A 115343-nucleotide genomic window follows, 5' to 3' on the forward strand; every position below is an offset into this window, starting at 1 on the left:
CGGTTGCGCCGATGGTACTGCGCTGCAATGCGGGAGAGTAGGATGCCGCCGCCTTTCATGTTGCCGCCCGCCGGGTTGATCCCCGGTCGGGCGGCATTTTTTTGTATCTCCGCCTGCGGCCCCGGCCGGTATCCCATCCCACAGGTCTGCCGGGGGCGGCCACGCTGGCCGGATTGCTCCATTGCGCCGGCAGCCGTACGTGTCGCGGACGCCGCCGCAGCTGCGCCCGATAGGGCTGATGCGGTGCGCTAAAGCATTTGTAGGAGAGGCCAGTTGGTGGTTCTGCTTAATTCAGGTGGCCCATTAAGTCTGCGTTTGTTGTTTTCTGCGTTTGTATTGTGATTGTTAATGGGGTCATTCCTCTTGGCTGCTTCTTGCTTACTCCTGTTAACGGTATTATCCATCCGTGGCTTATCCATTTCACAGGTCGACCAATGTGGCTGTATTACTGAATCTTTTTTCGTTATGTATTAAGGTGGTATATTGAGGTAAAGATGGTGATATGTGGTGTGTACAGTCATCATTTTTATTTGCCGAATGCTTCAGACCGCATATACATCATATTATATTGCCTTTGCGCTGAGTTACTGTTGTGATGGGACTTCATGATGTCCTAACCATTGTAGTTGTATATTCATTATCTTTTTGCTGTCGTCATCACTCCCATTTTATGTATGACCAAGGGCTTTGTTTGGCATTTAGCAATTGTTCGGCCATGTAAGCTATGCATGTCGCATCACCATACAAAGCGAATCCCAAGGCATAGCTGTGTGCAAAGTCTTTCCAGTTTGAAAATGCTTCATGTGACATTTTGTATGCGGCGTCCAAGCAAATCATGCATTCGTCCTCATTGATGTATCCTTGTTCCATGCATGCCCGTGAGATGAAGTTCAGCTGACCGGCATCCCAAGCAATGACCCCGAGCAATCCCAATTCATATTCTGAATCAGCTATGCCTGCGTTCATTATTTCTTTGTATTGCCTTTTTAGCTTCTTCATTTGCATTATGCATTCGTCGCATAATTCTTTGCTGTCGGCTAGCTCTTTGCTGTTCCTTAGCCAATTCTCTCCTTCTTTGCCTTTAAGGTATGCTTCGTATGCAAAGTGGAATGTTAGTTGTGATGGTGCTGTTGACAGCCATTTAAGTTTTTTTATGGCCCTGTCACGATTGTCTATTCCAAAGTCTTGTTGGAGCATGCTGGTTCGTTCTGCTGCATCAATACCTGTTCCCAGAGTGTTTAGGGTACCGCCGAACTTTCCCACGTGAAGGTTGCCAATGCTATATAGGCTTAGTTCTTCTTCTGAATAGGTCGATGTTTCATCAATCCTTAAATCATGGCAGCAACCATGCGCCATGTGGTTCTTTCTGCACGAGATATACGCCAATCCATGCTTTTTTATTTTTAATAATGCCCAAACTGTAATTATAGTGGCAATTAGTGCTGCTATAGAAATTGTTGTTTGCTCAATCATAATGAATGTTTATATGTTATAGTAATGATAGAACAGCTGCATAACCTTGCAACACGGTTGGTCTTGAATGGCGGTATGCGTTTTATAGCCATGTGACACTTACCTGTTTCCCGTTATGGATTAAGCTGCCAACCATGTCGCTGTTAGACAGATTTTTCGTAACGCTGTATATTACAAAGATACATATTCGCACTGTATCAATTTGCTTAAAGCTGTTATAAAATGCAAAGTTCGGAGATATGTGTTACAAAAAAGGAAGTTTGAATACTTCTGTTGGTTGGCTCATGAACTGAATAACACTGACATTTAAATACGCTATTCACTGTCATCAATAATATAATGTATTATTTGTTATCACGTGATGCTTGCTTATGCTTACTATTGATATCTGCTTTCCTGTACAGCTGTAGCTTGCCGAAATATAGCAGAGCTAATGAATACAGATTGCTGGCATCGTATTTGTCATTTTCCTGCTGACCCTATGGAACTGCAAGGTATTTCATGTGTGTCCAGAGCATGGCGTCGCCACCATCCACGGGCGGACAATTTTTCTCTTGCCGCCACTCGATCATGGTGTTTAGTCCGGCGGTTTTTGGCTGCGTATTGTACTTCACGCGGCTGTCGAGATTGCAGGCGTAGAATGTCAAGGCGGTAGAACTGTAAACTGCTCTTGCGGTGCTGTGCCGGGGGCTTATCCCTGAGCTGCCGCTTATATTTAACAATTTGTATCCAAACCGTCACTCCAGATGACAATGATAAAAACCGGCGAGTAATGAGTATGGGCTTCAACATTAGCTATTTAGATTTATCCTGAAAACGTGCACATTGCTTCAACGGAAAGATGCGGCACTCAATTCCGTTGTTATTTCCTCCATGCAGGCAGACTATGGGGCCATGCTCCTCTTCAAGCGCGAGACGGGCAAGGAGGTGACAAAACTGTCCTGTCTGCCTGTCGGCCATGTGCGCCTACCTGTATTGCTGCACCGCGTCGGCTTGTAAGGCCGACGGCGTGGAGTTCGTCCATGTCTACGAGGCATACCGCGAGCAGCGCGATGCCGACCGCAAAGACTGCAAGGAGCGCGCCCGCCTCATGGCGGCGATATTGATACAGCCTCACCTGCGCAAGCGTGTGTCGCCACGACAGCTGCTGCGGCTACCATGGGACTATGAGCCTCAGGAGCGCAAGGCCACACGCCGCAGCCCACGACCGCCGAGAGCAAGGAAAAGTTTGGGGATATGTTGAGAAGAACAGGGGAGGTATAAGACGAGACTAAAGGTCTTAAATTAGTCATTAATCTGGGGGAGAACATACATACCCATCGTAATTATCGGTAGACGCTAACTCTACACTGGTGTCAATGATGGTTTGAGAGGCCGTGCAAGCACTTAAAAAAAGAAGCCAAAAAGGCACAAGCCGTGAACTTTATGAATATCGATATACAATATCGAGACGACACAAATGATAAGAGCAATGAAGAAAACAACACTGCGCCGTTCCGTCTTCTTCTGGGCTTTGACAAACTCTTTTATCTCGTCTTCATCTGGAATTATCTCAATGGTAATTTCGGCGGTGATTTTCTTAGGCTTGCTTTCGCCTGGTTTCTCAATGCAAATCTCTTAAAATGACGAAGCCCTGCAAATCCTTGGGAAATGCAGGGTTTTCACTATGTGACCCCGTTGGGATTCAAACCCAAGACCTTCAGAACCGGAATCTGACGCTCTATTCAGCTAAGCTACGGGGCCAAAGCGAGTGCAAAGGTAGTAAAATAATTCCGAACAGCCTAACTTTTGGGCCCATAAATGTAGCAGAGCCATGTTTTTTTTGATTGTTCTGGCAGACACACGATGCAAAAAGGCGGCCTGACGAGGCAGGCCGCCTAATAGATGTATTACGGATGTCGCTGTGCCCGGAAAGCGTAATGTCATTGCGTTGGTGTCATCGGGGCTTGCCTGGCGCAATGCCGGTTCACTTCATTTGTATCGGCGTGCCAACGCAGCCGTTAGGGTTCTGTATGTCGAGCATAGAGCAGACGGTGGCAGCTATGTCTGTGACATGGGTCTCCTTGGATGTGCGTCCGTGGTTTACATGCCAACCGTAGAATATCAACGGGATGTGGGTGTCGTACGAGCACCATACGCCGTGCGATGTGCCTTCGTGGAACGAGCCAGAGTCGAAGCCGTAATATCCAGGTTGCAGTATTATCTGAATGTCGCCGCTGCGCTTGGGGTTATATCCGTTGATGATGCGCTCGCGTATTGCCTGAGGTATAGACATCGACTGAACCTTGTCGAATGGCACGGCATAAGCCACCCTGTCGTCGTTGTCTATATAGTCGCAGAGCGCGGCTTCTACCTCGTCGGCCGTGCGTCCGGCAGCCTTTATTGCCTCGTAGTCAAGGTATACGCGATACTCAATGAGGTCTTTCACCAGGTTGGCCCCGGTGTTGTAGAGTTTCTTCAGGTGCCCGTTCATGTCGGCCAGGGCCGTCGATTCGTCCCATTCGCCTGCCGGCACCCCGTTTTTCTGCATGAGCGCGGCGTTGTGAGCGGCAGCGTGGTCGGCCGACAGGAAAAGCAGGTAGTTGCCTTTTCCAACGGCATTGTCGAGCGCTCCGAGCAGTTTGGCTATCTCCTTGTCAAGTTCCCTGTAGGCCTCTTCCGTCTGTGGCGAGCGCGTGCCGTAGCGGTGGCCAATGTAGTCGGTAGACGAGAAACTGACGGCCAGGAAGTCGGTTGTGGTCCCTCGGCCCAGCTGTTCGCCGTTCAGGGCAGCTATGGCCATGTCGGCCACAAGCGTGTTGCCTTTCGGCGTATACCTTATGTCGGTTGTTTGCTTGTTTGCCTTGTTGAAATCGTCAACCCATGCGGGCAGTTGCTTCATGTAATAAGTGCTGGTAATGAACACCCCGTGGTCGTTGTCAAACCAGTAGGCTGCGTTTGCCGTGTGCCCGGCCGGCATGATGGCGCCGCGGTCTTTTAGCGAAACGCCTATCGTCTTTGCCTTGAAGTCTTGCGCAATCTTCACCGCGTCGCACATAGTGGTAACGCGCAGGTTGCGTGGCGACATCAGTCCGGCCTTGCTTTCGCTGCCAACAGTCTGCACCGTGGCGTCGTCGGCGCAATACGTGCGTTTGCCATCCTTGTAGAAATCGTTGCCGGCTATGCCGGTTATAGCCGGCACAGAGCCGGTGTACACACACGAGTGCCCCACGGCCGTCACCGTGGGCACATATGTAATTTGGTTGTTGTCGCAGCTGTAGCCTTCGGAAAGCAGCCTGCGGAAGCCATCGTTGCCAAACGTGTAGTCGTAATAGTGCAGATAGTCCCAGCGCATTTGGTCGACTATGATGCCCACAACGAGCTTGGGCCTCTTTGCGCCCTGTTGCTGACTTTGGCCGCATGCGGTTGCCAGCAGGCCAACAAATAGGTAAACAAACGAAAATAGTCTCTTCATGATTCTCTTTTTGATATGTCTTTGTTTTCGCCCGCAAAGGTATGAAACCAATGTTAAATACGTGTGATTGCCGTGTTGCAATGCTGTTACATGTGGCCGCCGGGCGGTTGCGGGGCCATGTGTTGGTGTGGCGTATTTTGCATAAGTAGCTGTTCAAAATTAACCGATACAATAGTTTAGTGTATATTTTGAAGTTAAAGAGGCAAGGAGTTAGAGAGAGTTAGAAGAAGTTATATGGAGTTAGAGGACGATAGCATAGACTATCATCGCGCAGCCCTTTCTTAATTTTTAATTCTTTGCTCGGAGTGCAGACAATAGTTATGGAAACATGGGAGCTCTGGGAGCATGGGGAAAGTGTTGCAGGAAGATAGTCAAATACTATTGTCTGTACTCCTGAACTCCTGAACTCCTGTACTCCTAAAAAGCCCCAATGTTTATCGGGTGTTCCGACAACAACTTGCAAAACGGCCCGTTTTGTGTCTCAATATGGGCCGTTTGACACCGCAAAACAGCCCGTATTGATTTGCCAAACAAGCCGTTTCGGAAAACAGGGTGGGCAATGCCGCAAACCGAAGTCCCGCCCACGGGTGTGAGCTACGGCTGGCCGCGGCCTGCCAACAGGCATCGGCAGCAACACCGAAGCACGGCAACTGCGGCGCCAAGGCTCGCGGAGGCCATTGCGCTAACGCCTGCCTGCGCCTGACTTGCCGCCTGGGCCGGTCGGCGGCAACACCGGCCGTCGCCCGGACAACGACCTTACGAAAGCGGCCATGTCGTCGATTACGTAGTCCGGCACGGTGCCGGGGATGTTGTATTCCACAGGATTCGACATGGCATTATCACCCTCGAGAAACAGGTGGTTGAGCTTAGGGTAAGAGCGGAAAACGGCCCGGCTGCAACCGCCAAGCCGCTGCTGCCACAGCCGGAAGTCGGCCATGGTGACCTGGTAGTCGCGCTCTCCCTGCATCACGAGCACCGGGCGGCTCAACGCGGCGGCGCTGTCTGCAGGCGAGCAAGCGGCCATCAGTCCTGTGAAATACTGGGGCGAGGCTGCCTTGACACGCCCTGCGAGCGTGTCGATGTAAGCATCCGACGCCCCCGACGGACTGAGATAGCGCAACTGTTGGCCCACCACTTCTGCCATGGGGCGGGCCGCTCCCGCCATGACCACCATGCCGCCGACAGCAGCCGAGCGCGCGGCGATGAGCGGTGCGAGCGTGCCCCCAAGGCTGTGGCCCAGCAACACTATGCGGGCGGTGTCTGCTTTGGGGTCGGCAAAAGCCATGCGGAGGGCCGTGAGGGCGTCGTCGATGGTCTCGTCGTATATGCTTATGGCTTTGGCCGAGGCAGGATAGGCGTATGTGCGCTTGTCGTATCGCAGCGAAGCCACGCCACGGCGGGCCAGCCCCAGGGCTATGTCGCGGAACAGATGGTTGGGCCCTATGGTCTCGTCGCGGTCAAGCGGGCCCGACCCGTGCACCATGACCACCATCGGGAACGGCCCTTCGCCCGCAGGATAAGTTATCACCGCCGGCATGCGCCACCGCCCGGTTACCACCGTGTTGGCCCTTTGTTCAACGCCCGGGGGCAACGGCTGGCCTGAGGTCAGTTTTTTTTTACCGCTTCGGGTGGCAATATCTGTATGCCAAGCATGCGGCCCGCGTCGTTGAAGACAATGAGCATGGTCAGTTCGGCGTTCTCAAACTGCAACATCGAGACGTATGCCCGGGTGCCCATCACGGTCTGCACCTCCCACGCCCCGTGGCCCTTGTACTTGCCGGCCATGGCCTCAACATTGGCCATGATGCCCTTCAGGCTTTCCGGCTTTACCATGCCGCGCACCTCGTCGGCCATGTATGAATATAGGCTGTCGGCGTTGTCGGCCCTTACAAAAGCCAGCATCTTTTCGGCCATAGCCACATTTGGATCGGGCGTCTGGGCATGACAAAACATCGAAAAAGAGGCTGCCATTATAACAGAAAGCAATATTTTCTTCATGATGCTTAACGTTTGGTTACGTTGGCAAAGGTAAACAAAATTGCTTGAAGCCACAAACGCCGCTATCAAAAAACGCTAAACAAAACACCGCATTGCGGCATTTTGAATGAAAATAACTAAAAATATTTGCCCATCCACACTCAATATGCAGCGAATTGCCTATCTTTGCATAAGATAAGCTGCTCTCGGCAATCTGTGAACAAGCTCACATTGCGCTCGATTGCATTATCTTTGCATAAGACAAGATGCTCTCGGCAATCTGTGAACAAGCTCACATTGCGCTCGATTGCATTATCTTTGCATAAGACAAGCTGCTCTCGGCAATCTGTGAACAAGCTCACATTGCGCTCGATTGCATTATCTTTGCATAAGACAAGATGCTCTCGGCAATCTGTGAACAAGCTCACATTGCGCTCGATTGCATTATCTTTGCATAAGACAAGCTGCTCTCGGCAATCTGTGAACAAGCTCACATTGCGCTCGATTGCATTATCTTTGCATAAGACAAGATGCTCTCGGCAATCTGTGAACAAGTTCACATTGCGCTCGATTGCATTATCTTTGCATAAGACAAGCTGGATGCGGAAAATGCTGACACGCCTGCTTTCGGCCACAGCCAACGGCCCCAGGCATTGCCCAGCGCCACCGGACGGCAGCTTAAGGTAGCACATTAGCACAAACAAGACGAAACCATGCACGAAAGCGACAGTATTGTAATAATACCCACTTACAACGAGAAGGAGAACATAGAGAAGATTATCAGGGCTGTGTTCGGACTGGAAAAGTGTTTCCATATACTCGTAATCGACGACGGATCTCCCGACGGCACGGCTGCCATAGTGCACCGGCTGATTGACAATGAATTTGCCGACAGGCTCTTCATCGTTGAGAGACAGGGCAAGCTGGGGCTCGGAACGGCATATATAGCAGGGTTCAAGTGGGCCCTGGCCCATGGCTACGACTACATCTTCGAGATGGACGCCGACTTCAGCCACGACCCCAACGACCTGCCAAGGCTCTATGCCGCGTGCCACGACGAGGGCTACGACGTGGCCATCGGGTCGCGCTATGTGTCGGGAGTCAACGTGGTCAACTGGCCCATAGGGCGGGTGCTGATGAGTTATTTTGCATCGAAGTACGTGCGACTTGTCACTGGTTTCAAGGTCAACGACACCACGGCTGGCTTCAAATGCTACAAGCGCAGGGTGCTCGAAACCATAGAGCTCGACAAGATACGCTTCAAAGGCTATGCCTTCCAGATTGAGATGAAGTTCACGGCCTATAAGATTGGCTTCAAGATAAAGGAGGTTCCTGTCATTTTCGTCAACCGTCGCGAAGGAACGTCCAAGATGAGCGGCGGCATATTCAGCGAGGCTTTCTTCGGCGTGATGCGCCTGCGCTGGGACGGGTGGACACGCAAATATCCACCCATCAGAAAGTAGGCAAGCCACTGAGGCACCGCGCCGGCACCGCCCCAGAGGCTTGTGGAGCCCCTCATTGGTTGGGGTTCTCCACGAAACCTTGGTATTTCGGCTCTATCGAACTCATCACCGAGTCGTAGCTCTGGTGCATGATGGCCTGCACATTGCGCGGGCCCTTGTCTACAGGATAGATGGGCTGGTGGATTGTAAGGCGCAGCGGATGCCAGCTCACCCAGTGCCAGTCGCGTGTGCGGGGCATGATGTCGAACGACCCGTTGATGGTGAGCGGCACCACGGGCAGCTGCAACTCGTCGGCCAAAGTAAACGCCCCTTTCTTGAAAATGCCCATGTGGCCGGTGAAAGAGCGCGACCCCTCGGGAAAGACAACCACGCTCATGCCGCTCTGCAGCGTGTGGCGGGCCTCCTCGTATGTTTCCTTTATGCGTGCCGGACTGCGCTTGTCGACGAATATGTGATGCGCCGCCTTGCACGCAAACCCCACAAACGGTATCTTCATTATGCCGCGCTTCATCATCCACTTGAAGTTGCGGCCAAGGAAACCGTATATCAGGAAGATGTCGAAAGCACCCTGGTGGTTTGACACAAACACGTACGACTGGCCCGGTTCCATGTTCTCGCGCCCCTCGACGGTGACGGGAATGAGGAACAGGCGGACCACAAGCCATGACCACCAACGGCCGGGATAGTAGCCCCAGAAGTGGCCGTTGCCAACCGAACAGCCCGCAGCCACGGTCAGCGCAGTAATTATCGTGGCCACCAACGACAAAGGCACGGCCACAAACAACTGGTAAATGCGATAAAGATATTTAAATACTGTATTCATATTCTTGTTTTATTATTCACTTACTCCACTGCCTTCACGGTGGCAGTCGGCCCATGTCAGGCTTTCTTGCGGTGCAGCGTGATTACCACAACCTCGCCCGGGACGCCGAAACGGAACGGCAGGAAACCGCCAAGACCGGTGCTCACAAATATGGCGCGGGCCCCCTCACGGTACAGTCCGCCCCACTCAGAATACTTGAAAGCTATGGGCGACCACCCGAACAGCTCAAACTGCATGCCGTGGGTGTGCCCGCTCAGGGTGAGCTGGGCGTTGCACTGGGGCAGTATCTTGCGCCTCCAGCACGACGGGTCGTGCTGGAGCATGAGCACAAAGTCGCGAGGCGACGTGCCACTGAGGGTCTTGCCGACGTCTCCCCGCTCGGGCGAGCGCTTGCTGATGCCGTCGTTCTCCATCCCTGCAACGATGATTGAGTCGCCTCCGCGGCGCACCACACGGTGCTCATTGCGCAACAGCGTCCATCCCATCTGCCGCTGCAGGTCGACCATCCTGCGGCAGTTGGCAGCCTTGGTGGCCGTGTCGGCATGCAGGTAGTCGGCATAGTCGTGGTTGCCAAGCACTGAGAACACGCCGTCGGGGGCATGCAATGAGGAGAGTGTGCGCACATGCCGCTCAACCTCTACAGGCCTCATGTTCTGCAAATCGCCAGTAAACACAATCATGTCTGCATGCTGCGCGTTGATGGAATCTACGGCTGCGTCGAGCAAATAGTCGCGGTCAGACGAATAAGTGCCCACGTGTGCATCCGAGAACTGCACTATACGGTAGCCGTCGAATGCCGCCGGGAGGTCGGCGGAAGCATAGTCTATCTGCTTCACCACTATCTCGTTGAACCCTATGGTCGAGCCGTATATGAGCACATACCAGTGGACTGCGACCATGGCAAGGCCCACATGGTTGCCGTAATTCCGGCGCATGTGCAGCCACTTCTTCAACGCCAGGCCCACCACAGAGCACAAGGCAAAGACGAAGTTGGGCACCACGAGCAGCCCGAGCAGGAACAAATAGAAATTGAGCGCTGTCGTGTCTGCCGGCGCAAAGTCGGGATGCATGGCCAAAACGACGGTGAACACGGTCATGCAGAAGCCCGGAAGCCACCACAGCATGCGCACCCACACACGCCCGAAACGCTTGCGCCGCAAGTAGCGCAAGTCGACATACAGGCATGGGAGCACTATCATCAGCAATAAATATACAAATATCCGCGCTATCATTCAATATAGATTTGAAACCAGGAACTTACGTATCAACGAGACTGGCAGCCCACGGCGGCGTGCATAGTCGGCCAGCTGGTCGGCCCCTATGCGCCCCACGGCAAAGTAACGGGCCGCCGGATGCGCCATCATCAGCCCGCTGACGCTCGCATGGGGCTTCATGGCCCCGCTCTCGGTGAGCCTGATTCCTATTGCCGAGAAACCCAGTATGTCGCCGAGAATGAAGTTTATGCTTGCGTCGGGGAGCGACGGGTAACCCACGGCGGGGCGTATTCCGCAGTACTTCTCGGCGTGCATCTCGGCCATGGTGAGCCGTTCGTCACGGGCATAACCCCAAAACTGCTTGCGCACTTGCTCGTGCATGCGCTCTGCCGCGGCCTCAGCCAAGCGGTCGGCCAGCAGCTGCACCATCATGCGCATGTAGTCGTCGGAAGCAAAGTCGGCCTCGAGCCCGGCGTCGACGGTGGTGGCAAAGAGCCCCATGCGGTCGACCCGGCCCGACGATGCAGGCCTTATGAAATCGGCAAGCGACAGGCACGGGGCGCCCGGCGACGGCGGAGCCTGCTGCCGGAGCAATGGTATGCGCGTGCCTTCAAACACAATGTCGTCGCCGTCGGACACGGCATCGCCCAATGCGAAAAGCGCATGCACGGAATAATCGCTGTCCAATGAGCCGAGCACGGCGTGCGCCTCGCCCTTGAGGCGGGCTTGTTCGGCACTGTCACCTACTTGCCATGCGTGATAGAAGTAAAGCCAGTTGATGTAGGGCTCGAGCTCGCTGATGCTGTATTTAAGCACTTGCCTGACCATGGCTGCTACCTGAATGCGACGGCCTGACCCACATACCCGGTGTCCACGCGGCCGTGGCTGTAGACCGGGTGACCGTTGCACAGGGTGCATTCCACGCGCCATTGGTACTCATGGCCGGCCATGGGGCTCCACCCGCACTTGCTTTCGATGATGTCGTCGGTGACTGTCCATGGGCTGCCGGGGCGCACAACAACCAGGTCGGCCTTGTATCCCGGACGCACGAAACCGCGCTCCCGCACGCCGAACAGCGTGGCAGGGTTGTGGCACATGAGCTCCACGAGCCGCTCGATGGTGAGCACCCCCGAGTCGACAAGCTCGAGCATGGTGGGCAAGGAGAACTGAACCATGGGCATGCCCGACGCCGCACGCATGCAGCCGCCTTGCTTCTGCGACAGCAGATGGGGCGCGTGGTCGGTGCCCACAACCGTTATGCGCCCGTCGGTGAGGGCCCGCCGCAACGCATCGCGGTCGGCCGCCGACTTGATGGCGGGGTTTACCTTTATCAGCGAGCCGTATTTGGCGTAGTCGTCTTCAGAGAAATAGAGGTGGCCCACAACGGCTTCGGCCGTTATGTTGGGGTCGGTGCCGAACAGGCTCAGCTCGCGCTCGGTGGACAGATGGGCCACGTGCAGCTGCGTTCCGTGCTTGCGCGCGAGCTCCACCGCGAGCCTCGTGCTCTCGAAACAAGCCTCGGCGCTACGTATCGACGGGTGCAATGCCACGTCGGGGTCGTCGCCATAGGCCGCGCGGGCAGCCTGCATGTTGCGGTTTATGATGGATGTGTCTTCACAATGAACCATGACCGGCATGCCGGCGGAGCCGAAGATGCGCTCCAAAGCATCGCGCTTGTCGACGAGCATGTTGCCTGTCGACGAGCCCATGAAGAGCTTTATGCCCGGTATGCGGTGGGCGTCGAGCCGGTCGAAGAGGGCCACATTGGCATTTGTGGCACCGAAGAAGAAAGAATGGTTGACGTGACATTCGCGCGCGGCCAGGGCAAACTTGTCGTCAAGCGCCTGCAATGTCGTGGTCTGCGGCACGGTGTTCGGCATGTCGAAAATGGTGGTCACGCCACCTGCCGCCGCCGCCCTGCTCTCGCTTTCCATGTCGGCCTTGTCTGTAAGGCCGGGCTCACGGAAATGCACATGGTCGTCGATGACGCCCGGCAAAACGTAACAGCCCGCAGCGTCTATCGTCATGTCGAAAGACGCTCCGGGCCTTGTGCCGCACGAATATATGCCTTCAATGTACTCACCACCGATGGCTATGGCCGCTTCGGACGTCTGTCCCTCATTCACCACCAGTGCGTTTTCTATCAATATCCTCATCTTTGCTTAGTGTTGTAAGTCCAATCCCGGCGCCACCCTCGACGAGTCGGCGCGGCCGGGGGCCATGCCCAACGAGTCGGCAGGCAGCGACTGGCTGTGCTGCCCGGCCCCGTCGGCGGACGGAATGTCGAATCCCTGCATCCTGGCCTCGTTTTCGCTGGCCGTGCGGTAGTACTCCTTGACGTAGGGGTCGTTTTTGAATTTGTCGGTAGCCTTGCTCATGATGTCCTCTATCTGCGGTGTAAGTATGGGGTAACGGAAACCGCTTGTGATCATCATGAACACGCCCGGGCCGAGCACATTGTCGAAGTTGTCGACAATGAACGTTGTGACCAGGCGGTCTTCTTCGCGCGTTATCTTTGCAGCCTCGGCCGAGAGAGTCTCGTTGATCACAGCCTCGTCTATCCCGTCGAGCAGCATCTGGCTCTGCTTGTGCGACAGTTCGCCCATCTGGTTGGCCAGTTGCTTGTGCTTGTCGAGGAATTCGTACAGCCGGTCGTTCATCGGTGTGCCGCTGACGCTTTGGCCCGCGTTGTCTATCTTTATGCGTATGTCGCCTTTCTCGAGCACGACCGGCAACAGCCCTTCGTTGTCCATGAAGAGCGTAGCCATGCGGACAGTGTCGAGCACGCCGCTGAAGTGGAACTCACCGTGCAGCACCGCGCAGGAGTCAAGGCTTTGCAGCTCGTTGTCGGTGACTGTCTTGAGGTACAATTTGCTGCCATCGAGCGACGACACCGACGAGGAGCCTTCCACGTTGTACGAGTTGGCGCACGATGTCAGCACGGCAACAGCCGTTAGCGCGTATAGAAGTTTGGTCATAGGCGATTGAAATATCATCTCTTAAATTATGCGACAAATGTACAATGTTATCGTGATGTGAGGAAAAAAATTCATGCAATTTAAAACAAAAGCAAGGTGTTTTAGAGTTTTTTTGCCTCCTTGTCCAATTCGCGGCTTATCCTATGGGTGGAATACAGCTGCAAGACTGCGGCGATGAGCAGTGCCACCACCCAGTTGTTGTGCACATAGTTGACGTAGTAAGTCCACCTAAGCCCGATGAAGTTGCCTTGGTTTGCAAACATGAGCAGGGCGGCCAGCAGGAAGCAAACGTCGCTTGCTATCATGATGCCCCTGAGCCGCCGTATGGTCAAGTTGTTGCCTTCGTAGCGCTGCTTGAGCTGCATGAGCACAAAGGCCAGCGCCCCCATGGCAAAAACGTATGGCGCCCACCCTTGCAAGAAGATGTTGGCTGCACTGCCGACGACCATCATCACGGCACCGGCGAGGAAAATAAAGCTTTCTGTATTATTCAGTTGTCTCATCTGATTGGTTGGATATGGCTGGTTCGTCGTCGCTTAGCACGAAGATGTCTTCATCGTCCATCTTCATGAAATACCTCTCGCGGGCAATCTTCTCGATGGCCTTCGGGTCGGCGTCAAGCCGTCGCAGCTGCGCCCTGTCGCGCTCGTATTGCTCCCGGTAGAGCTTTATCTCTGCCTGAAGCTCGTCGATGGTGCGGCGGTTGCGTATGTGGCTCCACACGCTGTTCTCGTCGAGGAAGCCCACAATGGCCACCCCGGCAACGAGCACCACCACATATTTCAGTGCCGACGAGCTGCGCACGTATCTCAGTATTCTCCTTAAACGACTCATTTCCTTGTGTGATTAATGTATGAGAAGGCATGGCCGCCCGTATGGCCCGCAAACTGCCTCGGGGCGCCTGGGCCGGCAATGCCGGATGCAAAGGTAAGAAGAAAAGTTCAGATTAAGCTCCGTGCCGACGCATGTTTTTATATTTTTAAATGTAGGGATGCCGGTGCAGGCGTGGCCCCGGCGCCCCTCTGCCTGCCGTCTGGGCCTGCCCTGCCATGACGCTACGCCGGCCGGCACATTGTGGCGGCCCTCGGTTTGTAAAACTATCGGCCAGAAGCGGGCTCCGTCGGCACCGGCCGCGCAAGCGGCTGACTGCCTGCAGGTTGGGCAAACGCCCCAAACGGGCCTGCAAAACGGCCTCCGCCACATTGCAATACGGCCCAAACGGCCATGCCAAACGGGCCGTATGGCATGGCCGTTTGGGCCGTCGCCACGCGCCGGGACGTTTTTGTAAAACTTTGTCAAAGCCGTGATGGCTGTGTTTACAAACAGTTGTTGGTTTTGCCAAACAGCAATTCGCCAAACCTGAACCACAGCGCTCCAAGCGTCTCCGACGGGTAATGCAACATGAAAAGAAACCTGCGGCGCAATGCCCGCCACGCCGTGAGCAACCGCCCGGCATGCGGCCGCGACATGCCCTCGCGGCAGAACACCTCTGAAAAGATAAGCCCGGAATGCTTGCGCGACGGGGGCACAATCATCGACGAGGCCTGTGTGTGCAGCGTCTCGCCCAAAACATACATCAGCGAGCGCGCAAAGCCGGTGAGCCCAAGATGGCTGATGTCGGCCCTTACGGCGTCGGCTTCGCCGGGCCCGGCGTCGCGAAAGAACGCGACCATGAGCAGATGGTAGTCGACAAGATTCAAAAATGCGAGCTTGCCTGCAAAGAAACAGCGGTAGGTGCGCAACAGCATGTAAACCATGTTGAACCGTAAGGTGGGCGTGGCAATGGCCCCCACTCCTCCCGGCAAGTCGACAGCGTTGGAAAACTGGTCGACGGCATGTTTGCCAAACCAGTCTATCAAACGCAAATTTACACTCGACGAGAGCATCATCGTGGGATAGAAAAACAAGCGCACGCAGCACTCGGGGGGCTTCGGGAAATCAGGGTCGCACACGCCTACCTGTGTGGCGGTGAAATTCTTGGACACAAAATCCATGACCTTGCGGTTGTCGCCGCAAACCCAAAAGTCGACGACTGTGCAATGGCGCTGCAACGGGCCGGGATAGAGCAAGGCCATGGGCAGGCTGTTGATGAGGCAGACATAGAAGCCTTGGGTGGCGAGCTTACGGGCCACCTGCATGCACCGGCTGTAGAGCTGGCGCACCGCGTCTTCCCTGCTTCGGCTCAATATGGCCAGGCAAATGGTGGTGTTGAGCGTTGGGCGCTTGCTGTCGGGCATACGCGCAATGGCCTCGAAGCACAGGGCCGCCGCATCATGGTCCCACAAAAAATCAATCATGTCGCCCCATCCGCTGTCGCGGTCGATGTCTGGCGGAGTGCTGTCTGCCCCGATGGAATACCTCATCAGATGCAGAAACTGTTCTAACTTGTTTGTCTCCATTTCTGTTTCGCATTGCAAACTTACAAAAAAATAATGACATTACAGCTTTTGCCACGCAATAAAAATAACACGCTAGCCACGGCCCGGGCTCCGGCCGCGCCGTACGGATGGCACGACAAAGGCAAAAATCCCGCCCGAAACGGCCCGAATGTCGGGAAAAATGAGTAAGTTTGCATTGTCTTACAATTACCACACACATCGACAATGGAAGAATACATCGTTTCGGCACGGAAGTACAGGCCTACCTCGTTTGACTCCGTGGTGGGCCAGACGGCACTGACCACCACGCTGAAAAACGCGGTGAAAAGCGGCAAACTGGCCCACGCCTACCTCTTCTGCGGCCCGCGCGGCGTAGGCAAGACCACCTGCGCGCGCATATTTGCCAAGGCAATAAACTGCCAAAGCCCCACGGCCGACGGCGAAGCCTGCAACCAGTGCGAGAGCTGCCGCGCTTTCAACGAACAGCGCTCGTTTAACATATTTGAGCTCGACGCCGCCAGCAACAACTCGGTGGAGCACATCAAGACGCTGATGGAGCAGACCAGGATACCGCCGCAGGTGGGGCGCTACAAGGTGTTCATCATCGACGAGGTGCACATGCTGTCGACAGCGGCGTTCAATGCGTTCCTGAAAACGCTCGAGGAACCACCCGCCCACGTGATTTTCATTCTCGCAACGACCGAGAAGCACAAGATACTGCCCACCATACTGTCGCGCTGCCAGATTTACGACTTCGAGCGAATGACGGTGAAAGAAACCATCGACCACCTCAAGAGCGTGGCCGACAAGGAGGGCATACGCTATGAAGAGGCTGCACTGGCCGTAATAGCCGAAAAGGCCGACGGCGGCATGCGCGACGCCCTGTCTATCTTCGACCAGGCCGCCAGTTTCTGCCAGGGCGACATCACATACCAAAAGGTGATTGAAGACCTCAACGTGCTCGACGAGGAATATTATTTCCGCATTGTCGACATGAGCCTGGAAAACAAGGCGAGCGGCATAATGGTGCTGCTCAACGACGTAATAAACAAGGGCTTCGACGGCGGACTGCTCATTGTAGGGCTGGCCAAGCACATACGCAACGTGCTCATGGCAAAGGACGAAGCCACGCTGCCGCTGCTCGAGGTGAGCGACGAACAGCGCCGCCGATACGGCGAACAGGCTGCGAGGTGCGACACGAGGTTTCTTTACCAGGCACTGAAAATTGCCAACAGGTGTGACATTGACTACAAGCAAAGCAACAACAAAAGGCTACTCGTTGAACTGACGCTCATCGAGATAGCGCAGATAACGCAGCCCGACGATTCGACAGCGTCGGCGGGGCGCCGCCCCAGACGACTGAAAACCCTGTTCAGGAACATCGCGCGGACTGCCCGGCCAGCAACAGAGGCCCCGCAGGTAGCCTCGGCCGGACCAGTCAGCAGCGTTATGGCAGCCATGAAGAAAAAGACCGACGAATTGGACAACCAGTACGGAACATCCGGCGAAAAGGCTGCCGCCGAAGCCGCCACGCAACCCACAGCGGCCTATTCTGCCGCCAAACGGCCGGCACTGAAATCGAAGGCGGGGGCCCTGGGCTTCTCATGGAACAACCTCAGAGAGGCTGCCCAGCCTAAGAAAATGCAAGTGATACCGGGCACTCTCGACGCCAGCGACCCCAACGCCAAGCCAAACAACGAGCACAACGAGTTCAGCCAAGACGAGCTTGAGTTCCAATGGATGTCGATGTGCAACCGTATGCCACAGAAACTAAGCGGCATTGCGGCCCGAATGAAAAACATGACGCCCACCATAACCGACTTCCCGAAGGTGGAGGTGGTGGTTGAGAACCAGATAATGCTCGACCAGATGCAGGTGATAAAAGGCAGCATACAGAACACGCTCAAACTGTATCTGCACAACAATGGCATCACCCTCGACATGCGCTTGGCCGAACACAATGAGCAAGTGAAGGTATTGAGCAGGCGCGAACAGTTTGAGGAAATGAGCAAGCAAAACCCGGCGATAGAGAAACTGCGCGGCCTGCTCGACCTGGAGCTGGCCTGACGGGGCTCATGGCCTACGGCAAAGCCTGGCCACAAGCCATGCCCCCTCCGGCCGGCGGGACGAGCCGGCGCTGCGTGGCCGCACGCCACGCCACGCGGTTGCGGGCCGAGGGGTGCAATCCGGTAGGCGCGCCGCTGCCCCAACCTGCCATCAAGCCGTCAAAAGCATGCTTCTACATTTATATAGAATGACCCCGCAACGCTTGCGGCCAACAGCCAGAATGACGGTTGCCACCTTGCGGCGAGGCGGCCCGCCGCGCCTTCTGCAAAAGCAAATGGCCACCCGACGGGCAGCAAAACGAAACGGGCCATGGCCCCGACGGCGGGCTGAGGCCGGGCAAGGCCGGGCCTACCGAAGGGCACGGGCCACCCTGGCGGCCGGCATGGCCCTAAATAAGGGCCATACCCATTGCCGCGCACTCACGCCTCATCTCCTCGGGCCAGATGCTTGCCTGTATCTCGCCAATGTGGCCTTTGTGCAACATCACCATGCACAGACGGCTCTGGCCTATGCCGCCGCCAATGCTCAGCGGCAGTTCGCCGGCCAGCAGCTTGCGGTGGAAATATAGCTCCTTTCTGTCTTCCTTGCCCTCAATCGCGAGCTGGCGAAGCATAGCCTCCCTGTCAACGCGTATACCCATCGACGAAAGCTCAAACGAACGGCCCAGCACCGGATACCATATCAGGATGTCGCCGTTGAGCCCCGCCTTGCCGTCGTCGCCCGGTGTCGACCAGTCATCGTAGTCGGGGGCACGGCCGTCGTGCTTCTCGCCATTGCTCAGCCTGCCGCCTATGCCAATCACGAACACTGCGCCGTATTTCTCGCAGATGGCATCCTCGCGCTCCTTGGGCGACTTGCAGGGATACATTTGCAGCAGGTCTTCGCTGTGTATGAACGTTATCTTCTCGGGCAGGAAGGGCTTTATCTGCGGATATGTCTCGCATGTAAGATACTCAGTGCGGCGTATAGCGGCATAAATGCGCTCAACCACATTCTTTAGAAAAGCCGTGGTGCGCTGCTCTGGGGTGATGACGGCCTCCCAGTCCCACTGGTCTACATAGAGAGAGTGGAGGTTGTCGAGCTCCTCGTCGGCCCTTATGGCGTTCATGTCGGTGTATATGCCATAGCCCGGCTCAATGCCATATTCGGCCAGCGACAGCCGTTTCCACTTGGCCAACGAGTGAACCACCTCGGCCTTGACCATGCCCATGTCATGGATGGGGAAGGTAACGGCCCGCTCCACGCCGTTGAGGTCGTCGTTGATGCCAAGGCCCTGCAGCACAAACAATGGCGCTGTAACGCGCCTCAGGCGCAACTCTGTCGAAAGGTTCTGCTGAAAGAAATCCTTTATCAGCTTTATTCCCTGCTCTGTCTGCCTCGTGTCGAGCAGCGCCCTATAGCCTGCGGGCTTCATCACTTTGCTCATTACTTTTTCCTTATTATTATATTGGACGATGAAACATTGCCCCGACCCTGAGGCCGGAACAACGGCCCCAACCTGACGGCAGGGCTGAATAATCGAATGCAAAGATACACTTTTTACGCTAAAAAGCAAGCTTTAGGGCAACAATTTATGCAAACAGACAATATTTTACAAGTATTTACAGCAAAAAGACACACCAACCCGCATTATCAATGTCAACTTGAGCACAGGGCATCTGGCCTATATACGGCCTACACCCACTGCGCCAACTCAGCCTGCCACCACCCAACCGACTCGGCCGCCATCCACTGCCCAAGGCTTGCCATAAGCCACAACAATTTGGCGCTAAATAGGTGTTCAAAATTAATTGCCATCAAATTGTGCGCTATTTCGGAGATGCATGCCAAAGTCCGAAGATAGAGCGTAGCGGGCTACGCGACCGATGAGACTTTGGTATGCGGCCCGAAAGAGCACACAAGATGGTGGCAAAGATATAGAGGACACCTGCAAGGTCTATTGTCTTAACTCCTTAACTTCCTAACTTCTTAACTCCTAAAAAGGCTCCTTGAATTATCTGGTGAGCCGTGTTGTCATCCTGTGTGTTACGCAGTGCCGCAGGTGGCGGCGTACCGCCGTGCCCTGGGGTGCTTTCGGTGAGAGCCCTCTCGTGCCGTTGGGGCGGGGACGGTGGTTCACAACACCTCGCGTCGGGCGCATGGCGGCAGTTTCGGTCTCAGTCGGGTCTCGATGGCATCTGTTGTTTGGCCAATGCTTCGCGTGTGTCGTCGCGTGCCCCTTTGCATGTTGGTGTCGATGTGGTTGCGTTGCGAAACTTTTTCGGCGCAATCTCCTTTTGGTTGGCAATCGTTTTGTGTTTTCTTCGATTTGATGTAACTTTGCCGCCGTATTAGCAATGGATATCAAAGAAATAAATCAATTATACGCGGGGATGCCACAGGCTGGCGCCCTCGTGGCGGCTCTCGGCAAGGGCGGCGTGCGCTCGCTGGCCCTTGAGGGTCTGGTAGGCTCGGCGGCCCCAATGGTGTTTGCCTCGGTGGCCGGCAGGTTGCCGTCGGTGCTTCTGTTTGTGCTGGCCGATGCCGACGACGCCGGTTATTTCTACCACGACCTCGTTCAGTTGCTCGGCGACGGCAACGTGCTCTTTTTCCCATCGTCATACCGCAGGGCCGTGAAGTACGGGCAGCGCGATGCAGCCAGCGAGATACTGCGCACCGAAGTTCTGGCGCGCGTGGCCGGCGGCACTGGCGAAGGCCCCTCCGTTGGGGGTGGCTTTCTTTACATAGTGTCTTATCCCGACGCCGTGGCCGAGCTCGTGGTGTCGCGCAAGCGCCTCGACAGCCGGCGCGTAGAGCTTTCCGTGGGGCAGTCGGCCGATGTGGGCCAGCTGTCGAAGACCCTTGTCGGTTTTGGTTTCAAAGAAGTAGACTATGTTTACGAGCCGGGCCAGTTTGCCCGCCGCGGCAGCATCTTCGACGTTTATTCATACAGTTGCGAGTTTCCGTTCCGCATCGATTTCTTCGGCGACGACATCGACTCCATACGTACTTTCGAGGTGGAGACCCAGTTGTCGCGCGAGACGCGCGACCGCATAGAGATAGTGCCCGAGCTGGCAGGGCTCGTAGAGGGCCGTGTGCCGCTGCTGTCGTTTCTGCCCGAGGACGCCGTGTTGGTGGCTCGTGACTTTGCCTTTGTGCGCGATTCGGTGGCCCGCATCTACGACGAGGGCTTTTCGCGGCAGGCCGTGGCCGAGCGCATGGAGGGCCTCACCGAGATGGAGCAGAAGGCCGTGCGCGAGCAGATGCGCAAGGATGTGCAGCTGGTTAGCCCCTCGGTGTTTGCCGATTCGGCCTCGGGGTTCAGGCAGATAGAGCTTGGGCGGCGCCACGCCACGCTGCCCGAGGCCACCATAACGTTTGACACTACGCCCCAGCCGCTGTTCCACAAGAATTTCAACCTGCTGCACCGTTCGCTCGAAGACTATGTGCTCAAGGGCTACAGGCTGTTTATCCTTGCCGACAGCCAGAAGCAAAACGAGCGCCTGAAAGAGATTCTCGGCGCACGCAACGATGCCGGCGGAGGCACGGCTGCCGCTGTTGAGGCCGGCCATGAGGGCACAGCCCAAGGCGCCGGGGCGGCAACAGTGGCGCCGGGGCAGGCATGCGCGCCTGTGTCGGGCATCGGCTTCACGCCCGTCAACCGCACCCTGCATGAGGGGTTTGCCGACAACAGCCTTCGGATGTGCTTCTTCACCGACCACCAGATATTCGACCGCTTCCACAAATACAGCCTCCGTTCCGACAAGGCCCGTGGCGGCAAGGTGGCCCTGACGCTCAAGGAGATAAAGCAGTTTGAGGTGGGCGACTACGTGGTTCACGTCGACCACGGCATCGGCCGCTTCGGCGGGCTGGTGCGGATGCCGCAGGGCGACGGTTACCAAGAGATGATAAAGATACAGTATCAGCACGGCGACGCCATCTATGTCTCTATACATTCGCTCTACAAAGTGTCGAAGTACAAGGCGCAGGACAACGGTGAGCCGCCGCGGCTGAGCCATCTCGGCACCGGGCAGTGGGAGCACCTGAAGGAGCGGACGAAGAAGAAGATAAAGGACATTGCCCGCGACCTCATAAAGCTATACGCCAAGCGGCGCCACGAGAAGGGCTTTGCCTACAGCGCAGACACCTTCATGCAACACGAGCTCGAGGCCAGTTTCCTCTACGAGGACACCCCCGACCAGCTCAAGGCAACCAACGACGTCAAGGCCGACATGGAGCGGCAGCGCCCCATGGACCGCCTTGTGTGCGGCGACGTAGGCTTTGGCAAGACCGAGGTGGCCGTGCGGGCGGCGTTCAAGGCGGCATGCGACTCGAAGCAGGTGGCTGTGCTTGTGCCCACCACGGTGCTGGCCTACCAGCACTACCAGACGTTCAGCAAGAGGCTGAAAGACTTTCCCGTGAGGGTCGACTACCTAACCCGGGCGCGCAGCCCGAAGCAGACCAGGGCCGTGCTTGCCGACCTTGAGGCCGGTAAGATAGACATACTGATAGGCACCCACAAGCTGATAGGCAAGTCGGTGAAGTTCCACGACCTGGGGCTTCTCATCATCGACGAGGAGCAGAAGTTTGGCGTGGCCACGAAAGAGAAGTTGCGCCAGATGAAGGTCAACGTCGACACGCTCACCATGTCGGCCACCCCGATACCGCGCACGCTGCAGTTCTCGCTCGTTGGGGCGCGCGACATGAGCATCATACAGACCCCTCCGCCCAACCGTTACCCCATCCAGACGGAGATACACACCTTCGGGCCGGAGATAATCACCGACGCTATAAACTTTGAGATGAGCCGCAACGGGCAGGTGTATTTTGTAAACAACCGCATCAGCGAGCTGACACACATAGCCGAGATGATACGCAAATACATACCCGACGTGCGCATTGCCATTGGCCACGGGCAGATGAAGCCAGACGACCTGGAGCAAATCATCATGGACTTTGCCAACTATGACTACGACGTGCTGCTGTCGACAACCATCGTGGAAAACGGCATCGACATCCCCAACGCCAACACCATAATAATAAACGGTGCCCACAACTTCGGGCTTAGCGACCTCCACCAGATGCGCGGGCGCGTGGGCAGGGGCAACCGCAAGGCTTTCTGCTACCTGCTCGCCCCGCCGCTGGCCGACCTCAACCCCGAGTCGCGCCGCAGGCTCGAGGCCCTTGAAAACTTCTCCGACCTGGGGTCGGGCATCAACATTGCCATGCAAGACCTCGACATACGCGGGGCCGGCAACCTGCTCGGGGCAGAGCAGAGCGGGTTTATAGCCGACCTGGGTTACGAGACATACCAGAAGATACTCAACCAGGCCGTGACAGAGCTGAAAAACGACGAGTTTGCCGACCTCTACAGCGAGGAGGCGGCTGCGGGCGAGGCCGGTGGCGACGCCTTTGTCGACGACTGTGCGCTCGAAAGCGACATCGAAATGTACTTCCCCGACCGCTACGTGCCCAGCGACAGCGAGCGAATGCTGCTCTATCGCGAACTCGACAGCCTGAAGGGCGACGACGAACTGGAGCGTTTCCGCGCCCGCATGGTCGACCGTTTCGGGCCGGTGCCGCAAGTGGGCGAAGAGCTCATGCGTGTCGTTCCGCTGCGCAGGCTCGGCAAGAGCCTGGGTTGCGAGAAGGTGATGCTCAAGCAGGGGCGCATGACTCTCTTCTTTGTGAGCAACCCGCAGAGTGCCTACTACAGGAGCAAGACGTTCGACAGGGTGCTTGAATACATTGCCACCAACCCTCGGCGTTGCAACTTGCGCGAGCAGAACGGCAAGCGTTCGATGGTCGTCACCGGCGTGAATACGGTGGAAGAGGGAGTGGGCGTGCTCAAGGCAATGGCCGGCCCGGAGGCCTGACCCGGCCCCTGACGTGCCGGCCGTAGGCTCACCTGGCGTGGCCCCCGATGGTTTGTCGCTGGCCATGCACCCGGTATTGTTTTACCGCCAAATCAGTGGCTTTCGGCCAAAAGGCCAATCCGTGATAGCGCGAAAGTCGCATCCCGGGCGGCATGAAGGCCTATTGGGGGTTGACAAAGGCTCGCAGGCAATTGCCTGCGGGCCTTTTTGCATGTCCGACGGCCTGACCGCGGGGGCTGCCAGGCCGTTTTTCTTTACGTCTTGGTCACCGAAAAGAGGGCCGTGAAGGGATTGACGCCACTGCGGAGAGGCATCGGGGCGGCAGCAGGGAGGGTTGCTTCAACATGCCGCCGCTGTCATTTTGTCTTTCTGTTGCGTCAAAACGTCACACTTTTCGGCGCTGGTATGCTTGTTGCACTATCATGAGTGAAAGCCGAAGCGAAAGCCGAGGCAACAGTCAACAAGAACATTAACAACATAAATGATAGGAGATTAGATTATGACACCAGTTAGAAGAAGCTCAGAATGGATACCGGCAGTGTTCAACGATTTCTTTGATACAGACTTCATGCCGAAGGCAAATGCCACCGCCCCGGCCATCAACGTGAAAGAAAGCGACAGGGGCTATGTGGTAGAGCTCGCCGCTCCGGGTTTGAAGAAAGAAGACTTTGCCGTTCACATCAACGATGAAGGCAACCTCACGATAAAGATGGAGAGCAAGGACGAGAAGAAAGAGGAGGACAAGAACACCCGTTACCTGCGCCACGAGTTTTCATACTCGAAGTATGAGCAGACGCTGATATTGCCCGACGACGTAGACAAGGACAAGATTTCTGCAAAGGTTGAGCACGGTGTTCTCACCGTAGACCTGCCCAAGATAGAGGCCAGCAAGGCCAAGGTGGCCCGGCAGATAACCATCGGTTGATGGTGACGGCGGCTTGCCTGTACACTTACGGGGCATTGCAGCATGTTGATAGAAAATTGATGTATTGCCATGGGGGCCTGCAGCACATGCGGCGGGCTCCCATGTTTTTTGTGCGCAGGCGTCGGCAAGGGCTTGCCGTTGCATGCCCGCCGTGTGTTCAGGCTGCGGCTGTGGCTGGCTTTGCCACATGGGCCGTGTGCCGGCGGCTTGGGCGGTGGGTTCAGACAATGTGCAGCAGGCGTGTCTCGGCGTTCTCCATGCGTGGTATCTCGTGCATGCCTTTGCCGTAGTGAACGGCCTGTATGGCCTTGTTTATAATGCCGTGGCCCACGGCCAGCACCGTCTTTCCGGCATAGTCGCGTCGCAGCATGCCGATGAATTCGGCGGCCCGCTGCTTAAGTTGTTCAATCGTCTCGATGTCGTCGGGCCACACCTCGTCTTTCAGTTCGGGTATGTGGCGGCCGGTGAAGCTGCCCCAGTCGCGTTCGCGCAGCAGCTTTGTGGTTGCTACGGGCAGACGGTGGGGCTCGGCAATGATGGTGGCCGTGTCGACGGCGCGCTTCAGGTCGCTGGATATTACAGCGTCGATTGTTGCCGATGCCATCTCGTCGCGCAAGGCCTCGGCCTGGCGTATGCCGTTGTCGGTCAGCCGGCCTTGTGTCTGTCCTTGCATTATCTGGTTTACGTTGTCAACGGTCTCGCCGTGTCTCGCTAAATACAGAGTGGTCATTTGTGGTGTTGCAAAGTATAAATGTTGCGAAAAAATTGTTCCTTACAGTTTTTATCCGTATATTTGCAATACGTTAAATCCATAGAATCATGAAAATATTAAGAAGTTCATTGTTGCGTGCCGTGTGCGCCATCATCGTCGGGGTGCTGCTCATCCAGTATCCGGGCGGCACCGTGACATGGATAACGGTGGCCATAGGCGTGCTCTTCCTGCTGTCGGGCGTGATTTCGTGTGCCACCTATCTCAATGCCGCGCGCAATGCCTCAACGTATAAGATTACCGATGCCGAGGGGCGCGTTATCAGTGGGGGCAAGCCCCCGTTGCCCATTGTCGGCGTTGGCAGCGTGGTATTTGGCGCGTTGCTGGCCATAAAGCCCGACATGTTTGTGGCCGGGTTGATGTATGTGCTGGGCGCCATACTCATACTCGGGGCGCTCAACCAGTTTATGGCCCTGCTCGCCGCACGCCGCTTTGGGCGCGTGGCTTTTGTTTATTGGGTGTGCCCCTCGTTGGTGCTCCTTGTGGGGCTCTACGTCATAATCAAGCCAATGGAGAGCGCTGCGCTGCCGTTGGTCATACTGGGGTGGTGCAGCCTGCTCTACGGGTTGACGGAGATAATAAACTCGTGGAAGATTTATTCGTGGAAGAAACAGGTGGAGAAGTCGGCCAACAACGACCTCATCGACCCGTCATGACACGCCGCCCGCCACGGCATGGCGCTTTTTTAGCCATGCCGTGGCGGCTCACTCGTTGACGGCTATCCCTTCGATGTACTTTCTCAGTATGCGTATGCCGATGTTGTTTTCGCCGCCTTGCGGTATGATGAGGTCGGCGTACTTCTTCGTGGGCTCGATGAACTGCTCGTGCATGGGCTTTTTCATGCGCAGGTAGCGGTCGATGACCATCTCCACGGTGCGCCCGCGCTCAATCACGTCGCGCTGAAGGTTGCGTATGAACCGCTCGTCGGAGTCGGTGTCTACGAATATCTTCAGGTCCATCATGTCGCGTAGCTTCTTGTTGAGCAGCACCATTATGCCCTCGACAATCACCACCGGGCGGGGCTCTACGTGCTCTGTCTGTGGCAGGCGGCTGAACTCCGAGTATGAGTAGACAGGCATTTCTATGGGGCGCCCGGCGCGGAGTGCCTGCACGTGCTCGATGAGCAGCTTCCAGTCGAAGGCATCCGGGTGGTCTACGTTGATTGACTTGCGTTCTTCAGGCGTGGCCTGCGACTCGTCGTTGTAATACGAGTCGAGGGGAACCACCGACACGAAGTGGGGCGGCAGCGACTCTACTATCTTCTTTACTACGGTGGTCTTGCCCGAACCGGTGCCACCGGCAACTCCTATTATTGTCATCTTTGAATATTGTTATGCTGGCCCCGGGGTGGCTGCGCGGCATCTGCCTTGCAGCCGGATTGCGCCCGGGTGGTGCCGTTTGTTATAAATTTGAGGTAATCGAACACTATTTTGTATTGCTTGGCTTTGTCTTCGGGGCTCATGGGATAGGCCCTCGATGAACTGGGCATGCGGTATAGCCGTATGCTCCGGCCGTTGAAGTCGAACTCCTTGTAATCGCCGACCTTGGGCTGCCCGATGCCGAAGTGGCGGCAGAATACATCGGTGGCCAGCTGCCCTGCCGTGATTACGGCCTTGCAGCACGGCAGCCGGTTGAGCATGTCGTCGAGGTCGGTGGGCTGCAGTATTTGCAGGTCTTTGTCGGAAGCCGTGTTTTTCGTCCTGTTCACTTTCACAGCCGTGTCGTACATGGCTATGCCTTTTTCAATGAGGAACGGCTTTATCAGCCCGAGATTGAAGCGCTTCTCTTCTTCCAGCAGGAAGTGGGTCTTGTCGCCGAAGAAGCATATCCCGAAGATGCGCCACATGTCGTTCTGGTAGTTTGGGTAGTAGAATGGCATGCACCAGCGCTTGGGGGCGGGTGGGAACGTGCCGAGCATGAGCAACCGGGCGTGCTCCGGCAGGAAGGGTTCGAATGGATGTTCTTCCATGATGCTGCTGTAGTTGTGTTATGTTTGCGTTGGCCGCTGTGTGATGGCCCGCCGCAATGGGGCGGAAGGGCCTGCCGCAGGGCATATTCCTAAATTGTCGCTGTGCGGCCAGGTGAGATGCAGTGAAGCAGCGGCCACGTGGGCCCCGGGCCTTACGGCCGTTATCCTGCAATCCTTGGTCGTACAGCGACAATTGCCTGCCGCTACATGTTTGCGGTCGGCTTTATTTCTGTTGCTTCACGAGATATACCACTGTGGGAAGGTGGTCGCTGTATCCGTTGAGCCAAACCCCGCCGGCGTGAGTGCGCTTGGGGTTGCCTTTGTAGCGGCCTTCCTGTTGGAACATGTAGTCGCGGCGGAATATCTGGTGCTTGAAGTACTTCAGTGTGGAATAGTCTTTCTTGCCGTTACGGTTGATGAGCGATGGCGAGAGGATGATTTGGTCGAACAGGTTCCAGCTGCCGTTGTAGAACAACGTGCCTTTGCCGGCCTTCAGTGTGTTCCACCACGGGTTGTACATGTCGTCGTCGCCCACTTCAGATATCTCGCGCTTGGCTCCCAGTTCTACGGCCATCGAGCGGTTCATCGGGTCGTCGTTCATGTCGCCCATCACAATGACTTTGACGTCGGGGTCTTCTTTTATGAGCGAGTCTTTCACGGCCTTTATCTGCTTGGCACCCTGTTCGCGGTAGAACGAGCCGTTGAAGCGGCTGGGCAGGTGGTTTACTATGATGGCCACGTGCTCGCCGCCGAGCGTGCCGCTGACTGTAAGGAAGCCGCGTGTCTTGTAAGAGCTGTCCTTGGCCAGGGCCTGTACGTATGGCACGAGCTTGACGTTGCGCACGGTGAACATCTTAGGGTTGTAGAGCAGGGCGCAGTCAACGCCTCGTTTGTCTTCGCCTTCTATGTGGCAGAACTTATAGCCGCGTGCGGCGAGGGCAGGCTGGGCAACGAGGTCGGTCAGCGCCTTTGCATTCTCCACCTCGCTCACTCCGATGGCGGCGCATCCAACCTTGGGCAGCATGTCGGTGCCCATCTCAGACAACACGCGTGACATGTTGCGCAGCTTGTTTGAGTATTTCCGTCCGTTCCACTTCATGGAGCCTTCAGGCAGGTACTCATAATCGTTCTTACCTTCGTCATGGCAGGTGTCGAACAGGTTTTCAAGGTTATAGAAACCGATGGCGTAGACAGAGAACTTCTTCTCGCCTTGCGCCAGCCCGCGACTGCCTATGAACAGTAGTAGGGCAAAGAGAAACACGTATTTCTTCATGTCTAAACTGATTTTTCTGCAAATATCGCAATTTTTGTCGACATTACCATGCTGTTAACGTTTTATTCTTGCAACTTTAATGAAAAATTAAACGCGCCGCGGGCTGCTGTCGACGGCAAATTGCCGGGCTCTCATTTTTGTAAGAAAAAGTTGCAGCAAGGGGCATCTCCCTTAACTGTTTGGGCCCCAGTGTATTAAGGTGCATGCCGCTTTAGCGTGCCCTACGACCTTTGCCGGTTTCCTGTCTGGGGCGTTATGTGCGGCCGTATGTCCCCGGCAGCATTGCATAACAAAGGGGCTTACAATCGTGCGAGCTGCATTGTGAACAATTATCTGGCATGTCCGTCATTGCGCGCACGAACATATATCTCTATGCCTTGCGCCGTGCCAATGGATGCATTTGGCCCGGCATCGTCGATATTAATAAAAAATTATCGTCTTTTTCTTCTTTTATTAGAATTTATTTTGTTACTTTGCAATTTGGAATCATTTATAACTAAACATTCACAACCTATGCAGAAAAAGCTGAAATTAGCGGTGGCCGCCCTGTGTTGCGCCACGTCGGCAGCAGCCCAAGTGACAGGACAGACTGGGCATACTACCGACATGGAGAGCGAGCAGGCGTTCACTTTCACTGAAGCTCAGCTGGGAGAAGACGCCGACATGACCGACAATGTCATCATCGTCAACTCTAACAGCAACATCTATGCTTCGGAGGTGGGTTATCTGTTCAGCCCGGCGCGGTTCAGGTACCGTGCCCTTGACCAGAAGTACAACGAGATTTTCATCAACGGAGCGCCGATGAACGATGCCGAGTCGGGCCAGTTCAGATATTCGCAGATAGGCGGATTGAACAACCAGTCGCGCGACGTGGAGTACTCGCTGCCCTTCGAGAGCAACAAATTCGCCATGCCTGCACTGGCCGGTTCAAACAATTACAACTTCCGCCCCAGCCACTATGCAGCCGGCCACCGCTTTGCCCTGAGCGGCGCCAACCGCAACTATGTGGTGCGCGGAATGTATACCTACAACTCAGGCTTGTCAGAGAAGGGATGGGCCTTCACCGGGAATGTGACCTACCGCTGGGCAAACAGGGGGTATGTTGAGGGCACATTCTACAACTCCCTGTCGTATTTCCTTGGCGTGGAGAAGGTGTTCAACGACAAGCACAGCCTTGCCTTGGTAACATGGGGCAACCCAACAGAGCGCTCGTCGCAGGGCCCCGCCACCGACGAGAGCTACTGGATAGCCAACAGCAACTATTACAACCCGTACTGGGGATATCAGGATGGCAAGGTGCGCAACTCGCGAGTGGTCAACGACTTCGCGCCAACGGCATTGCTGACATGGGACTGGAACATTAATGAGTCGATGAAACTGACCACTGCCCTCAGCGGTAAGTACGGCATGTACAAGAGCACCAAGCTTAACTACAACAACAGTGAGAACCCCCAGCCCGACTATTGGAAGAACCTGCCGAGCAGCTATTACAACGTTTGGGAGGCAGGCGACGAGGCCAATACCGACGAGGCGCTGGCCAACTGGAACAAGGCATACAACTTCCTTACGGCTTCAAAGGCCAACAGGCAGATAAACTGGAACAGGCTGTATGCGGCCAACAGGGGCGCATCGGCACAGGGCGCCGACGCCATGTACTACATCCAGGCAAAGAACAACGACCAGCTGGCCTTCTCACTCGCTTCGTCGCTGAAGACTGACCTGACCAAAAACACATCACTCGACATGGGCTTTGTGCTCTCTACCACGAAGGGAATGCACTACCAGACCATGGAGGATATGCTTGGGGCAAGCATTTACCATAACATAAACACCTACGCCCTTGGCACGTATGCTGCCGATGCGGAGCAGGTGCAGTACGACCTCAACAACCCCAACGCCGTTGTGCGCGAGGGCGACCGCTTTGGCTACGACTACAACATCAACGTCAACAAGGCCAACGTTTGGGCTACATACACATTCAAGAACGACGTGCTGACGGGATTCATCAGCGGTCGGGTAGGTGGCACGGCCATGCAGCGCGACGGCAAGATGCGCAACGGTATGGCCAAGGACAACTCGTTTGGCAAGAGTGGCACGGCCCGCTTCCTTGACGGTGGAGGCAAGGTGGGCGTGGCAGCCGACCTCGGCGGGGGTAGCATGCTTACGCTCGGCTTCGGATACGAGGCCAAGTCGCCTACGGCATCAGAGTCTTTCCAGGCTCCCGAAATAAACAACAACTTTGTTAAGAACCTTAAGAACGAGAAGGTGATGAGCAGCGAGATAGGCTACCAGCTCGACTGTTCGTGGCTCCATGCAAACATCAACGCATACTATTACAACATGACCGACGTGACAGAGTGGCAGCAGTTCTACTTCGACAACATAAATGCCTTCTCATACGTTTCGCTCACCGACATACGCAAAGAGGCATACGGAGTAGAGTGGGGCCTCGACTTCAAGATTACGTCTGCGTTCAGCATCAAGTCGTTTGGTACGATAAGCGAGGCGAAGAACCTCAATAACTCGGCCGTGCGCTACATGAACTCCAACCTCGGGGTGATGTACGACGACATCTGCATGAACAAAGGCATGCGCGAATACGGCACGCCGCTGTCTGTATACAACGTCGGGCTGAGCTACCACGCCGGCGGATGGTTCATCGACCTCAACGGTAACTACTACGACCGCATCTACCTCAGCTACGCACCAAACCTGAGATACCAGAGCACGCTCGAGGCCAACGGCTACTTTGATGGCACCGACTATACCGTGCCGGAGCAGCTTGAGGGCAAGGGCGGGTTCATGCTCGACGCGTCTATAGGCAAGAGCATATACCTCAAGCACGGGCAGCTGTCGGTAAACCTCATGCTTACCAACATCCTCAACAACACCAAGATAACCACAGGCGGATTCGAGCAGAGCCGCAGCGACGTGTCTTACAAGGACGACGGAAGCGTGAACAAGGAGCGCACTTATAAGTTCTCACGCAATCCTAAGCTCTATTACGCTTATGGAATCAACGGAATGCTGAACATCACTTATCGATTCTAAACACAAAGAACAATGGAAAAAGCAAAATATCTCTTACTGGCCATCGTGTGCCTGGCGTTCGCCGGATGCATGGACGGCGATTGGGATGAACCCTCGACGACGCCTTCGCCATGGGGAAACAACAGCATTGAGGAGACCAACGTCATCACCATTGCACAGTTGAAAGACAAATACTCGAGCGTGTTTAACGCCAGTGTAGACCAGGCTGTCAAGGTGGATGAGGATTTGCAGATCAAGGCTTGGGTGACAGGCAACGATGTCACAGGCAACATCTATCAGCAGATTTCGGTTCAAGACGAGACCGGGGCCATACTCATAGGCATCTCGCAGGGTGGCCTGAACGGCTATCTGCCCATCGGCCAGCAAATACTTGTCAACCTCAAAGACCTGTATGTGGGCGGCTACCGCAAGCAGTGCCAGATTGGGGCGCCATATAACAGCGGCATAGGACGCATGGACAAGTTCACCTGGCAGGAGCACTTCAAGATCATTGGAGACATCGACACAGCCAAGGTCAACTCATTGATAACAGACTTCTCGGCTGACATGGACATGTTTGAGAACTGCACCAAGCTGATGACCTTCCGTGGCGTCACCCTGTCGGAAGCCGACGGAAGGGCCGCTTTCGCCCCTAAGGACGGCAGCGTGGCCCTCACCGCCAACTGCGCCAACCGCAACATAGACGAAGCAAGCAACGTGGTGGTGCGCACAAGCACTTACGCTGACTTTGCCGCCATGCCCATGCCGACAGGCAAGGTAAACATTACCGGCATATTCACACGGTTTAACAACACTTGGCAGATATTGCTAAGATCAGACAAAGACATTCAACCAGCAGAATAATATTACAACAACCAGACGATTATGAAAAAGATATTCAGAACTATAATGGCCGTGGCCATTGCCGCGCTCACGTTTACTGCTTGTGAGGACGTGCCTGCGCCTTACGAGAATCCTAACGGCCAGGGGACGAAAGACCCCGTGGAGGGCGAATACATCAACGAGACTTTCGCCAGCAACTTCGGCGAGTTCACTGTGCATACCGTCACCGGCACGCCGTGGGTGATAGACTTCGGCACTGCCAAGGCAAGCGGTTATGACAACTCCTCGCAGGTGACAACCCCGTCGGAGAGCTACCTCGTGTCGCCAATGATCAACCTTAGCAACTCCAAGGGTGCCCACATCGAGTTTGAATACATACTCCGCTACATCACAAACTATGGCACGGCCGACCCGTCGAAGATTGTTAGCGTGCTCATTACCGACGCTTATACGGGCGACCCCACCACAACCAATTGGGAGAACATAACCGGTACGCTGACCGAGGGCCGCGACTGGTCCACATTCTCTGACTACAGCTGCAACATAGGCGAGAGCTACATAGGCAAGCCCGACGTGCGCGTTGCGCTGTATTACAAGTGTGGCGACGACTCACCAACATGGGAGGTGAAAAACCTCAAGGTGCTCGAGGGTACTGCCGGCGAGAATCCTGACACGCCGCAACAAGGCGAAGGCGACGGCACCGAGGCATCGCCTTACAACGTGACGGCTGCAATAGCCAAGGGAGCTGCTTCGGGCGTGTTTGTAAAGGGATACATCGTGGGCTATGTGTCGGGCGTAAGCTATGACCAGGGCGCTGTGTTCTCAGCCGACACCTGCACTGTGATGACCAACCTGCTCATCGCTGCCAGCGCAACAGAGACGGCCGCTGCCAAGTGCATGCCGGTACAGTTGCCTGCCGGCGAGGTGCGCGAGGCTCTCAACCTTGTGCAGAACAAGGCCAACCTGGGCCAGGAAGTGACACTCTACGGCAACATAGAAAACTACTTCCGCGTGCCCGGTGTGAAGACCGTGACTTACGCCAAGATTGGCGACAAGGAGGTTGGCACAAAGCCGTCGCAGGGCGGTGAGGGCGAATACCTCAACGAATCGTTCAGCAGCAGCTTTGGAAAATTTAATGTAAGCACGGTGAAGGGGACGCCGTGGATAATCGATTTCGGCACTGCCAAGGCCAGTGGCTACGACAACGCCTCGAAGGTGACAACCCCGTCGGAGAGCTACCTCGTGTCGCCTGCCATCGACTTGACGTCGGCAAAGGCCGTCAGCGTTGAATTTGACTACATACTCCGCTATGTGACCAACAACGGGGAGCCTGTCGGAGGAGTGAACAACAAGGTGCTCATCACCGACAACTATACCGGCAACCCTGCCACAACCGAGTGGACCGACATCACCGGCACGCTCACCGAAGGCCGCGACTGGACTACGTTCTCTAAGTATTCGGCAGCAGTGCCGGCCAAGTTCATCGGCAAGAGCGGCGTTGTCATTGCCCTGTATTATTCTTGTGACTCAAGCTCGGGCACATGGGAGGTAAAGAACCTCGTTGTTGCCGAAGGCGAGCCCGGCGGTGGCGATAACCCCGGCGGCGGCGAGGTGAGCGGCGACACGTTTGTGGCCGACCTCAGCACCTTTGGTTATGAGAATGGCGTAGACGTTGAAAACGTCAACCTCAGCGACGGCACAGTGCTTACGTTTGCACAGGAAGGCGGCAACAACCATCCGAAGTATTATAACGGCACAAAGGGTGTGCGCATGTATGCGCTCAATTCGCTCACTGTGAAGGCTTCGGGCAAGACCATCGTTGGCATCAAGCTGCAGTGCGACTCGTATAACGGCACCGACTATGTGGGCAATCCGCAGCTTTATGCTGAGGCCGGCTCAACCAAGGTGAAGCCGAATGTGAGTGGCACCACTGTGACGTTCAGCGGCTTGAGCGGCAACTCGGTGAAGATTGTCAATGACTGGACAGGAAACACCGGCGGCACGCAGCTTCGCGTCAAGGTGGTAGAGATAACTTACGCCGAATAACCAATAATATTTTCATTTAATTTTTTTCATAGCATATTTGTTTTCCCCATCCCCGTTAGTTCGGGGGTGGGGTTTTCTTTTGATGCGCTTGCCGATGCCGCCATGCCGACGGCGCAGCCAACCTACGGAAACGTTGGTGGTAGGGCGAAATGCAATGATGGGTGGCGGGCTTGCTTAGGGACGGCCGTTTTGTTGTGTCGTTTTTAGATGTTGAATTGTTGCCTGTGCATGTCTTTTTTCAACAAGGCAAACCGCCACAGGCATCATGTGTGGTTTTTGCATTGTTCCAGTGCGCGTTATTTTCCGACAAGACAATAAGCTGCCGAGATGCCGTCGAAAACATACTTCTGGCTCGTTTGGATTGGCGGGCAAGCCCGACTTGAGCGCTCGCCCGTCGAATAGGCGAGAGCTGTTGGTTGCTTGGCCATGTAGGGCATGAGCACTTAGCTAAATGGTAGTGGCGTTCAATAAAACTTATTCCCGGTTTACCCGACAGCGTCCTGCCTGCGCAGGCGGAGCAGTGAGTGCGGTGGCGGCGGTGCCATTGCCGTTGTGCGGGCCATGGTGCGCCAAGTGTCTGCAAGTGGTGCAGGTTGTGGCGGGCATTGTGCCGGCATAAGAAAATGAGGCACAGTGGCGGCGGTGGGCCTGTGTGAGCCTTTAGGCGTACACTCCTGGCTACAGAGCGCGAAAGCACGGGGAAAAAGAAATAATGAATGCGCACAATATGATTGTGGTTGCAAATATGCAACTAAATTCAGCATCAACATTCTCGCTCTTCCTTGTATGCCATATAGGGCCGTCAAACAGGCCGTATGGCGCTTCGGTATGGCCTGTTTCAGAATCCAAAACGGCCCGTTTCGTGGGCCCGAACGATGGCTGTTGCAAGTGGCTGGATGCCAGGCGGTTGGCCACAACGTGAGTTGCCGCTGCATTTAAGCATGAAAATGTTAACGGCAGCGCGAGCCTGCCAGACGCCGTAAGGCCAAATTTCAGATAACCGGCATGCAAAAACTAAAAAATGGCGCCTGAAATTTTGGTATGCCGAAATTTATTTGTAACTTTGCAGCCCAAAGCGAATATATTCAATAACAAACAATAATTTAAAGTTAAAATGAAAAAAGGTATTCACCCAGAAAACTATCGCCCCGTCGTATTCAAGGATATGTCCAACGGCGATATGTTCCTTTCACGTTCTACGTGCAAGACAAACGACACTGTGGAATTTGAAGGCGAGACTTACCCGGTCGTAAAATTGGAAATCTCGAGCACCTCGCACCCGTTCTATACCGGCAAGAGCAAGCTCGTTGACACAGCGGGTCGTGTTGATAAGTTCATGAGCCGTTACGGTAAGGCTGCTAAGAAATAAGATACATCCTACCTTAATATATAAAAGGCGCGCCCGTGTAGTTGCAGATTCCCGGGAGCGCCTTTTTTACGTGCAATTGTTCCATTGATGATTAAAACATATTATTTCGCGTCATTGGCTCTTGCCTTGGCGGTGTCTGCAGCCTCGTGCAGCTCAGACTATGCCAACGGTGGTTCGGATGAAACGTCAGGCAATGCCAATGCAAATAGCACAATATTGACTGGCGAAGCCGGAAGGCTTGAGTTTCCAAAAGTACGCAACGACGGGCACAGCATGGTTGTTGTGCATTATACCGACGGTTACGGGCTCAACTATTCTGTAGAATGGGATTGTGAGAAACGGGCGCAACGCTGGACATGCTATGCCATGTACAATGCCAACAGCGTGACAAACTGGAACCGAAACAACTGGAAGAATGCCACATGGCAGGGAAAACAGTGGCATTCCGACCCGTTCCAGGAAGACCCCGACCTGCCGGAATACTGCCGTACCACGCTATCCGACTACCGTGGGTCGGGATTCAACCGCGGCCACATCTGCCCTTCGGCCGACCGCCTGTGCTCCATGGATGCCAACGGGCAGACGTTCTACCTGTCGAACATGCAGCCACAGTACTACAACTTCAACGCAGGGCTTTGGGAAAAGATGGAGGAGCAGGTGCGCTCGTGGAACCGAAGCTCATTCAGAGACACGCTATATGTTTGCAATGGCGGCACCATCGAAGACTATGGGGCCACCAAGGGAGTTATGGGGCATACCTCGTCGGGCCTCATCGTGCCTCGCTATTTCTTCATGGCCCTGCTTTGCAAGAAAGGCGACACGTACAAGGCCATCGGCTTGTGGGCCGAGCACATCAACGCTGACCATTCTTCCGACAAGCTGAGCGACTATGCCGTGTCTATAGACGAACTGGAGCAGCTCACCGGGATTGATTTCTTCTGCAACCTGCCCGACGACACCGAGAGGCGTGTCGAGTCAATATCAAGTGACAATGCAATCAGGGCCTGGGGGCTGAGGTGAGTGCTTCATTCAGGGCTCGCAGTGGGGCAGACGCAAAGGGTTGATATTAATAAAATGCTTAATTTGTCTGCCCAAAGTTTGGTTTTGAGCGGGAAAATCAGTATTTTTGCGTCACCTAACAACAAGACACAAACTATTGTAATAAAGAAATGAAGACTGTTTATGATTTCTCTGTCAAAGACAGAAAAGGAAAAGACGTATCGTTGAAAGAGTATTCCAACGAAGTGCTCCTCATTGTAAATACCGCCACCAAGTGCGGATTTACACCGCAGTATGAGGAACTGGAAAAACTCTACGAGAAATACCATGGCCAGGGATTTGAGATATTGGATTTCCCGTGTAATCAGTTTGGCCAGCAGGCTCCCGGAACAGACGAGGCCATCCACAGTTTCTGTAAGCTGACCTATGGCACGGAGTTCCCACGGTTCAAGAAGGTGAAGGTAAACGGTGACGACGCAGACCCGTTGTTCAAGTTCCTCAAGGAGCAGAAGGGCTTTGCCGGCTGGGACATGAGCCATCCGCTGGCCACGGTGCTCGACGACATGCTGTCGAAGGAAGACCCTGACTACAAGGAGAAGGCCGACATAAAATGGAACTTCACAAAGTTCCTGACAAACAAGCTGGGCATGGTGGTAGAGCGTTTCGAGCCCACCGAGAGCATCGACAACATTGCCGCCAAGATAGAGGAGTTGCTGAAAAAATAACCGGCTGAGGCCAAAAAACCGTAAAACAAGTATATGGAACAGAATACAGAGCACGTACGTTGCCTAATTGTTGGCAGTGGACCGGCGGGGTACACTGCTGCCATATATGCCGCGCGGGCCAACCTCAAGCCCGTTGAGTATTGCGGTATCCAACCCGGCGGACAGCTGACCCAAACCACAACGGTGGAGAATTTTCCCGGTTACCCGCAAGGGGTCGACGGAAACCAGATGATGATGGACTTGCGCGAGCAGGCCGAGAGCTTCGGAACCGACATTCGCGACGGGGCCATCGTAAAGGCCGACTTGTCGAAGGCTCCCTACAGGCTTACAGCCGAAGACGGCCATGAGATACTTGCCGATACCGTGATTATTGCGACGGGGGCTTCTGCAAAATACCTTGGGCTTGACGACGAGAAGAAGTACAACGGGCAAGGTGTGTCGGCATGTGCCACTTGCGACGGCTTTTTCTACCGCAAGAAGACTGTTGCGGTAGTGGGAGGCGGCGACACTGCCTGTGAGGATGCGCTCTACCTGGCCGGCCTTGCCAAGAAGGTGTACATGATAGTGCGCAAGCCTTATCTGCGCGCTTCGAAGGTGATGCAGGAGCGTGTGCTTTCAACGGAGAACATCGAAGTGCTGTTTGAGCACAACACCCTGGGGCTGTTTGGCGCAAACGGGGTAGAGGGCGCCCATCTGGTAAAGCGCAAGGGCGAGCCCGACGAAGAGAAGGTGGACATCAGCATCGATGGCTTCTTCCTTGCCATAGGGCATACCCCGAACAGCGAAGTGTTCCGTGAATGGCTTGACACCGACGAGGTGGGATATCTAAAGAAGATTGACGGTACGCCGCGTACGAAGGTTCCCGGAGTGTTCGTGGCAGGCGACGTGGCCGATCCTGTATATCGCCAGGCCATTACGGCTGCCGGCTCAGGTTGCCAGGCTGCCATAGAGGCAGAGCGCTACTTGCTCAATGCTTGACGGCAGGCAGCCTGTCGTGGCTGTATAAAATATGGAAGCGGCCCCACAGACACTCTTGTCTGTGGGGCCGTTTTGCAATCGTGCGATGTGAAGGCGTTGCCTTTTCCCGGGGATTGTCGCAACCTTCAGCTGTTCAGTTTGCTTATTATGCCCGCCAATTGCGAAAAGTCGCTTATGCGGTAGTCGGCTTCTCCCAGCTCTTCAATCTTTCCATTGCCGTAAGTCACGGCACAGGTAACGGCACCGGCTGCGCGTCCCATGTCAATGTCATACCTCGTGTCGCCAACCATGATGGCTTCATCGGCTCTGCTTCCTGTTTCACCAAGTATTCTGATTATCATGTCGGGAGCCGGCTTTGGGTGCTTTACATCATTAGCTGCCACCACGATTTGCACATAGCCATCGAGGGCCATGTCGTCAAGGAAAGCCAGCAGCGAATGGCGGCTGCGGCTGCTGGCTATACATATCTTCATCCCGGAGTTGTGAAGTTGCTTTATTGTTTCGACAACGTTGGGGAACACTTGCACCTTGTAGTCGGCATTGTTGCGTGCAAATATCTCACGGTATGTCGACTCACACCGTGCTGCGGTAACATCGTCCATGGGCATCAGCTGGCTGAAACACTGCCTCAGAGGCAGGCCAATCATAGCTGCGCATTGTGCGTCCGACTGCATGGGCAACCCGACTGCGTCCAAAGTTTGCTGCATTGTCCTTACTATCAGGCTGCAGGTGTCTCCTATGGTTCCGTCAAAATCAAGAATAACTGTATTAATCATTGTTCGTTGTTAAAGTGGTTGTTAGGCTCTTTGGCTGTGGTTGCTGCCTTGCCAGCCCCTGCCAGAAAAGCACAGAAGCCCTGCAAAGGTGAGGGCACCGTTGAGCAGCAGGAGTTCGTAGCCGAAGTGGTAGCCCGTAAGCACAGGCACCAAGTGGTCTATGGCAAGGCACACCAGAGGCGATGCGATGGCGATGTATGGCACGGCTGCGTCGAGCGTCTGCCGTTTGATCAGCATGCCAAAGGCAAATAGACCGAGCAGAGGGCCGTAAGTGTAAGAGCACAGAGTGTATATCGCATTGAGCACGCTGGTAGAGTTGATTGCGCGGAAAAGCAAGATAAAGGCTATGAACACCATGCAGACTGCAATGTGCGCCCGGCGTCTGAGGCGTTCGTCGCCGCCTCGCCCGGCAATGTCGATGCAAAAGCTGGTGGTCAGTGCCGTCAGTGCTGAGTCGGCACTGCTGAACGCGGCAGCAACAATGCCTATGGTGAAAAGCACAACGACTGCAGTGCCGAGCTGGCCGGTGGCCGCAAACATGGGCAGGAGCTCGTCGCCGTTTGCCGGCAGTGGCACTCCCTTCTGTGAAGCCAATTGCACAAGCAACACACCCAAGGCCAGGAAAAGAAGGTTGGCGGGGAAGAAAGCGAAGCCATAGGTACACATGTCTTTCTGCGCCTCGCGCAAAGTCTTGCACGTCAGGTTCTTTTGCATCATGTCTTGGTCTAGCCCCGTCATCACGACAACGATGAAAGCACCGCTTACAAATTGCTTCCAGAAGTTCTGTGTCGACATCCAGTCGTCAAACACAAATATGCGGCTCATGGGGTCGAGGGCCACTGAGCGTGCCGCCTCGCCCATGTTCATGTCCATTGACGAGGCAACATTGGCGATGATAAGCATTAGTGACGTGAAAAGGCAAATGGTCTGGAACGAGTCTGTCCAGACCAAGGTCTTGATGCCTCCGCGGTGTGTGTACAGCCATATCAGGGCCACCATGCACGATGCCGTGGCAAAGAATGGTATGCCAAAGTCGTCGCACACGAACGCCTGGACGATGAGACATACCACATAAAACCGCAACGAGGCACCCAGAATCTTTGAAAGCAGGAAATACCAGGCCCCGGTCTTGTAGGCCATCTTGCCTATGCGCGATTCGAGATATGAATATATCGTGGTCAGGTTGAGCCGGTAATAGAGCGGCAGCAGTATGAATGCCACAATGAAGTAGCCGGGTATGAACCCGAGGCATGTCTGAAGGTAGGTCATGCCAGACGTTGTGACCATGCCCGGAACAGACACGTAGGTGACGCCAGATATGGATGCCCCAACCATGCCGAACGCTACCATGTACCATGGCGAACGTCGGTCGGCCCGGTAGAAAGTGTTGTTTGTTGCCCTCCGTCCGGTTACCCTGCTTACGGCAAAGAGCGCGGCGAAATACGCCAAGAGCGTAATTATTATTATCATGATGCAAAGTTACGAAAAAACTGCGTAATTGTGCGTTCGCTATTTTGCAAACTTTAATATGAGGGATAAACAAACTTGCTTTCATTTGGTGCCCTTGCATGGCTTGCAACTTGGTCTGGCGTTTATTCTGAAATCTCTATGCAGTTGCCTTCCGGGTCGGCCACGGTGCTCTCATAGTATCCGTCGCCCGTGGTCCTTGGGTTGCTCAGTATGGCATATCCGTCGTTTCTCAGCCTTTCGGTTAATTTGTCTACCGCTTCTTTGCTGCCCACGGAGATTGAAAAATGGGCGAGGCCAGCCATGTCACAGCCCTGTTCTTTGACATGCCTGCCGGGTGTGTGCATTAGTTCTATGCGCGTAGTGCCATCGCCAAAAGACAAGAAGTAAGATGTAAATCTCTTCGTCGGGTTGGTGTATTTGTCGCCGCATGCCAAGTCAAAGTATCTTGTATAAAATGCCTTGAGCCTTTCGATGTCTGCTGCCCAAATCGCAATGTGGTCTATTTTCATGCCTCGATGTTCTTGTTTGTATGCTCTAATGAAACGTGCAAACAGCCTTATGCAATCGTGTGTCTCAACCGTTGGGGTTGCAACAGGCAATTAATGCCATGGTGCATAAGGCTGTTTGCCAGATGTTTTTATTGAATTTCGCCGTGCTCTATCGCCGTCCGCTGAATCCGTTGCCGGAGCTTGTGGTGCCTTGGCGTGTGCCTGCGCTTCGCGTAGATGCGCCGGAGTTGCCACGTGTAGAGCGGAAAGAGCCGCTTTGCATGCTACTTGAAGGCCTCGAGCTGCGGAAGTTGCTTGAAGGCGTATTGCTTCTTATTGTATTTGTTGTCGACGTGTTGTTGCGCCTCGTGTTGCTGAACGACCCGCTGTTCCTGGCTCCGCCGAATGTCGTAGTGCGCATCGTTGAGTTGGGCTGCCGTGTGGTTGTTGTGACGTCCGGCCTGCGGAAGCCCGAGCTTCCGGTGCTTACTTTGGTGGCGTTGAACGTGTTCGACTTGCTTGAGTTGTCGCCAATGCGGAATGTTCCATTAGAAGAAGGGCGGTTGGCAGTGGTGTTTGTCCTGCTGTCTCTGAACGAACCGCTGCGGCGGCTGTTGCCGAATCGGTTGTTGTCGTTGCCGTTGTTCACTGTGACGCGGGTCGAACTGTTGCCTCCGGCACGCTTGCCCCTGAAGTCACCCCTGTCCCAGCTGTCGCGCATTCCGCCGCGATGAGCCGAATTGTGGTAGTGGTCGCGGTGAGCGTGGTAATAACTTCGGCCGCCGTTGCTTCTCCAGCTGTGTCCTCCCCGGTATGATATATAAATGGTGGGGCGGCTGAAGTAGAAGTAGTTCCGCCTGGGATAGCGCGCATAGATGGCAAAGTGCCAGAAGCCGTCAGACCAGTACAGCGGGCGGTAGAAGTAGGATGCAGCGCAGAAGGCATCCCATTGCCATTGCAGCAGGATATAGCTCATGTCGAGGTTTCGCCTGCGCCAGTAGTCGCTGTATACGTCGTCTACAGTTGCAACGCCCATGAGGTAGTCGAGGTTTATTTCGTAGGCGGCGTCATACTGGTCGGGAGTTAGGTTGAGTTCGTAAGCCATCTTGTCGGTAAGGAAGTAGGCTTCGCGACGTGCCTGCTCATAACTCATGGCCTTTGTCGAGGCTGTGATGCAGAGCATTGCTATGAGAGTCATTATTAACTTTTTCATGTCCTGACGTGTTTAATTCGTAAATCATGTTGCCTGATAGGAACGAACGGTATGCCGTGTGAAGTTTTCCACCATGGACAACCTGTTCTTCCATGGTGCAAAGTAAGAAGAAAATGCTGAAAAAAACAAGGGATTTCCCCTAAGCGTTACAGGGGGAATCCCTAATGGAAAATGTTTTCTGTCTAGAATTTCTTGCCGAAGACTATGCTTACAAACGTTTTCACCAGTATGGTGAAGTCCATTCGCAGCGAATGGTGCTCGAGGTAATAGAGGTCGAGCTCGAGACGTTTGAGCATTTTCTCCATGGTGTCGGTATATCCGTTATACAGCGTGGCGTATGATGTCACTCCCGGCCTGATCTTGTAGAGCAGTTCATATCGCGTGTCGTGCTCCATTATTTTGTCTATGAAATATTTTCGCTCAGGGCGGTAGCCTATGAAAGACATGTCGCCTTTCAGCACATTCCACAATTGTGGCAGTTCGTCAAGATGGTGTGCGCGCAAGAACTTCCCCACTTTGGTGAGCCTGTTGTCGTTTTCATTTTGGCAAAGAGCCGGCCCGTCTTTCTCGGCGTCAACCCTCATGCTTCTGAATTTGTAGATCATGAACGGCTTGCCCCCTTTGCCTATTCGCTCTTGGCTGAATGTTGCAGGTCCGCCGTCTTCCATTCTAATTGCGATGAAGCAAATTAAGAATAGAGGTGAGAAGACTATGATGGATATGGCCGCTATGATGAAGTCCAGGATGCGTTTTATGTAATCTCCCATTGCGAATGTTTGTCTCTGCTTGTTGATTTTGCTCTTTTCTTGTAATAAAGAACGTCGCGAGCGTGATAATATTGCTTATTAATGTTGAAAAAATTAAATTAATTTATTTTAGCCATTGTGCAGCCGCAAACATGGCGCAACAAATGTAATCGGGCCGTTGCGCCGCCGCCTCCCGTCATATTGGGCGCTTGGTTTTCATATACCGGTTGCTCGTGGCTTTTACTTTGGTTACCTTCACGAAATAGCAAGGCAGGAAAACGAGGAAGAAATAGAGGCAAGACTTGGCGTGTGAATAACCCAGAATCTTGTTGTATACATTTAAATTGTATTTAATCAGTGATATTTTGTTGCGCGAAAGCGAGTCTTGCCGTATGCGGTATGACGCCAATGGCTTTTGTATGCCATAAGCTACAGTGCATTTCTTAAGTATGGTTAGCAGCAGGGCCCAGTCCTGGCGCTTGCGCAAGAGGGGGAAATAAAACTTTCCGTATTGCTGTGTGTCGTAAAGCAGGGTGAGGCAACCAATCTTGTTGTCGCGCTTCATCATGCCGAAGGTGACTTTCTTGGGAGATATGACAATGCCTTTCTCGTTGTTGTGCAGGTCGCACAGGATGTATGAAGAGTAGGTGAGGCAGCCTCCTTTTTGTTTCAGGAAGCTGACCTGCCTTTCGAGTTTGTCGGGAAACCACTTGTCGTCGCTGTCGCAGAATGCGATGTATTGGCCCTGTGCGTTCTTTATGGAGTTGTTTCTTGCATAGCCAGTGCCCTTGTTCTCGTCGAGAAAGAACACCTTCACCCTCTTGTCTTTAAGCATGTACGACCTTAAGATGGCCAATGTGGTCTCATCATCAGACTTGTCGTCTGTAATGATGAGCTCCAGATTCTTGTATGTTTGGTTGAGGATGCTGTCAATGCTCTCCGTCAAGATGCTTCCTGTGTTATAGGTGGGCATAATGACTGAAACAAGGTCTGTTTTCATTCGACTGGCTTATTTTTGCTGCAAAGTTAGTTATTTTTTTTGTACCGAGCCAACAAAAGGTTGAAAATTTGGCAAAGCCTTTGTTGTTGGCATTTCGCCGTTAGCCGGGCCTTGGCATGGTTGCATGTTTATTCGGATAAAGGCAGAAACCCCGTGCATTCAGACGCCAAGACAAGACGGCCGCTGTAGGCTCCGTTTTCCGTATGTTCCCGGTTGTGGCGCAAAACCTGCCGTTTGGCGCTGCGATACGGCCCGTTTCGGGGTGCAATACGGCCTGTTTTGGGAGTGGATATGTCACGTTTTACAACCCATTGTAAGTCAGGCGCTTGCCATGCGAGGCCATTGCCGCTGACATTTCGTTAGACAGTTGGTGGCAGTGGGAGCCTGTCTGTGGCCGCGCAGGGCAAATGGTGTGGCGTTTGCAGGTGCCAATATAAGCATGCCGGGCCGTATTTGTCGGCACCGGCATAATAAAAGTTTTGTTTTTCCGTTTATATTCTATCATACTAATATTGTAGGTCAATGTATCGTAAGTTGCTTGTTTTAATGGTGTGCGGCTTCGCGTCACAGCATTTGCGTGCCAAAGGCATCGAGTGGTTGGACGGGTTGCAATACAAGGCAGAGCTTCAGACATCGCTCTCAGACGGCCATACGCCATTGTGGCTCAACGCCAATAAGTTCGGGCTTAGCTCTTTATCCTCATCAAACGGATATGTGCGTGCGGCGGTAGAGCGTCCGCTTGCTGTCGATTCGGCAAGGAAGTGGGGGATAGGCTATGGCGTCGACTTGGCTGCAGCTTATAATTACACAAGTTCGTTTATCGTGCAGCAGGCTTTCGCAGAGGTGAGGTGGCTCAAGGGAGTGCTGACGGTTGGTAGCAAGCAATGGCCCATGGAACTGAAAAACAACAGCCTGAGCAGCGGCTCACAGACGCTTGGCATCAATGCCCGTCCTGTGCCCCAGGCAAGGATAGCGCTGCCGGAATATTGGGACATACCTTTTACCAAAGGCTGGGTGGGCATAAAAGGCCATGTGGCATTTGGCAGGATGACCGACGACGGGTGGCAGCACGAGTTTACTTCACGTGAGAAAAAATATGCCGACGATGTGCGTTACCATAGCAAGGCAGGCTATTTGCGCATAGGAAACGCGTCGAAGGGCTTTCCGGTAGTGATAGAGATGGGCCTCGAGATGGCCTCGCTCTTCGGCGGGACCATGTATCGTCCGGATGGCGAGGGCGGCATGGAAGTGTTTCATGGGGGCACAAGCCTGAAGGATTATTGGAATGTTTTTATACCCGGAGGTGCCGAAGCCAACGAGGACATTTACAGGAATGTTGCCGGCGACATGCTCGGCAGCTGGGTGATGCGCGTCAGTTATGATGCCGACAAATGGCGCCTGGGGCTGTATGCCGACCATTTCTTCGAGGACCATTCGCAAATGTTTTTCCTTGACTACAATGGATATGGGCAGGGCGACAACTGGAATGTAAGGCAAGACAACCGCTATTTCCTATATTACCTGAAAGACATCATGCTGGGGGCGGAATTGAACCTGAAGCACGGAACACTGTTGCGTGACATTGTTTTTGAATACTTATATTCAAAATATCAGAGCGGACCGGTGTATCACGACCGCACTCCGTCGATGAGCGAGCATATCGGCGGGCTTGACGACTACTACAATCACAGCTTGTATACGGGGTGGCAACATTGGGGGCAGGTAATGGGTAACCCGTTATACCAGTCTCCAATATACAACGACGATGGCACCATCGGCGTAAAGAACAACCGATTTTATGCTTTCCACCTGGGCATAGGCGGGCGCCCGCTCGCCAACCTGGGCTACCGGCTTCTGCTGACATGGCAGGAAGGATTGGGCACATACCGCGATCCTTACACCGAACCCCGGCACAACACCAGCTTCCTGGTTGAGGCAACATACGACTTCAAGGGGAAGACGCTCGGCGGTTTTGGCGTGACGTGTGGCTATGGCATGGACTTCGGCAGCATATTGGGCAATAACTATGGATTCCAGCTTACTGTCAGGAAAACAGGGTTGCTCGGGCTATGATAAACAATATGGAAATGAAAGACAGAATAAAGACCTTGGGGCTGGTTGCCGTCATGGCGTCGGTGATGGGGGCGTGTACACTTGAGACTTCGGGAAATGGCGACCTCGATGGCTTCTGGCATCTTGTCGCTGTCGACACTGTAGATACCGGCGGAGTATTGAATTTGTCGGACGAGCGGCTGTTTTGGTCGTTCCAGGGCAACCTGCTCAGCCATCGTGATGCAGACGGCAGATGTGACGAGTTGATATCCTATTTTGAACGTCCCGGCGATTCGCTTTTCGTAACCCGGACATTCTTTTACGACAGACCGAACTCAGACCCGGCCGTAGAGGATGTGGGCGTGTTGCGGCCCTACGGCATCAACAAGCTGGGCGAGCATTTTTATGTGCAGCATCTTGACGGCGGGACAATGATTCTGCTTTCAGACAAGTTGAGGCTTTACTTGAAGAAAATGTAACGATACGGCGCTTCGTGCGATTGTGCATGTCCGTGAGAGTGCAACACTTTGCATGCCGCGGAATAATAAACCGCATTGTTTGGTCGTTGTAATATTAATAACGCTTTATGATATGAACAAGATAGAATCTTTTGTATATAGGCTGGTAAAGAACAATTATGTTGTAAAGAATGCGGTGAGGAACATATACCAGGGCTTTTACGACATACTGCCCAATTATGACTCCGACTTCGTTTCGCAGCCTATAGTCAGGAAGAACTGCTTCTTCGGATTCCACGACCTCGACCCCTTCAGTGCCGACGACAAGTGTGTGCTGTCCAACAGGCTTACCATACCCTTGCGCATGCCTACAAAAGACGATGTACTGGAAGTGGGGATGTGGGCCGGGCCCGATTTCGGCGAATGGACAAAGATAGGCGAGACACGTGCGTGGAATTACCACAAGGGGTGCCGGCTTCAGTGGGCCGGGCGTGGCAGGTGCATTTACAATGTTGCCGACGGAAGCCGTGTGAAGTCGGATATGGTGGATGTGGCAAGCGGAGAAAGTCGCCGGATTGACTGGCCCATCGACTCGGTAAGCCCCGACGGACGTTTTGCGACATCGTTCAGCTACGAGCGCCTGCAGCAGTTTATGCCGGGTTATGGCTACGTGTATGGCGACGCCGACTCGTTTCTGGGCGAGCTGGCCCCGGCGTCTACCGGCCTGTTCTTGGTTGACCTTGATGGCAACAGCCGCACGCTGTTGGTCGACTTGGCAGAGCTTGCCGCTTTCCGGCATGAGGCAGACATGGGCGACGCCCATCATTTTGTGACGCATACGGAGTTTTCGCACGACGGCCGCTATGTGGCCTTCCTTCACAGGTGGTATAAAGGTGTGAGGCGCAAGACCAGGCTGATAGTGTATGACCTGCATGAGAAGCAGATGTACGTGTCGCCGACAACCGGCATGGTGTCGCACTATTGCTGGAACAACGCCAACGGCATTGTAGCTTACTGCCGTATAGACGATGTCGATTCTCATGTTTATTTTTATGGGCCCGCCATGGATAGATACAAGCGGTGTGGCTATCCGAAGCTGAACTCCGACGGGCATCACCACTTTGTCACAGACAAGGAGTTTGTGGTTGACACATATCCCGATAAGTACAGGCATGCGCGGATATACAAAGTGAATGTTGAAACCGATGAGGTTTGCTTGTTGGCCAATGTTAGGAGTTACAAGAAGTTTGCCTCGCCAACGATATATAAGCATTGGTCGTGCGACCTTCATCCCCGTTGCAGCTCAGACGGCAAGTGGTTGTGTTTCGATTCGGTGTTTCCCGGCGAGCGAAGCCTGTGCATAATGCGGTTGGATGATAATGTCGGCATTCAGTAGAATGCCGACATTATGTATTCCAAGGCTTTTGCATTGCAGTTGCAGTAGAAGCGCGACGGCATGTTTCCGGTAGATGCGTGCTCTGTGTCTTTCACAGCGATTGTCGGGTCGTAGACCACCTTCAGCCCCTGTTGCCGGCATTGCTCAGCCAGGTATATCTCTTCGCCGAACAGGAATACCGGGTAGTTGATGATGCCGCATTTTTCAAAATACATTTTTGTGAGTATTATGAAAGAACCGTGCCCTCCGTATATCTCGCCTGCTTCATGGCTCTGGTATTTTTTCCTCCTGTAGGCTGTGCATCTATACAGATGGTAAAGCACGGGGTGGTTGAACAGGAAGCGAAGCATTTTCAACTTCTTCAACGAATAGCGTGCGGTCATCTTCGGGTTCCTGTCGCGTCGCTCTGTTGCCGAATATATCTTGGGGGCAATCCAGCCTATGCTCCCGCTGTTGCCGGCGCCATAATCGCTCGCGAGTTTATTCAGCGAGCATTTGTCCAGCTCGATGTCTACATTGCTTATTATTACGAAGTCGTAGGATTTGTAGTCTGTCTCCGACATCATTCTGTTTATCGCCCCAAAATAGCCAATGTTTTTGTGGAAAGGAAAAACAACGACCCTGATGCCTTCGGCCTTCGTGCTTATGGGCTTTATGTCTTCGGCTGTGTTGTCAGCAATGTATACGGTCACATCGATAGGAGTGGCCGGTGTTTGGGCGGCGTCGACCACCGACCGTACAAACTTGTCTACGCATTCATACGAATTATACGTCACACAGTATATCGCTATTCTTGCCATATCATTTATATTCGTTAACGACATTGTCTATTGCCTCTAAATATCCATATCCATGCGTTTCGTCGGGTTCGAGCGTAGCGCCTTCAGCCCATTCGTTCCAAGCATTAATGAATACATAGTTTGTTTTGTAGGTGCATGTGGTCTGCTTCACTTTGGCCCTTAGGTAGGTTTCAAACTGTTGCTTTGCCGGCGGCTCTACTATTGTTGACGCCAAGCCTCGGCGTGCGGTGTTGTCCCAGCCCACAAACGCGCCGCCGTAGGTGCCCACGGGCGACTGCAGCTGCAGCGACCTGTGGGCTACATCGTCAAACCTGAAAGGCTTGTTAAGCATGTGCGACGTGTTGAAAACCGCATTGAACAGCTTGACCACCCTTCTCCGTATGCGCTTATAGTTGAGTATGGCTGCAGGTTGCTGCATGTTTGTGCGTATAGGCTCGAATTCCACCCTGGCTTTGAACGGCAGGTTGCGCTTGTCTGTCTGCTTACCCCTCAGCGTCTCTACAAAGTGCATGCCGTTGAATCCGTTGCCGGCGGCAAGCTCATTCCAGCAGTCCATCATTTGCTTGGCGCAAGGAATGCTCTGCGGCTTGTATATCAGGAACATAGGGCAACCGTCGACCTTGATGTACCTTTCGTCTTTGAAAAACGGCAGCAGGTAGTCAAAGTGTTGCTTCCAGTCTTGCTCCATGCCGTAAGATTGCGGCATCAATATCTCGTGGTTCTTGCCGTCCCACGTCCTGGCCCACGGTTCGTTGGCCCACGAGAAGCAGAACCGCATGGGTATGTCTGCATTGGCCAACAGCAGTTCTGCCGGTTTTTGCAGCAGCATCTTGCCACAGAACCAATAATGATACATGCACATGCCGTACACCCCATATTTGTTGGCCAGCCCGGCTTGCCATCTAAGCGTCTCCGGGTTTGTCAGGTCGTAATAATTAGAGTTGAGCGGAACTTTTGGCTGTTGGTGTTCCGAATATAGTGGCTTGGCTTTTCTAACGTTGACCCATTCGGTGAATCCCTTTCCCCACCACTCGTCGTTTTCGGGTATGGTGTGGAATTGAGGCAGGTAAAATGCTATGATGCGTGGCTTCATATCGATTGGTTTTGGTTGTTGCGTATTATCTTGGCAGGTATGCCGGCAGCTACGCACATAGAGGGTATGTCTTTGGTGACAATGCTGTTTGCGCCTATGATTGCTCCGTCGCCGATGTGTACACCGGGCATCACGCACACATTGTTGCCTATCCAGACGTTGTTGCCTATTACGACCTCGCCCTTGGATATCACCTGCCTGTCTTCCGGTGCAGCAAGCATGTCGTTGGCATTCGACTGCCCGTGTGAGTTGTCGGTTATGAGCACGTTGGTTCCCGTCAGCAGGTTGTCGCCAATGGTGATGCCGTTTACTGCCGTGATGTGTATCCCGTTTCTTAGGTTGCAATTGTTTCCAATCCTTATCTTGACGCACGGCCGCTTGTCGCCCGGCTTTTCCCATGCCGTCAGTTGTGCGTCGGCGCTTATTCTTGTATGCTCACCTATCGATATCATGTCAAGCCCCTTCAGGTTTCCTGCCCTGTAGGCTATGACCGTGTCTTTGCCTATGGCGGCGAAATGACGCTTAAAGAACCCTGTGTATGCGTGTGAGACAGTTGCCCTCAACAGCATGGGGGCCGATGCCGGGAATATGAATGATAATATCCATCCGATAAACTCGGATGCACGTTTAATTATTCTCATTGTTTAAGATTTCAATATAGTAGTTGTAGACATTGTTTACACTCACTTCAACGGAATAGAGCCTGCTGACCACATCGGCTGCTGTAGCGATGGTTTCTTGGAAGACTTGTTGCTGGCTTCCGGCAATCTTGCACAGGTGGTCTGTCAGTTGCCCTTCCGTGTCATAGCGCAACCCTATTTCTTTGCCGCTCAGTTCAACGCCGTTGTCAAATTGTTCTTTTGTGCCGCCAGTATTGTGGCCAACCACAAGGCACCCGTTGAACATGGCTTCTGTCATGCAGAAGCCAAAGCCCTCAAATTCAGATGGTATTATTATGGCCAATGCGTGTTGCATCAACGAGGCGACGTCGGTGCGTGGCCCGAGAAACTTGATATGTTCGTTTATGCCGTGTGCTGCGATATGCTGCCTTATGTTCTGGCAGTAAGCGGCGTCTGTTGTCTCTCCTGCCACATACAGTGGTACCGGGTTGGGACCGCCCGACTTGCTCACATATTCTGTATAAGCCTTGACTAAAGGCAGCAGTCCCTTGCCCGGTTGTATTCTGCCGGCATATAGAAAATATCTCTCCTTGGCGTTGTTGGTCTTGACAGAGCCGATAGGGCACACCCCGTCGTAAATCACTCGTGAAGACGGCGTTGACTCAAGCTTGTGGTGCTTCCTGATGTCTTTTGTTATGCAAATGGAATAGTTGCCCGTCGACGTGAACATCCTGTGGTATGCTTCCTTGCCTGGAAAATACTTGATGTTGAAGTCTTTGTCGGCATATTCCCTGATATGGAATATGTGCGGTATGCCGAAGCGCTTTGCAATGTCATGCCCAATGTCCATTATGCTTACATTGGTATGTATGATGTCGATGTGCTTGTCTTTTATGTAGCCTGCTATTCTTTTGCATGAGTATGCGTTGAGCGCATGCCAGTAGAGCAGGCGAGGGATGTAGAGGATGATGTTCTTAAGCCCTTTGCATTTGGGGTAAACGTTTGGTCGGACCGGGGCATAGTATACTGTTGCGCCAATCTTGGCCAACTCTTCATATAGGCCATCCTTGCCGGGCAGCACAACCGTTGGCGATACGCCTTTTGCCATCAGTCCCGACAATAGGGAAGTGATGGCTTTGGATGCCCCTCCGAATGTGTTTGTTGAACTTAATATGTATAAGGCATTTATCTTGTTATGGTTCATCTCTTTTGGTTTGTAGGGTTATTGGTAGCTCAAAGGCCATGGCCATGAAATATACAGGTATGAAATTGCTGTACCAAAGGGGGAATGCCCTGGCAATGAAGTCGAGCAGTGCAAGGGCAAGTGCGGCTATCAGTGCACGCTTGTTTTTATGGTGCATTAATGCGGCGGTGTAGAACACGATGAGCAACAGTATGCCAACAAGTCCGTTTTCATAGAAAAACACCTTGTAGCCGGCATTGCCAAACGAGTAATCCATCTCCCGTCCAAACAGTATGTCTGATGATTGCAGGTATTGCGAATAGTCGGAGTCGAAGTCGGCCGTCACCCTGTTGTTGCCGGCAATTTCGCCGTCGTCCACCTCCAGGCGCAAAAGTATGAGGTCGTGGAATACATTGTCGCCGCCGTTGTAGAAGAATGCCGCCGCGATGGAGGCCGCCATCACTATCACTGTTGCTATAAGTTTTTTTATGAAGTTCTTTTTTTGCACCCAGTAACTCAGGAAAAAAAGCACTATCAGAAGTATGTAGGCTTCCAGCGAGAATGTCATTATGGTGGCAACCAATAGTACCACGTTCTGCGGCTTTCTCCATTTCCCGCACTGTGTCAGCAGCAACAGGTTGGTGGCAACACCAAGGTGGCTCGGCTCCAGGAATACCGAATGGAAGCGAGGTACGATGCTCATCAACGAACGGTCGTCAAGTAGAAAGAGGTAATAGTTGGTGAATGTATAGAAAGAGTCGTTGAACTCTGCATCTTGGCTTGGCAAAGGAAAACCGATGAGATACAAGAAGAACCACAGCATTGACGGGACAAGCAGTAAGGTCATTAGCCTTGTTATTATGTCCATCATCTTTTTTAGCTTGTCTGTTCCAATCCTGAATAGCGATAGGAATACTATTATGTGGAACACGTTTGCAATATATCCGCCCACGTTTCCGTTGTTTACAACCAGCTGATAGCATGACAGTACGGCAAAGGCAAATACAGGCAGCAGGAATGTGGTGTTGGTATAGATCTTATTGGATGACGTGGCTTCAACCAGCATGGACATCATTATGAACATGGCTGATATGATGATGTAGTATGAACCTAACGGCCACAGAAACCATGGATTGAGCGAACCGAAAAAGGCAATGACCATCCCGGCATAAAAGAAAGCGCTTGATAAGGCCTCTTTCTCTATCAAAAACAGTTTTTCAATATTTAGCACGGGTGGTAAGTCTTTGGTTTAGCAAATTCTTAATAAACTCTTTCTCCTTGTCGCTGGTGGAAAAATACCATCCGGATACCGCTCCGCTGATGACGCACAATGCGATGGTAACGACAAACCTGTAAGGCATGTCGATGACGTTTGCACATAATTCGCCAGTGATGGTGAGGGTGATGCACAATGGTATCAATGGAACTATTGTTTCTTTTATGAAGGATGCCGGTGACAGTCCTGCTGTCTTGGCCAAATATGGTATTCTAATCAAGGCGACGATTAATTCTACGATGGTATACGTCCACATTATTGCGGCTATTGTTCCACCGTTTGCCAAGATGAGATAGAAGAATGGCAGCAGTGTCAACTTGGGCGTAAAGGTGATTATTGTGTATGTCTTTATTTTGCCCAACGCCTGGTTGGCCACATTGAGCCCTATGGTAATTTGGTCGAATAAGAATGCCAATATAATGAATCTGCAGAATGTGGCGGTGTGGTCCGGTACGTCTTTCAGCCAGAAACTGAGTATGGCCGGCATCTCAATCATTATTGGTATGGATATCATTGCCATGAAAGCCGTTGAATACTTGCTTTCAAGGCCGGCCAACCTGAGCATGTCGTCTCTGTGGTTGCCTCCCTCTGCTTTCAGTATTTGCGGGTTCATTGCATTGAGAATGGATGTTGCGATGAAAGATATTGCGCCATATACTTGAAACGAAATGCCGTAGGCAGCATTTATTACCGTCCCGAAGAAATGGTTGAGTATAATTCCTGTTCCTTGGTTTCTGCAAGCAATGGCCCCCATGCCGTATGATGTCCAGCCAATGAATCCTACAAGTTGCTTTATGCATTGCCTGTCTATCTGCTTTGGTTTGATTATTATGCAGCTTTCCTGGAAGTGCAATTTTGCGTAAGCCACATAAGCTATGAGGTTCAGGCTTAGCACCCCGGCCATCGCCCAGGCATAGGTTATAAGCCTGTCTATGGTTATATAGGATATGCAGATGGCGATGACCAGTTTCAGTACTCCATCAAAAATCTCGACCACAGATATGTACACAATGTTCTCCCTGGCAATGAAGAGCGCTTTGTATGGGGCCGTTATGATGGTGATGAAGAGCATGGCCACTGTTATTATATATACGGTGTCGGCAGCCTGGAGCCTTGCCGTTTCAATGTTCAGGACGTCAAAGACAATCCATTGCCTGCATACAAGCAGGGCACTTCCTATCACAACGCCTATAGTGATGTGCAGAAAGAGGCTGTTTGCGAATATTTTGCTTATATAATCGGTCTTGCCTGCGCCATGGTAATAGGATATGTAGCGTTGCGTTGTTATTACGAGAGCATTCGTGAGGAAGCCGAGCATGGCAACAACGCCTCCGACCACAGAATATATTCCATAGTCCGATACATTCAGAGCGTGAAGAATCAGGCGTGTGGAATATAGCGACAGGCAGATGTTGATTATTGCTTTTGTATATTGGGCAATTGTGTTTATTATGATGCGTTTTGCCGGTTCCATCTACTATTGCTTGTTTGCTCTATCCTTGTGCGTTCTTGTTATTCAGCTGATTGATGAAGTCGTCCTTAAGAATATAGATGATGGTTCCGACGAAAGTAACAAACATCATTGCAAATACAAACAGCATTCTTTTGGGCCCGGCAGGCTTATGTGGCACCGACGAGCCCTGCAGTATGGTGAATGCCGGTGTGCGTTCTTGCACTTTGGCCTTGGCCATCTGCATCTGCGTGTTCATTGTCGTGTATGTGTTATACTTTATTTGCATGTCATTTTCAAGGTCTTCTTCCTTCGACTTGTAACTGGCCAGCGACAGGTTTGTGTTAGAGTCTGCAAAGTCTGAATACTTCTTGCGGGCATCTTCATATTCCTTCTTGGCTTCGTTGGTCAGCTTTGTGTAATACTCAAGGTCGGTCTTGGCTTTCCTTGTCCTGTATTCTATTATGAAGTCCTGCAATTTCACGCGTGCCGTGTCGGCCATGGTGGCGCATATCAGCTTGTCTTGGTCTTGTACGGTTATTGTTATCACATCCGTTTTTTTGTCCACAGAGCATGTTATATTCTTCCTGATCATGTCCACAATCGAGTTTTGTTTCTTTGTCAGGCAGAATTGGTCGACAGTGCCATTGCCATTTGCCTTGCCTGCCAGTCCGTCGGTATTGTCGTCGTCGGGGAACATTTCGGCCAGCATGCCCTTGAGCCATACGAACGGGACGCTGTAGATTGATATCTTCTGGTGGTCTTTGAGGTATGTGTAATAATCCGTGGTCAGGTCGCCGTCTTCGTTTTTTACTTTGACATTGAACAGTCCCACGATGAAATTCGACGATTCCATCACGTCGGGATACAGCGTCGGGTAGATTGCGTCAGACGACACCATGTTGCCCAGGTTCAATCCGAAAGACGATGCCAGCGAGCTTAGTGACCCACCGCTCGGGGCGCTTTCCATCTCGGGGGCCAGTGTTACAGAAGTGGTGTAGTATCGTGGTTGTGGCAATATCCAGATGCATGACAGACAAAAAGCCCATGCCAATGTCTTTACGAACAGCCTTTTTTTGCTGAAGAGCTTTTTTATTATCACCCTCAGGTCTATTGTTTCCTTGTCATTTGTCATATTGTTCTTTATTTAGGCGTGATACAGTCGGATGTGTGCATGGCGGCATGGCGCATTCCGCTGTCGCTGTGCCATAGCCGCATCATGCGCATCATTATCCTAATTCTTTATCAAGTTGGCTATCGTTGCTATCATCGTTGCCACAGATGCTGTGCCCGAACCGATGGCCACCATTTCTGCTACGGTGAGCTTCCTTGCCTCGGGTTTGCTTGGCACCACTATCTCACAGCCTGGCATGGGCTTGTTTTTCCGGCTTGCCTTGGCTATCGTACCATTCATGTATATGATGTATGTCTGGCTTTTCTTGGCATTGTTGCCCCATCCACCGGCTTGGTCGATGTAGTACTTTAGGTTTTCGCCATCGCGGAAGGCAACCGTATTCGGATACATCACGTCGCCGCTTATCTTCACCGTCCCCGAGTATTCAGGCACAATGATGCGGTCGCCTTCGCGCAAAACGATATCGTAATTGCTTCCCGGATGCTCCATTGCCATGTCGAGGTTGATGCCGACAGCATAGGTCTCTCCCAAGTCAAGCTTTTTTGTATCGATGGTGTCACCCTTGCCGCTTTGCGCCTGTGCCATCTTGATAACGTTCTCCATCCTCATGCGTTCCTCTGGCGTGATGGTTCGCACCAGGCGCGCCCCTTCCGGGTATGCCGTGTTGGTTAGTCCGCCGGCCTGCTTGATCACTTCGCTCAGGCGTTGGCTTTTCTTTGCCAGCGTATATGTTCCGCTGTACAGCACTTCGCCTTCAATCGATACGTTCTTCTGTTCGGTGTAGCCGGGTATGGCGCGAACGTACACCTCGTCGAAGGGCTGTAGCACAAATCCGGGCTCACCGTCAATCACGAAGCCGTCTTTCAAAGAGAAGGAGAATGTGCGGGCTATGGTGTCCGACACGCTGGTGGCCTTGGGGTTGAATATCCGGCGCGACACGTCGACTTTCATTACCGAAGCCGTGTTCTTCAGTCCTCCGGCTTGCAGAACGAAATCCTCAAGGGTTTCGTTGTCGGCATACTGGTAAGTGCCGGGGTACATGACCTCACCGTGTATTGTGATTATCCTTTCCTCCTGCAGTTCTTTCTTGCTCGGTATGTACAGCACATCCTCGTTTCTCAGGGGGATGTCGGGCTCTTTGCCGGCCATGATCCCTGCCACGTCAACCGACAGCACTTCGAGCGTCCGGTCGGGTTTCATGCGGTGCATTACGGCGCGGGCTGTGAATGCGTCCTCGGTCACGCCTTCGGCATGCTCAATAAGCGAGCGCACCGTGGAAATGCCGCCACCAACCTGATACATGCCCGGGCGGAACACGGCTCCTTTTATCTCTACCATGTTAGAGTACCGGGGTATGACGGAGTCTACATTCACAGAGTCTTCGTCATTCATCTTGAACGAGTTTATGTCAAATTCGTCAACATCGTATATCGAGTATTTCTGCCCGGCCTTGCGTATCACCTTTACCGATTTCCTGTATGCGTTGCCGGTGAAGCCGCCTGCATACTTTAAAAGCGAGCCCAGGCTCTCGTTCTTTTTCATTTCATAAAACATTGGGCGCTTCACTTTGCCGGCTATGTTGACCAGGCAGTCGTAAGGCCCTACCACGATGACATCGTTGTCAGTCAGGCGTATGTTTCCGTTCAGCTTGCCGTTGAGAATGTAGTCGTAGATGTCAACCACGGAGACAAGCCTGTTGTGCCTGTATACTTTTATGTTGCGCAGCGTGCCGATGTCGTTTATTCCGCCCGCCATATACAGTGCATGGAAGACGGTGGCAAAGGCCGAGACGGTGTATGTGCCCGGGGTTTCAACCTCGCCCATCACGTTGATTGTTATGGTTCTTGTCTGCCCGACGGTGAGCGTTATCCGAGAGCTGCTGTATCTTGTGCCTAACGTAGAGCGCAACCGTGCATTTGCTTCTGCCACGGTCAGTCCGCTCACGCTCACGGGCCCGTAGCCCTCTATGGTCACAGTGCCGTCGGGAGACACCGTGCTCTCTATGGTGCTCTGCGAAGCTCCGTAAATGTCGATGAACACAGCGTCGCCCGGGCCGAGCCTGTAGTCTTGGGGCGTGGCAATGTTCATGTTGGGTTCAAACGTCAGGTTGTTGTTGTTGAATATGTCGTGACCGAATATTTTGCGTTTGTTCTTGTCTTCCCTGTCTCTCATCATCTGCTCGAGGTACATCTGGTCGTATATCTCCGTCGAGTCGGGCATGAAAGAGCTCAGTTCTTTGTGCATCAGAAGATACTCCGGGTCGTTGCTGTCATACGTGTTCTTGACAGGCTCTTTGATGTTTCCGTCTTTTATCCTGTATTGTGAAACGTTGGCACTCTGCTTCTTGTTTCCGTTGTTCTTGCGCAGCCTATCGGTGTTTTTGCCTGTCGTGGTTATGTCTTTTACGCCCAAGCCTTGGTTGTTCATCTGGCGCTCATATTTGTCTTTGACGCTCCTTATCTGGTCTATGGTTACGCCTCGTTGCATCAGTTTGGTGACAATTTGCGACTGTGATGTCCCTTTTTGCTGCTCTTCGATGACATACTCCATTATCTGTTGGTCGGTCATTGATGATTGCGCAATGGCGGCCGTCATCGAGACCACCAGCATAAATATGGAAACGAGGTACCTTTTCATTTTTTTGAGTGTGATAAATGCCTTTTTTACGTGTAATTCCTTCTTTAAATAAACACCATTTTCAGAAAATTATTGCAAAGGTACGCAATTTTTCTGTCTTCTTATGTCGTATTTCACAGAAAATATATATCTTTGCATTGTTTTCGGAGGAAAACAAGTAACATATCATCATGGGCTTGACTGGATTTGACAGCGGGTTGAGATGGTACGTAAGCATGCGGAGTGACGACTGTATACTCCATAATCCATTCGGTCAAAAATTTATCTGGCGAAAACAACTACGCTCTCGCTGCCTAATCGAAGCATAGTAGATTACTGGCTTTATCCCGCCACCAGGTGGCGGGACGAGACATCGCTCAAAGGCTGTTGTTCCGAAGCTCTTTGGTCAAGCGGTGCGGTTTTATCGGGAATAGTCGTGCTATAGCCCCGGCGGCACGATGAAACAACAGGGGATAAGGTGCTGGTTGGTGGTCCGGGTCTTGCCATCACACGAAAACCAAAGTCCGGAATAAGCATGTAGAAAGCGTATGGTTTCCCTGTTTGGACGAGGGTTCGACTCCCTCCAGGTCCACAAAGGAAGTACACGTACTTCCTTTTTTTATGCCTGTTGCTCCCGTTTCGCTTTCATAGCTTCATGCCTTGGCCGGTGCTGTTTGTGTGGCCTTTTGCCTGTTGTGGGTTGCGCGGGCATGGTGCTTACGTGCATTTTAGGTGCTGTGGCGGGCGTGTTGCCACCATATTTATTATGGTTTGATTGACGGGTTGGTAACGGGCAGCCTGCATGGTATGGCTTTACGAAGGTGGCAATGTATGGTCAGCCAATGCCGGTTTTTGTCGTTCGGAGAGTGAGGGGGATTCTCTTTTGCAGGCCGTTTTTTATATCCCGCAAGTCAGAAACACAGTCATAAACACGTTTAAAATGTAAAAATGGTAGCTTTTTCTGTGGATTTATTATAGCAGAATTGCCTTTTTATTAATAATTTTGCACCGAGAACTAAACCCAAGAAACAAATAGCTTTATGTTAGGAACACCAGAAATCATTCTTATCGTGTTAGTGGTATTGCTGCTTTTTGGCGGCAAGAAGATTCCCGAACTGATGAAGGGGCTCGGCAAAGGAGTCAAGAGTTTCAAAGACGGGGTGAACGGAATAGCCGACGACCCGGCCAAGCCTGAGCCGGGCAATGACAAATAGGTGACCCGGGGAGATGGCAACAGAAGGTAAACATAGGTCTGGCGGCGGGCATACAGACGGCGCGGAGCTCACTTTTTGGGAGCATCTCGACGTGCTTCGTGGCAGTCTTATCCGCATGATTGTGGCTGCTATAGTGGCCGCCGTGTTGGCCTTTTGCCTGAAGGAACCCTTGTTCAGCGTGGTGCTGGCCCCTGCCGACGGGTCGTTTTTCATTTACAGGTTGCTTGGCGGCGAGCCGTTTAGGCTGCACCTTATCAACACCGGGCTTACCGAGCAGTTTATGATTCACATGAAGGTGGCGCTCATGGGCGGCGTGCTCATAGCCTCGCCATATTTGCTCTACGTGCTCTTTCGATTCGTTTCGCCCGCATTGTATGAGAATGAGCGGCGCGTGTCGGTTCGTCTGGTGGTTGCGGCATACATCATGTTCATGGTTGGCGTGGCAGCCAACTACATGCTCATCTTTCCGCTTACGGTGCGTTTCCTTGGCACATATCAGGTGAGTCCGGGCATAGACAACATGCTGACCGTCGGTTCTTACATCGATACGTTGCTGATGATGAGCCTTGTCTTTGGCATTGTCTTCGAGATACCTGTCGTCAGTTGGATGCTGGCGCGGTTCGGCATGTTGCGTGCCCGTTGGATGAGGCGTTTCCGGCGCCACGCTGTGGTGGCCATACTGGTTGTCTCGGCGGTGATAACCCCCACGGCCGATGTATTTACTCTTGTCATCGTGGCCCTGCCTATATGGCTGCTCTACGAGTTGAGCATCGTTGTGGTTCGCTCGGCCGAGCTGTCTTCGTCGGCAGACGATGCTGAAGAATTGGATTCAACACAAAAACCAATACAAATATAAACAATGCTAAGAAAAATAAGAACCGTTTTGGCAGCGGTGGTGTTCATGCTCGTCACCCTGCTGTTTGTCGACGTTTCCGGCGTGCTGCACCATTGGCTGTCGTGGCTGGCCGAGATACAGTTGTGGCCGGCATTGCTGGCGCTCAACGCCGGGGTGATAGTGGCGTTGGTGGTCGTGACCCTTGTCTTCGGGCGCATATACTGTTCTGTCATTTGCCCGTTGGGCATCATGCAGGATGCAGTATCCCATGTCCGCTCGAGGCATAAGAGAAACCGTTTCCGCTACTCGCCCGAGAAGAAAGCGTGGCGCTACGGCTTCCTGGCTGTCTTCCTTGTGGCTTTTGCCGCAGGCATAGGCTCGTTGGTTGCCTTGCTTGCCCCTTACAGCTCGTATGGGCGTATGGCCGAAAACCTGCTCCGCCCGCTGTGGGGCCTGGGCAACAATTTGCTGGCAGCCATCGCTGAGCGCCTTGACAGCTATGCCTTCTATTCGGTCGATGTGTGGGTCAAGAGCCTGCCCACGTTCATCATCGCCGCCGTCTCGTTTGTTGTCATTGGCTTTCTGGCATGGCGTAGCGGGCGCACCTACTGCAATACGGTTTGCCCTGTGGGCACGATGCTCAGTTTCCTGGCACGGTTCTCATGGCTGAAGGTGCACATAGATACCGGAAAGTGCAATGCTTGCGGCCTCTGTGCCCGCAACTGCAAGGCATCGTGCATCGACTCAAAGAACCACCGCATAGACTATTCGCGCTGCGTGGTTTGCGGCGACTGCATCGACAAGTGCCACCAGCACGCCATCACATTCCGCCACGGGCGTCCGCAGCTGGCTGCCTCTGCGGCAGGCACAGGTGCCGGACACATCGACCAGGCTGTGGTCGATTCGGCACGGCGTTCGTTTCTTCTTGGCGTGGCCATGGCCACAACTTCTGCCGCTTTGGCCCAGGAGAAAAAGAAAGTAGACGGCGGACTGGCTGTCATTGAAGACAAGGTGGCCCCCGAAAGGGCCACGCCCATAACCCCTCCCGGCTCGCTGTCGGCCCAGAACATGGCCCGCCGCTGCACCGGGTGCCAGCTTTGCGTTTCGCAATGCCCCAACTGCGTGTTGCGTCCGTCTACCGGGCTTCTGTCAATGATGCAGCCCACGGTGTCTTACGAGCGCGGCTACTGCCGCCCGGAGTGCACGCGCTGTTCGGAGGTATGCCCCACAGGGGCCATCCGGCCTATAACCAAAGCCGAGAAATCGTCGGTCCAGATAGGCCACGCGGTGTGGGTACGCAAGAACTGCGTGCCGCTTACCGACGGCGTGGAGTGCGGCAACTGCGCCCGCCATTGCCCGGCCGGCGCCATCACCATGGTAAGCTCCGACCCGGCCAACCCTGCGGCCCCGAAGATTCCGGCCGTCAACGAAGCCCGTTGCATAGGCTGCGGTGCTTGTGAGAATTTGTGTCCGGCCCGTCCTTTCAGTGCCATTTATGTTGAAGGGCACGAACAGCACAGGGTGATTTGATAAGAACCAAAACAAAGGCTAAGATATGGAAAAGAATATAAGCAGGCGTTCGTTCCTTAAGGTGTTGGGCGGCAGTGCCGTGGCGTCGGCACCTTTGCTTGCCGGATGCAAAGGCGCCGGCAAGGATGAGTCAGCTTCGCAGCAGGAGCCGCCAAAGGGCAAGATGACCTACCGTACAAACCACAACAACGGCGACAAGGTGTCTATCTTGGGCTATGGCATGATGCGCTTGCCTGTGGTGGGCAAGGGGTCGGCCCGCGAGCAGGCCGACGAGGCCATCGACCAGGAGATGGTAAACCGCGAGGTGGATTATGCCATAGAGCATGGTGTCAATTATTTCGACACGTCACCTGCATATTGCCAGGGGCTGTCGGAGCGGGCCACAGGCATTGCGCTGAAGCGCCACGACCGCTCAAAATATTTCGTCGCCACCAAGATGTCTAACTTCTCGCCCGACACATGGACACGCCAGGCGTCTCAGCAGATGTTTGAGAACTCGCTGAAGGAGCTGCAGGTCGACTATGTCGACTATCTGTTGCTTCACGGCATAGGCATGGGCAACGACGCCTTGGCCGAGTTCAACTCACGGTATATGGACAACGGCATACTCGACTGGCTTGTCGAGCAGAAGGCCAAGGGGCGCATACGCAACCTGGGATTCTCTTATCACGGCGACATAAAGATTTACGACATGTTGCTCAAGTGGCACGACGAGGGGCGCTATCACTGGGATTTCGTGCAGATAGAGCTGAATTACCTCGACTGGAACTATGCCGACGAGATAAACCCGCGCAACACCGACGCCGTTTATCTGTATGGCGAGCTTACCAAGAGAAACATTCCGGCGGTGATCATGGAACCGTTGCTGGGCGGCAGGCTGGTCAATGTGCCCGACTTTGTGGCTGCCAAGATGAAGGAGCGCGAGCCCGAGCGCAGCGTGGCCAGTTGGGCACTGCGCTTTGCCGGCACCCCCGAGGGAGTGCTCACCGTGCTCAGTGGCATGACATATATGGAGCACCTGAAAGACAACCTGCTCTCTACCACTCCGCTCAAGCCGCTGACCAAGGAAGAGAACGCGTTTCTAATGGAGATTGCCGACGACATATACAATCTCAAGACCATACCGTGCAACGAGTGCAACTACTGCATGCCTTGCCCTTATGGCATTGACATACCGGGGGTGCTGTCGCATTACAACAAGTGCATTGCCGACGGCAACATGCCAAACCGAGGCTCGATGGATCCCGATTACCGACGTGCGCGCCGGGCCTTCCTCGTTGGCTACGACCGCTCGGTGCCCCGCTTGAGGCAGGCCGCACATTGCATTGGCTGCGGCCAGTGTGTGGGCCACTGCCCGCAGCGCATCGACATACCGAAGGAAATGCAGCGCATTGACAAATTCGTGGAGGACTTGAAGCAACATGAATCAGCTTAAGCAATATCTCGACGACGGGCAGTGCCGCGGGGTGGTGCGCTCGGCCGGGGGCGAGACTGTGGTGTTTCGCCGCCGTGGGGTGATCGACTTGTTCGAGCTTTCCACCGCCCGGCCCGACTTTCTATGTGGGGCCTCGGTGGCCGACAAGGTGGTGGGGCGCGGCGCGGCCCTGCTCTTTGTCCGTGGCGGGGTCGGTCGGCTCCACGCCCGTATCATCAGCAGCGGCGCTCTCGATGTGTTGAGGCGCGGCGGTGTGGAGGTGAGCTTTGATACGGAAGTGTCCAACATCATCAACCGTACGGGCACGGGCATCTGCCCCGTCGAGCGGCTTACGGCCTGCACCGAGAGCCCCGACGAGGCTTATCTGCTTATCAAGAATTTTATTGAAAACCAAAAACAAAAGTTATGAACATTGCAAGAACAACATCTGTCAGGTCGCTGTCATACGGCGACATCCGCACCTACGTTTGGTCGGCGGCTTTCGTGGCGTGCAACATTGTGCTGCCGCAGCTGTGCCATTTGGTGCCCGGTGGGGGATTGACGTGGCTCCCCATCTATTTCTTCACACTCGTGGCAGCCTACAAGTTTGGCTTTGCCGCCGGACTGCTCACGGCATTGCTCTCGCCGTTGGCCAACAACCTGATGTTCGGCATGCCGCCTGCGCCAATGCTGCCCATCATCCTTTCCAAGTCGGTATTGCTGGCAGCGGCAGCCGCTTTCTTTGCCCGCAAGGCCGGGCGCGTGGCTCTCTGGGCTGTGGCAGCCTCGGTGGTGGCCTACCAGGCCGTTGGCACCATGGTGGAGTGGGGCATGAGCGGTTCGCTCTCTGTGGCCCTGCAAGACATAATGATTGGCTGGCCCGGCATACTCATGCAGGTGTTCGGTGGCTATCTGGCCATGAGGCTCATACGCTGAGCGGTCTTACGCCAGCAGGCAAACATGCCATTGTCGGCCATCTGCCCCGCGGATTATCATCCTGTTGCCGTGCACGTTGCTTGTCGCCTTTGGCTTAGGCGCAGAGGGCTGTGCCGGGACAGTGCGGCCGGAATGATGCGGCGCGGATGGCGCAAGGGCTTGTTGGGCATGGCATATACATGTAAACAATCATCCTCCGGCCTGATGGCCTATTGTGAAAACAGTCTGCACGAACGCCGGTTGGCATTCGTGCGGACTTGTTTTTTGCCTGTAGGCGTGGCTGTTTGCCTGTTTGTTGTAACTCGTTGATATACAGTATGTTTGTGAAACATGCCGTTTTGCATCATGAAAACGGCCGTTTCGGCGCGCAAAACGGCATGTCTTGGCACGCAAAACGCCACTTGTTGCAAGCTGATAAGGCAAGCCCTGTCGGGGCATGGCCGCCATAGGGCAACACCGTTTTAACTTTTCGAACCCGACACCACTGCAGTTTCATGTTTCATTTTCAGTGACGACAGGCAGTGCAGCCTCGTTGTTGGCTGTCACGGCCGGTATGTCCCAATAGAGAAAACGGGGTTGGGGCCCGTTTGACTTAGGCTGTCATGCATGATGACGGTCAACGGCAAGCAGCCTCTGGGGGCCTATTTCTCAATGCGTTTGCTTAGGTTGAGCGATGCCTTGCACAAGCCTATGACGCATATTGTGCATATTGCTTTAATCAGATTGTCGGTATATTCAATGCCGACGCCTTTGATTAAGTCGATGATTGAGTAGCTTACGAAAAACAACAACGTAAGTACAAGCGGTTTGAAAAACTTGTTCACTGCTGCCATACGCATGGAATCAAAGTGGAAAATTTAAATTACAGCTCACTTGCGGAGAAGCGATTAAAGCCAAACCATCCGCGATGACATTGGTACTTTTTGCGCTGTGTCACCATATAACGACAATTCCAACGCCTTCACGTCAATGCTATCTTGATTGCAAGTCAGCGTGTTGGCTTCGCAATCCCCTTCGGTAGAGTCTCAATGGTTGTGAGACGAGGTGATGGTTTGTTGCCAGACAGGTCTGTCGGGGGATAACGCCGTTTGGTCGATATGTGTCTGTATGCAAAGTTATTGATAAATTCCCATATTTCAGCAACGGTTGAGTCGGAGCGCTGTCTTTTTAACAATTATTAGTCGTGACGCCGGTTTGGGCCTAAGTAGGTGTTCAAAATTAATTGCCATCAAATTGTGCGCTATTTCGGAGAAGCATGCCAAAGTCCGGAGAGAGAGCGTAGCTGGCTACGCTACCGATGAGACTTTGGCATGCGGCCCGAAAGAGCACACAAGATGGTGGCAAAGATATGGAGGACACCTGCAAGCTTAATTGTATCGGTTAATTTTGAACAGCTGCTTATGGCTTTGGCCCGGCTATGATATTGGCGCATGCCGTTGGTTGCTCGGCTTGAGGGCTTTCGCTGCGCATGGCTCAATATACAGGGCTGTTGAAAACAAACCGATGCCAAGCCATTTTATTTGGCAACTGCGGCAACATGCCGCATCCGTGGCGTTTGTAAACGCCATGCAATCGCTGTGGGCGGCACATACCACAACCGGCCTGCATCAGTATTAAACTGTGCAGGCCGGTTGCCTTGTGTTTTCCGGGGCCCTAAAAGCGTGTTTGCTCCGTTTGCCCATGCCCTCAAACGGCTGTCCCAGCCATTGGCTTGCCGCCTGCGTTGGCATCAGTCGGGGTGGCTGTCCGTGCCGGTAGGCACGGCTTCAACGGTCTTGGTCACCTCACTATATACTTCCGCCCTTCAATGATGTAAACCCCTCGGGGGAGTCGTTTGAGGGTCTCGCGCGTACCTTCGTTGGTCACGAGGGTGCCCGCTATGGTATAAACCTTCAGCTTCAGTCCATCGGCGAGCATTTCGTCGATGCTTAGCCATTCGCCCATGGTGAATGCCAACGGCGACTTGCGGCTTCCGGCCACGTCGTCGGTAAAGGCCAGCGACTCGTCGACGCTGTAGCCATCGCCTGTTGAAATGTTTTCAACGACAAACGACAATGGTTCGGGTTCGGCCCCGTTGCCGTAGACAGTCAGGCAGTGCCTTCCTCCGACCATGCGGCTCACCCCTCGGCATTCGTTGCCGGCAAAGGCCACAATGCGCCAGTCGTCGCCGTCCAATACCGCCTCATTGCGGTAGATTATGGCCGTAATGTTCATTGTCGACGGGTATTTGCGCATGTCTATGCGTTCGTCGGCAACCACGGTGGCAGGTGTTGCTGAGAGTCGGCAGGTGTCTATTGCCAGTGCCTTGGCATCTACCGACTTGTATAGATAGCCGTTGCCGGGCACCAGTGTTGCAATGGTGCCGATCCAACGGCCGTCGGCGAACTCGGCGAAACCCTCCTGGGCTGTGATGAAATCGCCCTCGGTGGCATTGGTGATTGCTGCCAGCGGCGACTCTATGTCGAGCGGACAGGAAATCCAGTTCCATCCGGCCGCAACCGCAATGGGCTGTTCGGCCAGGTCGTACAGCTTGCCTGAAGCATTGACCACAAACGGAACGGCAGCTTCTATCTTGTATCCGTGGCCGGGCTCAAGGGCATGCTTTTCCTCGCCGTCGTCGGGGCCGTCGGGTAAAATGCTCTTGCCATCGTGGCCGAGTATGGTGCTTGCATATTTGAAGTTGCCGGCGTCAATGCTTTCGCCGAGGTATGACGACAGCCAGTTCCAGCCTTCAAACAGCCTGAACGTCTGTCTGTAAGTTGAGCGTTTGAAGTGTGCGGCAATGTCGGTCTTTCCGTTCACTTCAACAGTGAGCCTGTCTTTGGCTTCGATTGTGTCGCCGTTGACAGTCCAGCACCACAGCATATAGTCTTCATCGGCCACCGCTTCGAGCTTCAGCGTGTCGCTGTAGTCGTATATGCCGCTGCCGCTGCCCGTCACGCTTCCGCCTTCGTCGGATGCCACGGTCACGTGATATGCGGCGGCTTTGAAGTTGGCCACCACGTCGATGTTGTCGGTTGCAGTATGCTCGATCACAGAGTCTGACGTAACGGTTTCGCCATTCAGCGTCCAGTTGTCAAACTTGTAGCCCTGTTCTGGTATGGCCTTCATGGCGACAGTGGTGCCATATCCGGCCTTGCCGCCATTTTCCTGTGTAGCCGTTGCGTTTGCCGCCGCGGTCGCCGGGCTTGTTGTCAGCACTATCTTTCCGGCCCGGGCTGGGCTTACTTCGGTGTCAATGCTCACCAGGCCGTCGCGGAACATGGTCCAGCCAGCCGACTTCCCGGTGGTTCCTTGGTAGCCTTCGGCGTCTGTTATCATCGCCGTTTGCACCGTGAGCATATAGTAACCGTTGCCTGCCACAGCGTTCAGGCGTCCAAGGTTCAGCCTGAACGTCTTGTTGTCTTCGGTCGATATGCCTATCAGTGAGGCGTCGAGGCTTTCGCCCTGCACCGACATGGTGATGTCGTCGGCCGTGAATGTTGACGGGTCAATGTGCTTGTTGAACATGACGTCGATGGTTTCCACCGGCTTGAATGCCACTTCTGTCGGCACGCCTTCTATCGAGGCCACCTCCAGTGGCAGGTCTGCCTGTGGCTCGAAGGTGAGTTCGTAAGTGCAAGGCACGCCGCTGTTGAAGTTGTCGGCAAAGTGTATTCTGTTCTCATACAGCGGTTCCAGTCCGTCGCGCAGTGTGCGGTCGGTCTGCCAGAAGTTGCGCAGGCACATCGGCTTGCCGTCGTTCGTGCGTGTCACGCCCCTCAGTCGGGCCCGTCCGTAGGTCGGGTCGACGAGGTTGCCATAGTTCCATCCACCAGCCGAAGGCGTGACGGCGAGCTCGTAGGTCGTCTCCGACGTCTGCGTAATCGTTGCTCCGGCCGCCGGTTCCACCTGTTCGGTGGTTCCGTCGGTAAGGTATAGCATGTCGGGAGTGTCGTCGGCATCGGCTATGTCGTTGGTCATGAAGCCCGTTATCGTGTCATTTTCCGCGCTGGCGTCGATGCTTCTGATGAGTTCGTGCACAGTCACCTCGTTGAGCAATGACAGGTTGGGGTTGCCGTAGCTGGTCACATGGGTGGCCTTGACGTCGTATTCGGTGAAGTGGCCAAGCAGCGAACTGGTTATCCACCATTGTGCGTAAGCCTGCCCTTTGGCCTTTATCGTGCCGAAGTCGGTGTATGCATCTCCGCCAAGGGCCATCACCTTGTCGGCTCCGTTGAGGCTGCTGCCCGTCAGCTGGAAGTCGATTGCCAGTCCTTTCTCGTTGTCAATTATCTCCGGTTGCTTTGTTACTATGCGCAGGTTTGTGGCGTCTCCGTTGCCCACGTTGTCGATGAGCAGTGCAAACTCAGCCTCTTCGCTCGGCTCGACGGCTTCTGTCAGTGGGTCGTCACCGTAAACGTCGCGCTGCATGAAGTATGTCAGCTTGAGGTCGGGGGTGGGGTTCACCGTCAGCGTTACGGGGTAAATCTCGCGTGTTGCGGTAAGTCCGTTGTATGGATCTGTATACGACAGCGAGCCGCTGAACACGTAGTCGGTGGGTTCCGTCGGCGCCGCGTGCTTGGTGGGGATATACAGTATTGTTGCCTTTCCGGTGGCTCCGGGTGCCAGTTCCCATCCGGCCCCGAGCTCGGCCTTGCCGTTGAAACCGTCGATAGACTCCAGGCCGACTTGGAATTCGTTGGCTGTTGCAATGTCGCCTTCGGTGTTGTTAACGCGCAAAGTAAGTTTCACGTCTCTCATCGGCGTGTCTTCGTTGCCGTTAAACACCGTGAGCGTGCCTCTGAAAGCCTGCCGGGTGAACGTCATCCGCTGCTCGAACCGGAGCGTGATCGACGAGCATACCGAGCTCGACTCCTCCTCGGTGCGCTCCAGAAACTCATGGCTGGCTTTGAAAAACCTGTCCTGCATCGACTGGAAACCCTCGCCTATGGCCGTTGCCTCACTGTCTTTTATGAGTCTGGCGCTGGCCATCAACACCTCTGTGTCGGGCGCGTTGCCGGCTGAATTCCCGTTGAGCCGCTCAACAAGTGCGCGTAGTTGCGCTTCGGTGACCGATTCCGGCTTGTATGGCATGAGCGCTTCGGCGTCAAGAGGCTGCCCTTCCACATGTTGGTCTATGGCGTGTTGCCAGAATGCGCCTATGGTAGGGTCGGGGCTTGTGTACCATACGGAATCGCCGAACAGCTCGAGTTTAACGGCTTTCCATGCCTCCAGCTCCTCTCGGAAATCCGCAGCGGCATCGGCAAGGGCGTCAATCCAGCTGTTTCCCGAGGCGTTTCCGTCAGCAGGCTGTGCCGTCGTTGGCAGCCCGCCGTCTTGCCGGCTGCGCTTCGGTCCGCCCTGTTGAGCCTGTCTGGCCTTGCATTTCTTGTACTCGTCGAGGTGCTTGTTGATGTTGTCTATGTTTTCGAGCATGCCTTCCACCGTCTCGATCAAGTCGTCATACTCGCCCGGCGGCGTATTGTAATCCTTGTAAGCACCGTATGCATCGCCAAATCCTTCGATGGCATAATCCCTTATTTTTGCCAGCACGGAGTCGCGCAGAGAGTACGGCCTGTTCTCCGCTTTGGCCCTGGCGCAGTCATACGCGAGTGTGGCCCCGTCGTTGACCCATCCTACGACGGGTATCATGTCAAACAAGTCGTTGAGGTTGTTTTCGAGCAACTCGGCATAACAAGGGTCGCAAATGGTCTTGTCGTTGTTCGACTCCACGGGCTGTGTCGTCTCGACGGCATCCGCGTTGCCTCCTCCCGAGCCGTTCGGGCCGCCCAGGCCTCCCCAGCTTCCGCTGCCGCCAAAGGCTTGCCCGATGGCGTTGAGTATAGCCGACGTGGCGCAAGCCTTCATTGCCATGCGGTGTGCCGACACGTTGTCGTAGAGTTTCGTGCCGCATATTATCTTGTAGTTGGCTTCCATCTGCGCCATGCATCCGTTCATTATCTGCTGTGGCGAAGCCCTTCTCTTGTCACGGGCGCGCTGCCCTCCGTTTGGATACCGTGTGATAAGCACGGGTATCTGTACGCTTTGGTTGGCACCGAGCGGGAACGGGCCCGTGTCGGCGAGGGCCTCAAAGAGCCACTCATCGGTTGGGGCGGGCAAGTTGAACCTTACGTTTTCGGTGCGCACCAGCCCGTGGTTGGTGAGCGTGAAGTATACAAGGCGCTGGTCGCCGGCCGCCATGTTGTCGCCATCGATGCTGCTCGGGCCCTCTATTACCACAACCGGCTTGGGCACGTTGGTCTCAAACTTCACGATGTTCTCAATGATATATTCGTCTTCAATCTCGGTTTCTACAAGCTCGTAGCTCACTTCTATGGCCCTGTAGCTGATGTCTACCACCTTGCGCGTTTCCACTCCGGGGTCTACCATGATGTTGTTTGAGTAGGCGTCGTGCTTGTCTGCGGTCACGCACAGGTTGTAGTATCCTTCGGGCAACACCTTGGTGAAAATGCCGTCGGTGCCGGTTGTGCCGTTGGCTATGACCGCCCCGGTGTTCACATCCTTTATTACCACCTCGGCACCGGCCACATGCGGGGCTTCGGCAGTGTTGTAAGTCCATTCGTCGCAGACGTCGACCACAAGCGTGCCCGTGGCTTCCGACACCGGCGTAATGCTGAACGCTACGGGCAGCCCGTCGCCGTTGGCGCAATTGATGCCTATCCGTCCGGTGACGGGCACATTGAGTTGTTGCCCGTCGGTGGGCTCCAGCAGCAGGTGGATTGTGGCCGACTCACCCGGGGCGAGCGCCGGCATCTGCATCGGAGTGGCCGCCGTCATCCATCCGCCAGAAGGCAATGCCAGCGATATGTCGCCTGTATTGCCACTCCCAATGTTGGTTATCGTGACAGGGTAATCGCGCGTCTGGCCCTTGGTCATGGTTGTTGTTATCGACTTGGTCGATGCCTGCAGCTTGCCTTTCGGGCTGCGGCAATAATAATAAATGGTGGTTTCAAGCGGCTCGCAGTCGGCCGACGACACCCTGATGCCAATCTTTTCCCATTCGTTGCCCTCGCTCACGGCGTTGCCGGTGATGGTGTATCCCAGGCTCATGGTGCCCCCGCCATCTACCGACTCGCCGCATTCGAGCTTCACGTCGCATCCTTCGGGCTTGCCCGTCACCTCGGCCTTCACCCCGGTGAGCGTCGTGCTGCCTGGGTTGTCGATGCCTATCGTGCCGCTGTGAGGTACGCCCAGCGTTACCTCGGCGGTAACGTAGCCGCTTGAAGAAAGGCGCATGCCATTGACGTCGAAGGCGCACTGTGCGTCGGTGAGACCCTCGCCGGGATAGCACGCCCCCACGGAGAAACGACCGGTCTGCAGGTCGAATGGCGTGAACTGCACCGAGAATGTGCCGTCGTCGGCTGTAGTGGCGTTGATGGTGTGGCGATAGCCGTTGTTGACGACATACACCTCCACCTGTTTCTGGCCTGTCTTGCCACCCTCGGTGCGTCCGCTTATCACCACCGTTTCGCCCCTTGCGTACACCTTCTTGTCGGTAGACACCGTTGCAGAGAACGGAGCGCACACATTGACTTCGGCCGGTTGCGACGTGTTGTTGGTGTATATGGCTTCGTCGACGGCGCGGTCGGGGTTGGCCACGGCATAAACATTGTGGCGTCCTACGCCATCGGGCAGCCTGACCTTGCGGGTCAGCATGGCATGCCCTCCGGCCTCAATGGGCGACTGCAGATAGGCGTTCAGGGCAGGCGATAGGCCTTCGCCGGCAAAGATGTCTATCCTTGTGTGTAAGGGCAAGGGCCTTACGCCAGTGTTGGCAATAGTCAGAGCCACGCTCACGGTGTCGCCGGCCGAAGCCTCTGCGGGGCTTACTTCAATCGCAGTTATCTGTGCGTCGGGCAGTGTGCGGTCGGTTACCACAAACCTCAGCGTTGCGCCCGAGAACCCATCGGCCGAGGCTTGCAGCGCCCCCACAAAGCCGTCGCCGGCCACGGCATTTGCTTCGGCCACGATGTCGAACGTTGCCGAGGCAGCCCCGGCGGGTATTTCGACAGATTTCGGAAACGATATGCCTTCGCTGTGGTCTGATGCCAGCGATACGGTCAGCGGCTTGTCGGTGACGGTGTTGCGGCCCACGGTCACCGCCATCGTGCCCCCTTCGGCCACCACCGAAGCCGAGGCCGACAGCGAGAGGGCCGGGCCGTCGTCGTCGTAGACCGTCAGCGGGGCGGAGGCTACCCCTGCCGACGCCCCGGCCCCTGCGCTGCAGCTGCACGAGGCAATATATACACCTGCCGAGACGCTGTAGGTGCGTTCGCCGTCGGCATCAGTGTTGTCGATGGGGCCGAGGCATATGGTGGCCTCGGCTTGGCCCGGCTCCATGACCACAGAGCGCCCGGCGTAATACAGCCCACCCTCAGAGTCGTCGGAGAAATGTATGGTTACACGCTTGTCGATGTTGCTCGTGCGGCGCAGGGTGGCCGTGACGGCCAGTGGGCCGTCGGCTTCCGACACTGCTGTCGGTTCCAGTTGCATCTGCAGCATGGGCACATCGTTGTCTATGAGCGTGGTGTTTAGCGTGGCGGCGTCGTAGCCGGGGGCGGCAGCCGTGAACGTTACAACCTGCTCTACGTCGGGTATGTCGTTGTCGATGGCCCCGACCGTTGCCGTGGCGCTTGCCTCACCCTGCTTGATTATTACGGGCGATGGTATGCTGAACATGGCAGGCTTGTCGCATGCAATAATGATTTCGGTGTCTTTTGTCACAGCCTTGGGGGCCGAAACCGTAAGGCCCAGCGTTCCGCCCTCGGTCACATCGGGTGCCGATGCGGCAAGCGTGAGCGCCGGGCGGCGGTCGTCTTCAATGACAATAATGCCGGCCACATCGTCATATCCGTTGCCTCCGGCTGTCAGCCTCACCGTAGAGTCGGCGTCGGCCTTGCCATTGGGCGTGACGGTCACTGTGATGTATGTGCCCGACTGGCCAGCCCTGATGGTGGCCGACGGTGGCACCGACACACGCTCGTCGGCTGTGCAGCCAATGGCGAAAGTCTCTTCGGCCAGCCTGCTGCCCGTGCGCGTCAGCAGCAGACGCAGGCTCCTGGCTGCTTCTTCTGTGCGTATGGTGTCGGGCGAGAGCAGGAGCTTGCGGCTGACGGTGAGCGCCGATGCCGCCGAGGCTTCGTTGTTGGCCAGCATCCACGACGGTTCGCCAGTGTCGGATGCAGGCACGAGCTTCACCCTGACCGTGGCCTCGCCGCTGATGCCCGGCTGCTCGGGTATGCCAATCTCGGCCTGCCGGCTCAGCGTGCCCCCGGCGGCAAGCGTGCCGTCGTAGTAGACCGTGCCGGCCAGCTTTGATTCGCCGCCGGGCGATGCCAGGTATATCTGCTCGCTCCAACCGGCCGTGGTGGCTGCCTGGCCTATGTTCCTGACCCGCCAAGCCACGTTGAGCCTGTCGCCGGGTGACACTGCCGACGCGTCGGCGACAACGGCCGACACCTCGAGGTCGGCAGAGTGGGATATCGTTATGCTGCCCGCGCTGAAGCCGGTGGCCACGTTTGAGCCGTCGCGCGCACTGATGACCACGTCTTCGAGCACAAACCTGAGCTGCGAGTCGTCGCCCAATCTTTCGTCGGCAGTGAGCCCCACAGTGAGCAGACTGCCCGTGCGGCCCTTGAGGGGCTTGTTTGTCGGCGAGAAAACCATGGCCATATACTTGTTGGCTGCCATCTGTTTCATGGTGACAGAATGGCCGTCGGAGCGGTCGGTGAGGGCCGCCGTGGCGGCGTCGAGGCTGATGCCCTCGGGGACGTAGAGCGTAAACTGCACTGCAACCACGTCTTCCGAGTTGTCGAGGTTGACCGGGAGGTCTATCGACCGCCCCTGAGCCACCGACACATCGGGTATGGACAGTGTGTTGCCCTGTGCCAAAGCAGAGAGCACTCCGGCCAGAAGGGCAAATATTGTTAATGCAAAATGTCTTGCCTGCATAATATAAATGGTTTATGTCTGATTGTTTGTTGGTATGCCCCCTGCCGCTGTTGCGGGGGCGGCTTGGGGCTACTTGTGCCGCAGTATGCGGGCCACTGTTTATATGCTTGGCTGTCAGCGGGTTGCGAAACGGCCTGTTTGGCATTGCGAAACGACCCGTATTGGCGGCCGGAACGGCATGTATTGGAATGCCATACGGCCCGAACCGCATTTCAGCCTGGCTTTGGCGTGTGCCGGCCTGCATGCTTGGCGTGAGTCGGCATTGTTGGGGCAATCTGTGGGCAAGGTTCACTTGCCGATAACCTTCTTGGCAGACTTGCCTTTCATCAGTATGTTGACGCCCTTACGCATGGTGTCGAGGCGGCGGCCCGACATGTCGAACACGGCCTCCAAGCCATCGTCGGCGCCGGGATGGCCCACTGCTGTCGGTTTGCCGTGGCAAACGGTGGCGTCGACGGCATAGGCCCTCTCGTCGGACAGTGTTGCTGACTTCACGTCGACTTTGCCGGTGTAGGTGCCTATCACGGTTGTGCCCTGCGGCAGCGTTGTGCCGTTGAGCGAGTAGCCTACAAGGTTGCTCCCGTCCACGGCCTGTTCCATGCCATGGCCCGGCAGTGCCCAGCAGACGTTGCCTTCGGCCCTTACGGCCATTGCGGCTATGGGCACCGGCGATTGCAGCACCACAAGCCCGTCATGGACGAAGATGCGCGCCTGTGGCCGGTCTCCGGCCGTCGTGGCTGCGGCAGGGGCCCGCCTGGCCTCTGTTGCCGTTGGCTGTTGATGGGCGAGCAGTATGTCTACCGTGCGCACAACGTCTTGTACGTTGATTGTTTCGTCGGCGAATGTGTTGGCGGCCGTGAAGTTGAACGGCCTGCCGCCGTAGTCGTCGAAGGCATAGAGTATGGTGGCCTGCAAGTCGGTGGCTGTCACCCCGTCGATGAAGTCGGCATCTCCCTCCTCGAATGTGAAGGCCGTGAGACAGCTGCTGAGCTGCACCTCGGGAGCCGCCGCGGGGTAAGACACGTACAGAATGTCGCCGTTGGCGCCCCGGTAGTCGTCACGCCCGGTGGCCGACAGATGGGCCCTGCCGTTTGTCAAGTCAATGTCTATGCCCCAATAGCCGGCGTCGGAGCCGGAGCCATCGCCCGGGCGGCGGTTTTCGAGCCTTACCACCGCCACGTCTTTTTGCCCCTGTGACCTGTGGTCGTAGAGCATCAGCGACGGCATTTGTGCCGCCACGGCGTCGAAGTCGGGTGCCGACATGTCTATCGTCACCGTTGTGCCGCTGTGCTGCCGGGTCAGGTCGAGGGTGGTGATGGTGGCCGGCAGCGGCGGGTTGACATCAGATAGGTTGTTGCTCGAGGCCAGCAGCTCCGTCAGGTTGGGCATGACGGCCGACAGCGCCGACAGCAACCCGATGTTGCCCGTGAAGGCATTGCCCGACATGTCGATGGTGTGCAGCGCCGATCGGAAGCCGGGTTGTTCTGCGGCAATGGTGGTCATGGCCTGCACCATGTCTTTGGCCACGTCGCCCTCAAGGGCGTTGTCGGCCAGCGAGAGCGTCTCGAGGCGCGGCAGGGCGAGGGCGTCGGCAGGGAAGCGCCCCGTGAGCCCCTGTCCCGAAAGGTCTATTCCTACGATGTGGCCGCGGCTAACGTCGACGCCGGCCAGGGTGGCCACGCTGTCAATGCCGCCCGACATGTCCCACGGGATGGGCCAGCCCCCGGCCACGAGAGCCTCGCGCAGCCGGCAAAGGGTGAGCCATTCAGACTCGTCGAGCGTGGCGCTGCCCGGCTCGACGGTAATGGTCGATGTGAATTGGCAGAACTGCAGCTCGCCCATGCTGCCGCTGACACTGTAGGTTAGCACGGCGTCGGCCTCTGCGGTGTTGTCGATGAACATCGTGGGCAGGTTGCCGCTGCCGTCGGTGGCATAGCCGGTGAGTGTCTCCGGTATTGGGTTTGTGGTGAGCTTCCACTCGAAGGTCAGTTCAGGGCTTATCGTGCTGAAGTCAAGTTCCTGTGTGCCGTGGCCCGACTTTACGGTCTGTGAGGCCATGCCACTTATTGCCGAGGGGCAGTAGGCCACGCCGCAGAGGGTGGTGGTCACGCCATCGCAGGTGGCCAACCTGCCTATAGAGTTGTAAAGGTCTATGAGTTCGGGGGTGAGCTCGTCGCCCTCGCGGCCCAGTGCCAGGCCGGGGGCCGACGTCCCGGCTGCTGCCGTGAGGTGCAGGGTGAGCGCCCTCGATTCGAGTTGCGACACCACCTGGGCCAGCAAGCCGAGGTTTGCGTCGGTGATGCCCAGGGTAAACGTTGAGTCGGCGTCTACCTGCACGGTCAGGCTCTCGGTCACCGGCGCCAGGCCTACAAAGGCCAGCAGCGAGTCGGCCGAGGCGAAATGGCGCACGCCGGTGGCGGTTTCCGACAGTATGAATGTGCCGCCTATGGTCCAGTGCTGCCTGTCGTTGATGAGTATGGTGGCCCGGGCAACGTCTTGCCCGTATTCGCCATAGGCCGTAAGGCTCACGTCGTAGTAGCCGTCGGCAGCATAGGTGTGCATAGGGTTGGCGGCAGTGCTCGTGGTGCCGTCGCCGAAATCCCACTCGTAGCGCACGGCTTTGTCTGACGACTGGTTCAGAAACTGCACCCTGCCCAGCAGCTTGTCGTAGGAGAAGCGTGCGTAGAGCCCGTCTTCAGACAGCTGGCTTACATATATGTAACCGCTGCGCACGGCCACGGCTTCAATGGTGCCGTCGGCATTGTTGACCACACCATGCGTCAGCTTTACCGCATGGTTGCGGTTTGTGGTGGCCGTGTCGGGTATGCTTACCATCACGTCGAACACCTTGCCGTTGGTGCCGCTGAACTCGGTGGTGCCCGTCAGTTCAATGCGGTAAGAGCCGTCGGCCAGTGCCGTCGCCTTGACGTCGTGGCCCGATGCGCGTCCAGACAGTCGCACGTCGGCCGTGTTGACGGTGAATCCGCGGGGGAACGTCATGTCGACCGACATGCCCGTGACGGGTGTGGGGTTTTCAAGGTAGACTGGATAGGCCACTGTTTGACCCCTGAAAGCGTTTTCTGTCATTCCGTAGATGTTGACGCTGCCATCCGACGGGCCCGGTTCGCCCGGGTTGTCGGGGTTGTAATAGTAGCGGTAATGGGCAATGAGCGTGGCCTCGGAGTCGGGCATGACAAAGTTGAGGCTGCTGTTTGTCGATATGGTGTCGCCGTCGGCAGTCCAGCATACAAACGTGTACCAATCGTTTGGGTAGGCTCGCAGGCTGATGTTGGCGCCGGCCCGGAACCCATTGCCGCTCGACAGGTTGAAGTAACCGCTGCCGTGGGGTTCGGCCACAAGGTTGAGCCTGTGCATCAGCTGCGGTTCAGAGGGCTCGCCGGGATTGTCGGGCGAGTATGTGAAATGGGCCACAAGGTTAGGGTCGCCGGCCTTCATCACATACCTGAATGAGCTTGAGGTAGATATCACCTCGCCGTTTTCCGTCCAATGGTCAAACTTGAAGTCGCTCTTGGCGTAGGCCTGTAGGTTGATTGTTGTTCCGACTTCAAAGCGCGCCCCGTTGCCAATGTTCAAGCTGCCGCCGTCGGCCGGGCTTGCCGACAGGCGCAGGGTGGAGTATTCGGGCATGTCGGGCTCTGGCGGTTCTGCCGGGCTCTGAGGGTCGTAGACGTAGCGGGCCACGAGCTTGGCGTCGCGGGCGGGCATGGTGTAGGCGAACGACGCCGACGTGGAGACCACGTAGCCGTTTTCCTCCCATGCCACAAACCTGAAGTTGCTCTTGTTGTAGGCCCTCAGCGAAACCTTCGTGCCTGGCGAATGGCTCGACTTGGAGCCAATGTTGAAACTTCCGCCTTCGGCCGGTATGGCTTGCAGGGTCAGCGTGTGGTTTACGCCTGGCTCCGGGGGGTTGGTGGGATTGTATTGCCCTTTCATGCCGACACTGGCGAGCAGTGTCAGCATGAAAAGGATTAGTCTGTAACCTCTCATATAGAAAGATATTATGGGGTTGTCAATATACTATCGTTTTCTGTGTGCGGCCATTTATGCCGACCACGTAGATGCCTGCCGGCAAATTGATGCGCAGCGGGGTGGTGCCAAGCTTTCCGCTATGCAGGGTGCGTCCGTCGGCAGCCCATATACTTACGGCAGCGCCGGCCTCGCCGCTAACGCAGATGTAGCCTTCGGCGCCAGTCACAGCGGCTTCTGTGCCGGCTGGGGTGCCGTCGATGGCTGTTGGCGTCTGCCCGGTCGGTTCAAACGAGAGCTCGAAGCGGTTGAAGTCGGTGCCATCGGTGGCGCCGGAATAGAACGAATAGCCGTTGGAGCTTATGTCGGCTGTTATGCCGAGCAGCTTGTCGTGCAGAAGGGCGGTGCCGTCGGCGCGCGGCACGCTGATGGTGTAGAAGCCGGCCTTGGCTGCCTTGTAGCCCATGGCCACAGTGGCGCCGGCGGCCACGGGGCGCTCGTTGATGGCGTAGGTGTTGCCATCGGCATCGGCGGTCATTACCTGCGGTACGTCGGCATTGATGCTCATGAACTTCGAGGCGTCGCACCCACGTTCGTAGCCGGGCAGTGCGTTGGGATTTACAACCACTCGCGTCTGGTCGCTGTAAGTGCCGTCGGTGATGGCTATGTCGAACAGATGGCGAGACGCGCTAGCCGGCGGGGCCATCCGGGGCGATGTCGCCTTGACCACGATTTCAGAGCTAAGTTGGCGCCCCTCCTTATGGAATATGATGTTGTCTACGGCCTCAGGCTTTTGCACGAAGAACGCCTGCATGGGCCTCAGTGCATACTTGTCGTCGACAATCGAGTAAGCCCTGTATGTGTTGTCGGCCCATACGGTTATCGGGGCGGTGAAGTCCATGTAGTAGATGTCGAAATATGCCGGATATGGATTGCCCACATAGTTCCATCCGGCGTTGGCCGTCGAGGTGGCTTCGAAGGCATGCAGAGGCATGGTCACGTCGGTGGTGGCAAACACTTGCGGGTGGGCGCCGGCATCGGCCGGCAGTGTGATGGTGCCGTTGGCGTTGCATTGGAAGATATAGCCCTGCCCGGCGCGGAGCGTGTCGGTGTCAACGTTCTTCCAGCTGTTGCCTGTGCCGTTGGTGGCACGGGCGGCTCCGTCGTAATAGCGGAACACAAACGATGCGTTGGCGCTGTGGGTCACCTTGTCGAGGGCCACGTCGTGGAGCGGGGTAATGAAGTACCAACGGTTGTATTCTACATTAAAATATGTGTTGACGCTGTCGGCGGTGAAGTCGGCGCAGTCGTTTACCAATAGGCCGGGGTTGGTCTCGCTGACGAAGAATTTCATCTGTGCCGTTTCCATCGGGGCATTGCCGCCCACGGTGAATTTGCCGCCATAGTAGAGGTCGATGTCGGGTTTGCCGTCCATGCGGCGGTTGTTGGTGAGCGAGAGGGCGCTCGTTATCTTCCAGTAGCCCACGTCTTCGCCTTCCAGGATTGAGCCAAACTGATACCAATAAGTGTCAAGCTTGTAGTTGACCACTGCAAACGAGGGCACTATGAGCGTCATGTTGCCCTTCGACGCACCGTCTTGGAACGGGTCGTTGGATATTGACGGCGGTGTGGCCGACTTGCATACAACGGTCTCAACGGCAGGGCAGTCTTCGAAGTTTCTGTCGTAACTGCCTATGTATGAAGGCAGTTCGATGTATTTCAGGTTGTTGCAATACTGGAATGCTCGATATCCTAAGTTTGTCATTTTTACCGGTAGGCAAACAGAGTCGACGCCACTGTACTCGAAAGCATAGTCTTCTATGGTTTTGACCCCATCGGGGAATTCAACATGGCGCAGTGATTCCGTTTCGTAGAATGCTTCGTTTCTTATTGCGATAAGCTGTTTGGGCAGGTGAAGATCGGTGAGTTTTGTGCAACTTTTGCAGGTGTATCTATTGATGGAATTCAAAGCGTCGGAGAAGTGGAGCCTGTAGAGCGACGTGCATCCCTCGAATGTGCTTGCACTGTTATATACATTATTGTCTTCCGATGTCAGTTCGGTCACTGTATTTGGCATGATGAACTCTGTGAGCGACGTGCATAGGTAGAATGCCCGGTCGCCTATGGTCTGTAGCTGTGACCCCTCTGCAAACGTTATTTCCTTGAGACCTGTCTCTGCAAAGGCGTAGCGTCCTATCGACCTGACGGTGGCCGGTATCTCTATGGTGTTTATTTTTGTGCCCCTGTAAGCATACTCCCCTATTGAGGTTGCGCCCTCCGGCAGGTCGGTGCGTATGAGGTTGCGCAGGCCGTTGAAGGCGTTGTCGGGAACAGCATCAAACTTGGCCTCGGCCAGGTCTATCCATACTAAATTCTTCATTTGCTTGATGTTGGCCCAGTCTGTCGAATTGATTGTGCCGCTCACCTTGAGCAAACGCACGTCGCCCAGGGTGTTGACCACATACAGCACCTCGACGCCAAGCGAGCCGGGTGTGGTGACGTTGATGTCGATGACGTCGGATGTGAGCTCCATCTTGCGTAGTTTGCTGTAATAAGTGTTTGTGGAATTGGATACAGTGTCAATCCATTGCACGGTGTATGTCCCCGGTTCGAGCAGCATGGTGTATTGGCTCCAGCCCGTCTGGTTGTTTTGTGAGAACACTTGCTTGCCGTTGACGTTGAAGTTGAGATAGTGGTATAGGTTGGAACTCGTGGAGTTGTCTATTCGGTGGACATACTTGTCAAACACAAACATAGATGTCTTGCCTATGGTGAACGTGCCCGTGAGGCATGACGAAGAGTTGTTTTTCTTTACGTTGCCGTTTTGTATGTAGCCGTCCTCTATTGTCCAAGGGTTGTCTTCGTCGTTGGTGAAAGTGATGGGCTCCGAATTGTCTTTGAGCACTACCGACAGTGAGTCGGCCCCGGCCTTTGTTACGACATGCAGATTGTAAGACGCCGAAGCAGCAGCATGCTCTTCTGTCTCGCCGACTCTGGCAGTGATGACGGTGGTGCCAGGGCCTACGAGCGTTACCATGCCGGTGGTCTGGTCGACGGTGGCTACGTCTTTGTCGCTTGACGAGTAGGCTACCTTTGCCGATTCAGGGCAAGTGAGGGTGGGGGCTGTAAATGGCTCGCCTATGGTGGCCGTGGCCTCATTCCGGCTGAAGCCCAGCTGCGGCTTGGGCTTGCCACCGCCGTCTTCGTAGGTTATGCTTATGCTGCCAATTGGAACATTGCCGCTGGAAACGGTAGGATAAATGAACACCGTGTCGGCCGAGCCCGTCCAGACACCATCGGCAAATGTACCGTTCGGAATTGACAGGTTGTCAGTATTGAGGTTCTTGCCTTCTATTGCTACGCGGCTTATGAGCTTGCCGGCGTCAACGCTTATGGCAATGCTCGAATTGGCATATAGCCGCAATTCATTGCCGGAGTCGTTTCCCCACCAGCGCGTCCTTCCGGATAGGGTGATGTTTACTTCTCCGTTGATGCACTCGGCGGGGTCGGCATTATATGCCGCACCATTGTCGTTTGTGCTGAGCGGCAGGCCGTAGGCTTCGTCGCCCGTGAAATCGAACGTGACAGTTGTCTCTGCTTTCATGCCGGTGCAGACTGCCATCAGCATGCACAGCAATGCAAGTTGTAATGTCTTTCTCATAATTATGGTGCTTTATAGTTTGTTTCCGAAAAGGGGAAAAGGCTGGCATGGCACAGGAACAAGCGTGGCGCATCCTATGCCTGAAGCGGACGCTTGGGGCCATGACTGACCTGCCGCCATAATGGTATCCATTGCCATAGATGCCATCAACGTTAATGTTGCAGTCTTTCCTTCCTATCAAAATTCTTAAAAGTTCTATTTATTATTTCCCAATTGTATCGTATGTATGTAATCTCTGATATGATTGTAATCCATTTTCCCTGAATAATCAGCAATGCTGCGGGCATTGCTTGGTGCACGAAAGTGCATGTCGACGATGTGTGTATGATTTGTGATGCGGCTCTCCTGCCGCCATGAAATGTTCTTAATCCCTGCAAATATAGTTATATTTTTCTATGAATTCAGAGTAAACATGCAAAATGTTTGTCGACTAAATAAAAATTAACATTTGTCGGCGCTTGGGGGATGGGGTGGTGTTGAGGCTTGCAACGGTCGGTAATTTGCATTAAGTGGAAGGCCGCGCCACTACATGTGGCGCGGCCTTCGTCGTGTGTGGGTATGCTGGTCAGGCTTTCACTTTTTATTTAAACAGTCGTCTATCATCTGCCTCAGCACATGGTAGTGGCCCTTGGTAGCAGCGTCTGAGCTGCGGGCTGCCGTGAGGCGTTCGTACAGATTGCGCAACATACTGTAGTAGTAGACTTTGGTGTTGGCCGGTGCCGAGTCGTACCAACGTGTGGCTTCGGTAACAAACGTGGTCTGAATGTTGCGGCGGTAGGCGCCTACGGCTTTGCCCGTGGCTGTCTCGCGAAACGCAATAGTTGTCAAGTCTTTCATGTATTCCTCTGGCTTGTAAGCATTGTCTGCGTACGAATACTTGGCAATGTTGCCTACCTTCGTTGGCGAGAGCAGGTCGGTGACGGCCCTTCTGCCCAGAGGCATTATCAACTCGAGTGGCGCGCTGCTGATTCGGTTCACGTAGCTTTCAGCTATGAGCCATGCCGGCTCTGTGAGCACGTTGCGGTCGATGTAGTCGAGCGCGGCCTTTTGTTCGGCCTTGGTCTGCGGGGTGTAGACAGCCCCCGGCTCCTCGATGCTCTTGTACGTGGTGTAAATGCCGCCGATGTTGCGCAGCACATGGCCCTCGTAGCGCATGAATTGGTTGACAACAGCCTGGTGGATGTCTTTGAGGTTGTCGTTGAGGTCGCCTTCTTCAGCAGTCCATTGCGGCAGCGCCTTGACTATTCTCTTCAGGTTCTTTATGCCGTATTCGCTTGCACGGACGGCGTTGTTGCCAAGGTCTTCGCTTTGGGCGCGCGGGTCGTTGTCGTAGCCTTCGCCACCAAACCAATAGCGGCGGCCTTTCTTGAGCTGTTCAATGGTTTTGCGGTTTAGCACGAGGCGGTCTTCCTCTTCGTCTTTAGTGTCGAAGATTGGTTTGTAACCCCACTCAATGGCCCACTTGTCGTAGTCGTTGATGCGGGGAAACAGGCCCGCGCGGCCTATGTTGTCTTTGGGTTGTGCCACGTAGTTGAAGCGTGCGTAGTCCATTATCGACGCCGTGTGGCCGTGTTTCTCAACCCATTCTTTGTTGCGCAGGCTGTCAACGGGAGTAGCGTTGCTGGCCCCCATGTTGTGGCGCAAGCCGAGCGTGTGGCCAATCTCGTGCGAACTGACAAAGCGTATGAGCTGCCCCATGAGCTCGTCGTCGAAAGTCATCTTGCGCGCCGTGCTGTCCGAGCAGCCCGCCTGAATCATGTACCAGTCGTGAACCAGCTTCATCACGTTGTGGTACCAGCCAACATGGCTCTCAAGTATTTCGCCGCTGCGCGGGTCGTTGACGTGTGGGCCGTAGGCGTTGCTGATGGGTGAGGCAAGGTAACGGATGACAGAAAAGCGTGCATCCTCCATGCTCATGGTCGAATCGTCGGGCCATTCCTTGGCCGTGATTGCATTTTTGAAACCGGCTTGCTCGAAGGCTGCGTTCCAGTCGTTGACGCCTTGTATGAGGTAGGGGCGCCATTGCTTGGGTGTGGCGGGGTCGATGTAGTATACAATCTGTTTCTTCGGCTCCACCAGTTCGCCACGTTTCATCTTCTCTATGTCTTCGTCGCGTGGCTCAAGGCGCCAGCGGCAGATGAACCTTTTGCGCTTCACGCTCTGCTGGTCGTCGGTGTAAGGCTCGAAGTAGTTGACGAAGTATCCTACGCGCGGGTCAAACAGGCGCTTGCGCATGGGGTCTTTGGGGAGCATTACAAACGACGTGTTCATCTCGAACGTGACAACTCCGGCAGTCTGTCCGGCCGGCGAGGTGCCGTTTTCTTTGCTGTTGTATGTGCGTATGGTCTTTATCTCGGTGTTGATGGGGTAGGTGTTTATTGCCTTGATAAACGAGCGGTCGGTGTTCATGGCACTCAGGCCCAGTCGCTTCTTTGTGTTGTTGTCTATGCCTACGGCAATGTTTTCTTTGTTGAACAGTCGGCTTATCTCTACTTTGTATGATGCGTTCTTGGCCGAATCTCGTTTTGTCGATTCTATCTTGAATGACTCAACGATGGGGTCTTGGGCACTTGCCTTCACGGCGCGGGCAATTGACTGGGTGCTGTCGGCTGCAGAGAGGTATATCAGCGACCTAAGCAACAGGTTGCCGTTATTGGCGTTTTCCCAGTAAAAAGTCTGTTCGTTTACTTCTTCTCCGCCATATAAGCCTATGCCGGAAGGAGTGGAAACATAGCGTGTTATTGCCAGGAACGGACGGCCCATTAGAGAGTCGGGCACTAAGAGAAACCACTTGTCGCCTTCTTTCTGCACGCTGAAAAGCCCTTGGGTTACCGGGGCTTCTTTTTTTTCTGTTTTGTCGTCCTTCTTCTTTTTCTTCTTGGCCTCGGCTGGCTGGCCAAGTATCATGGCCATGGCCATGAGGAATATCACTCTTTTCATGCTTTTGTTTGTTTCGTCTTCTGTTGTTCTATATATTCGATAAGTCCGTCGCACGCGTCTTCCAGTAGCTCTATCACCAGTTCGAAGCCATTGTCGCCGCCATAATACGGGTCGGGAACAGATTGTATGCCGGGATGCTCACGCAAGAATTGAGACATGCGTACCACCTTATGGCGCACTGTTTCGGTGGATGCCTTGGAAACGATGGCTGAATGGTTTTCGGCATCCATGGTCACAATATAATCAAACCGGTTGAAGTCTTTCTCGCTGAACTGTCGCGCTCTGCTGTCGAAGGTGTAGCCGTGGGCAGCCCCGTGTCGGCGCATCCTTATGTCGGGCAATTGTCCTACGTGCCAATTGCCTATGCCGGCAGAGTCGACGAAGTATTTGTCTGATAGTCCGCGGTCTTCAAGTTTTTTCTTCATTATGCCTTCGGCAGCCGGAGACCGGCAGATGTTGCCCAGGCAAATGAACAGGATGGATTCTGGTTTTGTCTTTGTTTTGAGTTCGGTCATATTTATTTATGTATATGTTTAAGGTGCAAAGTTAATAAAAATGAATGGGAATGTGTCTGTTTTGATTATCAAAATGCATATCATTACTTGTGCGTCAGAGGCATGTTGCATTCAAAACGTATGTGTTTTTCGGCAAATGGATGCTGTCGGTTGATATGATGCATAGTTGGCTGGGCTTGCAAGCGGGGGGCTGTATGTGGGCGCCTCCACTTCCGCTATTGGCAAGGCATGATGGAATGAACAAATAAACCAAAACAAGCACATAATGAAAAATATAGAGATAGTTGTCAACGGCAAGGCGTACCCATGCAGGCAGACCATGGGCGCCATGCTCCGCTTCAAGCGCGAAACGGGCAAGGAGGTCACCGAGATGTCTGGCGGCCTGTCCGACGCGTGCGCCTACCTGTATTGCTGCACCGTGTCGGCGTGCAAGGCCGACGGCGTTGAGTTCTCCATGTCGCTGATGGAGTTTGCCGACAGCATTGCGCCCGACGACGTCGGGGGTTGGGTTGAGGCTGTGAACGCCACGGCGGCCAACGCCCCCGGGGATGACGGCGACGGTGAAAAAAAAAGTTAGGCATACTTGAATTGTTGGGCGTGGCCGTTGGCAACATCGGCCTGCCCTACAATGACTTTTGCAGGCTCACGCCCGAGGAGTTCGGCCATGTCTACGAGGCATACAGCAGTCAGCGCGACGCCGACCGCAAGGACAGCTGGGAGCGCGCCCGCCTCATGACCACGATAATGATACAGCCCCACCTTAAAAAGAAACTGACGCCGCAACAGCTGTTGCCGCTACCGTGGGATGCGCAACGGGCTCACAAGGCCAACAATCCGCAGCCCACTGCCGCCGAGAGCAAGGAAAGGTTTGAGGAGATGCTGAGAAGGACAGAGGAGGGGTAAGGAGAGGCGAAGACCATTTTCGTGAGGTCACGAAGATGGTGTTATTGTGGCCATGGTCTCTTTCGTCTCCATCGCATTTCGGTGTTTAAGTTTTTGCAAATATACAACTTATGTAAGCTTATTTACGTAGCTAAGGCCCAACTGTAAAGAACCAAAAAAAGCACCAGTACTTGCGAGAACCATCCAAAAGCAAAAAGCATTCAGCCCTATGAATATTAAGCCCAGAATACAGATAATAAAAACGACAATTGATAGTTTGCAAACATGTGCACAAAATGTAGCTTTCCTCTTGTACTCGTTTAATTCTTCGCTTTCGTATGGTGTTTCAAACTCGCTATCATCGCATTTGTCTATGATCTCAATGCTGAATATTTCGGCTTTGATTTCCTTTGGCTTGTTGGTAATTTCTTTCTTCTCCATGTCAATGCGGTGTTTAGGTTTTTGCAAATATACAAATAAAATGCGTAAAAGTGGCATTAAATCGATAAAAGTATGAGCAAAGAAATAAAATTTAACGTTCGGATAAACGTCGACGGCAAGGAGCAACTGGTCACTGCTGCAACTTCGATAGAAGAAATTAGGTGTGCTGTAGAAGCCACTAAGAGTAGTGCAGACAAATTGAAAGATGCGATAATAAACTACTCTCAGGTTAGCGTATCTATACAAAACGTCATTGGTGGCTTGCAACAGCTTTCGGGCGTTTTGCGCGAATACTCCGCGGCAAACGCTGTGCAGGTGGAGGTGGAAACGAAACTCGCCACGGTGATGCGGCAGCGCATGGAGGCGTCGGAGGTAGACATTGACGCCATAAAGCAGCTTGCGAGCGCACAGCAGGAGCTTGGCGTGATAGGCGACGAGGTGCAGCTGGCCGGTGCTCAGCAGATAGCAACATTTCTCAGCCAACGGTCGAGCCTTGAGGCACTTATCCCGGCAATGAACGACCTGCTGGCACAGCAAAAGGGGCTGAAAACCACGGGTGAGGACGCCGTGACGGTGGCCAACCTCATGGGCAAGGCCATGCAGGGGCAGGCGTCGGCATTGCGCCGTGTGGGCATCACGTTCACAGCGGCTCAGGAGCAGGTGCTGAAATACGGCAACGAGAGCCAACGCGCGGCCATGCTCGCGGAGGTAATAACAGACAATGTGGGCCACATGAACGCCGAGCTTGCCAAGACCGATGCAGGCAAGGCTCAGCAGATGGCCAACGCAATAGGCGACATAAAAGAGGTTGTGGGCTCTTGGTTTGAGAGCATAGAGCCCGCCATCGCCGCTGTCAATGAGTTTGGCATGGCTCTCATGGTTATAGGCTCAATGGTCACCGGCATTAAGTCAGTCAAGGCGGCATTAGTCTTGTTCACTTCAAAGATACATACCGCCACCATTGCCACCTACGCCAATGCCGCCGCGTCTAAAGTTGCCGCCGCCGCGCAGTTCCTGTGGGCAAAGCAGTTGCACTATGGGCGAAAGGCAAACATTGCGTGGGCATTCAGCGCGCGGCTGGCGGCAACCCAGGCCGTGGCCATGCGCGCAGCCATATTGGGGCTCATGGCCGCGTCGGGCGTCGGTCTTGTACTGATGGCCGTGTCTGCCATCGTTTCGCTATTCTCCGACAAGACCGATGAGGCCACCGAGAGCATGAAGGCGGCCAACCGCGAGATGGCCAACGCGGAGGAGGCGGCCAAGCGGCTTGAAGACATGGAGCGGGCAATGAGCGAGGCCCGCGCCGGTGCGGTTTCTTCGCTTGAACTGTACAAGGAAAGGCTGAAGAACCTTATCGCCATGAAGAACACCGGCAAGGACACCACCAAGGAAGAGAAGAAAATCATCGGCGAGCTCAACGACACCTACGGCGAGACGATGGGCTACTTTGACAGCGTTTCCAAGTGGTACGACGCCCTCATAAAGAACAGCGAGGCATATTGCCGCCAGATGGTGATTGAGGCAAGGATGCGCCAACTGGCCAACCAGATAGCCGAGAAAGAGGCCGAGAACCACTCCATCATATACGACTACAAGGGCAACAAACGGAGATACAGCAGGAAGCGCGAAACCGAAATTATAGACGAATGGGGCGTAGATCGCGACGGCAACAGGGTTCTGGCAAAGCATGAGGTCAAAGAAAAGAAAGGTTCAAGCGACTTAGACAAGGCGGTGCAAAAACTAAAAGACAACAGCGCGGTCATAAAAAACTTGCAAAGCCAGATGTCTGCCAGTGCAAAGGAGGCCGGGCAAATAGTCATTCCCGTAAAAGGCAGCTCTGTTCGCCCCGGCACAGGCGGGCACGCCACCCCCAAGGCCACGCCGCAAAAGAAAGCCGCCGCCCCGGCCGTCGAGGGCAGCATGGACTGGTACGAGCAGCGGCTGGCTGAATTGCGCAAGCAGCTGCGCGCCGCCGCCGACGAAGAGACGGCAAGGGCCCTGCAGGCCGACTACAAGGCCACGGAGCAGGAATATGCCGACTTGAAGGTGAGCATAGGCGTTGAGGCTCCCGACAAGGCCGAGGCAGACACCGCGCTCGACAAGCTCAGGGCCGCACAGCGCGAGCTCGACGACGCCGGTAGAGGCCAAGGTCGAGGCGTCGGCCAAGGCAGACGACATACAGGCCCGCATAGATGAGGCCACGCGCGGGCGGCTTACCATCGGGGCCGATGTAGAGCCGTCGTACATAGCCAAGGGCAGCGCCGCCGACCTCCGCCAGAGCTACCAGAACGCGCAGGCCCGCGCCACCCGCATACAGCAAGACTACGAGATAGGGCTGATAGGCAAGGACAAGGCCCTTGCAGACATAGCGGAGATAAACCTCGCGCTTGAGAAACTTGGCGACAATGGCATGAAGCCCATAGAGATAGGCGTGATGACCGAAGACGCAGACAAGGCCGGCAAGAGCCTGCAAGACGCCACCGCCGCCATAGGCTCAATGGGGCAGGCCCTCTCGGGGCTTGGCGGGGCCATTGAGATGCCCGAGCTCAACATAGCGGGCACGGTGGCACAGGCCGTGGCCACCATGGCGCTGGGCTTTGCCAAGGACGACGGCACCATGCGCACGCGCAACTGGTGGCGCGTGGGCGACCAGGCCAAGTGCCAGACGATGAACATCGACGGGCCCGAGGCGGCCCGGGCGCGCCTGCTGGCACTCGGCGACCGCCCCGTGTCGGCCGACGCCGACGGCACGCCGCTGGGCTGGCGCGTGCCGCGCACGGGCAACGCGGGCAACCGCTACTACTGGCGACTGGTTACGGCCGTGGGCACGGAGACGCTTGACGACGGGCGCGAATACGACTGGGTGGAGCTGTCCAACGAGAGGGCGGTGACGCTGGCCGGCGCCGACGGCGGGGCGGTGGAGTGCGTGGGCTACGACACCACCTTCGACGGGGGCGACGCCGACGGCATGAAATGGCACGCCGACGCCAACGACGCGCCCATGGCGGGCGACGAGATAGTGCAGTAGGGCAGCCAGACCGACCCCGGGCGGCAGCACCTGATACTGCTTTCTGCCGTGGGCGAACGCGCCCCCTCGATAGAGGAGTATGCCGGCGTGGGCCGCTCAGACGGCCCCGGGCCCTACAGCCTCACGGGCCGCTGCATGACGTCGATGTCGCCTCGCTCGGGCAACATGTTCCGTGCGCGCCGCTTCGAGATAGAGACCGACGGCGGGGCGGTGCGCGTGCCGTGCCACCGTGGCGCGTGGCAGGCGGGCATCCGTTACTCCTACTACGACCAGGTGGGCCACGCGGGCGGCCTGTGGCTGTGCGTGGCCACGGGCGGCACCGAGAGTGAGCCCGGCCACGGCGGCGGGTGGGAGCAGCAGGTGGCCCCGGGCAAGGACGGCACGCCCGGACGCGACGGGGCCGACAACGCCGTGAGGGCATGGCTCTCGCCGGTGAGCCTTGTGGCCACGGAGACCGCCCCGGGCGTGTTCGAGCTGTCGGAGAGCGTCCTGGCGCTCAACGTGGTGCGCGGCACCGGCGATGACATCACGGGCGAGTGCCGCGTGGTGTCGGCGCGGGGCATGGGGTGCACGGCGTCAGTCGACGACGTCGACACTGTGGAGGTGACCGGCGCGACGGGCGACGGCGGCACCATTGCCGTGGTGGCGGGCGTGGCACTGCCCGGGGGCGGGGTGGTGGAGTGCCGGGCCGACTATGCCATAAACCGCCTGGGCACGTTCCGCGAGACGATAGAGAACGACGTGAAGCGGCAGGTGGCGCAGCGCGAGTTTGCATATTCCGACGCCGACGGGAGGCTGCACACCGTGGCGGGCATGTCGGCGGTGGCCCAGAGCGCAGAGCAGGTGAGGCAGGAGGTGTGGCGGCGGCAGCCCGCGGGCAGCGTGGTGGCCAACGGCACGTTTGCCGACGGGCTGGAGCGGTGGAGCGTCGAGGGCGGCGTCGTGGCCGCTTGGTGGCAGGGCGTGCCCTGTGCGAGGCTCACGCCCGCCGGTGCGGCCACGGCCCTGCACCAGTCGGCCGCCGACATGGCTTGCGACTGGGGCTCGCTGGGCGTTGGCAAGGACGGCGTGCCGCTGAGGGCGCGCGTGTCTATGCGCGTGGCCACAGATGGCGGCTGCCGCTTGCGCGTAGGGTTGGAAGGCTCGGGCGTGGATGTTGAGGCCGTGGATGTCGAGGCCGGCGGGTGGCTCACGGTGGCCATTGGCGGCACAGGCGGGGTGGCCTTGAGCCGTGCCCCGTCAGAGCTCGTGGTGGCATTGGAGCGGGGCGAGTGCCGCGTGACCGACATACAGGTGGTGCCCGACGTGGCCGTGATGGTGGGCACGAGGCTCACGCAGACAGCCGAGGGCATAGCCATGCTCGTTGGGGGCATGGCCAAAGGGCTGCAAGCCACCGACATCGACATAGCCAACCGTAAGCTGACCGTGACGGCCGACAGCTTCATGGTGAGGAACAACAGGGGCGAGGCCACGGCGGCCGTCGACGCCGACGGCAACCTTGTGGCGGGAAGCCTGAAGGCGGGCGGCTAGGCGAGCGTGGCCATGGGCGTCGACGGCGAGGGCAAGCCCTACCTTGTGGGCACCAACGCCCTGGGCGAGGTGGTTTGGCGGCTCGACGGCAACGGATACGTGAACTCCACGCCCGACGTTGCCATGGCCGTGGCGGGCGGCAGGGCATACTTTGCCAACCGCATGGATGGCGGCTACGACATACGCTATGAGGTTGGAGTGCGCGTCACCAACAGGCAGCTGGCGCAGGTGACGTTCACCCCCGGCGGCCATCTGGGCTGCTACATCCAGAAGTCGCGCACGGAGCAGTCGGCGTGGGTGGCCTTAGCCCAAAAGGAGGCCGTGGCGATAGCCTCGGGGGCGTCGGGCGTGGTGACATTCTCGGGGGCATCCACCGTGGGGGGCTCCCATGGCGCGGCCCCCGCCGTTCCGTTCGGCAACGGCGACACGCTCGACGTGAGGCTCTGTTACAAGGGAGAGAGCCGTGGCGTTGGCATGGTGACGTGCGGGCTGGAGGCATGAAAAATTAGAAATCAGAAATGAAAAATAAAACGACAATGGGGGAATGCTTATGACTGACGATGAGATTCGCGTGTACGTTGAGGGCCGTATAAAAGCCCTTACCGACGGTATGGTAGACATTGCGCGGCTTCCGCAGGCAGAGCCCGACGCAGGCACCACTCTCCCGTTCGTGAAGGATGAGCGGTTGGTGGGCGCGCCTGTGGCACGGCTTGGCCCCGGCGAAGACGGCGCCCTGACCATCGCCGAGATAGACGAGGCCACCAAATATTAGGTTTTAAGTATTAAGTATTAACGTTTAACTCTTGACTATTAATTTTTACTTTTAATTTATTTGTTATGGGAAAGTATCTGGACAAGGAAGGTGTAAAGCACCTTTGGGGAAAAATCAAGGCATTGGTAGACAATGCCAAACGTGATGCCATCAACGCGGCAAGGTACACACTGCCGGTCGCTAACGGCTCGACGCTCGGCGGCGTGAAGAGCGGCGGCGACGTGACGATAACGGGCGGTGTGGTTAGCGTGAACGACGACAGCCACAACCACGTGATAGGCAACGTAGACGGCCTCCAGGCGGCCCTCGACGCCAAGGCACCGACGGCCAGCCCCACGCTCACCGGCACGCCCAAGGCCCCGACGGCCACGGCCGGCACCGACACCACGCAGATAGCCACCACTGCCTTTGTGCAGGCGGCCATCGGCGGGCTTAAAAAGGGGTTGCCCGGCGGCGTGGCCTCGCTCGACAGCTCAGGCAAGGTGCCCGCGGCGCAACTGCCGGGCTTTGTGGACGACATGCTGGAGTTTGCCGGTACGGTGAGCGGCGTGACCGTGGAGGAAAACTTCACATTGAACGCAGGTGCCGTGGTGGTGTTCAACAAGACGACGGGGAGTTTCGTTGCCAAGGCCACCCAGGCCGGCAAGGTGACCTACCACACTGACTGGGGGAACCTGGATGGTTACCCTGACTCCAAGCAATACAGCGACGAGTGGGTCATTTTAAATGGCAATCATTACGGGCGCAAGGCCGAGGCGGGAAAGATATACGTCGACGTGCTGAGCAACAAGACATACCGTTGGAGCGGTAGCGGCCTGACCGAGATTAGCGCGAGCCTGGCGCTGGGCGAGACCAGCTCGACGGCATATCCCGGCGACAAGGGCAAGGCGGCCTACGCCCACGCCATGGCCAAGGGCAAGGGGTTTGGCACCAACCTGTGGAAGTTTGCTACCAACGCCGAGGGCCACGTGATAGCGGCCACGCTGGTTACCAAGGAAGACATAACCAAGCTGGGCATCCCCGCCACAGACACTCGCTACGGCCTGGCAACGGCTGCTGCAAACGGACTGATGAGCAAGGAGGACAAGGCAAAGCTGGACGGCATCACGAAGTCGGACACCGTGCCCGTAATACAGCTTGAGGACGTGGATTCCATGAGCGACCCTGAGATTATGCAATATATATATATGGGCTATCTGCCCTCGATATATCGGGTGATGTACAAAGGCAGCGTGCTTGGCATGCTTGAAATGTGGATTACACATGAAAACAAGTTTGTAGCACAGAGGCTTGTTGGAAATTTCCCGCTGTCTGGATGGGAGGAAGGCGCTGAGGGCGCGTGGTGTTACAAGTCAATCCTCCCTCCGTCTTTGCGGCCCGGGATGCAGCCCGCGGTGTTCAGTGATGAACCCCGTGTCGTGTTCAGGATGATGAACAACGGCACAAAGGACACACCCTTGTTCCCGCAAGGTAAGTGGAGCCCGTGGTATGACGAGCACCAGTTCCTCACCCGCAATTTCTACACGAGGGACGAGGCAATGACCACGGCCGACATTGATGAGGCCACCAAATATTGAGTTTCAAGCTTTAACGTTCAACTCTTAGCTTTCAATTCTTGGCATGGGAAAGTATTTGGACAGGGAAGGTGTGAGGCACCTTTGGAAGAAAGCCGTGGGCATGTTCGCCACGAAAGCCACGGCCACCACGTCGGCGGATGGCCTGATGTCGGCGGAAGACAAGCAGCGCGTCAACGCCGCGCTGCTGTCGCTGGAACTCCCGGCTGGGGCCGACCTCAACACCATGGTCACGCCCGGGCATTACTACGGGCGGCGGGCCGACGTGGCAAACGCCCCGGCGGGCTTGTCGGGCACCCATTTCGGCATGGCCGTCGTGAGGCTCGGCCCTCCTTCTGTAGCCACGGCCACGGTTCTGCAGGTTGTCAGGGCCGCCAACAAGTATGTGATGGGCACCGTTTACTACCGCGAGGTGGCCTACAACACTTCGCCAGGCAAGTGGTACAAGGTGGACATGTCGAAGATATCGGCAATAGCAACAACTTAAATGTCATTGCATGGAACTGACTACGATAATGGAGATGGCCGCCTCGGCGATAACGGCTGTGGGCGGATGGGAGGCGGTGAGGTACATGCTCAACCGCAAGACCAACCGGCGCAAGGAAGAGGCCGAGGCCGACAACGTTGAGTTTGGCGTGCTGCGTGACGCCATGCTGTTCTTGCAGACGCAACTGAAAGAGAAGGAGCAGCGGTTTGCGGAGCAGAACGAAGTGGTGAGGAGGCTCAATGCCGACGTGCTCGAGGCGACCCGCCAGAAGGCGCAACTGGAGCTGCAGCTTCACAGGTACAGGTGCGTGGTGAGGAACTGCGCGCACAGAGACCCGCAAAACGGCTATTAGCAATCCATAGTTCTTAACTCTTAATTCTTAATCTTTAAATTATGCGTAAGATAAACGAGATAAAAGTGCATTGCACGGCCACGCCCGAGGGCAAGGACTTCAGCGTGGCAGACATTGACAGGTGGCACAGGGCGCGCGGCTTTGACGGCATAGGCTACCACTACGTGGTCTGCCGTGACGGCAGCGTACACAAGGGGCGCGACGTGGCCAAGAGAGGCGCCCACTGCAAGGGGTACAACGCTGGCAGCATAGGCGTTTGCTACGTGGGCGGCATGACCGCCGACGGGAAGACGCCCAAGGACACCCGCACGGAGGCGCAGAGGGCCGCTCTGCGCGCTTTGGTGGAGTGGCTGAGGCGTGAGCACCCGGGGGCAAGCGTTCACGGGCACAACGAGTATTCAAGCAAGGCGTGCCCCTGTTTCAACGTACAAACGGAGCTGTAGCCTATGAGACTGTTGGCGTTGATGGCGTGCGCCCTGCTGATGGCGGGGTGTGCCACTACGAAGAATGAGGCCTACCGGGCGCGGCATGATGTGACACACACCGCCGCGCACCGTCATGACAGCACGATGAGTGTGGCAACGCTGCGCGACAGCATCAGCATTGTGCATAAGGGCGACACCGTCACCAAGTATGTTGAGCGAACCCGATACAGGCTGTCTACACGCGCCGACACCGTTTTTTGCTACCGCCTGCGCACCGACACACTGGTGGTGGTACGCTCCGACAGCGTCGTTGTGCATCGGCCCCTGCATGCCGGAAAGCGGCTGCGGTGGTACACTGCTTTGCATATATTGGCCGCCTGTGCTGCATCGCGGCCATCCTGTGGGCTATTTTCATTTACCTGAGGCGGAAAGCCTGATTCCTTTTTTCATGGCCGGAACCGCAACAACCCGCGAGGGCCGGTGCGGTTCCGGCTTATCCCACAGTGCTCAATACGTATTCTATCAGCTTGAAGTTGGCCTCGTTTATGGCGGTGAAGTCCTTTTTTATGTAGAGGTCTGTGATTTTCATTGACGGCTCTACGTGGTTGAGCATGTCGTTGACTACGTACTTGCTAATCCCCACGTTGTTTACGGCGATGGTCGCCATGGAGTGGCGCGCGGCGTAAAACTGCAAGCCTTCTATGCCAAGCTCCGCGCCTATTTCCTTGAGCCCGATATTTACCGCCCTGTTGAAGTCGCTTGCAGATGAATATCTCTTGTGGAAGTTGAACACGCGCCTCCTTCCGCCCCTGTATTTTTCCACGAGTGCCTTTATGCATGGATGCACGCGCACGGATATCTCGGCATTGTCGGCCCTCCGGTCTTTCGTCTTTGTCCTTTCGTACGTGATGTATTCCCCGTCGTAATCAGTCGCGTTGAACAAGTCAACCGAGTTCATGCCCATGAGGAAGAACGAAAGCACGAAATAGTCCTTTGCCATGTCACGGCGGCACACGTCGCCTTTGCGTGTAGCGCTGTTTAGGTATGGCAGCATCATTATGCTTGTTATTTCGTCGACAGTCAGCGCTCGCTTTTCTGCCACGTTTTGCCTTGGCGGGGTGTACTTTTTCAAAGAGTGCTTGATTACAATCACGCCGTTGTCCTCGTCGTTGTAATAATCGCGTGCGTCGTTGAACATCTTGGCGATGCAGTTGGTGTACAGTGACCGCGCGCGCATTTTCCCTGCAAGTGAATCCTCAAATGCTTTCATGCTGTTTGCCGTGATGTCGGAAAACAGCACGTCGTCCTTTTTGAGGAACGCCTTCAGCGCGTTTACCGCCGCCTGGTAGTTCTTGCAGCCCTTTATCTTCGTTTCCGAAATCCATTTGTCGGCGTAAGCCGTGAACGTTATGTTGTTATCCGACTTTTTCGTGAGCTGCTTTGCAAGCTCATCGATGTCCCATTCGTAAAACTTCAGGTTAAGGGCGGCCGCCCGTTGCCGGTATGTCCTTATCAACTCTTCCCCATGGTCTAATATCTGTGCGTTCTTGATTTTGAACGATGGCGTCAGGTCTTTCTTTGATGCGGTCATGGAAGTAGGCAGGAACTTTCTTTTGCGATTGTATACCATCTGCACGAAAACCGCCCATGTCTTGTCGGCTTTCATCTTTTCTTTTCGTACCATCAATTTAAAGGTAATCATAAGCTTTTGTTGTTTGGGTGCAACATAGGTGCAACAATTTCATTTATTAGTGGGTTTTTCCGCCTACTTGTAGCCACTATGCCGTAGAACAAAAACAAGCGGAAAACCCTGTGAATCAAGGTTTTCCGCTTGTTTTGTGGGAGGGTGGAGGGTGGGGCTCGAACCCACGACATTCAGAACCACAATCTGACGCTCTAACCAACTGAACTACATCCACCGTGTTGTTTGCTTGAAAGCGAGTGCAAAGGTACGTGATTTATTTTAAATGACCAAATAAATCACGTACTTTTTTTGCATTTTTCTTATTTTGCGGGTTGTGCAGGAGCTTTAGGGGCTGCTGCGGGTGCATTTTGCTGTGCTCCGTTTGTTGCCGGTGCAGCTTCTTTGGTTTGGCTTGCCCCGAATCCCGGCAGGTTGTTGGGATTGGTTGTCGGATTCTCCACTCCTTCCATTACAGATGTGTCTGTCAGGGCTTTGGGTGCTACGTAAGCGCAGGCGATGCTTATGACCACCATTGCAACAGCGAGGCCCCAAGTAGTCTTCTCGATGAAGTCTGTTGTCTTGCGTACTCCTCCGATCTGGTTGTAAGAGGCGAAGTTCGACGAAAGTCCTCCACCTTTAGATTCTTGTATCAGCACGATGCCAATCATAAGCAGTGCTGCCACGCAGATAAGAATTACTAAAACTGTGTACATTTTTAATTTATTTTTTATTGTTGTTTATTATCAATTTGTTCAAGAAGCGTATTTGGTCTGCAAAGTAAGCATTTTTTTTTGGATAATTCAAGCTTAAGCGCTGAATAATTTCCAATGCTTTTGAATATCGGCCTTGTTTTATGTAAATACGGGCTAAAGTTTCGGTGAAGTAGCCCTCGTCATTGTCTTTTACGCTATCGTTGTCGTTGTTGTCTATTTCCGGCACGAATTGTGGTGTTTCTTTCAGGACAATCTTCCCGCCATCGTTGTTTATGAAGCTGTCAATCAGGTTTTGGCCTTTCAGTTTCAATGGTTCCGGGTCGCTTTCGCTGCCGTCGCCGTCTTCGCTTTCCAAGAGGTAGGCCACATAATCGACGGCGGCGTCGGCCGGTGTAGGCCTTCGTTTCTTTTTCTCTTTCTTTTCCTCTTCTTCCTCTTTCGGTATCGACTCAAGGAAATTGTCGATGAGCGAAATCGTCCTGTTGTCTTTGCCTGTGGCCGTCTCTTTCGACTGTTCGGTGTTTTGCTGTACTTTGATTTTATAATGTGCGGCTTCCACCAACTGGAATATCACTGTGCGGTCGGTGATGTATATTGCGGCCCGGCGCAACTCTTCATCGAACGAAGGGTCGTGCAGCAGGTACAGGTTTTGCAGCATCAGCAGCCTTGCTGTCTGGAAATATGGATACAGGGCCAGCATGGATCTTAACTCGTACAGGGTGTCCCTGTCGAGTCGTTCCGGATGGTTGATCAGCTCTGTCAGTTCCATTTGCTTACCAATTGGCTACTGTTGCGTTGAAAATCTGGTCTGTAATCTCTTCCACCATTTGTGTCACCAACTCTTCTTGCACGGAGTTGAGCGTCTGGGTGTTGTCGTAAGTGGCGGTTGCGGTAAACTGCCTCTCGAAGTCTTCCGAGTGGTTGGCGTTGTTTGTAAAGCGCACGTTGACCGTCATCGACAATTCTGTTTGTGCTGAGAATCCCTCGCTCGACACTGCCTTGTTGCGTTGGTCATACCTGGTTATCTCGCCTTCTATCTTCATGTCGCCATCTCTCCTTACCTGTATCAGTTTGGTATGGTTGGCATAAAGATCCTTTAGCTGGTTGTTGAATATGCTGGCCATCGGGCCCCACACGTAGCTGGCCCGTATGGGGAAGTCGGCTATCTGTATCGTTTTCGTTTTCGTGTAATCGATGCTTGCACCGTTGAACTTATATGATATGGAGCATGCCAACAGCATGGTTGCCATGGCGCACGTAATCGCCGCTTCTGTGCAGCGGCGCAACCATGGTTTGCCGGTGTTTGCTTTTGTGTATTCCCGTATGGTCTTTTTCATTTGCTTTGTGTGGTTGGAGACGTCTGTTGGTTGCCGTGGCTGTTGTTGCCGTCGGTTATTCAAGTCCGTATTGCTTTATCCTGCGGTATAGTGTGCGGTCTGATATTCCCAGTTCCGATGCAGCTTTCTTCCTGTTGCCGCCGTTGCGTTCCAGGGCTTTTTCGAGCATTTGCCTGCCAATGTCGTTCAGGTTCAGGTTTTCGGGTTCGACATATTCTTCGGCTATCGCGTCTTCGGCCATGGTCTTTGGCTGTTGCTGTATCACTATCGGCCTTTGCTGCAGGGCCGTGCGGTTGTCTATCGGCAGCTTGCTGTCGTCGTTTTGCATTATGTGGCTCCCCTTCATCTCGTCGAGCTGCTTCTTGAGTATGCTCATGTCTTGCCGCAGGTTGTTGACGTTGCCTTGCAATTCGAAAAGTATCTTGTATAGGATTTCCCTTTCCGTCTCGAAGCTATGCTCGTTGTTGCTCGGTATCTTTGCCAGTTGTGTGCTTTCCTGGTCCTGGGGTATGAAGTTGGCCAGTATGTCGGCGGTGACAACCCGCTCCGGGCAAAGGATGGATATTTGCTCGGTTATGTTTTTCAGCTGCCTCACGTTTCCCGGCCACTTGTATTTCATCAGCATCCGTTTGGCGTCGTCTGTCAGGGTGACTTTCTCCATCCTGTACTTCTCGGCGGTTTGCATGGCAAACAGCCTGAACAGCAACACAATGTCCTCGCCCCTGTCGCGAAGCGGCGGCATTTGTATGGGTATAGAGTTAAGGCGGTAGTACAAGTCTTCGCGGAATCGCCCTTCGCTTATTGCCTTGCGTATGTTGACATTCGTGGCTGCCACAATCCTTACGTCGGTCTTTTTCACCTCGGTAGCCCCCACGGGTATGTATTCGCCCGTCTCCAGCACCCTCAGCAGCCTTGCCTGCGTGGCCAGGGGCAGCTCGCCAACCTCGTCGAGAAACAGTGTACCCTTGTTGGCCACCCCGAAGTAGCCGGGACTGTCGTTGATGGCACCTGTGAACGACCCTTTGACGTGGCCGAACAATTCGCTGTCGATGGTGCCTTCGGGTATTGAGCCACAGTTGATTGCGAAGTATTTTTCGCGGCGGCGTGGTGAATTGTCGTGTATCACGCGTGGTATTATCTCCTTTCCGACGCCGCTCTCTCCGATGATGAGCACACTAAGGTCTGTCGGCGCCACCTGCAGGGCGACATCGAGCACATGGTTCAACGCGGGGCAGTTGCCCACAATGTTGTATCTTTGCTTTATGTTTTGGAGCTCCGAAACTTTCATCTATTGTGCGTTTACAGCCTCAGACTGTGGTTGCCGGGGCGCTGTTTTCCCCCGTATGCCGCGTATGGCTAATTTTCTGCAAAGGTACATATTTTCTTCGATATAATGCCAGTATGGCACTCTTTTTTAATGAATATACGCATTTTGCGCTTGTGCGCAAACGGGTCGGTGCGGTGCCGGCAACGGTATGTGGGCATGTTGGAAGCGGGTTAAGGCGCCAGGGGCGCATAGGCGGCGGTCTGCCTGCCGGTTTTGGAGTGTGAAAATACGCAGTAGGCCACTGCTTGCAAATATGCAACTTGACGACGGTCTGCCATGCCATTGATTTGTGCGCATTTCATGCCGCCCACCCGGATGGCCTGTTCCGCGCAGCGATACGGGCTGTTTCTTTAGACAAAACGGCCCTTTTGGCAATGCGGAAAGGTTTGTTTTGCAACTTGTTGAATGCCAGTCTGTTTGCTCGATTAGCCTTTGCGGCTGCCTTTAACGGCCAAGTGTTTATTTTGGCATTGGCTTGCAAGGCTTGTCCAAGTCGTGTCGGCAGGTGGCCGCCACCCATTTTGCTTTGTTCCACATTTCATGGAAAACGGGGCCTTGGGGCTGATTGCGCGTTTTCGGTTGTCGTTTGTTGTGCAAAGGCGGTGGCGGTTGCCTCCGTTTGCCACTGCGGCTGGGCCCGTTTGTCTCAGGCCCAGCCGCAGGTGTTGGTTGTTGTCCGTTATGGTGCTCTAAATGTGGTCAACTGCGCTTTTTGTCGAATTTGATTAGCAGAAGCCCAATGGCAGTCCATATCAGTTCGCGTATTCTCACGATGAGCGCTATCAGTATTCCTGCGTTTGCAGTGAGGGCAAGCCCCTTGGCCGACATAAGGAAGCCTCCCTCGCGGCCGCCCAGCTGTAGCGGCATGAAGAATAGCATGTTGGCAAACAGCGATGTGAATGCCAGTATGAGCACACATTGAAGGAAGTTGGCATGGGGCATTATTACCAGGAGCACGAAGTATATTTCGAGTGCCGAGGTCACCCTGCAGGCCAGTTCGAGCAACACTGCCGAGACGAAAGCCCTTGGGTTCTGGTTGTGAAGGGCCGCAATCTGGCTGTCGATGGTGGCCAGCTGCTCGCTGTGGCGCTCGATGAACCCACCCACCCGGCGTTTTAGTCCTGGGAAGTGGCTCAGTATGTTCATGCATCTCACAGCGATGCCTTTCTTATATCCCTTGATGAAAAACCAGATGGCCACTCCGCAAAGGGCGGCCACTATGGCCAGCATGATGCCCATGGCTATGTTCATGGGTTGCGTGGCCACGTAAAGCAGGCATGACAGCAGCCAGAACCACAGGTGCGAGAATATGTGCGTCATGGCGTAGAGAATCACCGACGCCGACGCACGCTCTGTCCCAATGCGTGGCGCGAGTGCCATTATACGGTAAGGCTCGCCTCCCATCAGTCCGCACGGTGTGGTGTAGTTGAGCGCAAATCCCGACACGGTTATTTTATACAGCCACCAGAAGCCCACCTCCTTGGGGCGCCTTAATGGTTCCCCGCGGTTGCTGCATCCAGTGCTTGCAATGATAATGTACCATGCCGAGGTGTTGAACATGTATAAGAATAGCCATAGGGCAACGACGGCCCCAAACCAATAGCCGGCTCGCCTGAGCCCGTCGAGCACTTGTGCGAAGTCGAGTTGCGTCACCATCACCACAAGCACAGCGATGCCGAAGATGAAGAACGCGTTCTGGTATTTCTTTTTCATTCTGCCTCAGGCTGTTCGTCTTCTTGTCTTTGCGGTTTGCTTTCGTGCTTGGGTTGCCTTTCTTCGTGCTTGGCCGGTTCTTTCTGCTTGGGTATGGCAAACCTTGTCTTCTCGCTTTCGTCACGTTTCTCGTGATACAGCTTGGGCAGCGGGTTGGCCATTGGTTCGTCGTAGCTTTTCCTGTTTCGGTATATGTCGATGGCGGTATATATGGCCTGTCGGAACGAGTTGGTGTCAGCAACGCCTTTGCCTGCAATGTCGTAGGCCGTGCCATGGTCGGGAGAGGTGCGCACGATGGGCAGTCCGGCGGTGTAGTTTACGCCTTCCTCCACGGCGAGCGCCTTGAACGGGGCCAGGCCCTGGTCGTGGTACATGGCCATTATGCCGTCAAACCGGCTGTAGGCGCCGCTGCCGAAGAATCCGTCGGCGGGGTAAGGGCCGAAGGCCTGTATTCCGCTTTCCTCAAGTTCTTGTATTGCCGGTATTATTGTTTCCTGTTCCTCGGTGCCAATCAGTCCGCCGTCGCCTGCGTGCGGGTTGAGTGCCAGCACCGCAATCCTCGGGTTTGATATCCTGAAGTCGCGTTTCAGGCTGTTGAAGAATATGCGCGTCTTTTCTACGATAGCCTCTTTTGTTATGGATTCGGCCACCTCCTTAATGGGTAGGTGAGTGGTGACCAGGGCCACCCTCATGCCGCCGTTCATCAGTATCATCAGTGCCTTGTTGCCTTCGCCCACACAGTCTTCGATATACTCCGTGTGCCCGCAAAACTTGAACAGTTTGCTTTGTATGTTCTTTTTGTTTATCGGGGCTGTCACAAGCACGTCGTACAGGTCGGCACGATAGTCGGTCATGGCGCGGTCGAGGGCCTTGAGCGCAGCTTCGCCGGCCTCTTTCGATGGCTTTCCCACCTCGATTTTCACTTCTTCTTCGAATGTGGTCAGCAAGTTGAGCCGTCCGTCACGTGCATCCTCGGCGCGGTTTATTATGCTGAAGTTGGTTTGCAGGTTGAGCATCTTGCGGTAGTATGCAGCCACTTTCGGTGAGCCGTATATGATAGGGGTGCATATCTCGAACATCGCCGGGTCTTCAAATGTTTTCAGTATCACCTCGTATCCGATGCCGTTTGTGTCGCCGTGGGTTATTGCCACGCGTATAAGTTTATTGTCCATAGATGTATTTTTATTTTAGTTTCTTAGGCTGCAGCGTGTGAAGTGCGGCCTCTATTTGTCTTATCAGATTTCGTTTTGTTTTCTCGGGTGCATACACAAACCCTTCTGCCACTATTGTGCGGCCTCTCGAGCTGTCGGCTGTGGCTATGCATACGAACGGGCCTCCCATGGCGTCGCCGGCCATTTCCCATAGGCCCCTTAGCTCTGTAGCCCGCCGTCCGTTGCTGTTTGTTTCCTTGCCGTAGACCGGGGCCCGTCGCGACGTGCGCATGTACATGCCGTCTTCCTCGCCCGGTATGTTGGCTCTCATCACGCTGTCGCGCTTGGCTACCAGTGTCGGCGTGCTTCGGTCGTAGCCCGGATAGGAGTAGACGCATATGCTTTGCATGCCGCTGGCGGCATTGTCTGACAGCCACACAAAGCCTTTGCCGCGTTTGATGGATTGCATGTCGGCAGGTATCAGCATGCTGCACGCTGTCTGTTCGGCCACGGCCTTTGTGCCTTTTGTGTTGTTGCGTTTCTTCAGCTCATCAGTTTCGGCTTTTATTTCAAACCGGTTTATCAGCCTTGACAACGGCTCGGTGATGTGCTTGGCGCCGTTTGCCGCCGTCAGTGCCGTTGGCATGTCTACATAGACCAGCAGTTGCGGCTTCGAGTAAACGTCTTTCTCGTATCTTATGGCTGGCTTTTGGCTTTTGCCCGTGCGTGCAATCACGATGCACCGTGCATATCGTGTGGCCTGTGTCAGCACAGTGTCGGAGGTAAGCGTCACGTCGAGCGACTTTTCCTGTTGTGGCAGCCCGGGGGCGGGTCTTTCCAGCTCGTCGGCCAGATTGCCGCCCGTTTCCATGTCGTCGGCCAGCAACAACACAGAGTAGGGCTCCCCACCGCTCTGTGGCTTCAGTGAAATTTCGTTGTCGCATGCCGCCATTGCCACCCCCATGCAAATTATTGCGGCTGCCTGCACTGCGCGTCTTGCCATGGCAGCAATGCCCGTCATTCGGTCTCTGCGGTTTTGTGTGCCGTCGACAGCAGGCCGCAGGCGGCAAATATGTCTTCGCCCCGGCTTGCCCTAATCGTAGTGAACACGCCGTGGCCTGTCAGGTAGTCGCGCAGTTCCTCCATCTTTGTGTCGTCGGCCCCGTGCAGGTCGACACCGGGTATTTGGTGAAACCTGATCAGGTTTACGCGGCATTCGAGCCCTCGGAGCAGTTTCACCAGCTCGCGTGCGTGCAGCGGCGAGTCGTTGACACCGCCGAACACGATGTATTCAAACGACACCCTTCGCTGTCCGCTGAAGTCATATTGTTTCAACAATTCCACAACATCCCTAATGCCCATCTGCCCCTCGGCAGGCATCAGTTGGCGGCGTTGTGCCGGGATGGGGGAGTGCAGGCTTATTGCAACATGGCATTGGCTCTCGTCGAGAAACCGGCGCAGCTTGTTCTTTATGCCCACGCTGCTCACGGTTATCCGCCTCGGGCTCCAGGCCCAGCCATAGTCTGAGGTCAGCACCTCTGTCGCGCGCAGCACGTTGTCGAGGTTGTCCATAGGCTCGCCTTGTCCCATGAACACTATGTTGGTGAGCCTGTCGTGCTCGGGCAGCGAGTAAATCTGGTTCAATATGTCTGCGGCGGTTAGGTTGCCTTCAAAGCCCTGCTTGCCTGTTTGGCAGAAGAGGCAGTTCATCTTGCACCCCACCTGCGACGATACGCACAGCGTGGCCCGTTCGCCGTCGGGTATGAACACCGTCTCGACATACTTCCCGGCAACCGTCGGGAACAGATACTTCACCGTACCGTCCTTTGATTCCAGCCTTTCTGCCGGCTCCATGGCTCCCACGGTGTACGCCTCTTCAATCCGTGCACGGTTTGCTTTGGATATGTTGGCCATGTCTGCGATGGCCGTTACGTGCTTGTCGTAGAGCCATCCCGCCATTTGTTTGCCCACAAATGACGGCAGCCCGAGTGTGCGGGCTGTGGCTGTCAGTTCGTCGAGCGTCATGCCCATCAGTATCTTTTTGCCGCTTTCCATGCTTGCATTCTGTGTAATTAGAATGCAAAGTTACTGTAAATCGGGCGAATATCAAAATAATTAGGCTATTTTAAGGGCAGTCGTTGCTTATAGGCGGGTAGGCAGGCTGTCATCGGCGAGGTTGTTGCTGTTTGCGGGCCTCGGGGTGTTTGGAATGCTATTACAGTGTCATTCAACCTTGTTTCCGTTTTTGTCGATATAGTACCACTCGTCGCTCTCCCAATAATGATACTCACCGCGTGAACCCGTGGCTTCCTTGCTTTTGCCCTTGTCGGTCACTTTCGCCTTGCCGTTTTTGAAAGGGAAGCCAAAGGCAAAGCGGGGCTTTATTACCGGCTTGCCCTTCTCGTCGGCGTAACCTATTCGTCCCCGGTTGTCCACTATGCGGTACATGCCGTCTTGTATGTAGTCGTCGCCATTGTCAAACCGGTATGGGCGGTAATGGACTGTGACACAACAACAGCACAACAAAGCGGTGGCAAGCATTGTAATGACTCTATTCATGATGAAAAATGTTGCATGTTTAATGGCTGCGAAAAGCCCGTTGACTTGAATATTCACCCATGTCCCGATGATTTACAGTGTCCTTTAGTGGCAAGCCGGGCTGAGTAGTGTCTGTGCAATCTGTCTTTTCCCGGTCGCCGTGACGCATGATGATTGTCTTGCAAAAATACTTTATTTGCTTCATATAACGTTTCTTCTGTGCATTTTTATTTGAAAATAAGTAGGTGTTCAAAATTAATTGCCATCAAATTGTGCGCTATTTCGGAGATGCATGCCAAAGTCCGAAGATAGAGCGTAGCGGGCTACGCGACCGATGAGACTTTGGTATGCGGCCCGAAAGAGCGCACAAGATGGTGGCAAAGATATAGAGGACACCTGCAAGGTCTATTGTATCGGTTAATTTTGAACAGCTACTTACAATACTCTGTTGGTAGTAAAGCATTATATTTTCATACCGAATGCATTTACAACAAGTCTATGACAGTTACCGATATATACGAAGGGATAAACAACAGCGTTGGGTATTATTTCGAGTGGGCACAGGCTCACCCGAGGCACGGGCTTCTGGTTGCGGCAGCATTGCTTGCATTTTGGCTCGTCGGGTTGTTGCGTCGATGGGAGTGGGCGTGCCGTTGGCAGTACTATTACAAGCTGTGGATGTTCGACGCTTGCAGGCCGGAGACGAAGCGGAAGATACAGATTGCGCTGGTGTCTTTGTTGCTCATACTCATATTGGTATGGTATTTCATGTGGGTTTGATGCCCCATGGGATGTCTGGCTAATGCCTGTCAGTATCTTGACATGTCTAATTTGATATACCAATTGCCTTTTATGGGTTTGTATATAGTGGTGTCGCTGTTTGCCTTGCCATACATCTTGTTCAGGTCTGTGTGCTCGGCTTTGTCTATGTCCTTGCGGTTTCTCAATCCGGCATCGTAGACAATGCTTTTTGATACAGTTGCCCTCATTGTGCCATGGCAGTAATACTGCATTGTGAGACTAAGGTTTTCGGCACCTGCCGTATATGGCCCATCGCGGTCGACGAGTATGAAACCGCAACCTGTCTCGGCCAACAATGAGTCGAGCATCGTCCTGTCGGGTGCTGACAGTCCGTAAACGGGCGTGTCGGTTTCTTCGTCCGGGCCGTCAGGTGTATTGCTTTGGCGTGCTGCCGAGTCTGCCAGGGCTGTTTCATATTGGTAGAGCGGAGGGTAGTGGAAGCTGCCCACCGAGTTGTCGGCAACGATGTCGTAAATCCTGTTGAATGCCGCTTCGTGTTTTTCAAAGCTGTCCAGTATTTCATCGTCGGCTGGTGGCAAGGCCGTTTTGCAGCCTGTTGCAGACATGATGGCCACGATTGGCACTATGATTGGCTTTTTCATATTCCTTGTTTTTTGTCGTTCCCTTTTGTCGCTTACTGCCTGTGCCACACTCGCCGGTAGCCTTTTTCTGTAAAACTACTGTCTCGTGAATGTGTGCTATGCCTTTTTCTGTCATTCGTTTCCTTTGCCATGCCATTTTGTTTCCACGGCACCGGTCTCACAGTTGCATTCGTTCCATTGCCCGGTTTTTTCGCCGTTGGCGTATTGTCCGGTCACGAGATAGACGAGAGTGCCGTCGTTGCGCATCAGTTCATTGCGGTAAATGCCGTGCAGCACGCCGTTCTTGTAGTGTCTCAGTATATTCGAACGCATTCCGTGACCGTCGTCGGTCGTCTTCCATTCCATTCCGTCTTTCTTTCCGTTGGCATAGTTCGCCTCATACACAGGCTTGCCGTCGGTTTTGTCGAAATGCCGCTCCTTGCCGTTTTCCACGCTCATTTTGTAATTCTTTTCAGTGTCCAATGCACCGTTGCTGAAATATGTCCTTATCGTTCCGTCAATCTTGCCGTTGCTCATCGGGGTCTCTTTCATCACCGTCTTGCCCCCTGCATGGTATTCCGTGAACAGTCCGTCGCGCTTCCCCAAGGCATAGTTACCCGCCTCGCGCAACTCGCCGTTGCGGTAGCGGCGGTATTCTCCGTCCATCATTCCGTTTTTAAACTTCACCGTTTCCAGGTCGAGTCCGCGCTTTATTCGGTATTCGCCTTTGAGCGGTTTGCCAGATTCCCTGTTGTAATACACCGTGCGTTGGTGTTCGTCGACCACGGTAAGCAGCTCTTTCCACTCTGTTATTTTCTGTGCCGTTGCCGCTATCACAGCCCCGACGAGGGCCAATGCCATTGCAATTCGTTTCATAGGCAGTATTATTATTTATTGTCGTGAGTCGCATTACGGGAAGTATTGTATGCGTATATACCAGTTCTTGTCGATTGGCTTATATATGTCAACCAGTTTGTATGAGTCGGAGTCGTGTCTTGCGAAAAACACTTCGTTGATGTCTTTGCCCTCTATGAGTTCCGAATGTGGCGGTGTCTTGCTGTAAATGATGTTCTTATACAGCCCGAATGATGTGAATGCCTTGCAGTAGTATGTGAACTCTACGCATGTGTCTTCGGCCACCCCGGCATCGGGCTTACCCTTTTCCGGGGCGTGGAAGCCTATCCACAGGCATCGTGTTTCCTCGACAAGCGAATCAAGGCGTGGGCTGTAGGCTTTGAGAAAAGCGTAGAGCAACGAGTCGTCAGCTGCCAGCAGGCTGTCTGGCCCGTACCCATTGCTAGTGTAATACATGTCGCAATTGCTTTGCCACACGGTTTCTGCTGTTTGCTCGAAGCTGCTTCTTTTGGCGTTGAATATGCTTATAAGTTGACTGTCTGTCGGCATTTCCGACCAGTCGGCACATCCATACAGAAGCATAGATAGTATGATTGCCAGTGTGATACGTGTAATGTGCATCTCGAAAATTATTGTCGTTTATGTTGCTCCGGGTATATCATGGTGTAACAGCCTCATGGCTTGATGTCTGTCAGGTGCATCACACCATAGTGTTGCTCGGGGCATTCCAAGTAGAAATATCTTGTCACTTGAGTGCTGTCAGGCTGTTTTTGGAATCTCATTGCTATTTTGTGCATGTTGTTTATGGTGCCGACCGACTCAAATGTTGTTGTCTCCAGCCATTTCCAACTTGGCCTCCCGTTTCCCCACAGCATGTTTCCTAACATATTGCCGTCGGCCAGTCGGGCCTGCAAGGCTGGCGAGCAATAGGCTTGCAGTATTTCATCGACTGATTGGCGTGACTGTTCCGGCAGCGACAGCTCATGCATGCACAGTGCCAGGAACTCAGAGATAAAGCTTGCCTCTGTCGACAAATCCCCATCCATAACATAGTCGTGCGGGTATTGGCATACTAGATATGACGGGGTGAAAGCCAATATTCGCGTTGTGCAGTTGTCTGTACCAGATTCGCAACAAGAAGCGTATGCGTAACAAGTAGTGGGAGAGAAGTATAGCGGGCCGACCGTCAACTCTGTCTGTCCGACCGAGTGTTCTGCCATAAAGCTTTGGGGTGACACAACGAAATCTTTGATAACAGGCCTGCCGTCTTTGCTTATTGTGATTCGGCTGGCATATATGGCATACCGTTGTGCTCCGATTCCGCATGTGTCGAGGTGTTCATGACCGTGGTAAAACTGCTCGATGCTCATATGCCACGCCCCGAAAGTGGTGTCGACATGTTGCGGTTGGTTTTCAAAAGCCCCGATGTCTGCAGGCACCAACCTGCTTACGGTGTCGTTATGCAGTATGTTGCGTTCCGCTGCAAGGCCTTGCCGGTTGTCCGAAAGGCTGTAGTTGTCGTTAAGCATACAAGCTGCTATAAAAACCAGAGGAACTATTTTCATTGCCGTCGTCGTCTTTTGTTGCTTTCTCCCTGTTGTCGGGCCGTTGCGCGCAGGCTTAGCCTTGGGGGCTTCATTCCCAAGGTGGTTTTACCAGTCTGTTGCTTTATCCGGCTCGCCATGGCCGTTTGCCTTGCCATGGCTTTGGGTATCGTGTATGGCGGCATGCCGGTGGCCAACCGTTGTGTCCTATGCCGGCAGGCAATATGCAGCCATGTTCAGAACACATCGTTGCCCCACCATTTGTCAAATGTGCGCGGGCATATCTTGCGTATAGACTCTTCGTCGTCCTCATCCCACTCAAAATCAATCTCATACGTGCGTAGCGGCATGGAATAGCGTTCTGCTGCAAAAATGAAATAGTCTTCGTCGCCGGTCCGCTCCTCGAGAACCTCAATGACGGCATAGTCAAGTTCCTCTTGTTCCGGATAGTCGTTGTCTTCCGGGTCTTCGAGTTTGGCGAACACGTCGCACAGCGAGTCGGCATCCTCCAATGCCTTGTAGAACACTTCGCGCCCCCGGGCAATGAGCCAGAACCGGAAATAGTCGAATGAGTCATCGCTGCATCCGCCGAGCACAACGTATGCCACAGCACACAGGTCTTGCCTGTACGACATGTTGCAAAAGTGCGTCCACCAATACATATAGCCAAACAGCTCGTCTTCAGACAGCGGGGCCAGGCATTCCTTGAGGCGCCGGCCGTGGTTGGAATCTTCAATAATCGACCAAAATCTGCCTTCGGTCATCAGCTTGGATGGGTCTTTTTTCATTTTGTTGATTTTAGGGTTGCTTTATTGTTCATGTTGCCTTTGGCCGCATTTTGCGGCCTAAGGCACCCCGGCTCTACCGTGGATATTCAATCTTGATGCTCTTGCCGTCCAATGCAATGGCGTCGCTTATGGTTATGGCCAGCTTCTGTTCTGCCGAAAATCCCAAGGTCTCGCCATCGTTGAGGGTCACGTTGCCATCCAATACATAGGCCGTTATGTTAAGGAGAAAGTCGCGCATGTCGTTCAGGTCGGCATTGTCGGCATACACCTCCATCTCTTCCTTGCCGAACTTTCTCATGCCGTAAGTGTATATGCCCGAGTGTTCGGCTGTGCGGTAAACGCCAAACCACACCCAGTCTAATATCGGCAGGGCGTCGTCATACTTCTTCATCAGCGACGCCACATCGCTGTAAAAGCCCGGATGGAACACAGCCCCGTCGGTATATACGGCGGTGGCGCCATCCTGCCTGAGGCATGAAGCCACGATCTTGGTGAACAGCTTGCCGCGCTCTATCAGTCCGGCCTCCTTGCCAATCACCGAGACCATGATTTGGGCCTTGTGGTTTTTGGCCGCGTCGACGGCTTCCGGCCACATGTAGTTTGCGGCTGCGTAATGCTCGGCCTCGCCGTTCGGAACCGGGCCCGGCATAAGGGCGGCTGCCACCGTAATGTCGCCGAGTGTGCAAACCATAGCGTTGTCGCTGTCGTTGTCTGCCAGTTCGATGCCCCAGTCTGCCTTGCAGTCGTTAATGAGTTTTGCTTTGTCCCACTGGCATTCAGACAGTAGCACGAATGCCACAAATACTCCTGTATGGTTGTTTTCTTTTCCCATGCTAAATTGTTTTAATCTTGTTGGAGTTTCTTTTACAGCACAGTGTGAAGGACCTGTCATTGGCCAGTGATGCTATCCGGGCCATTTTCCTTCTGCTAACTTGCTGTGGCAAATGTAATAAATATTCCTCAAACATTCGAGTGCCGTTTAGTTTTAACGTCAAAACGGCCAATGTTTGGCCGTCAGTTTGGCTTTATGCCCTCTTGCGGCAATATGTGCTTGTGCTGTTGTGACCCGTTGTGTTTGTAGGCAGTGTTTTTCATGCAGTTGGGTTTTGTTGCGTCGGCTCTTGCAAAGTGGGCGTGGGACAAGTTGTCACAGCCCGTTCGCCTACCGTAAGCGCCCAATATGGCAGCTATGTTTGCCGGCAACGTTTGCCGAGTCTTTTCCGAAAGAGTCGGAATAGCGGTCCGCAGGCAAGTCTTTGAGCGCGTATTCGTAGCGCTTCCGGCCGACCTCAATCTTGTCGGTCGTGGCAGTGCTAATTCTGTTTATTAGTTTTCAGTAGTGTTGTTTGATTTTAGGGATATTAGAATAAAGATGAAATCTCTTGTCTTTCATGTTGGTTTCTGTTGAAGATTTTGGTGGGGGAATATGTTGCGTTTTGCCATGATGCAAAGTCATGGAATACCTGTTGAATTGCAAAACGTGCCGTTTCGGGCTGCAAAACGCACTGTAATGCACAATAAAACGTGCCGTTTCAGACGATGAAACGGTAAGCTTTGTTACTCTGTTGACTTGTCAATGACTACAGGGGCGGCTATTTCTTTATGGTGGCTTTTACCAGTTTGCTGCCTGCCACGTTGACGGAGTCCTTGCGGAACGACTCCGAATAGCGGCCGGCGGGCAGGTTAGAGAGCACGTGCTCGTTGCACTTGCGGCCCGCGTGTATCTTGTCTGTCGATGCTGTGGAGATGGCGTTGAGGAGCGTGTTGGCTATCAGGCCGGCCAGGCTGGTGCTGTTGCTGTCGTCGTCAGAGTCCACGCTGGTGTCGAGGGTTATGGCTCCCTCGCGCCCGTAGAGCGTGCGGCCCGTCTTGGTGGAGCGCAGGCGGTAGTCTATGTTTACCGTTATCTTGCCGCCAACGTTGTCGCGCCGCCAGTCCTTTATTATGGTGAAAAGGGCCGCGTCGGCGCCGAGCACATCGCGGAACTTGCCCAAGTCGCCGTCGACGAACAGCTCGGCGTCGTATGCACTCTCGTGCTGAAGCATCTCCATCGTCATTTCCGGCGGAAATACATAGTAGCCCTTTTCGCACAGCGGGTGGTAGAGCGAGGTATAGAAGTAGTCTTTTGCCTCGGCGTGGTTGGTGTTGTTGATGGGCGGCATGATGACTATCGACAGCGGTTGCTCCTCATACATGGCCGGGTATTGGTCGGCGAGGGTGGGCTGTGAGGTGGTGACGCAGGCTGTGAGTGTGGCGCATCCCACGATGGCGGCTATGGCTTTCTTCATTTTTCTATCTGTTTTATTATCCGTGAGATGTACCTTTCTGATTCCGGGTAGAGCTTGATTTCCTGCCGGAGGAAGCTGAGGCCTTCGTCCTTCTTGCCCGTCTTGTAGAGCAGGTATCCGTATTCGGCATACAGACCCGGCGGCACTGCGCCGCGCTTTCCGCCCTGATACTCGGTCATGCGGCGGTAGGTGTCGAGCAGTTTGGCCTGCAGCTCCTCAGTCTGCCGCTTGTTGTACTTGTAGATGGCATTGTCGTAGTTGTGCCACGAGTACAGACTCTCTGGCCCGGTGCAAGCGCATAACAGGAGCGCGGCGGCGAAAATCCACTTCAGGTTATTGCTCATGGCAGCGTGATTTGTTTCACCTCTTGCGTGGAAACCACAATCTTCTTCCGGTAGAGAGTCTTGTCGCCATGGCTCACGGTGACGGTGCGGGTGCCCGTTCCTATGACGTATTGTGTGCCGTGGCGTGCAGACTTCTTGCCCTTCACCACGCGTGCCGTGAACGGCTTGCCGCCGTCAATGGTCACTTGCACGTCTTTTCCGGCATACTCATTGGGGCTGACAAACAGCAGGTAGGCCCTGTCTTCCTTGCCGCTCTGCTGCTCCACGGGAAGGTTGACCTTGCAACCGGCCATCAGCACGGGCAGCGCAAGCATTATGATAGTCTTTCTCATTGTTCTTCCTCTATTATGTAGTTGCCCATGTTGGTGGCGTCAATCTTTTCGGCCGTGTCCACCGTCACCACCGAATACTCCGTCTCGGGGGTGTTGCCTCCCGTGGCTGTCACCGTAGCCTGGCCCACCTTCTTGCCCGGCAGGGGAATCATGATGCCGGTCTGTGGGTTCTTCACCTTCTTGCCCTTGGTCTTTATGGCAAATGTCATGCCCTCCGTAATGCCCTGACTCTTGCCACCGGCAATGAGCACTCCGTCCGTGTCGTAGGATATGAAGTAAGTCTTCCATGGACTGTCGGCACACTTGTTCACAATGTTCTCCACCAGTTGGCCTATGGCTTCAGATATGGCCTTGTCGCTCAGCGTTGCGTCATAGCCGGCCTGTCCGCCCACTCCGAGGGTGGTCTTTGTGGTCACTTCGGCCGAGCCTTTGGCCTCGTCGGCATATATTATAAGCCCTGTCGACACATCGACCAGCCTTACGGCCACGGCAGCATCCACGGTTTGGGTCTTCTGAGCGGAGAACACGCGGTTCTTGCCCGTCTCCTTCCGTCCGTATTCTGTCACCGAGCCGATGATCATGTAGTCGGCTCCTACGGTCTGTGCCGTGCCGTTGCCTTTCTGGCATTCGTCAAGAAGAGAAGCAAGGTCGTTTCTCTCCAGCATTATAAACTTGCCTGTGGCGGCAAGCTTGGCCGACAGGATGTCAAGCGCCTGCTTGCCCATCGGGTCGTTCTCCTTGTCGTAGAATATGCCTTTTGCATACTGGGTCTCGTTCGAGAACCTGCCGATGGCCACCTTGCGCTTCAGGGTCAAGCCATTGTTTTCCACTTGCTGTAGCGTCTCTATGACTTCAGTCTCGCGCTGGGCCGCAGCATTTGCGACCGGAAGCATTAGCAAAAATATGAATAAAAGCCTGTTCATATCGTTGTATTTTTTGTTTTTGTTGATTTCGTGTTTTGTTCGGTTACTATTCAAAACGTTTGATGTATGTATGCGGTTGTGCCGCAATGGCATATTCAGACGGTCAGTGAGAGAGCGTGCCCTCTATTTCCCCGTGGTGTCTGAACTGATTGCAAATATACAAAATAGTTTAGAGTAGACGGGTATTTTATACTATATTATATTTCTGTTTTTTCGGCTCTTGCTTTTCTTGAAGTAGTTTTGATTTCATTAAAGTTGTCTTTTAAGTAGGTGTTCAAAATTAATTGCCATCAAATTGTGCGCTCTTTCGGAGATGCATGCCAAAGTCCGAAGAGAGAGCGTAGCGGGCTACGCGACCGATGAGACTTTGGTATGCGGCCCGAAAGAGCACACAAGATGGTGGCAAAGATATAGAGGACACCTGCAAGGTCTATTGTATCGGTTAATATTGAACAGCTACTTATAACAGTTGCATTGAATGTCTTTGAGGCCATATTTGCATGTTTGTTTCATCACATAGCCCGCCATGCTCGTTGGCAAACAAACAAATCGGCCTCTAAAATATGCCTCTATCCGACGGTTGAAAAGCAAAACGGCCTCTTTAAGACTCCGGATGCCGGGCCGACACGGCCGTGATGTTTCTTTGCAATGCCTTGTCGGGTGTGCGGTTGTGTCGTCATTGGCGTGGCACGTGGTGGCCGAGAGGCCGTTTGTGAATGCGGTGTGAATATGTGGCGTCCAGATAATGATGCCTTTCAATCGCGGCTTTCACACAAAAACTAAATGGAACTTAAAGAATCACAAACAAGTAATTTATGCCAAAACATCCGTAAATGATATATCCGTTTACTCGGTTGAAAATATTAATTTTGCAGCGAAAATGAATTGCCGGCCGCCTTGCCGGGCGAGTGAAGCCACTGAAGACGGGCGGCAAACTGAAAATATAAACAGATAAAACGAATTATACAATGAAGACTATCAGCAACACTGAGTTTGGCGGAGAGCGCCCGCTGTTCGCATCACACGACCTGCACATCGACAATGTGACCATCCGTGAGGGTGAGTCGGCCATAAAAGAGTGTAGCAACATCATCGCGACCAACTGCCGTTTTGAGGGCAACTACCCCTTCTGGCATGTACATGGGTTTACCATCGACCGCTGTTACTTCGACGTCGGCGGGCGTTCGGCACTGTGGTATTCTGACCACCTGAAGATGACAAACACCAAGATAGACGCCCCGAAGATGTTTCGCGAGATGAACGACATTGACATCGAGAACGTGGAGATGACCGATGCCGACGAGGTGTTCTGGCGGTGCAAGCGCATCAATGCCAAGAACCTGAAGCTGCAGGGCGGGACCTATCCGTTCATGTTCAGCGAAGACATCACCATCGACGGGCTGGAGAGCGAGAGCAAGTATGTGTTCCAATACGTGAAGAACGTAGAGCTGCGCAATGCGCGCATAACTACCAAGGATGCTTTCTGGGAGGTTGAGAACGTCACCGTCTACGACTCGGAGCTCAACGGAGAGTACCTGGGGTGGCACTCGCGCAACCTTAGGCTGGT

General features: G+C 54.5%; 93 protein-coding genes, 2 tRNA genes, 1 other RNA gene and 1 pseudogene (1 of these 97 running past the window's edge). 37 read left to right on the forward strand and 60 right to left on the reverse strand.

Annotation, left to right across the window (positions count from 1 at the left end):
• Positions 1–657: 657 nt before the first annotated feature.
• A complete protein-coding gene (locus tag H6B30_RS07755) occupies positions 658–1473 on the reverse strand; it encodes a DUF1266 domain-containing protein (protein ID WP_205109294.1) in 816 nt (271 codons plus the stop codon).
• Between the two features lie 958 nt (positions 1474–2431).
• Between H6B30_RS07755 and H6B30_RS07760 the strand changes: the two genes are divergently transcribed.
• On the forward strand, positions 2432–2716 hold the full coding sequence (locus H6B30_RS07760; RefSeq protein ID WP_205109296.1) for a hypothetical protein: 285 nt from the start codon (positions 2432–2434) through the stop codon (positions 2714–2716).
• Between the two features lie 228 nt (positions 2717–2944).
• On the forward strand, positions 2945–3094 hold the full coding sequence (locus H6B30_RS07765; RefSeq protein ID WP_205109298.1) for a hypothetical protein: 150 nt from the start codon (positions 2945–2947) through the stop codon (positions 3092–3094).
• Positions 3095–3142: 48 nt separating this feature from the next.
• Here H6B30_RS07765 and H6B30_RS07770 read toward each other — a convergent pair.
• The 4 genes from H6B30_RS07770 to H6B30_RS07785 form a co-directional block, all read right to left on the reverse strand.
• Positions 3143–3216 (reverse strand) — tRNA-Arg (locus H6B30_RS07770).
• 223 nt (positions 3217–3439) lie between these two features.
• Positions 3440–4927 carry an alkaline phosphatase family protein gene (locus tag H6B30_RS07775; RefSeq protein ID WP_205109300.1) on the reverse strand — a complete coding sequence of 496 codons (1488 nt, stop codon included), beginning with the start codon at positions 4925–4927 and terminating at the stop codon, positions 3440–3442.
• A 682-nt stretch (positions 4928–5609) separates the two neighbouring features.
• A complete protein-coding gene (locus H6B30_RS07780; protein WP_205109302.1) occupies positions 5610–6464 on the reverse strand; it encodes an alpha/beta hydrolase family protein in 855 nt (284 codons plus the stop codon).
• A 68-nt stretch (positions 6465–6532) separates the two neighbouring features.
• On the reverse strand, positions 6533–6925 hold the full coding sequence (locus H6B30_RS07785; protein ID WP_205109304.1) for a DUF3887 domain-containing protein: 393 nt from the start codon (positions 6923–6925) through the stop codon (positions 6533–6535).
• A 692-nt stretch (positions 6926–7617) separates the two neighbouring features.
• Between H6B30_RS07785 and H6B30_RS07790 the strand changes: the two genes are divergently transcribed.
• Positions 7618–8367 (forward strand): polyprenol monophosphomannose synthase, encoded by a 750-nt coding sequence (locus H6B30_RS07790; RefSeq protein ID WP_205109306.1) that lies wholly within the window; start codon positions 7618–7620, stop codon positions 8365–8367.
• 52 nt (positions 8368–8419) lie between these two features.
• Here the strand turns inward: H6B30_RS07790 and H6B30_RS07795 are convergent, their stop codons facing one another.
• The 8 genes from H6B30_RS07795 to H6B30_RS07830 all read right to left on the reverse strand — a co-directional run bounded on the left by H6B30_RS07795 (position 8420) and on the right by H6B30_RS07830 (position 15781).
• Positions 8420–9190: a lysophospholipid acyltransferase family protein gene (locus tag H6B30_RS07795; protein WP_205109308.1), complete on the reverse strand. Its 771-nt coding sequence runs from the start codon at positions 9188–9190 to the stop codon at positions 8420–8422.
• A 56-nt stretch (positions 9191–9246) separates the two neighbouring features.
• Positions 9247–10422: a metallophosphoesterase gene (locus H6B30_RS07800; RefSeq protein WP_205109310.1), complete on the reverse strand. Its 1176-nt coding sequence runs from the start codon at positions 10420–10422 to the stop codon at positions 9247–9249.
• The gene (locus H6B30_RS07805; RefSeq protein WP_205109312.1) at positions 10423–11232 is read right to left on the reverse strand and encodes a vitamin B12 dependent-methionine synthase activation domain-containing protein; all 810 of its coding nucleotides are present in this window, start codon (positions 11230–11232) and stop codon (positions 10423–10425) included.
• Positions 11233–11237: 5 nt separating this feature from the next.
• A complete protein-coding gene (locus H6B30_RS07810) occupies positions 11238–12560 on the reverse strand; it encodes a dihydroorotase (RefSeq protein ID WP_205109315.1) in 1323 nt (440 codons plus the stop codon).
• A 6-nt stretch (positions 12561–12566) separates the two neighbouring features.
• Entirely contained in the window at positions 12567–13382 is an 816-nt protein-coding gene (locus H6B30_RS07815) for a DUF4369 domain-containing protein (RefSeq protein ID WP_205109317.1), read from the reverse strand.
• A 101-nt stretch (positions 13383–13483) separates the two neighbouring features.
• The gene (locus H6B30_RS07820; RefSeq protein WP_205109319.1) at positions 13484–13885 is read right to left on the reverse strand and encodes a hypothetical protein; all 402 of its coding nucleotides are present in this window, start codon (positions 13883–13885) and stop codon (positions 13484–13486) included.
• The gene (locus H6B30_RS07825) at positions 13869–14216 is read right to left on the reverse strand and encodes an FtsB family cell division protein (RefSeq protein ID WP_205109321.1); all 348 of its coding nucleotides are present in this window, start codon (positions 14214–14216) and stop codon (positions 13869–13871) included. The genes H6B30_RS07820 and H6B30_RS07825 overlap by 17 nt, the downstream gene beginning before the upstream one ends.
• A 482-nt stretch (positions 14217–14698) precedes the next feature.
• A complete protein-coding gene (locus H6B30_RS07830) occupies positions 14699–15781 on the reverse strand; it encodes a hypothetical protein (protein ID WP_205109323.1) in 1083 nt (360 codons plus the stop codon).
• Between the two features lie 204 nt (positions 15782–15985).
• On the opposite strand from H6B30_RS07830, the gene H6B30_RS07835 reads away from it, so the two are divergent.
• A complete protein-coding gene (locus tag H6B30_RS07835) occupies positions 15986–17827 on the forward strand; it encodes a DNA polymerase III subunit gamma/tau (protein WP_205109325.1) in 1842 nt (613 codons plus the stop codon).
• A gap of 388 nt (positions 17828–18215) precedes the next feature.
• Here the strand turns inward: H6B30_RS07835 and asnA are convergent, their stop codons facing one another.
• Positions 18216–19253 (reverse strand): aspartate--ammonia ligase, encoded by a 1038-nt coding sequence (gene asnA, locus H6B30_RS07840; protein ID WP_205109327.1) that lies wholly within the window; start codon positions 19251–19253, stop codon positions 18216–18218.
• Between the two features lie 910 nt (positions 19254–20163).
• Here asnA and mfd point away from each other — a divergent pair.
• Together mfd and H6B30_RS07850 are read left to right on the forward strand one after the other, a co-directional pair.
• On the forward strand, positions 20164–23682 hold the full coding sequence (mfd, locus tag H6B30_RS07845; RefSeq protein ID WP_205109330.1) for a transcription-repair coupling factor: 3519 nt from the start codon (positions 20164–20166) through the stop codon (positions 23680–23682).
• 499 nt (positions 23683–24181) lie between these two features.
• Complete coding sequence (locus tag H6B30_RS07850) at positions 24182–24607, forward strand: Hsp20/alpha crystallin family protein (protein ID WP_205109332.1); 426 nt, start codon at positions 24182–24184, stop codon at positions 24605–24607.
• A gap of 220 nt (positions 24608–24827) precedes the next feature.
• Here the strand turns inward: H6B30_RS07850 and H6B30_RS07855 are convergent, their stop codons facing one another.
• Positions 24828–25337 (reverse strand): histidine phosphatase family protein, encoded by a 510-nt coding sequence (locus tag H6B30_RS07855; protein WP_205109334.1) that lies wholly within the window; start codon positions 25335–25337, stop codon positions 24828–24830.
• Between the two features lie 89 nt (positions 25338–25426).
• On the opposite strand from H6B30_RS07855, the gene H6B30_RS07860 reads away from it, so the two are divergent.
• Positions 25427–26032 carry an HdeD family acid-resistance protein gene (locus tag H6B30_RS07860; protein ID WP_205109336.1) on the forward strand — a complete coding sequence of 202 codons (606 nt, stop codon included), beginning with the start codon at positions 25427–25429 and terminating at the stop codon, positions 26030–26032.
• A gap of 48 nt (positions 26033–26080) precedes the next feature.
• Here the strand turns inward: H6B30_RS07860 and udk are convergent, their stop codons facing one another.
• The 3 genes and pseudogenes from udk to H6B30_RS07875 form a co-directional block, all read right to left on the reverse strand.
• Entirely contained in the window at positions 26081–26695 is a 615-nt protein-coding gene (udk, locus tag H6B30_RS07865) for a uridine kinase (protein ID WP_205109337.1), read from the reverse strand.
• A gap of 98 nt (positions 26696–26793) precedes the next feature.
• Positions 26794–27345 (reverse strand): annotated as a pseudogene (locus H6B30_RS07870) (uracil-DNA glycosylase family protein); the annotation flags it as partial.
• A gap of 223 nt (positions 27346–27568) precedes the next feature.
• Positions 27569–28618 (reverse strand): endonuclease/exonuclease/phosphatase family protein, encoded by a 1050-nt coding sequence (locus H6B30_RS07875; RefSeq protein ID WP_205109339.1) that lies wholly within the window; start codon positions 28616–28618, stop codon positions 27569–27571.
• 513 nt (positions 28619–29131) lie between these two features.
• On the opposite strand from H6B30_RS07875, the gene H6B30_RS07880 reads away from it, so the two are divergent.
• The 7 genes from H6B30_RS07880 (at position 29132) to trxB (ending at position 38608) form a co-directional block, all read left to right on the forward strand.
• A complete protein-coding gene (locus H6B30_RS07880) occupies positions 29132–31669 on the forward strand; it encodes a porin family protein (RefSeq protein WP_205109341.1) in 2538 nt (845 codons plus the stop codon).
• 12 nt (positions 31670–31681) lie between these two features.
• On the forward strand, positions 31682–32512 hold the full coding sequence (locus H6B30_RS07885; protein ID WP_205109343.1) for a DUF5689 domain-containing protein: 831 nt from the start codon (positions 31682–31684) through the stop codon (positions 32510–32512).
• A 21-nt stretch (positions 32513–32533) separates the two neighbouring features.
• Positions 32534–34537 (forward strand): DUF6359 domain-containing protein, encoded by a 2004-nt coding sequence (locus H6B30_RS07890; RefSeq protein WP_205109345.1) that lies wholly within the window; start codon positions 32534–32536, stop codon positions 34535–34537.
• A 1114-nt stretch (positions 34538–35651) separates the two neighbouring features.
• Positions 35652–35906, forward strand: a complete 255-nt coding sequence (locus H6B30_RS07895; protein WP_205109347.1) for a type B 50S ribosomal protein L31 — start codon at positions 35652–35654, stop codon at positions 35904–35906.
• Positions 35907–35993: 87 nt separating this feature from the next.
• On the forward strand, positions 35994–36926 hold the full coding sequence (locus H6B30_RS07900) for a DNA/RNA non-specific endonuclease (protein WP_205109349.1): 933 nt from the start codon (positions 35994–35996) through the stop codon (positions 36924–36926).
• Between the two features lie 149 nt (positions 36927–37075).
• The gene (locus H6B30_RS07905; protein ID WP_205109350.1) at positions 37076–37630 is read left to right on the forward strand and encodes a glutathione peroxidase; all 555 of its coding nucleotides are present in this window, start codon (positions 37076–37078) and stop codon (positions 37628–37630) included.
• 33 nt (positions 37631–37663) lie between these two features.
• Entirely contained in the window at positions 37664–38608 is a 945-nt protein-coding gene (gene trxB / locus H6B30_RS07910) for a thioredoxin-disulfide reductase (RefSeq protein WP_205109352.1), read from the forward strand.
• A 125-nt stretch (positions 38609–38733) separates the two neighbouring features.
• Here the strand turns inward: trxB and H6B30_RS07915 are convergent, their stop codons facing one another.
• The 6 genes from H6B30_RS07915 to H6B30_RS07940 all read right to left on the reverse strand — a co-directional run bounded on the left by H6B30_RS07915 (position 38734) and on the right by H6B30_RS07940 (position 44301).
• Positions 38734–39384, reverse strand: coding sequence for an HAD family hydrolase (locus H6B30_RS07915; protein WP_205109354.1), 651 nt, complete (start codon positions 39382–39384; stop codon positions 38734–38736).
• A 21-nt stretch (positions 39385–39405) separates the two neighbouring features.
• Positions 39406–40854, reverse strand: a complete 1449-nt coding sequence (locus H6B30_RS07920) for a sodium:solute symporter (protein ID WP_205109356.1) — start codon at positions 40852–40854, stop codon at positions 39406–39408.
• 122 nt (positions 40855–40976) lie between these two features.
• On the reverse strand, positions 40977–41363 hold the full coding sequence (locus H6B30_RS07925; protein WP_205109357.1) for a VOC family protein: 387 nt from the start codon (positions 41361–41363) through the stop codon (positions 40977–40979).
• A gap of 148 nt (positions 41364–41511) precedes the next feature.
• Complete coding sequence (locus H6B30_RS07930; RefSeq protein ID WP_205109360.1) at positions 41512–42555, reverse strand: hypothetical protein; 1044 nt, start codon at positions 42553–42555, stop codon at positions 41512–41514.
• A 182-nt stretch (positions 42556–42737) separates the two neighbouring features.
• The gene (locus H6B30_RS07935) at positions 42738–43322 is read right to left on the reverse strand and encodes a sugar transferase (RefSeq protein WP_205109362.1); all 585 of its coding nucleotides are present in this window, start codon (positions 43320–43322) and stop codon (positions 42738–42740) included.
• A gap of 175 nt (positions 43323–43497) precedes the next feature.
• Positions 43498–44301: a glycosyltransferase family 2 protein gene (locus tag H6B30_RS07940; RefSeq protein WP_205109364.1), complete on the reverse strand. Its 804-nt coding sequence runs from the start codon at positions 44299–44301 to the stop codon at positions 43498–43500.
• Between the two features lie 522 nt (positions 44302–44823).
• Between H6B30_RS07940 and H6B30_RS07945 the strand changes: the two genes are divergently transcribed.
• The 3 genes from H6B30_RS07945 to H6B30_RS07955 all read left to right on the forward strand — a co-directional run bounded on the left by H6B30_RS07945 (position 44824) and on the right by H6B30_RS07955 (position 48207).
• Positions 44824–46374 (forward strand): capsule assembly Wzi family protein, encoded by a 1551-nt coding sequence (locus H6B30_RS07945; protein ID WP_205109366.1) that lies wholly within the window; start codon positions 44824–44826, stop codon positions 46372–46374.
• Between the two features lie 14 nt (positions 46375–46388).
• The gene (locus H6B30_RS07950; RefSeq protein ID WP_205109368.1) at positions 46389–46832 is read left to right on the forward strand and encodes a lipocalin-like domain-containing protein; all 444 of its coding nucleotides are present in this window, start codon (positions 46389–46391) and stop codon (positions 46830–46832) included.
• A 112-nt stretch (positions 46833–46944) separates the two neighbouring features.
• Entirely contained in the window at positions 46945–48207 is a 1263-nt protein-coding gene (locus H6B30_RS07955; protein ID WP_205109370.1) for a hypothetical protein, read from the forward strand.
• Here the strand turns inward: H6B30_RS07955 and H6B30_RS07960 are convergent.
• From H6B30_RS07960 to H6B30_RS07995, 8 genes are all read right to left on the reverse strand, one after another.
• A complete protein-coding gene (locus H6B30_RS07960) occupies positions 48201–49007 on the reverse strand; it encodes a glycosyltransferase family 2 protein (RefSeq protein ID WP_205109372.1) in 807 nt (268 codons plus the stop codon). The genes H6B30_RS07955 and H6B30_RS07960 overlap by 7 nt on opposite strands.
• A gap of 1 nt (position 49008) precedes the next feature.
• A complete protein-coding gene (locus H6B30_RS07965) occupies positions 49009–50100 on the reverse strand; it encodes a glycosyltransferase WbsX family protein (protein ID WP_205109373.1) in 1092 nt (363 codons plus the stop codon).
• Positions 50097–50741, reverse strand: a complete 645-nt coding sequence (locus tag H6B30_RS16600) for an acyltransferase (RefSeq protein WP_205109375.1) — start codon at positions 50739–50741, stop codon at positions 50097–50099. The genes H6B30_RS07965 and H6B30_RS16600 overlap by 4 nt, the downstream gene beginning before the upstream one ends.
• Positions 50728–51924: a glycosyltransferase family 4 protein gene (locus tag H6B30_RS07975; protein WP_205109377.1), complete on the reverse strand. Its 1197-nt coding sequence runs from the start codon at positions 51922–51924 to the stop codon at positions 50728–50730. Before H6B30_RS07975 ends, H6B30_RS16600 begins: the two co-directional genes overlap by 14 nt.
• The gene (locus H6B30_RS07980) at positions 51914–53110 is read right to left on the reverse strand and encodes a hypothetical protein (RefSeq protein ID WP_205109379.1); all 1197 of its coding nucleotides are present in this window, start codon (positions 53108–53110) and stop codon (positions 51914–51916) included. The genes H6B30_RS07975 and H6B30_RS07980 overlap by 11 nt, the downstream gene beginning before the upstream one ends.
• Before the next feature lie 10 nt (positions 53111–53120).
• Entirely contained in the window at positions 53121–54653 is a 1533-nt protein-coding gene (locus H6B30_RS07985) for a lipopolysaccharide biosynthesis protein (protein ID WP_205109381.1), read from the reverse strand.
• 19 nt (positions 54654–54672) lie between these two features.
• Complete coding sequence (locus tag H6B30_RS07990) at positions 54673–55764, reverse strand: chain-length determining protein (protein WP_205109383.1); 1092 nt, start codon at positions 55762–55764, stop codon at positions 54673–54675.
• A 99-nt stretch (positions 55765–55863) separates the two neighbouring features.
• Positions 55864–58401 carry an SLBB domain-containing protein gene (locus tag H6B30_RS07995; protein WP_205109385.1) on the reverse strand — a complete coding sequence of 846 codons (2538 nt, stop codon included), beginning with the start codon at positions 58399–58401 and terminating at the stop codon, positions 55864–55866.
• Between the two features lie 172 nt (positions 58402–58573).
• Here H6B30_RS07995 and ssrA point away from each other — a divergent pair.
• From ssrA to H6B30_RS08030, 7 genes are all read left to right on the forward strand, one after another.
• Positions 58574–58975: a transfer-messenger RNA gene (ssrA, locus tag H6B30_RS08000) on the forward strand.
• Positions 58976–59420: 445 nt separating this feature from the next.
• Positions 59421–59594 carry a Sec-independent protein translocase subunit TatA/TatB gene (locus H6B30_RS08005; RefSeq protein WP_205109387.1) on the forward strand — a complete coding sequence of 58 codons (174 nt, stop codon included), beginning with the start codon at positions 59421–59423 and terminating at the stop codon, positions 59592–59594.
• Positions 59595–59607: 13 nt separating this feature from the next.
• Positions 59608–60450 carry a twin-arginine translocase subunit TatC gene (gene tatC / locus H6B30_RS08010; protein ID WP_205109389.1) on the forward strand — a complete coding sequence of 281 codons (843 nt, stop codon included), beginning with the start codon at positions 59608–59610 and terminating at the stop codon, positions 60448–60450.
• Between the two features lie 3 nt (positions 60451–60453).
• Entirely contained in the window at positions 60454–61959 is a 1506-nt protein-coding gene (locus H6B30_RS08015) for a 4Fe-4S binding protein (RefSeq protein WP_205109391.1), read from the forward strand.
• A 25-nt stretch (positions 61960–61984) separates the two neighbouring features.
• On the forward strand, positions 61985–63394 hold the full coding sequence (locus H6B30_RS08020) for an aldo/keto reductase (protein ID WP_205109393.1): 1410 nt from the start codon (positions 61985–61987) through the stop codon (positions 63392–63394).
• On the forward strand, positions 63381–63803 hold the full coding sequence (locus H6B30_RS08025; protein WP_205109395.1) for a DUF1893 domain-containing protein: 423 nt from the start codon (positions 63381–63383) through the stop codon (positions 63801–63803). The genes H6B30_RS08020 and H6B30_RS08025 overlap by 14 nt, the downstream gene beginning before the upstream one ends.
• Positions 63800–64309 (forward strand): ECF transporter S component, encoded by a 510-nt coding sequence (locus H6B30_RS08030; RefSeq protein WP_205109397.1) that lies wholly within the window; start codon positions 63800–63802, stop codon positions 64307–64309. The genes H6B30_RS08025 and H6B30_RS08030 overlap by 4 nt, the downstream gene beginning before the upstream one ends.
• A gap of 641 nt (positions 64310–64950) precedes the next feature.
• Here H6B30_RS08030 and H6B30_RS08035 read toward each other — a convergent pair.
• The 6 genes from H6B30_RS08035 to H6B30_RS08060 all read right to left on the reverse strand — a co-directional run bounded on the left by H6B30_RS08035 (position 64951) and on the right by H6B30_RS08060 (position 85366).
• A complete protein-coding gene (locus H6B30_RS08035; protein ID WP_205109399.1) occupies positions 64951–65142 on the reverse strand; it encodes a hypothetical protein in 192 nt (63 codons plus the stop codon).
• A 946-nt stretch (positions 65143–66088) separates the two neighbouring features.
• Positions 66089–74263, reverse strand: a complete 8175-nt coding sequence (locus tag H6B30_RS08040; RefSeq protein WP_205109401.1) for an InlB B-repeat-containing protein — start codon at positions 74261–74263, stop codon at positions 66089–66091.
• Positions 74264–74551: 288 nt separating this feature from the next.
• Positions 74552–78271, reverse strand: a complete 3720-nt coding sequence (locus H6B30_RS08045; protein WP_205109403.1) for an InlB B-repeat-containing protein — start codon at positions 78269–78271, stop codon at positions 74552–74554.
• 22 nt (positions 78272–78293) lie between these two features.
• Positions 78294–81911, reverse strand: a complete 3618-nt coding sequence (locus H6B30_RS08050; protein WP_205109405.1) for a leucine-rich repeat protein — start codon at positions 81909–81911, stop codon at positions 78294–78296.
• A 573-nt stretch (positions 81912–82484) separates the two neighbouring features.
• On the reverse strand, positions 82485–84851 hold the full coding sequence (locus H6B30_RS08055) for a zinc-dependent metalloprotease (protein WP_205109407.1): 2367 nt from the start codon (positions 84849–84851) through the stop codon (positions 82485–82487).
• Positions 84848–85366: a low molecular weight protein-tyrosine-phosphatase gene (locus H6B30_RS08060; protein ID WP_205109409.1), complete on the reverse strand. Its 519-nt coding sequence runs from the start codon at positions 85364–85366 to the stop codon at positions 84848–84850. The genes H6B30_RS08055 and H6B30_RS08060 overlap by 4 nt, the downstream gene beginning before the upstream one ends.
• Positions 85367–85631: 265 nt before the next feature.
• Between H6B30_RS08060 and H6B30_RS08065 the strand changes: the two genes are divergently transcribed.
• Both H6B30_RS08065 and H6B30_RS08070 read left to right on the forward strand, forming a co-directional pair.
• Positions 85632–85943, forward strand: a complete 312-nt coding sequence (locus H6B30_RS08065; RefSeq protein ID WP_205109411.1) for a hypothetical protein — start codon at positions 85632–85634, stop codon at positions 85941–85943.
• Positions 85944–85963: 20 nt separating this feature from the next.
• Positions 85964–86269: a hypothetical protein gene (locus tag H6B30_RS08070; protein ID WP_205109413.1), complete on the forward strand. Its 306-nt coding sequence runs from the start codon at positions 85964–85966 to the stop codon at positions 86267–86269.
• Positions 86270–86377: 108 nt separating this feature from the next.
• Here the strand turns inward: H6B30_RS08070 and H6B30_RS08075 are convergent, their stop codons facing one another.
• Positions 86378–86689: a hypothetical protein gene (locus H6B30_RS08075; protein WP_205109415.1), complete on the reverse strand. Its 312-nt coding sequence runs from the start codon at positions 86687–86689 to the stop codon at positions 86378–86380.
• 72 nt (positions 86690–86761) lie between these two features.
• Between H6B30_RS08075 and H6B30_RS08080 the strand changes: the two genes are divergently transcribed.
• From H6B30_RS08080 to H6B30_RS08120, 9 genes are all read left to right on the forward strand, one after another.
• Positions 86762–88885 carry a hypothetical protein gene (locus tag H6B30_RS08080; RefSeq protein WP_205109417.1) on the forward strand — a complete coding sequence of 708 codons (2124 nt, stop codon included), beginning with the start codon at positions 86762–86764 and terminating at the stop codon, positions 88883–88885.
• Positions 88886–89765: 880 nt separating this feature from the next.
• Positions 89766–91247: a hypothetical protein gene (locus H6B30_RS08085; RefSeq protein WP_205109419.1), complete on the forward strand. Its 1482-nt coding sequence runs from the start codon at positions 89766–89768 to the stop codon at positions 91245–91247.
• 12 nt (positions 91248–91259) lie between these two features.
• Positions 91260–91748 carry a hypothetical protein gene (locus H6B30_RS08090; RefSeq protein WP_205109421.1) on the forward strand — a complete coding sequence of 163 codons (489 nt, stop codon included), beginning with the start codon at positions 91260–91262 and terminating at the stop codon, positions 91746–91748.
• Positions 91749–91791: 43 nt separating this feature from the next.
• Positions 91792–92019, forward strand: a complete 228-nt coding sequence (locus H6B30_RS08095; RefSeq protein WP_205109422.1) for a hypothetical protein — start codon at positions 91792–91794, stop codon at positions 92017–92019.
• Between the two features lie 65 nt (positions 92020–92084).
• On the forward strand, positions 92085–93596 hold the full coding sequence (locus tag H6B30_RS08100; protein WP_205109424.1) for a hypothetical protein: 1512 nt from the start codon (positions 92085–92087) through the stop codon (positions 93594–93596).
• Between the two features lie 43 nt (positions 93597–93639).
• A complete protein-coding gene (locus H6B30_RS08105) occupies positions 93640–94080 on the forward strand; it encodes a pyocin knob domain-containing protein (RefSeq protein ID WP_205109426.1) in 441 nt (146 codons plus the stop codon).
• Between the two features lie 10 nt (positions 94081–94090).
• Positions 94091–94432, forward strand: a complete 342-nt coding sequence (locus H6B30_RS08110; protein WP_205109428.1) for a hypothetical protein — start codon at positions 94091–94093, stop codon at positions 94430–94432.
• 41 nt (positions 94433–94473) lie between these two features.
• Positions 94474–94875, forward strand: a complete 402-nt coding sequence (locus H6B30_RS08115; protein ID WP_205109429.1) for an N-acetylmuramoyl-L-alanine amidase — start codon at positions 94474–94476, stop codon at positions 94873–94875.
• A gap of 3 nt (positions 94876–94878) precedes the next feature.
• Entirely contained in the window at positions 94879–95280 is a 402-nt protein-coding gene (locus H6B30_RS08120) for a hypothetical protein (protein WP_205109431.1), read from the forward strand.
• 70 nt (positions 95281–95350) lie between these two features.
• Here H6B30_RS08120 and H6B30_RS08125 read toward each other — a convergent pair whose 3' ends face one another.
• The 11 genes from H6B30_RS08125 to H6B30_RS08175 form a co-directional block, all read right to left on the reverse strand.
• A complete protein-coding gene (locus H6B30_RS08125) occupies positions 95351–96541 on the reverse strand; it encodes a tyrosine-type recombinase/integrase (RefSeq protein WP_239483756.1) in 1191 nt (396 codons plus the stop codon).
• Between the two features lie 160 nt (positions 96542–96701).
• Positions 96702–96777, reverse strand: a tRNA-His gene (locus tag H6B30_RS08130).
• Positions 96778–96861: 84 nt separating this feature from the next.
• Complete coding sequence (gene secG / locus H6B30_RS08135; RefSeq protein WP_205109435.1) at positions 96862–97254, reverse strand: preprotein translocase subunit SecG; 393 nt, start codon at positions 97252–97254, stop codon at positions 96862–96864.
• 7 nt (positions 97255–97261) lie between these two features.
• Positions 97262–98023, reverse strand: coding sequence for a DUF8458 domain-containing protein (locus H6B30_RS08140; RefSeq protein ID WP_205109437.1), 762 nt, complete (start codon positions 98021–98023; stop codon positions 97262–97264).
• Between the two features lie 4 nt (positions 98024–98027).
• Positions 98028–98504, reverse strand: a complete 477-nt coding sequence (locus H6B30_RS08145) for an LptE family protein (RefSeq protein WP_239483762.1) — start codon at positions 98502–98504, stop codon at positions 98028–98030.
• Between the two features lie 142 nt (positions 98505–98646).
• A complete protein-coding gene (locus H6B30_RS08150; RefSeq protein ID WP_205109441.1) occupies positions 98647–99879 on the reverse strand; it encodes a sigma-54 interaction domain-containing protein in 1233 nt (410 codons plus the stop codon).
• Positions 99880–100617: 738 nt separating this feature from the next.
• A complete protein-coding gene (locus H6B30_RS08155) occupies positions 100618–101631 on the reverse strand; it encodes a lysylphosphatidylglycerol synthase transmembrane domain-containing protein (protein WP_205109443.1) in 1014 nt (337 codons plus the stop codon).
• A complete protein-coding gene (gene pdxA, locus H6B30_RS08160; protein ID WP_205109445.1) occupies positions 101628–102803 on the reverse strand; it encodes a 4-hydroxythreonine-4-phosphate dehydrogenase PdxA in 1176 nt (391 codons plus the stop codon). The genes H6B30_RS08155 and pdxA overlap by 4 nt, the downstream gene beginning before the upstream one ends.
• A gap of 10 nt (positions 102804–102813) precedes the next feature.
• Positions 102814–103785 carry a DUF4837 family protein gene (locus H6B30_RS08165; protein ID WP_205109447.1) on the reverse strand — a complete coding sequence of 324 codons (972 nt, stop codon included), beginning with the start codon at positions 103783–103785 and terminating at the stop codon, positions 102814–102816.
• A 14-nt stretch (positions 103786–103799) separates the two neighbouring features.
• Entirely contained in the window at positions 103800–104837 is a 1038-nt protein-coding gene (gene rlmN, locus H6B30_RS08170; protein ID WP_205109449.1) for a dual-specificity RNA methyltransferase RlmN, read from the reverse strand.
• Between the two features lie 168 nt (positions 104838–105005).
• Positions 105006–105341 carry a WG repeat-containing protein gene (locus H6B30_RS08175; protein WP_205109451.1) on the reverse strand — a complete coding sequence of 112 codons (336 nt, stop codon included), beginning with the start codon at positions 105339–105341 and terminating at the stop codon, positions 105006–105008.
• A gap of 477 nt (positions 105342–105818) precedes the next feature.
• Here H6B30_RS08175 and H6B30_RS08180 point away from each other — a divergent pair, with 477 nt between their 5' ends.
• On the forward strand, positions 105819–106100 hold the full coding sequence (locus H6B30_RS08180; RefSeq protein WP_205109453.1) for an Imm17 family immunity protein: 282 nt from the start codon (positions 105819–105821) through the stop codon (positions 106098–106100).
• A 29-nt stretch (positions 106101–106129) separates the two neighbouring features.
• Here H6B30_RS08180 and H6B30_RS08185 read toward each other — a convergent pair whose 3' ends face one another.
• The 10 genes from H6B30_RS08185 to H6B30_RS08230 all read right to left on the reverse strand — a co-directional run bounded on the left by H6B30_RS08185 (position 106130) and on the right by H6B30_RS08230 (position 113776).
• The gene (locus H6B30_RS08185; protein WP_205109455.1) at positions 106130–106723 is read right to left on the reverse strand and encodes a DUF4948 family protein; all 594 of its coding nucleotides are present in this window, start codon (positions 106721–106723) and stop codon (positions 106130–106132) included.
• Positions 106724–106834: 111 nt separating this feature from the next.
• A complete protein-coding gene (locus H6B30_RS08190; RefSeq protein WP_205109457.1) occupies positions 106835–107578 on the reverse strand; it encodes a toxin-antitoxin system YwqK family antitoxin in 744 nt (247 codons plus the stop codon).
• A 33-nt stretch (positions 107579–107611) separates the two neighbouring features.
• Positions 107612–108178 carry a DUF4948 family protein gene (locus H6B30_RS08195; protein ID WP_500684405.1) on the reverse strand — a complete coding sequence of 189 codons (567 nt, stop codon included), beginning with the start codon at positions 108176–108178 and terminating at the stop codon, positions 107612–107614.
• A 53-nt stretch (positions 108179–108231) separates the two neighbouring features.
• Complete coding sequence (locus H6B30_RS08200) at positions 108232–109122, reverse strand: hypothetical protein (RefSeq protein WP_205109461.1); 891 nt, start codon at positions 109120–109122, stop codon at positions 108232–108234.
• Between the two features lie 215 nt (positions 109123–109337).
• Positions 109338–109889 (reverse strand): DUF4240 domain-containing protein, encoded by a 552-nt coding sequence (locus H6B30_RS08205; RefSeq protein WP_205109463.1) that lies wholly within the window; start codon positions 109887–109889, stop codon positions 109338–109340.
• 73 nt (positions 109890–109962) lie between these two features.
• Positions 109963–110721, reverse strand: coding sequence for a DUF4261 domain-containing protein (locus tag H6B30_RS08210; protein ID WP_205109464.1), 759 nt, complete (start codon positions 110719–110721; stop codon positions 109963–109965).
• 760 nt (positions 110722–111481) lie between these two features.
• Positions 111482–112177 carry a GNA1162 family protein gene (locus H6B30_RS08215; RefSeq protein ID WP_205109466.1) on the reverse strand — a complete coding sequence of 232 codons (696 nt, stop codon included), beginning with the start codon at positions 112175–112177 and terminating at the stop codon, positions 111482–111484.
• The gene (locus tag H6B30_RS08220; RefSeq protein WP_239483758.1) at positions 112174–112521 is read right to left on the reverse strand and encodes a DUF4810 domain-containing protein; all 348 of its coding nucleotides are present in this window, start codon (positions 112519–112521) and stop codon (positions 112174–112176) included. Before H6B30_RS08220 ends, H6B30_RS08215 begins: the two co-directional genes overlap by 4 nt.
• Positions 112518–112853 (reverse strand): hypothetical protein, encoded by a 336-nt coding sequence (locus H6B30_RS08225; protein WP_205109468.1) that lies wholly within the window; start codon positions 112851–112853, stop codon positions 112518–112520. The genes H6B30_RS08220 and H6B30_RS08225 overlap by 4 nt, the downstream gene beginning before the upstream one ends.
• Complete coding sequence (locus H6B30_RS08230; RefSeq protein ID WP_205109470.1) at positions 112850–113776, reverse strand: CsgG/HfaB family protein; 927 nt, start codon at positions 113774–113776, stop codon at positions 112850–112852. Before H6B30_RS08230 ends, H6B30_RS08225 begins: the two co-directional genes overlap by 4 nt.
• A gap of 968 nt (positions 113777–114744) precedes the next feature.
• Between H6B30_RS08230 and H6B30_RS08235 the strand changes: the two genes are divergently transcribed.
• On the forward strand, positions 114745–115343 hold the 5' portion of the coding sequence (locus H6B30_RS08235; protein WP_205109472.1) for a DUF3737 family protein. 247 nt of this gene lie beyond the right edge of the window; 599 of the gene's 846 nt are visible here — the first part of the coding sequence; the start codon lies at positions 114745–114747; the stop codon falls past the right edge of the window.

The organism is Marseilla massiliensis (assembly GCF_016899955.1).
GTDB classification, from domain to species: domain Bacteria; phylum Bacteroidota; class Bacteroidia; order Bacteroidales; family Bacteroidaceae; genus Prevotella; species Prevotella intestinigallinarum.

Bases quoted from the DNA above. Each gene is read 5' to 3' on its own strand.
- H6B30_RS08090 (WP_205109421.1), top strand. From the start codon at position 91,260: ATGGGCGTCGACGGCGAGGGCAAGCCCTACCTTGTGGGCACCAACGCC.
- H6B30_RS07760 (WP_205109296.1), top strand. From the start codon at position 2,432: ATGTGCGCCTACCTGTATTGCTGCACCGCGTCGGCTTGTAAGGCCGAC.
- H6B30_RS08230 (WP_205109470.1), bottom strand. From the start codon at position 113,776: ATGAACAGGCTTTTATTCATATTTTTGCTAATGCTTCCGGTCGCAAAT.
- H6B30_RS08055 (WP_205109407.1), bottom strand. From the start codon at position 84,851: ATGAAAAGAGTGATATTCCTCATGGCCATGGCCATGATACTTGGCCAG.
- H6B30_RS08200 (WP_205109461.1), bottom strand. From the start codon at position 109,122: ATGAAAATAGTTCCTCTGGTTTTTATAGCAGCTTGTATGCTTAACGAC.
- rlmN (WP_205109449.1), bottom strand. From the start codon at position 104,837: ATGGAAAGCGGCAAAAAGATACTGATGGGCATGACGCTCGACGAACTG.
- H6B30_RS08125 (WP_239483756.1), bottom strand. From the start codon at position 96,541: ATGGTACGAAAAGAAAAGATGAAAGCCGACAAGACATGGGCGGTTTTC.
- H6B30_RS07780 (WP_205109302.1), bottom strand. From the start codon at position 6,464: ATGCCGGCGGTGATAACTTATCCTGCGGGCGAAGGGCCGTTCCCGATG.
- H6B30_RS08175 (WP_205109451.1), bottom strand. From the start codon at position 105,341: ATGAATAGAGTCATTACAATGCTTGCCACCGCTTTGTTGTGCTGTTGT.
- H6B30_RS07920 (WP_205109356.1), bottom strand. From the start codon at position 40,854: ATGATAATAATAATTACGCTCTTGGCGTATTTCGCCGCGCTCTTTGCC.
- H6B30_RS07825 (WP_205109321.1), bottom strand. From the start codon at position 14,216: ATGAGTCGTTTAAGGAGAATACTGAGATACGTGCGCAGCTCGTCGGCA.
- H6B30_RS07855 (WP_205109334.1), bottom strand. From the start codon at position 25,337: ATGACCACTCTGTATTTAGCGAGACACGGCGAGACCGTTGACAACGTA.
- mfd (WP_205109330.1), top strand. From the start codon at position 20,164: ATGGATATCAAAGAAATAAATCAATTATACGCGGGGATGCCACAGGCT.
- H6B30_RS08140 (WP_205109437.1), bottom strand. From the start codon at position 98,023: ATGGAACTGACAGAGCTGATCAACCATCCGGAACGACTCGACAGGGAC.
- H6B30_RS07880 (WP_205109341.1), top strand. From the start codon at position 29,132: ATGCAGAAAAAGCTGAAATTAGCGGTGGCCGCCCTGTGTTGCGCCACG.
- H6B30_RS07860 (WP_205109336.1), top strand. From the start codon at position 25,427: ATGAAAATATTAAGAAGTTCATTGTTGCGTGCCGTGTGCGCCATCATC.
- H6B30_RS07930 (WP_205109360.1), bottom strand. From the start codon at position 42,555: ATGAAAAAGTTAATAATGACTCTCATAGCAATGCTCTGCATCACAGCC.
- H6B30_RS08155 (WP_205109443.1), bottom strand. From the start codon at position 101,631: ATGAAAAAGAAATACCAGAACGCGTTCTTCATCTTCGGCATCGCTGTG.
- H6B30_RS07850 (WP_205109332.1), top strand. From the start codon at position 24,182: ATGACACCAGTTAGAAGAAGCTCAGAATGGATACCGGCAGTGTTCAAC.
- H6B30_RS08025 (WP_205109395.1), top strand. From the start codon at position 63,381: ATGAATCAGCTTAAGCAATATCTCGACGACGGGCAGTGCCGCGGGGTG.
- H6B30_RS07965 (WP_205109373.1), bottom strand. From the start codon at position 50,100: ATGAAGCCACGCATCATAGCATTTTACCTGCCTCAATTCCACACCATA.
- H6B30_RS07955 (WP_205109370.1), top strand. From the start codon at position 46,945: ATGAACAAGATAGAATCTTTTGTATATAGGCTGGTAAAGAACAATTAT.
- H6B30_RS07895 (WP_205109347.1), top strand. From the start codon at position 35,652: ATGAAAAAAGGTATTCACCCAGAAAACTATCGCCCCGTCGTATTCAAG.
- H6B30_RS07975 (WP_205109377.1), bottom strand. From the start codon at position 51,924: ATGAACCATAACAAGATAAATGCCTTATACATATTAAGTTCAACAAAC.
- H6B30_RS08065 (WP_205109411.1), top strand. From the start codon at position 85,632: ATGAAAAATATAGAGATAGTTGTCAACGGCAAGGCGTACCCATGCAGG.
- H6B30_RS07800 (WP_205109310.1), bottom strand. From the start codon at position 10,422: ATGATAGCGCGGATATTTGTATATTTATTGCTGATGATAGTGCTCCCA.
- H6B30_RS08005 (WP_205109387.1), top strand. From the start codon at position 59,421: ATGTTAGGAACACCAGAAATCATTCTTATCGTGTTAGTGGTATTGCTG.
- H6B30_RS08165 (WP_205109447.1), bottom strand. From the start codon at position 103,785: ATGGCAAGACGCGCAGTGCAGGCAGCCGCAATAATTTGCATGGGGGTG.
- H6B30_RS07830 (WP_205109323.1), bottom strand. From the start codon at position 15,781: ATGGAGACAAACAAGTTAGAACAGTTTCTGCATCTGATGAGGTATTCC.
- H6B30_RS08105 (WP_205109426.1), top strand. From the start codon at position 93,640: ATGGGAAAGTATTTGGACAGGGAAGGTGTGAGGCACCTTTGGAAGAAA.
- H6B30_RS07805 (WP_205109312.1), bottom strand. From the start codon at position 11,232: ATGGTCAGGCAAGTGCTTAAATACAGCATCAGCGAGCTCGAGCCCTAC.
- H6B30_RS07820 (WP_205109319.1), bottom strand. From the start codon at position 13,885: ATGAGACAACTGAATAATACAGAAAGCTTTATTTTCCTCGCCGGTGCC.
- H6B30_RS08185 (WP_205109455.1), bottom strand. From the start codon at position 106,723: ATGAAAAAGCCAATCATAGTGCCAATCGTGGCCATCATGTCTGCAACA.
- H6B30_RS07785 (WP_205109304.1), bottom strand. From the start codon at position 6,925: ATGAAGAAAATATTGCTTTCTGTTATAATGGCAGCCTCTTTTTCGATG.
- H6B30_RS08095 (WP_205109422.1), top strand. From the start codon at position 91,792: ATGCTTATGACTGACGATGAGATTCGCGTGTACGTTGAGGGCCGTATA.
- H6B30_RS07875 (WP_205109339.1), bottom strand. From the start codon at position 28,618: ATGAAGAAATACGTGTTTCTCTTTGCCCTACTACTGTTCATAGGCAGT.
- H6B30_RS08220 (WP_239483758.1), bottom strand. From the start codon at position 112,521: ATGAGCAATAACCTGAAGTGGATTTTCGCCGCCGCGCTCCTGTTATGC.
- H6B30_RS07985 (WP_205109381.1), bottom strand. From the start codon at position 54,653: ATGGAACCGGCAAAACGCATCATAATAAACACAATTGCCCAATATACA.
- H6B30_RS07815 (WP_205109317.1), bottom strand. From the start codon at position 13,382: ATGACCAAACTTCTATACGCGCTAACGGCTGTTGCCGTGCTGACATCG.
- asnA (WP_205109327.1), bottom strand. From the start codon at position 19,253: ATGAGCAAAGTGATGAAGCCCGCAGGCTATAGGGCGCTGCTCGACACG.
- H6B30_RS07905 (WP_205109350.1), top strand. From the start codon at position 37,076: ATGAAGACTGTTTATGATTTCTCTGTCAAAGACAGAAAAGGAAAAGAC.
- H6B30_RS08150 (WP_205109441.1), bottom strand. From the start codon at position 99,879: ATGAAAGTTTCGGAGCTCCAAAACATAAAGCAAAGATACAACATTGTG.
- H6B30_RS08080 (WP_205109417.1), top strand. From the start codon at position 86,762: ATGAGCAAAGAAATAAAATTTAACGTTCGGATAAACGTCGACGGCAAG.
- H6B30_RS07835 (WP_205109325.1), top strand. From the start codon at position 15,986: ATGGAAGAATACATCGTTTCGGCACGGAAGTACAGGCCTACCTCGTTT.
- H6B30_RS08100 (WP_205109424.1), top strand. From the start codon at position 92,085: ATGGGAAAGTATCTGGACAAGGAAGGTGTAAAGCACCTTTGGGGAAAA.
- H6B30_RS08215 (WP_205109466.1), bottom strand. From the start codon at position 112,177: ATGAAGAAAGCCATAGCCGCCATCGTGGGATGCGCCACACTCACAGCC.
- H6B30_RS07775 (WP_205109300.1), bottom strand. From the start codon at position 4,927: ATGAAGAGACTATTTTCGTTTGTTTACCTATTTGTTGGCCTGCTGGCA.
- H6B30_RS08050 (WP_205109405.1), bottom strand. From the start codon at position 81,911: ATGAGAAAGACATTACAACTTGCATTGCTGTGCATGCTGATGGCAGTC.
- H6B30_RS07995 (WP_205109385.1), bottom strand. From the start codon at position 58,401: ATGAAAAGGTACCTCGTTTCCATATTTATGCTGGTGGTCTCGATGACG.
- H6B30_RS08195 (WP_500684405.1), bottom strand. From the start codon at position 108,178: ATGCACATTACACGTATCACACTGGCAATCATACTATCTATGCTTCTG.
- H6B30_RS07950 (WP_205109368.1), top strand. From the start codon at position 46,389: ATGAAAGACAGAATAAAGACCTTGGGGCTGGTTGCCGTCATGGCGTCG.
- H6B30_RS07890 (WP_205109345.1), top strand. From the start codon at position 32,534: ATGAAAAAGATATTCAGAACTATAATGGCCGTGGCCATTGCCGCGCTC.
- H6B30_RS07935 (WP_205109362.1), bottom strand. From the start codon at position 43,322: ATGGGAGATTACATAAAACGCATCCTGGACTTCATCATAGCGGCCATA.
- H6B30_RS08020 (WP_205109393.1), top strand. From the start codon at position 61,985: ATGGAAAAGAATATAAGCAGGCGTTCGTTCCTTAAGGTGTTGGGCGGC.
- trxB (WP_205109352.1), top strand. From the start codon at position 37,664: ATGGAACAGAATACAGAGCACGTACGTTGCCTAATTGTTGGCAGTGGA.
- H6B30_RS08045 (WP_205109403.1), bottom strand. From the start codon at position 78,271: ATGAGAGGTTACAGACTAATCCTTTTCATGCTGACACTGCTCGCCAGT.
- H6B30_RS08075 (WP_205109415.1), bottom strand. From the start codon at position 86,689: ATGGAGAAGAAAGAAATTACCAACAAGCCAAAGGAAATCAAAGCCGAA.
- H6B30_RS07795 (WP_205109308.1), bottom strand. From the start codon at position 9,190: ATGAATACAGTATTTAAATATCTTTATCGCATTTACCAGTTGTTTGTG.
- H6B30_RS08030 (WP_205109397.1), top strand. From the start codon at position 63,800: ATGAACATTGCAAGAACAACATCTGTCAGGTCGCTGTCATACGGCGAC.
- H6B30_RS08035 (WP_205109399.1), bottom strand. From the start codon at position 65,142: ATGGCAGCAGTGAACAAGTTTTTCAAACCGCTTGTACTTACGTTGTTG.
- pdxA (WP_205109445.1), bottom strand. From the start codon at position 102,803: ATGGACAATAAACTTATACGCGTGGCAATAACCCACGGCGACACAAAC.
- H6B30_RS07900 (WP_205109349.1), top strand. From the start codon at position 35,994: ATGATTAAAACATATTATTTCGCGTCATTGGCTCTTGCCTTGGCGGTG.
- H6B30_RS08190 (WP_205109457.1), bottom strand. From the start codon at position 107,578: ATGAAACGAATTGCAATGGCATTGGCCCTCGTCGGGGCTGTGATAGCG.
- H6B30_RS08205 (WP_205109463.1), bottom strand. From the start codon at position 109,889: ATGAAAAAAGACCCATCCAAGCTGATGACCGAAGGCAGATTTTGGTCG.
- secG (WP_205109435.1), bottom strand. From the start codon at position 97,254: ATGTACACAGTTTTAGTAATTCTTATCTGCGTGGCAGCACTGCTTATG.
- H6B30_RS08110 (WP_205109428.1), top strand. From the start codon at position 94,091: ATGGAACTGACTACGATAATGGAGATGGCCGCCTCGGCGATAACGGCT.
- H6B30_RS08180 (WP_205109453.1), top strand. From the start codon at position 105,819: ATGACAGTTACCGATATATACGAAGGGATAAACAACAGCGTTGGGTAT.
- H6B30_RS07915 (WP_205109354.1), bottom strand. From the start codon at position 39,384: ATGATTAATACAGTTATTCTTGATTTTGACGGAACCATAGGAGACACC.
- H6B30_RS07990 (WP_205109383.1), bottom strand. From the start codon at position 55,764: ATGACAAATGACAAGGAAACAATAGACCTGAGGGTGATAATAAAAAAG.
- udk (WP_205109337.1), bottom strand. From the start codon at position 26,695: ATGACAATAATAGGAGTTGCCGGTGGCACCGGTTCGGGCAAGACCACC.
- H6B30_RS07940 (WP_205109364.1), bottom strand. From the start codon at position 44,301: ATGAAAACAGACCTTGTTTCAGTCATTATGCCCACCTATAACACAGGA.
- H6B30_RS07885 (WP_205109343.1), top strand. From the start codon at position 31,682: ATGGAAAAAGCAAAATATCTCTTACTGGCCATCGTGTGCCTGGCGTTC.
- H6B30_RS07810 (WP_205109315.1), bottom strand. From the start codon at position 12,560: ATGAGGATATTGATAGAAAACGCACTGGTGGTGAATGAGGGACAGACG.
- H6B30_RS08115 (WP_205109429.1), top strand. From the start codon at position 94,474: ATGCGTAAGATAAACGAGATAAAAGTGCATTGCACGGCCACGCCCGAG.
- H6B30_RS07925 (WP_205109357.1), bottom strand. From the start codon at position 41,363: ATGAAAATAGACCACATTGCGATTTGGGCAGCAGACATCGAAAGGCTC.
- tatC (WP_205109389.1), top strand. From the start codon at position 59,608: ATGGCAACAGAAGGTAAACATAGGTCTGGCGGCGGGCATACAGACGGC.
- H6B30_RS08210 (WP_205109464.1), bottom strand. From the start codon at position 110,721: ATGGGAAAAGAAAACAACCATACAGGAGTATTTGTGGCATTCGTGCTA.
- H6B30_RS08145 (WP_239483762.1), bottom strand. From the start codon at position 98,504: ATGGCAACCATGCTGTTGGCATGCTCCATATCATATAAGTTCAACGGT.
- H6B30_RS08120 (WP_205109431.1), top strand. From the start codon at position 94,879: ATGAGACTGTTGGCGTTGATGGCGTGCGCCCTGCTGATGGCGGGGTGT.
- H6B30_RS07765 (WP_205109298.1), top strand. From the start codon at position 2,945: ATGAAGAAAACAACACTGCGCCGTTCCGTCTTCTTCTGGGCTTTGACA.
- H6B30_RS07755 (WP_205109294.1), bottom strand. From the start codon at position 1,473: ATGATTGAGCAAACAACAATTTCTATAGCAGCACTAATTGCCACTATA.
- H6B30_RS16600 (WP_205109375.1), bottom strand. From the start codon at position 50,741: ATGAGAATAATTAAACGTGCATCCGAGTTTATCGGATGGATATTATCA.
- H6B30_RS08060 (WP_205109409.1), bottom strand. From the start codon at position 85,366: ATGACCGAACTCAAAACAAAGACAAAACCAGAATCCATCCTGTTCATT.
- H6B30_RS08225 (WP_205109468.1), bottom strand. From the start codon at position 112,853: ATGAGAAAGACTATCATAATGCTTGCGCTGCCCGTGCTGATGGCCGGT.
- H6B30_RS07790 (WP_205109306.1), top strand. From the start codon at position 7,618: ATGCACGAAAGCGACAGTATTGTAATAATACCCACTTACAACGAGAAG.
- H6B30_RS08040 (WP_205109401.1), bottom strand. From the start codon at position 74,263: ATGCAGGCAAGACATTTTGCATTAACAATATTTGCCCTTCTGGCCGGA.
- H6B30_RS07945 (WP_205109366.1), top strand. From the start codon at position 44,824: ATGTATCGTAAGTTGCTTGTTTTAATGGTGTGCGGCTTCGCGTCACAG.
- H6B30_RS08015 (WP_205109391.1), top strand. From the start codon at position 60,454: ATGCTAAGAAAAATAAGAACCGTTTTGGCAGCGGTGGTGTTCATGCTC.
- H6B30_RS07960 (WP_205109372.1), bottom strand. From the start codon at position 49,007: ATGGCAAGAATAGCGATATACTGTGTGACGTATAATTCGTATGAATGC.